This window comes from Candidatus Amarolinea aalborgensis (genome assembly GCF_900491745.1).
Classification (GTDB): domain Bacteria; phylum Chloroflexota; class Anaerolineae; order SSC4; family Amarolineaceae; genus Amarolinea; species Amarolinea aalborgensis.
On record NZ_UETR01000001.1, the window covers coordinates 461374 to 576406 of the forward strand.

General features: G+C 62.1%; 110 protein-coding genes and 2 pseudogenes (2 of these 112 running past the window's edge). 93 read left to right on the forward strand and 19 right to left on the reverse strand.

Annotated features, from left to right (window positions below; genetic code table 11):
* The 23 genes from rplN to ACPQ6D_RS02005 form a co-directional block, all read left to right on the forward strand.
* Positions 1-110, forward strand: partial view of a 50S ribosomal protein L14 gene (gene rplN, locus ACPQ6D_RS01895; protein WP_423222584.1) — the 3' portion only. Its footprint begins 259 nt before the window's first position; the window shows 110 of its 369 coding nt (coding positions 260-369); its start codon lies beyond the left edge, outside the window; the stop codon is at positions 108-110.
* Between the two features lie 59 nt (positions 111-169).
* On the forward strand, positions 170-514 hold the full coding sequence (gene rplX / locus ACPQ6D_RS01900) for a 50S ribosomal protein L24 (RefSeq protein ID WP_423222585.1): 345 nt from the start codon (positions 170-172) through the stop codon (positions 512-514).
* A gap of 25 nt (positions 515-539) precedes the next feature.
* Positions 540-1091: a 50S ribosomal protein L5 gene (gene rplE, locus ACPQ6D_RS01905; protein ID WP_423222586.1), complete on the forward strand. Its 552-nt coding sequence runs from the start codon at positions 540-542 to the stop codon at positions 1089-1091.
* 75 nt (positions 1092-1166) lie between these two features.
* Positions 1167-1349, forward strand: coding sequence for a type Z 30S ribosomal protein S14 (locus ACPQ6D_RS01910; protein WP_423222587.1), 183 nt, complete (start codon positions 1167-1169; stop codon positions 1347-1349).
* A 149-nt stretch (positions 1350-1498) separates the two neighbouring features.
* Entirely contained in the window at positions 1499-1894 is a 396-nt protein-coding gene (gene rpsH, locus ACPQ6D_RS01915) for a 30S ribosomal protein S8 (RefSeq protein WP_423222588.1), read from the forward strand.
* Between the two features lie 24 nt (positions 1895-1918).
* Positions 1919-2488, forward strand: coding sequence for a 50S ribosomal protein L6 (gene rplF / locus ACPQ6D_RS01920; protein WP_423222589.1), 570 nt, complete (start codon positions 1919-1921; stop codon positions 2486-2488).
* A gap of 14 nt (positions 2489-2502) precedes the next feature.
* Positions 2503-2868, forward strand: coding sequence for a 50S ribosomal protein L18 (gene rplR / locus ACPQ6D_RS01925; protein ID WP_423222590.1), 366 nt, complete (start codon positions 2503-2505; stop codon positions 2866-2868).
* 24 nt (positions 2869-2892) lie between these two features.
* Positions 2893-3456, forward strand: coding sequence for a 30S ribosomal protein S5 (rpsE, locus tag ACPQ6D_RS01930; protein ID WP_423222591.1), 564 nt, complete (start codon positions 2893-2895; stop codon positions 3454-3456).
* Positions 3440-3646 carry a 50S ribosomal protein L30 gene (gene rpmD / locus ACPQ6D_RS01935; RefSeq protein WP_423222592.1) on the forward strand — a complete coding sequence of 69 codons (207 nt, stop codon included), beginning with the start codon at positions 3440-3442 and terminating at the stop codon, positions 3644-3646. The genes rpsE and rpmD overlap by 17 nt, the downstream gene beginning before the upstream one ends.
* A 13-nt stretch (positions 3647-3659) precedes the next feature.
* Positions 3660-4130 carry a 50S ribosomal protein L15 gene (gene rplO, locus ACPQ6D_RS01940; RefSeq protein ID WP_423222593.1) on the forward strand — a complete coding sequence of 157 codons (471 nt, stop codon included), beginning with the start codon at positions 3660-3662 and terminating at the stop codon, positions 4128-4130.
* A gap of 77 nt (positions 4131-4207) precedes the next feature.
* Positions 4208-5515 carry a preprotein translocase subunit SecY gene (gene secY, locus ACPQ6D_RS01945; protein ID WP_423222763.1) on the forward strand — a complete coding sequence of 436 codons (1308 nt, stop codon included), beginning with the start codon at positions 4208-4210 and terminating at the stop codon, positions 5513-5515.
* 123 nt (positions 5516-5638) lie between these two features.
* On the forward strand, positions 5639-6319 hold the full coding sequence (locus ACPQ6D_RS01950) for an adenylate kinase (protein WP_423222594.1): 681 nt from the start codon (positions 5639-5641) through the stop codon (positions 6317-6319).
* A complete protein-coding gene (map, locus tag ACPQ6D_RS01955; protein WP_423222595.1) occupies positions 6289-7137 on the forward strand; it encodes a type I methionyl aminopeptidase in 849 nt (282 codons plus the stop codon). The genes ACPQ6D_RS01950 and map overlap by 31 nt, the downstream gene beginning before the upstream one ends.
* Before the next feature lie 81 nt (positions 7138-7218).
* Entirely contained in the window at positions 7219-7332 is a 114-nt protein-coding gene (gene rpmJ, locus ACPQ6D_RS01960) for a 50S ribosomal protein L36 (protein ID WP_343408280.1), read from the forward strand.
* 17 nt (positions 7333-7349) lie between these two features.
* On the forward strand, positions 7350-7733 hold the full coding sequence (gene rpsM, locus ACPQ6D_RS01965) for a 30S ribosomal protein S13 (RefSeq protein WP_423222596.1): 384 nt from the start codon (positions 7350-7352) through the stop codon (positions 7731-7733).
* Positions 7734-7876: 143 nt separating this feature from the next.
* Positions 7877-8284, forward strand: coding sequence for a 30S ribosomal protein S11 (rpsK, locus tag ACPQ6D_RS01970; RefSeq protein ID WP_423222597.1), 408 nt, complete (start codon positions 7877-7879; stop codon positions 8282-8284).
* Positions 8285-8407: 123 nt separating this feature from the next.
* On the forward strand, positions 8408-9043 hold the full coding sequence (rpsD, locus tag ACPQ6D_RS01975) for a 30S ribosomal protein S4 (RefSeq protein WP_423222598.1): 636 nt from the start codon (positions 8408-8410) through the stop codon (positions 9041-9043).
* Between the two features lie 107 nt (positions 9044-9150).
* The gene (locus ACPQ6D_RS01980; protein WP_423222599.1) at positions 9151-10167 is read left to right on the forward strand and encodes a DNA-directed RNA polymerase subunit alpha; all 1017 of its coding nucleotides are present in this window, start codon (positions 9151-9153) and stop codon (positions 10165-10167) included.
* A gap of 76 nt (positions 10168-10243) precedes the next feature.
* A complete protein-coding gene (rplQ, locus tag ACPQ6D_RS01985; RefSeq protein WP_423222764.1) occupies positions 10244-10618 on the forward strand; it encodes a 50S ribosomal protein L17 in 375 nt (124 codons plus the stop codon).
* Positions 10619-10630: 12 nt separating this feature from the next.
* A complete protein-coding gene (gene truA, locus ACPQ6D_RS01990; RefSeq protein WP_423222600.1) occupies positions 10631-11410 on the forward strand; it encodes a tRNA pseudouridine(38-40) synthase TruA in 780 nt (259 codons plus the stop codon).
* Positions 11411-11506: 96 nt separating this feature from the next.
* Positions 11507-11935, forward strand: coding sequence for a 50S ribosomal protein L13 (rplM, locus tag ACPQ6D_RS01995; RefSeq protein WP_423222765.1), 429 nt, complete (start codon positions 11507-11509; stop codon positions 11933-11935).
* 29 nt (positions 11936-11964) lie between these two features.
* The gene (gene rpsI / locus ACPQ6D_RS02000) at positions 11965-12360 is read left to right on the forward strand and encodes a 30S ribosomal protein S9 (RefSeq protein WP_423222601.1); all 396 of its coding nucleotides are present in this window, start codon (positions 11965-11967) and stop codon (positions 12358-12360) included.
* Positions 12361-12560: 200 nt separating this feature from the next.
* On the forward strand, positions 12561-13379 hold the full coding sequence (locus ACPQ6D_RS02005; RefSeq protein ID WP_423222602.1) for a GNAT family N-acetyltransferase: 819 nt from the start codon (positions 12561-12563) through the stop codon (positions 13377-13379).
* A gap of 26 nt (positions 13380-13405) precedes the next feature.
* Here ACPQ6D_RS02005 and ACPQ6D_RS02010 read toward each other — a convergent pair whose 3' ends face one another.
* Complete coding sequence (locus ACPQ6D_RS02010; protein ID WP_423222603.1) at positions 13406-14431, reverse strand: SDR family oxidoreductase; 1026 nt, start codon at positions 14429-14431, stop codon at positions 13406-13408.
* A 180-nt stretch (positions 14432-14611) separates the two neighbouring features.
* Between ACPQ6D_RS02010 and ACPQ6D_RS02015 the strand changes: the two genes are divergently transcribed.
* Together ACPQ6D_RS02015 and ACPQ6D_RS02020 are read left to right on the forward strand one after the other, a co-directional pair.
* Positions 14612-15295: an RNA polymerase sigma factor gene (locus tag ACPQ6D_RS02015; protein ID WP_423222604.1), complete on the forward strand. Its 684-nt coding sequence runs from the start codon at positions 14612-14614 to the stop codon at positions 15293-15295.
* 73 nt (positions 15296-15368) lie between these two features.
* Positions 15369-16055, forward strand: coding sequence for an anti-sigma factor family protein (locus ACPQ6D_RS02020; protein ID WP_423222605.1), 687 nt, complete (start codon positions 15369-15371; stop codon positions 16053-16055).
* A gap of 32 nt (positions 16056-16087) precedes the next feature.
* Here the strand turns inward: ACPQ6D_RS02020 and ACPQ6D_RS02025 are convergent, their stop codons facing one another.
* Positions 16088-18424, reverse strand: coding sequence for a CHAT domain-containing protein (locus ACPQ6D_RS02025; RefSeq protein ID WP_423222606.1), 2337 nt, complete (start codon positions 18422-18424; stop codon positions 16088-16090).
* Between the two features lie 59 nt (positions 18425-18483).
* On the opposite strand from ACPQ6D_RS02025, the gene ACPQ6D_RS02030 reads away from it, so the two are divergent.
* On the forward strand, positions 18484-19506 hold the full coding sequence (locus ACPQ6D_RS02030; protein WP_423222607.1) for a hypothetical protein: 1023 nt from the start codon (positions 18484-18486) through the stop codon (positions 19504-19506).
* A gap of 127 nt (positions 19507-19633) precedes the next feature.
* Here ACPQ6D_RS02030 and ACPQ6D_RS02035 read toward each other — a convergent pair whose 3' ends face one another.
* On the reverse strand, positions 19634-20821 hold the full coding sequence (locus ACPQ6D_RS02035) for a Kelch repeat-containing protein (protein WP_423222608.1): 1188 nt from the start codon (positions 20819-20821) through the stop codon (positions 19634-19636).
* Positions 20822-21403: 582 nt separating this feature from the next.
* On the opposite strand from ACPQ6D_RS02035, the gene ACPQ6D_RS02040 reads away from it, so the two are divergent.
* The 13 genes from ACPQ6D_RS02040 (at position 21404) to ACPQ6D_RS02100 (ending at position 39585) form a co-directional block, all read left to right on the forward strand.
* Positions 21404-24589 carry a carboxypeptidase regulatory-like domain-containing protein gene (locus ACPQ6D_RS02040; protein ID WP_423222609.1) on the forward strand — a complete coding sequence of 1062 codons (3186 nt, stop codon included), beginning with the start codon at positions 21404-21406 and terminating at the stop codon, positions 24587-24589.
* A 14-nt stretch (positions 24590-24603) separates the two neighbouring features.
* Positions 24604-25920 (forward strand): carboxypeptidase-like regulatory domain-containing protein, encoded by a 1317-nt coding sequence (locus ACPQ6D_RS02045; RefSeq protein ID WP_423222610.1) that lies wholly within the window; start codon positions 24604-24606, stop codon positions 25918-25920.
* A 484-nt stretch (positions 25921-26404) separates the two neighbouring features.
* A complete protein-coding gene (locus ACPQ6D_RS02050; RefSeq protein ID WP_423222611.1) occupies positions 26405-28462 on the forward strand; it encodes a hypothetical protein in 2058 nt (685 codons plus the stop codon).
* A complete protein-coding gene (locus tag ACPQ6D_RS02055; protein ID WP_423222612.1) occupies positions 28459-29295 on the forward strand; it encodes a class I SAM-dependent methyltransferase in 837 nt (278 codons plus the stop codon). Before ACPQ6D_RS02050 ends, ACPQ6D_RS02055 begins: the two co-directional genes overlap by 4 nt.
* A complete protein-coding gene (locus ACPQ6D_RS02060; protein WP_423222613.1) occupies positions 29292-31304 on the forward strand; it encodes a hypothetical protein in 2013 nt (670 codons plus the stop codon). Before ACPQ6D_RS02055 ends, ACPQ6D_RS02060 begins: the two co-directional genes overlap by 4 nt.
* Positions 31305-31345: 41 nt before the next feature.
* Entirely contained in the window at positions 31346-32062 is a 717-nt protein-coding gene (locus ACPQ6D_RS02065; RefSeq protein WP_423222614.1) for a polyprenol monophosphomannose synthase, read from the forward strand.
* A gap of 124 nt (positions 32063-32186) precedes the next feature.
* Positions 32187-33425, forward strand: coding sequence for a DegT/DnrJ/EryC1/StrS family aminotransferase (locus ACPQ6D_RS02070; protein WP_423222615.1), 1239 nt, complete (start codon positions 32187-32189; stop codon positions 33423-33425).
* A 459-nt stretch (positions 33426-33884) separates the two neighbouring features.
* Entirely contained in the window at positions 33885-34910 is a 1026-nt protein-coding gene (argC, locus tag ACPQ6D_RS02075) for an N-acetyl-gamma-glutamyl-phosphate reductase (protein ID WP_423222616.1), read from the forward strand.
* A gap of 104 nt (positions 34911-35014) precedes the next feature.
* Positions 35015-35800: an acetylglutamate kinase gene (gene argB / locus ACPQ6D_RS02080; protein ID WP_423222617.1), complete on the forward strand. Its 786-nt coding sequence runs from the start codon at positions 35015-35017 to the stop codon at positions 35798-35800.
* Between the two features lie 40 nt (positions 35801-35840).
* Positions 35841-37022: an aspartate aminotransferase family protein gene (locus ACPQ6D_RS02085; protein WP_423222618.1), complete on the forward strand. Its 1182-nt coding sequence runs from the start codon at positions 35841-35843 to the stop codon at positions 37020-37022.
* A gap of 195 nt (positions 37023-37217) precedes the next feature.
* Positions 37218-37793, forward strand: coding sequence for a GNAT family N-acetyltransferase (locus tag ACPQ6D_RS02090; protein WP_423222619.1), 576 nt, complete (start codon positions 37218-37220; stop codon positions 37791-37793).
* A gap of 53 nt (positions 37794-37846) precedes the next feature.
* The gene (gene carA, locus ACPQ6D_RS02095) at positions 37847-38965 is read left to right on the forward strand and encodes a glutamine-hydrolyzing carbamoyl-phosphate synthase small subunit (protein ID WP_423222766.1); all 1119 of its coding nucleotides are present in this window, start codon (positions 37847-37849) and stop codon (positions 38963-38965) included.
* Between the two features lie 11 nt (positions 38966-38976).
* Positions 38977-39585, forward strand: coding sequence for a LysE family translocator (locus ACPQ6D_RS02100; protein WP_423222620.1), 609 nt, complete (start codon positions 38977-38979; stop codon positions 39583-39585).
* Between the two features lie 47 nt (positions 39586-39632).
* On the opposite strand, the gene hisB is transcribed toward ACPQ6D_RS02100, so the two are convergent.
* Complete coding sequence (gene hisB / locus ACPQ6D_RS02105; protein WP_423222621.1) at positions 39633-40223, reverse strand: imidazoleglycerol-phosphate dehydratase HisB; 591 nt, start codon at positions 40221-40223, stop codon at positions 39633-39635.
* A gap of 67 nt (positions 40224-40290) precedes the next feature.
* On the opposite strand from hisB, the gene ACPQ6D_RS02110 reads away from it, so the two are divergent.
* Positions 40291-41319 (forward strand): HAD family hydrolase, encoded by a 1029-nt coding sequence (locus ACPQ6D_RS02110; RefSeq protein WP_423222622.1) that lies wholly within the window; start codon positions 40291-40293, stop codon positions 41317-41319.
* On the opposite strand, the gene hisC is transcribed toward ACPQ6D_RS02110, so the two are convergent.
* Positions 41316-42455, reverse strand: coding sequence for a histidinol-phosphate transaminase (hisC, locus tag ACPQ6D_RS02115; RefSeq protein WP_423222623.1), 1140 nt, complete (start codon positions 42453-42455; stop codon positions 41316-41318). The genes ACPQ6D_RS02110 and hisC overlap by 4 nt on opposite strands.
* Between hisC and ACPQ6D_RS02120 the strand changes: the two genes are divergently transcribed.
* Positions 42454-43110 (forward strand): hypothetical protein, encoded by a 657-nt coding sequence (locus tag ACPQ6D_RS02120; RefSeq protein WP_423222624.1) that lies wholly within the window; start codon positions 42454-42456, stop codon positions 43108-43110. The two genes, hisC and ACPQ6D_RS02120, sit on opposite strands and share 2 nt — an antisense overlap.
* Here the strand turns inward: ACPQ6D_RS02120 and ACPQ6D_RS02125 are convergent.
* The 4 genes from ACPQ6D_RS02125 to hisZ form a co-directional block, all read right to left on the reverse strand.
* On the reverse strand, positions 43105-43587 hold the full coding sequence (locus ACPQ6D_RS02125; RefSeq protein WP_423222625.1) for a GNAT family N-acetyltransferase: 483 nt from the start codon (positions 43585-43587) through the stop codon (positions 43105-43107). The two genes, ACPQ6D_RS02120 and ACPQ6D_RS02125, sit on opposite strands and share 6 nt — an antisense overlap.
* Before the next feature lie 2 nt (positions 43588-43589).
* Positions 43590-44936 (reverse strand): histidinol dehydrogenase, encoded by a 1347-nt coding sequence (gene hisD / locus ACPQ6D_RS02130; RefSeq protein ID WP_423222626.1) that lies wholly within the window; start codon positions 44934-44936, stop codon positions 43590-43592.
* A 24-nt stretch (positions 44937-44960) separates the two neighbouring features.
* Positions 44961-45632, reverse strand: a complete 672-nt coding sequence (hisG, locus tag ACPQ6D_RS02135) for an ATP phosphoribosyltransferase (RefSeq protein WP_423222627.1) — start codon at positions 45630-45632, stop codon at positions 44961-44963.
* A gap of 186 nt (positions 45633-45818) precedes the next feature.
* Positions 45819-47081 carry an ATP phosphoribosyltransferase regulatory subunit gene (gene hisZ, locus ACPQ6D_RS02140; RefSeq protein WP_423222628.1) on the reverse strand — a complete coding sequence of 421 codons (1263 nt, stop codon included), beginning with the start codon at positions 47079-47081 and terminating at the stop codon, positions 45819-45821.
* A gap of 289 nt (positions 47082-47370) precedes the next feature.
* Here hisZ and ACPQ6D_RS02145 point away from each other — a divergent pair, with 289 nt between their 5' ends.
* The 10 genes and pseudogenes from ACPQ6D_RS02145 (at position 47371) to ACPQ6D_RS02190 (ending at position 59564) form a co-directional block, all read left to right on the forward strand.
* Positions 47371-53199 (forward strand): RHS repeat domain-containing protein, encoded by a 5829-nt coding sequence (locus tag ACPQ6D_RS02145; RefSeq protein WP_423222629.1) that lies wholly within the window; start codon positions 47371-47373, stop codon positions 53197-53199.
* A 235-nt stretch (positions 53200-53434) separates the two neighbouring features.
* The gene (locus ACPQ6D_RS02150) at positions 53435-54148 is read left to right on the forward strand and encodes a hypothetical protein (RefSeq protein WP_423222630.1); all 714 of its coding nucleotides are present in this window, start codon (positions 53435-53437) and stop codon (positions 54146-54148) included.
* 270 nt (positions 54149-54418) lie between these two features.
* Positions 54419-54844, forward strand: coding sequence for an RHS repeat-associated core domain-containing protein (locus ACPQ6D_RS02155; RefSeq protein ID WP_423222631.1), 426 nt, complete (start codon positions 54419-54421; stop codon positions 54842-54844).
* Positions 54845-54856: 12 nt separating this feature from the next.
* Positions 54857-54961: pseudogene (locus ACPQ6D_RS02160) on the forward strand (RHS repeat-associated core domain-containing protein); the annotation flags it as partial.
* 9 nt (positions 54962-54970) lie between these two features.
* Positions 54971-55681 (forward strand): hypothetical protein, encoded by a 711-nt coding sequence (locus ACPQ6D_RS02165; RefSeq protein WP_423222768.1) that lies wholly within the window; start codon positions 54971-54973, stop codon positions 55679-55681.
* 6 nt (positions 55682-55687) lie between these two features.
* A complete protein-coding gene (locus ACPQ6D_RS02170) occupies positions 55688-56011 on the forward strand; it encodes a hypothetical protein (RefSeq protein WP_423222632.1) in 324 nt (107 codons plus the stop codon).
* 48 nt (positions 56012-56059) lie between these two features.
* Positions 56060-57136, forward strand: a complete 1077-nt coding sequence (locus ACPQ6D_RS02175) for an RHS repeat-associated core domain-containing protein (protein ID WP_423222633.1) — start codon at positions 56060-56062, stop codon at positions 57134-57136.
* Positions 57133-57624 carry a hypothetical protein gene (locus tag ACPQ6D_RS02180; protein WP_423222634.1) on the forward strand — a complete coding sequence of 164 codons (492 nt, stop codon included), beginning with the start codon at positions 57133-57135 and terminating at the stop codon, positions 57622-57624. The genes ACPQ6D_RS02175 and ACPQ6D_RS02180 overlap by 4 nt, the downstream gene beginning before the upstream one ends.
* A gap of 96 nt (positions 57625-57720) precedes the next feature.
* The gene (locus tag ACPQ6D_RS02185; RefSeq protein WP_423222635.1) at positions 57721-58764 is read left to right on the forward strand and encodes an RHS repeat-associated core domain-containing protein; all 1044 of its coding nucleotides are present in this window, start codon (positions 57721-57723) and stop codon (positions 58762-58764) included.
* Between the two features lie 275 nt (positions 58765-59039).
* A complete protein-coding gene (locus ACPQ6D_RS02190; protein ID WP_423222636.1) occupies positions 59040-59564 on the forward strand; it encodes a DUF4352 domain-containing protein in 525 nt (174 codons plus the stop codon).
* 740 nt (positions 59565-60304) lie between these two features.
* On the opposite strand, the gene istB is transcribed toward ACPQ6D_RS02190, so the two are convergent.
* Positions 60305-61060 (reverse strand): IS21-like element helper ATPase IstB, encoded by a 756-nt coding sequence (gene istB / locus ACPQ6D_RS02195; protein WP_423222637.1) that lies wholly within the window; start codon positions 61058-61060, stop codon positions 60305-60307.
* A complete protein-coding gene (gene istA / locus ACPQ6D_RS02200) occupies positions 61051-62604 on the reverse strand; it encodes an IS21 family transposase (protein WP_423222638.1) in 1554 nt (517 codons plus the stop codon). The genes istB and istA overlap by 10 nt, the downstream gene beginning before the upstream one ends.
* A gap of 179 nt (positions 62605-62783) precedes the next feature.
* Here istA and ACPQ6D_RS02205 point away from each other — a divergent pair, with 179 nt between their 5' ends.
* From ACPQ6D_RS02205 to ACPQ6D_RS02280, 16 genes are all read left to right on the forward strand, one after another.
* On the forward strand, positions 62784-63857 hold the full coding sequence (locus ACPQ6D_RS02205) for an RHS repeat-associated core domain-containing protein (protein WP_423222639.1): 1074 nt from the start codon (positions 62784-62786) through the stop codon (positions 63855-63857).
* 609 nt (positions 63858-64466) lie between these two features.
* On the forward strand, positions 64467-64829 hold the full coding sequence (locus ACPQ6D_RS02210; protein ID WP_423222640.1) for a hypothetical protein: 363 nt from the start codon (positions 64467-64469) through the stop codon (positions 64827-64829).
* The gene (locus tag ACPQ6D_RS02215; RefSeq protein WP_423222641.1) at positions 64826-65140 is read left to right on the forward strand and encodes a hypothetical protein; all 315 of its coding nucleotides are present in this window, start codon (positions 64826-64828) and stop codon (positions 65138-65140) included. The genes ACPQ6D_RS02210 and ACPQ6D_RS02215 overlap by 4 nt, the downstream gene beginning before the upstream one ends.
* A 380-nt stretch (positions 65141-65520) precedes the next feature.
* Positions 65521-66591 (forward strand): RHS repeat-associated core domain-containing protein, encoded by a 1071-nt coding sequence (locus ACPQ6D_RS02220; protein WP_423222642.1) that lies wholly within the window; start codon positions 65521-65523, stop codon positions 66589-66591.
* Positions 66592-66612: 21 nt separating this feature from the next.
* On the forward strand, positions 66613-66834 hold the full coding sequence (locus ACPQ6D_RS02225; protein ID WP_423222643.1) for a hypothetical protein: 222 nt from the start codon (positions 66613-66615) through the stop codon (positions 66832-66834).
* 129 nt (positions 66835-66963) lie between these two features.
* Entirely contained in the window at positions 66964-68703 is a 1740-nt protein-coding gene (locus tag ACPQ6D_RS02230) for an RHS repeat-associated core domain-containing protein (protein WP_423222644.1), read from the forward strand.
* Positions 68700-69002, forward strand: coding sequence for a hypothetical protein (locus ACPQ6D_RS02235; RefSeq protein WP_423222645.1), 303 nt, complete (start codon positions 68700-68702; stop codon positions 69000-69002). The genes ACPQ6D_RS02230 and ACPQ6D_RS02235 overlap by 4 nt, the downstream gene beginning before the upstream one ends.
* Positions 69003-69227: 225 nt before the next feature.
* On the forward strand, positions 69228-70280 hold the full coding sequence (locus tag ACPQ6D_RS02240; RefSeq protein WP_423222646.1) for an RHS repeat-associated core domain-containing protein: 1053 nt from the start codon (positions 69228-69230) through the stop codon (positions 70278-70280).
* A 30-nt stretch (positions 70281-70310) separates the two neighbouring features.
* Positions 70311-70613 (forward strand): hypothetical protein, encoded by a 303-nt coding sequence (locus ACPQ6D_RS02245; RefSeq protein ID WP_423222647.1) that lies wholly within the window; start codon positions 70311-70313, stop codon positions 70611-70613.
* A gap of 132 nt (positions 70614-70745) precedes the next feature.
* Positions 70746-71357, forward strand: coding sequence for a hypothetical protein (locus ACPQ6D_RS02250; protein ID WP_423222648.1), 612 nt, complete (start codon positions 70746-70748; stop codon positions 71355-71357).
* Positions 71358-71379: 22 nt separating this feature from the next.
* Positions 71380-71856: a hypothetical protein gene (locus tag ACPQ6D_RS02255; protein ID WP_423222649.1), complete on the forward strand. Its 477-nt coding sequence runs from the start codon at positions 71380-71382 to the stop codon at positions 71854-71856.
* Between the two features lie 200 nt (positions 71857-72056).
* Entirely contained in the window at positions 72057-73127 is a 1071-nt protein-coding gene (locus ACPQ6D_RS02260; RefSeq protein ID WP_423222650.1) for a D-alanyl-D-alanine carboxypeptidase family protein, read from the forward strand.
* Positions 73128-73156: 29 nt separating this feature from the next.
* Positions 73157-74554: a pseudouridine synthase gene (locus tag ACPQ6D_RS02265; protein ID WP_423222651.1), complete on the forward strand. Its 1398-nt coding sequence runs from the start codon at positions 73157-73159 to the stop codon at positions 74552-74554.
* The gene (gene cmk / locus ACPQ6D_RS02270; protein ID WP_423222652.1) at positions 74551-75261 is read left to right on the forward strand and encodes a (d)CMP kinase; all 711 of its coding nucleotides are present in this window, start codon (positions 74551-74553) and stop codon (positions 75259-75261) included. The genes ACPQ6D_RS02265 and cmk overlap by 4 nt, the downstream gene beginning before the upstream one ends.
* Positions 75262-75284: 23 nt before the next feature.
* Complete coding sequence (locus ACPQ6D_RS02275; protein WP_423222653.1) at positions 75285-75980, forward strand: lysophospholipid acyltransferase family protein; 696 nt, start codon at positions 75285-75287, stop codon at positions 75978-75980.
* Positions 75981-76133: 153 nt separating this feature from the next.
* A complete protein-coding gene (locus tag ACPQ6D_RS02280) occupies positions 76134-76850 on the forward strand; it encodes a lysophospholipid acyltransferase family protein (RefSeq protein ID WP_423222654.1) in 717 nt (238 codons plus the stop codon).
* A 95-nt stretch (positions 76851-76945) separates the two neighbouring features.
* Here ACPQ6D_RS02280 and ACPQ6D_RS02285 read toward each other — a convergent pair whose 3' ends face one another.
* On the reverse strand, positions 76946-77584 hold the full coding sequence (locus tag ACPQ6D_RS02285; protein WP_423222655.1) for a glycerol-3-phosphate acyltransferase: 639 nt from the start codon (positions 77582-77584) through the stop codon (positions 76946-76948).
* Positions 77585-78061: 477 nt separating this feature from the next.
* On the opposite strand from ACPQ6D_RS02285, the gene glmS reads away from it, so the two are divergent.
* From glmS to ACPQ6D_RS02385, 20 genes and pseudogenes are all read left to right on the forward strand, one after another.
* Entirely contained in the window at positions 78062-79909 is a 1848-nt protein-coding gene (glmS, locus tag ACPQ6D_RS02290) for a glutamine--fructose-6-phosphate transaminase (isomerizing) (RefSeq protein ID WP_423222656.1), read from the forward strand.
* Positions 79910-79962: 53 nt separating this feature from the next.
* On the forward strand, positions 79963-80523 hold the full coding sequence (locus ACPQ6D_RS02295) for a hypothetical protein (protein WP_423222657.1): 561 nt from the start codon (positions 79963-79965) through the stop codon (positions 80521-80523).
* Between the two features lie 91 nt (positions 80524-80614).
* Positions 80615-81916: a glycosyltransferase family 4 protein gene (locus ACPQ6D_RS02300; protein ID WP_423222658.1), complete on the forward strand. Its 1302-nt coding sequence runs from the start codon at positions 80615-80617 to the stop codon at positions 81914-81916.
* 15 nt (positions 81917-81931) lie between these two features.
* The gene (locus ACPQ6D_RS02305) at positions 81932-82342 is read left to right on the forward strand and encodes a VanZ family protein (RefSeq protein WP_423222659.1); all 411 of its coding nucleotides are present in this window, start codon (positions 81932-81934) and stop codon (positions 82340-82342) included.
* A gap of 181 nt (positions 82343-82523) precedes the next feature.
* A complete protein-coding gene (locus ACPQ6D_RS02310) occupies positions 82524-82937 on the forward strand; it encodes a hypothetical protein (RefSeq protein ID WP_423222660.1) in 414 nt (137 codons plus the stop codon).
* A 4-nt stretch (positions 82938-82941) separates the two neighbouring features.
* Positions 82942-83367 (forward strand): HNH endonuclease, encoded by a 426-nt coding sequence (locus ACPQ6D_RS02315; RefSeq protein ID WP_423222661.1) that lies wholly within the window; start codon positions 82942-82944, stop codon positions 83365-83367.
* A 23-nt stretch (positions 83368-83390) separates the two neighbouring features.
* Positions 83391-84032 carry a PAQR family membrane homeostasis protein TrhA gene (gene trhA / locus ACPQ6D_RS02320; protein WP_423222662.1) on the forward strand — a complete coding sequence of 214 codons (642 nt, stop codon included), beginning with the start codon at positions 83391-83393 and terminating at the stop codon, positions 84030-84032.
* Positions 84033-84195: 163 nt separating this feature from the next.
* Entirely contained in the window at positions 84196-85359 is a 1164-nt protein-coding gene (locus ACPQ6D_RS02325) for an ATP-binding protein (RefSeq protein WP_423222663.1), read from the forward strand.
* Between the two features lie 22 nt (positions 85360-85381).
* On the forward strand, positions 85382-85642 hold the full coding sequence (locus ACPQ6D_RS02330) for a hypothetical protein (RefSeq protein ID WP_423222664.1): 261 nt from the start codon (positions 85382-85384) through the stop codon (positions 85640-85642).
* On the forward strand, positions 85632-86267 hold the full coding sequence (darT, locus tag ACPQ6D_RS02335) for a type II toxin-antitoxin system toxin DNA ADP-ribosyl transferase DarT (protein ID WP_423222665.1): 636 nt from the start codon (positions 85632-85634) through the stop codon (positions 86265-86267). Before ACPQ6D_RS02330 ends, darT begins: the two co-directional genes overlap by 11 nt.
* A gap of 12 nt (positions 86268-86279) precedes the next feature.
* Entirely contained in the window at positions 86280-87347 is a 1068-nt protein-coding gene (darG, locus tag ACPQ6D_RS02340; protein ID WP_423222666.1) for a type II toxin-antitoxin system antitoxin DNA ADP-ribosyl glycohydrolase DarG, read from the forward strand.
* Positions 87348-87613: 266 nt separating this feature from the next.
* The gene (locus ACPQ6D_RS02345; protein WP_423222667.1) at positions 87614-88486 is read left to right on the forward strand and encodes a type IV toxin-antitoxin system AbiEi family antitoxin domain-containing protein; all 873 of its coding nucleotides are present in this window, start codon (positions 87614-87616) and stop codon (positions 88484-88486) included.
* Positions 88473-89357: pseudogene (locus ACPQ6D_RS02350) on the forward strand (nucleotidyl transferase AbiEii/AbiGii toxin family protein). The gene ACPQ6D_RS02345 and the pseudogene ACPQ6D_RS02350 overlap by 14 nt, the downstream one beginning before the upstream one ends.
* Positions 89358-89571: 214 nt before the next feature.
* Complete coding sequence (locus ACPQ6D_RS02355) at positions 89572-90681, forward strand: glycosyltransferase (RefSeq protein ID WP_423222668.1); 1110 nt, start codon at positions 89572-89574, stop codon at positions 90679-90681.
* 115 nt (positions 90682-90796) lie between these two features.
* On the forward strand, positions 90797-94114 hold the full coding sequence (locus ACPQ6D_RS02360; protein WP_423222669.1) for a tetratricopeptide repeat protein: 3318 nt from the start codon (positions 90797-90799) through the stop codon (positions 94112-94114).
* Positions 94111-95127 carry an MraY family glycosyltransferase gene (locus tag ACPQ6D_RS02365; RefSeq protein WP_423222670.1) on the forward strand — a complete coding sequence of 339 codons (1017 nt, stop codon included), beginning with the start codon at positions 94111-94113 and terminating at the stop codon, positions 95125-95127. The genes ACPQ6D_RS02360 and ACPQ6D_RS02365 overlap by 4 nt, the downstream gene beginning before the upstream one ends.
* A 94-nt stretch (positions 95128-95221) precedes the next feature.
* Positions 95222-96523, forward strand: a complete 1302-nt coding sequence (locus ACPQ6D_RS02370) for a peptidylprolyl isomerase (protein WP_423222671.1) — start codon at positions 95222-95224, stop codon at positions 96521-96523.
* 131 nt (positions 96524-96654) lie between these two features.
* Positions 96655-97245, forward strand: coding sequence for a YqaA family protein (locus tag ACPQ6D_RS02375; RefSeq protein ID WP_423222672.1), 591 nt, complete (start codon positions 96655-96657; stop codon positions 97243-97245).
* Between the two features lie 265 nt (positions 97246-97510).
* Positions 97511-100237 (forward strand): valine--tRNA ligase, encoded by a 2727-nt coding sequence (locus tag ACPQ6D_RS02380; protein WP_423222673.1) that lies wholly within the window; start codon positions 97511-97513, stop codon positions 100235-100237.
* A 137-nt stretch (positions 100238-100374) separates the two neighbouring features.
* The gene (locus ACPQ6D_RS02385; RefSeq protein ID WP_423222674.1) at positions 100375-101715 is read left to right on the forward strand and encodes a M20/M25/M40 family metallo-hydrolase; all 1341 of its coding nucleotides are present in this window, start codon (positions 100375-100377) and stop codon (positions 101713-101715) included.
* A 111-nt stretch (positions 101716-101826) separates the two neighbouring features.
* On the opposite strand, the gene ACPQ6D_RS02390 is transcribed toward ACPQ6D_RS02385, so the two are convergent.
* From ACPQ6D_RS02390 to ACPQ6D_RS02400, 3 genes are all read right to left on the reverse strand, one after another.
* Positions 101827-102093 (reverse strand): hypothetical protein, encoded by a 267-nt coding sequence (locus ACPQ6D_RS02390; protein ID WP_423222675.1) that lies wholly within the window; start codon positions 102091-102093, stop codon positions 101827-101829.
* Positions 102094-102285: 192 nt separating this feature from the next.
* Complete coding sequence (locus tag ACPQ6D_RS02395; RefSeq protein ID WP_423222676.1) at positions 102286-104055, reverse strand: formate--tetrahydrofolate ligase; 1770 nt, start codon at positions 104053-104055, stop codon at positions 102286-102288.
* A 201-nt stretch (positions 104056-104256) separates the two neighbouring features.
* The gene (locus tag ACPQ6D_RS02400; protein ID WP_423222677.1) at positions 104257-105030 is read right to left on the reverse strand and encodes a class I SAM-dependent methyltransferase; all 774 of its coding nucleotides are present in this window, start codon (positions 105028-105030) and stop codon (positions 104257-104259) included.
* A 680-nt stretch (positions 105031-105710) separates the two neighbouring features.
* Between ACPQ6D_RS02400 and ACPQ6D_RS02405 the strand changes: the two genes are divergently transcribed.
* The 6 genes from ACPQ6D_RS02405 (at position 105711) to ACPQ6D_RS02430 (ending at position 112012) form a co-directional block, all read left to right on the forward strand.
* On the forward strand, positions 105711-106958 hold the full coding sequence (locus tag ACPQ6D_RS02405; protein WP_423222678.1) for a CinA family nicotinamide mononucleotide deamidase-related protein: 1248 nt from the start codon (positions 105711-105713) through the stop codon (positions 106956-106958).
* 1 nt (position 106959) lies between these two features.
* Positions 106960-107856 (forward strand): NAD-dependent epimerase/dehydratase family protein, encoded by an 897-nt coding sequence (locus tag ACPQ6D_RS02410; protein ID WP_423222679.1) that lies wholly within the window; start codon positions 106960-106962, stop codon positions 107854-107856.
* Positions 107857-107870: 14 nt separating this feature from the next.
* A complete protein-coding gene (locus tag ACPQ6D_RS02415; RefSeq protein WP_423222680.1) occupies positions 107871-109019 on the forward strand; it encodes an LCP family protein in 1149 nt (382 codons plus the stop codon).
* A gap of 8 nt (positions 109020-109027) precedes the next feature.
* Entirely contained in the window at positions 109028-110158 is a 1131-nt protein-coding gene (locus tag ACPQ6D_RS02420) for an LCP family protein (protein ID WP_423222681.1), read from the forward strand.
* A gap of 135 nt (positions 110159-110293) precedes the next feature.
* A complete protein-coding gene (locus ACPQ6D_RS02425; RefSeq protein ID WP_423222682.1) occupies positions 110294-111550 on the forward strand; it encodes an LCP family protein in 1257 nt (418 codons plus the stop codon).
* Between the two features lie 12 nt (positions 111551-111562).
* Positions 111563-112012, forward strand: a complete 450-nt coding sequence (locus tag ACPQ6D_RS02430) for a hypothetical protein (protein WP_423222683.1) — start codon at positions 111563-111565, stop codon at positions 112010-112012.
* Between the two features lie 115 nt (positions 112013-112127).
* Here the strand turns inward: ACPQ6D_RS02430 and ACPQ6D_RS02435 are convergent, their stop codons facing one another.
* The 4 genes in view from ACPQ6D_RS02435 to ACPQ6D_RS02450 are tightly spaced (at most 8 nt apart) and all read right to left on the reverse strand, a layout consistent with a single transcriptional unit that may run on beyond the window.
* Complete coding sequence (locus ACPQ6D_RS02435; protein WP_423222684.1) at positions 112128-112997, reverse strand: DMT family transporter; 870 nt, start codon at positions 112995-112997, stop codon at positions 112128-112130.
* The gene (locus ACPQ6D_RS02440) at positions 112990-113661 is read right to left on the reverse strand and encodes a hypothetical protein (RefSeq protein WP_423222685.1); all 672 of its coding nucleotides are present in this window, start codon (positions 113659-113661) and stop codon (positions 112990-112992) included. The genes ACPQ6D_RS02435 and ACPQ6D_RS02440 overlap by 8 nt, the downstream gene beginning before the upstream one ends.
* A gap of 8 nt (positions 113662-113669) precedes the next feature.
* Positions 113670-114149 (reverse strand): acyl-CoA thioesterase, encoded by a 480-nt coding sequence (locus ACPQ6D_RS02445; protein WP_423222686.1) that lies wholly within the window; start codon positions 114147-114149, stop codon positions 113670-113672.
* Positions 114149-115033, reverse strand: the 3' portion of a protein-coding gene (locus tag ACPQ6D_RS02450) for a glycosyltransferase family 4 protein (protein ID WP_423222687.1). 261 nt of this gene lie beyond the right edge of the window; 885 of the gene's 1146 nt are visible here — the last part of the coding sequence; the start codon falls outside the window, past its right edge — the gene reads right to left on this strand; its stop codon occupies positions 114149-114151. Before ACPQ6D_RS02450 ends, ACPQ6D_RS02445 begins: the two co-directional genes overlap by 1 nt.

Sequence of the window (115033 nt, forward strand, 5' to 3'; positions counted from 1 at the left end):
TTGACGAAGCCAAGAACCCGAAGGGCACGCGCATTTTTGGCCCGGTGGCCCGTGAACTGCGTGAGCGGGGCTTTATGAAAATCGTGTCGCTGGCTCCCGAAACACTTTGAGACGCGGTGCACAGAGCCAACGGAAGTAGACGGTAGCGAGTAACGAGGAGAGCCGGGGTATGAAAATCAAAAAAGGCGACACGGTTGAAGTCATTCGGGGCGAACATCGCGGGACGCGCGGCAAGGTCAATGCGGTTCTTGTGGGCAAAGATAAATTCGGCCGCAAAGACCCCGACAATACCCGTGTGGTCGTGGCTGGCGTCAACCTGATCATAAAGCATCAGCGCCGCACAGGCGATGTGCGTACACAGGTCGGGCGGATTGAGCGCGAGGCGCCCATTCATGTTTCTAACGTGATGCTGGTTTCGCCCAAGACGAATGAACCGGTGCGCGTCGCTTTCAAGGTAGATGCTGATGGCCGTAAGGTGCGCCGCGAAGCGGGCACTGACGAAGCCATTGATTGATGATGGCGGAAAGACGGAGTAGACGATGAACGCACAACCAAGACTAAAGGTGCGCTATCAGAACGACATTGTGAAGGCCATGCGCGAAGAGTTTGGCTATCAGAACGTCAATGAAGTGCCTCGCATCGAGAAAATCGTGGTCAATATCGGCCTGGGCGAAGCGCTGCAAAACGCCAAGGCCCTGGAAGCGGCCGCCAGTGACATGGCAACGATTACCGGACAGAAGCCGGTGATTACGAAGGCGCGGCGTTCGATTGCCACCTTCAAGCTGCGCGAGGGTAATGCTATTGGCGCGAAGGTGACGCTGCGCGGCGCTCGCATGTACGAATTCCTGGACAGACTGTGCAATATTGCGTTGGCGCGCCAACGCGACTTTCGCGGCGTTTCGCCTGATGGTTTCGATGGTCGCGGCAATTACAGCCTGGGCCTGCGCGAACAGTTAATCTGGCCGGAAATTGACTACGACAAGATTGACCGTGTGCGCGGCATGGAAATCACATTGGTTACCACGGCCAAGACGGATGATGAAGGGCGCCGGCTGTTGCAGTTGTTCGGGATGCCATTCCGAGCGCGGTAACACGCGTGGAAAATTGCGCGAAGGGAAGCAAAACGGGGTCGTTGGTCGCGAGACTGGCGAGAACGAGGAGATACTGTGGCCAAAAAGTCAATCGTCATTAAAGAAACACGTCGTAAATATGCGGTGCGCGTGCGCAATCGCTGCAAGATGTGCGGACGCCCACGTGCTTATATGCGGCGGTTTGGCTTGTGCCGTATTTGTTTCCGCCAAGAGGCTTTGGTGGGGCGGCTGCCGGGCGTGGTGAAGTCGAGCTGGTAATTCTACCCCCGCCATTGCTGAACAATGGCTGGTTGGGGGCGATTCCAGGCGCCGACACGGCGCCTCTTCATGGGTTCAGAGAAGCGATATTAGTAGGACCACCAGGAGTGCGCAGGCACTAACCAGTGTGTCCGCGGGAGTGAAAGACGATGGTTAATGATCCGATTGCGGATATGTTGACACGCATTCGCAATGCGCTGTTGGCTCGGCATCGCCAAGTGCTGATCCCCAGCTCGAAGATGAAGGTCGCAATTGCTCGCCTTCTCAAGGAAGAGGGTTTTATTCAGCATTACGACGTGACGCGCGACCGTCCGCAGCCGATGCTTCGCATCATTCTGAAATATGATAAAAGCCGCAAACCGGTGCTTTCAGGCTTAAAACGCGTGAGCAAGCCGGGCTGCCGTGTATATACACCGTACCGCGAAATCCCCTGGGTGTTGAGCGGGATGGGTGTTGCCATCTTGACAACCCCGCGCGGCATGATGACTGATCGCCAGGCACGACGTGCGCATCTCGGCGGCGAAGTGCTGTGCTACGTCTGGTAGTCAGCGGAAACTTGCGAGGGAACTATGTCAAGACTTGGTAAACTACCCATCAAGTTGCCCGCGGGCGTGTCAGTAGACATTGCCGCCAGCAACGAAGTAACTGTCAAAGGGCCGCGTGGCACGCTGAATAGACAATTTCCGACGAGCATTGCCATTACGTTGGACGATGGCTCTGTGGTTGTCCAGCGTCATGCCGACAACCGCTTTCAGCGCGCGGCGCACGGGCTGGTGCGCGCCCTGATGAACAATATGGTGGTCGGCGTGTCGAGCGGCTTCAAGAAAGAGCTGGACATCATTGGGGTTGGCTACCGGGCCGAAATGCAGGGTAAGAACCTGATGTTGCATGTCGGTTACTCTCATCCTGTAGAGTTTCTGCCGCCAGCAGGAATTGCGTTTGCTGTGACGCCCACGCCCGACAAGAACGTGCGCGTGACCGTGGAAGGCGCTGATAAGGAAGTAGTTGGCGAAACCGCGGCGCGCATTCGACGCATTCGGCCGCCTGAACCCTACAAAGGCAAGGGCATCCGCTATGTGGGTGAGGTCGTCCGTATCAAGGCCGGCAAGGCTGGTAAAGTTGGCAAGGGCGGCAAGTAAGGGAGTAACGACTCATGGCAAAAAATGAAGGTGCGATCGCACGCACGCGACGGCACACACGTATTCGCCGGCGTGTCGTAGGGACGGCGCAGCGACCCCGTCTGAACGTGTTCCGTAGTCTGGAGCATATCTATGCCCAAATCATTGATGATGAGAAAGGGCACACGCTGGTATCTGCCTCAACGGTTGATCCAGACACGCGCACACGTCTGGCCGGACTGAGCAAGGTGGCGCAGGCGACGCTCGTGGGTGAGATGATCGCAGAGCGGGCGCTGGCCGCAGGGATTAAGCAAGTGGTGTTCGACCGGGGCGGCTACATTTATCATGGCCGTGTCAAGGCGCTTGCCGAAGGCTCGCGCGCCAAGGGTTTGGATTTCTAACGCTGGAGCCGAGCAGGAGGATACATGCCTGAGAAGAAGAGAGAACGCGAACAGCGACGCAATCGCGAAGAAGAACGCGACCAGTTTGACGAGCGCGTGGTGCACGTTGCGCGTACGGCCAAGGTCGTCAAAGGCGGGCGTCGGTTTACTTTCCGCGCGGTAGTTGTGGTGGGCGACAATAACGGCCGGGTTGGCATTGGCATCGGCAAGGCCCGTGAAGTGCCAGACGCCATTCGCAAGGGCACTGAGCGCGCGCACAAGGACATGCGCCCTGTTCCGCTGGCCGGTCGCACGATTCCGCATGAGGTGCGGGTGCGCTTTGGCGCCGCCGAGGTGTTGCTCAAGCCAGCGACGCCTGGCACGGGCGTCATTGCGGGCGGCGGCGTACGCGCCGTCGTCGAAGCCGCGGGAATCAAAGATATTCTAACCAAATCACTCGGCAGCAGCAATATGCTCAACGTGGTGAAGGCCACGCATGCGGCGCTCAATGCACTCAAGGATGTTGAGGCCGAAGCGCAGCGCCGCGGCAAACCGGTTGAGGGCCTGCTGCCGTTCTGGAGGCAAAAGACAGATGCCGAACAAGGATAATGCCACTCGACGCTTGCGCGTGACCTACGTGAAGAGCACTATTGGCTACGACAAGAGTCAAAAACGCACGGTGCTGGCGTTGGGTCTTCGTCGCTTGGGGCAGACTGTTGAACATGCTGATACGCCGGTAATTCGGGGCATGGTCGGTAAAGTTCCGCACCTGGTCCGCGTTGAAGAAATCGGCGCTTGAGTAGGGGGAACGTATGCAATTACATGATCTCAAGCCGACGGTTGGCGCGAAACAGCCACGCGTGCGCGTGGGACGCGGCAGCGGCGCTGGCCGTGGTAAGACAGCCGGTAAGGGTACCAAGGGCCAGAATGCACGCAGCGGACGCAGCGTAGCGCCGTACTTCGAAGGCGGTCAGCTGCCCTTGGTGCGCCGGCTGCCGCACCTGGCAGGTTTTACCAATCTATGGCGCATCGAGTTCAAACCGGTCAACCTGGACCGCTTGTTGGTGTTTGAGGCTGGCAGCATCGTGTCGCCAGAAACGCTGGCTGAGGCGGGGATCATCAAGGCGAATGATCAGCGCGTGGCTATTCTTGGCGGCGGCGAGATTGATCGCCCGCTGATCGTGAAGGCCCATCGCGTCTCCGCCAGCGCCCGTCAAAAGATCGAAGCGGCTGGTGGGACGGTGGAAGCGCTGTCCGTAGAGACCAAGCACGACCCGCGTTAAGTCGCTGCCTGTCAAAGCAGGTTTCTGTGATGCCTGTTTTGCGGGCACGAGCAAGAGGAGGCCAGTTTCATATGCAAATGCTGCAAGCCGTCCGCAACGCCTTTAAGTTGCCCGACTTACGCCGAAAGCTGTTGATCACTTTTCTGATTTTGGTGATTTACCGCTTGGCCGCGCACGTGCCAGTGACCGGTGTCAACGCGGAGGGGCTGCGCCAGCTTTTCCAGTCAAACCAGCTTCTGGGCCTGCTTGATATGTTCTCCGGCGGCGCCATGTCGAATTTCTCGGTCATGGCGATGGGCGTCTACCCATACATTACCGCCTCCATTATCATGCAGCTGTTGATTCCGATCGTGCCGCGACTGGAAGCGATTCAAAAGGAAGGTGAGGCCGGGCGCAACCGGCTCAACCAGTATCAGAACTGGTTGACCATTCCGCTGGCTGCTTTGCAGGCCTATGGTCAGGCAACGATCCTGACGCGGTCGCAAACGACTGGCGCCCCGGTGCTGTCTACGTTCGGTTTTGCCCAGTATCCGCTGGAAACGTTGACGACAATCATTGTTTTGACGGCGGGCACGATGTTTGCCATCTGGCTGGGTGAATTGATCACGGAGCAGGGCATTGGCAACGGCGTTTCGATCATTATCTTCGGCGGCATTGTGGCGCGTGTGCCGCAGTCCATCGGCAACTTGCTGGCGAACAACGCCTGGTCGTTGGTGGTTTTCCTGGTTGTCACCGTGATCACCGTGGCGGTGATTGTGGTGGTACAGGAAGGGCAGCGGCGCATTCCGGTGCAATACGGCAAGCGCGTGCGCGTGATGCGCGGTAATCGGTTGATGATGGTGGGCGGGCAGAGCACGCATGTTCCACTGCGCGTCAATTCAGCCGGCATGATCCCGTTGATCTTTGCGCAGAGCATCATGATCTTCCCCGGCACCATTGCCAGCTACTTCGTCTACTCGGCGAATGCAACGATTGCCTCGGTGGCGACCTGGATTTCGACAACATTCAGTCCGCAGAGTAATCTGTACTGGATTCTGTACTTCTTCCTGGTGCTTGGCTTTACGTACTTTTACACGAGCGTGGTCTTCCAGCAGCAGAATCTGCCAGACACCTTACAAAAGCAGGGCGGCTTTGTGCCAGGCATTCGTCCTGGCAAGCCCACCGAGACCTATCTCAACGGCGTGCTCAATCGGATCACGTTGGTGGGCGCGGTTTTCTTGGGCCTGGTCGCGATTCTGCCGTGGATCACGCGCGACTTGACCGAGACCACGACGATGTTGATCACCAGCACTGGTATGCTCATTGTTGTCGGCGTGGTGCTGGACACGATGAAGCAGTTGGAAGCGCAGCTGATGATGCGCCACTACGAGGGCTTCATCAAGTAGGCCTGGCGCTGCGGTCAACGCGGCGGCGGGCCGTGAAAGGCAACCCGTGCCCCACATGCCTGCCCGATGGGGCAGAATGTGAAGACAGTGTCCCAATCACACAATACAAGGAGTTGGATGACGATGGAGTCAAACAGTCCGATCTTTATCGTGATGTTGGGTGTGCCGGGTGCCGGCAAGGGCACTCAAGCGCAGCGGCTTGAAGAAAAATTGGGGCTGAAGCAAGTTTCAACCGGTGACATCTTTCGCGACAATCTGCGCAACCAGACGCCACTCGGCCAACTAGCCAAGAGCTATATGGACAAGGGCGAACTTGTGCCCGATGATGTGACTATTCGCATGGTCGAAGAACGTCTGAGCCGGCCGGACTGCGCCAAGGGCGCCATTATGGATGGCTTCCCGCGCACATTGGCTCAGGCCGATGCGTTTGATAAGATGCTGCGTGGCAAAGGGCAGAAGGTAGCTCTCGTGCCGCTCATCGGCGTGACGGATGACGAGGTGATGGATCGTTTGACTGGTCGCCGGGTTTGCCGGCGCTGTCAAGGGGTCTTTCATCTCATGTTCAACCCGCCGCCGCCGGCCGGTGAATGTCCGCAGGGCGATAAGAGCCTGTGCGACATTTACCAGCGTGACGATGATAAGCCTGAAACAGTGCGCAATCGCCTGTTTGTCTACTACAAGCAGACGGCGCCCTTGATCGGGTACTACTTCGCGCATGGGCTGTTGGCTGAGATCAATGGTGCGCAAGCGATTGACAAGGTAACGAGTGATCTGTGGGACGTGTTGGACAAAGCCATGGCATGAGGCAGTGGCTGCAGCGCCGATCGGAGCCGCCGCCGCAAGAAAAACCAGCGCCCGCGCGCGTCACGCTGAAAGGCCCGTATGAGTTGGGCCTGATGCGCACGGCCGGACAGATCGTGGCTGAGGTTCATGACACCGTCAGGCAGGCGATCAAGCCAGGCGTGACGACAGGCGAGCTGAATCGTCTGGCCGACGCGCTGATCCGCAAGCGCAATGGAGTACCATCCTTTCTGGGGTACAACGGCTTTCCGGCCTCCATCTGCGCCTCGATCAACGACGAGCTGGTGCACGGCATTCCCAGCGCCAAGCGCGTGCTCAAGGCAAGCGATATCATCAGTGTGGATGTCGGCGTCATTTACAAAGGCTTTCACGGTGATTCCGCCTGGACTTACCCGGTCGGCGAGATCACGGACGAGGCAAAGCGCCTGCTGGCAGTGACTGAACAGTCGCTGTACGTCGGCATTGAACAGGTGGCTCCTGGCAAGACGTTTGGTGATGTTTCAGGCGCCATTCAGCGTTATGTAGAAGGTCATGGGTTTAGTGTCGTGCGCGAGTACACCGGTCATGGCATCGGGCGGCAAATGCACGAGGATCCGCAAATCTTGCACTATCTGCACCCCGATGACAAGGTGCAATACTGGATTCTGCGCCCAGGCATGACATTTGCTATCGAACCCATGGTCAATGTCGGCACATGGAAGACGCAGGTTCTTGAGGACGGGTGGACGGTGGTGCCTGAGGATCGGCGCTTGTCCGCACACTTTGAGCATACGTTGGCTGTCACCGAGAATGGCGTCGAAATCCTGACCCGGCAACGGTAAAGGGATCAAGACTTCCGAAGTCTGCCAGGCTTTGGAAGTCTAGGGTTGGAAAAGTAGGTAAGGTAAGGGAGAGGTGTTCTCATGAAAGTTCGACCCTCTGTAAAGCGAATTTGTGCGAAGTGTAAGATCATCAAGCGCCACGGCGTGGTGCGGGTGATTTGCCAAGACCCCAAGCATAAGCAGCGACAGGGTTAAGAGTTTAGGAGGCAAGCATGGCTCGTATTGCTGGTGTTGACCTGCCGCGCGACAAGCGGGTTGAAGTGGCACTAACGTACATCTTTGGTATTGGCCCTTCAATCAGCAGAGAAATCCTGGGTGTCACCAGCGTGAACCCAGACACGCGGGTCAAGGATTTGTCAGAAGCTGAAGTGGCCCGCCTGCGCGAGGTCATTGACCGCAACTACCGCGTCGAGGGTGACTTACGACGCGAGATCAGTTTGAACATCAAGCGCCTGCAGGAAATCGGATCCTACCGGGGACTACGGCACCGCCGCAGTTTGCCGGTGCGTGGTCAGCGTACGCGTACGAATGCACGCACCAAGCGTGGCGCGCGCAAGACCGTGGCTGGCAAGCGCCGTTCGAAGGCCAAGAAGTAATAACAACGTGCTCCACGCGGCGGCCTGGCTGCATGCGAGGGAGCGCGTGGCGCGATCAGCCTGGTTGCGCTACGGGATGGATTTTCTACCGGTGTTGGCGGCCAGCCTGCGGGCTGGCGCTAAAGTCTTAAGAAGGAGTTATCATGCCACCACGAGTTGCACGACGTGAACCGCGCCGCGGCGCCGCTCGACGTGAAAAGAAGATGGTGCCGGTGGGCGCCGTGCACGTTCAGTCTACGTTTAACAATACCATCATTACCATCACCGATCCTCAAGGCAATACCGTGACCTGGAGCAGCGCCGGATTGGCCGGCTTCAAAGGCTCGCGCAAGAGCACGCCTTTTGCCGCGACGCTGGCTGCGCAGCAGTGCGGTAAGAGCGCGATGGATATGGGGATGCGAGAGGTGGATGTGTTTGTGAAAGGCCCTGGCCCAGGGCGTGAGGCAGCCGTGCGCGCGATTCAGGCTGCGGGTCTGCGCGTGCGCACGATTACCGATGTGACGCCTCTGCCCCACAATGGGTGTCGGCCGCCAAAGAAGCGTCGAGTCTAGCGAGCGAACAAAGCGTTCGGTTGACAAGGAGGACGGGCTACCGTATGCTTGTAAACTTGTCCCGGGCCCACGCCACCCTTTGACCGCAGGTCGAGGCGCGTGATTGATTTTGGAGGAGAAACGATGGCGAGATATACGGACCCAGTTTGCAGATTGTGTCGAGCTGAAGGTCAAAAACTGTTTCTAAAGGGCGAACGTTGTTTGACGCCCAAATGCGCCGTGGAGCGTCGCCCTTACGTGCCGGGTATGCACGGCCCCAAGGGCGGTTTCAAGCGCAAGGTGTCTGACTACAACCGCCAGCTGCGTGAAAAGCAAAAGGCGCGCCGAATTTATGGCGTCATGGAGCGGCAGTTCCGCCGCTATTTCTCAACTGCCAGCCGGGCCAAAGGCCTGACCGGCGCGACCCTGTTGACCCTTCTGGAGTCACGTCTCGATAACGTGGTTTATCGCCTGGGATTTGCTGATTCACGCGCCCAGGCCCGCCAGTTGGTGCGCCATGGTCACTTTGCGGTGAACAATCAAAAGACAGACATTCCGTCCTTCTTGGTAAAACCGGGCGATGTGGTCGCAGTACGCGACAGCAGCCGCAATAATGTCTATTTCAAGGGTCTCGGCGAGTACCTGCATGATCGCAGCACCCCGGCGTGGCTGAGCCGCGACACGGCTGGTATGTCGGGTCGTGTGATCGAACTGCCTGGCCGCCTTGACATTGATGCGCAACTGAACGAACAGTTGATCGTTGAGTTCTACAGCCGGTAGACGATTGCATCGTGAATGTGGGTCATTTCTGTTGCGCGCTCGGCGCCGCAACAATTCCGGCTTGACCGATGTTTTACGTCAATCGCACGATGCAAGGAGGTAGTAACTTGTCAAGTGTAATGCTGCCGAAAATCGAATGTGAAGCAAGCGCGCAGAACTACGGTCGCTTTGTCATTAGCCCACTCGAAAGTGGGCATGGTACGACCCTGGGCAACGCGCTGCGCCGCGTTCTGCTTTCTTCATTGACTGGCGCGGCCGTTACTTCGATTCGAATTACGGGCGTACATCATGAGTTTCAGGATATTCCTCACGTGCGCGAGGATATGACGGCGCTGCTTCTGAACGTGAAGCAGATTCGCCTGAAATGCGACTCAGACGAGCCGCAGCGCCTGCACGTAGAGGTTACCGGCGAAGGGATTATCACCGCGGGCGACCTGGTATGCCCGGTCGGTGTTGAAGTGATCAATCCGGAGTTGTACCTGCTGACGGCTGACTCCGAACAAGCTGAGCTAGATATCGAGATGGTGGTCCAGCGTGGGAAGGGCTATTCGCCGTCTGAGGATCGCACCAAGCTGCCGCTCGGCGAGATACCGGTGGATTCGATCTTCAGCCCGGTGCGCAAGTCGAACTATACTGTTGAGCGCACACGCGTGGGCCAGCAAACTGACTATGATAAACTGACGATTGAAATCTGGACAGACGGCACCATCACACCGAAGGCCGCGCTGAGCGAAAGCGCGCGCATTTTGGTGCAGCATTTTTCGTTGATTGTTGGCGTGGATGCGAGCCTGGCTGACCTTCCCAAGAAGGACGAGGATGGCATCCCTGATCGTCTCTATGAAACCGCCATCGAAGACCTGGAATTGACCGTGCGCGCATACAATTGCTTGAAGCGTGCGGGCATCACCAAGGTGGGCGAAGTGCTGGAGCGGTTGCAGCAGGGCGAAGAGGAAATTCTTGCCATTCGCAATTTTGGCCGCAAATCGCTCGATGAGTTGCTGGAACGTCTGGAGCAGAAGGGCTTCTTGTCCGCTATTCGTTTTGAGCGGCGAACGCCCGAAGGCGGCGTTGCTGACGCCGATGATGATGCCAGTCTGGATGAGCCGGCGCTCGCCATCGAGTAAGTGATGATGGGCCAGGATGGTCAACGCATGCGTGGACGATTCTGGCCCGTGCGGCGACGACACGAGTGAGGATGAAATGCGACACCAAGTTAGCGGTTATAAACTAGGACGAAACGATGCCCAGCGCCGTGCGCTTATGCGCAATCTGATCAGCCAGCTCTTTTTGCATGGCCGTATTCAGACGACAGAGGCGAAGGCGCGGGCGATCCGTTCCGATGCAGAAAAAATAATTACCATTGCCAAGAACGGCCTGCGCGCAGAGGGCAACAAGGTGCATGCCCGTCGCCTCGTGGCGGCGCGTATCAACGGCGTTGACGCGGCGAAGAAGCTGTTTGACGAGATTGCCCCGCGCTTTGAAACGCGTCCCGGCGGCTATACACGCCTATATAAGTTGGGCATGAGGCAGGGTGATGGCGCTGAGATGGCGATCATTGAATTGGTGCAGGAATAGCCCGCGCCGATCATGATGCAACCGTCTGATGACCAGCGGCCTGCTTTCAGGGCGACGGTAGAGTATGACGGGACTGATTATGCCGGTTGGCAAATCCAGATAGGACAGCCAACCGTGCAGGGCACCTTAGAAACTGCACTAGCACAGGTTTGTCGTGAGACGAGCCGGGTGATTGGCGCCGGCCGCACGGATGCCGGGGTTCATGCCAGCGGCCAGGTGATACGCTTTCAGTGCGTCTGGCGGCGCCCTCTGGCCGACCTGGAACGGGCGCTGAATGCGGTCTTGCCCGCGTCTGTGGCGGTGCGCGAAGTAGCGTTGGCTGAGCCTGGTTTTCACCCACGGTTCAGTGCACGCAGCCGCCTTTACCGCTACACGGTATGGGCGGCCGCGGTGCGCTCACCCCAACGCGCGCGCTTTGCCCACTATGTCAAGCAACGGCTTGACCTGGACGCAATGAATGAGGCCGCGGCAACCCTGGTTGGTTGGCATGATTTTGCCACCTTTGGCGTAGATCCGGAAGAACGGGCCGGGCGCGGCAATTCGCGACGCGAGGTGCTGCAAGCTGACTGGCGCACGACACCGGACGACGATGGCGTCTGGTATCGTTTCGATATCGAAGCCAATGCCTTTCTGCGCACCATGGTGCGCACGATCGTGGCGACGCTGTTGGCCGTGGGCCGCGGCCAGCGGCGATCCAGCGAGGTGTTGAATCTGTTACTTGCGGCTGACCGCCGTTTGGCTCCGCCGCCGGCCCCGGCTTGTGGCCTGTGCCTGGTGCATGTTCGTTATTGAAAATCAGAGTGCGTCTGGCGATCATACGGTGTTGACCGTGGCTGCGACGGCCTACGCGCCGTGCAAATGGCTGGATGGACTCGAGGAGACGTGGAAGTGAAAACCTATTCGCCAAAAGCATCAGAAGTTCAACGAGATTGGTACGTGGTAGACGCTGCTGGAAAGAACCTGGGGCGACTGGCAACTCAGATCGCCGTCATTCTGCATGGTAAGCACAAGCCAACGTATACACCCCACATGGACATGGGCGATTTTGTCATCGTCCTGAACGCGGACAAAATTCAGGTCACGGGCCGCAAGCTTGACCAGAAATTCTACTATCGCCACTCCATGTACCATGGTGGTTTCAAGCAGGTTTCCCTTCGTGACCAGATGTCGAATCACCCAGATCGTGTGATCGAGGCGGCGGTGCGAGGGATGCTGCCCAGCACGAAGCTGGGGCGGCATATGATCAAGAAGATGAAAGTTTACGCTGGCAGCGAACACCCGCACCAGGCTCAACAGCCCAAGGTGTTGGAACTGTAACCGCGCCGAACAGTCGAGGAGAAGAACGTATGGCAACAGTTCGCTATTACGAGGGCGTTGGGCGCCGCAAGACTTCCACCGCGCGGGTGCGTCTCTATCCGGGCACCGGCAGCATCGTCGTCAACGATCGCGCCCTGGAAGATTACTTCCCACGTGAGACCGATCGCATCAAGCTGCTGCGGCCGCTCAATGTGACCGAGGCGCAGGCGCAGTACAACGTCTCAGTCCATGTGGCTGGCGGCGGCACCACCGGACAAACCGGCGCGGTCATCATGGGCGTTGCTCGCGCTCTCGTGGAAGCCGATGAGACGCTCAAGACCGTTTTGCGCAAGAATGGCTTCCTGACGCGTGACGCCCGCGCCGTGGAACGTAAGAAGCCTGGTCTGACGAAGGCCCGCCGCGCGAAGCAGTACACCAAGCGTTAGTTTGACTGCCGAGAAACCCTTGAATTGTCTCTGGCAGCCAGCCAGCGCCTAACTCAGGCTTGACCGGCGTCAATCTGCAGATCCATCGCCCCGACTCAACGTAAAGCGTGCCAGAAACCTGGCGCGCTTTACGTGTTTATGCCGGGCTGTGACCTGCCTGCGCTGCGGCGCGTGCGTTCGAGCTCACCGAGGAGGATGACATGCACGACCTCTTGGCCCTGTACGACAGGGAGATGCGGATCAATATCGAATACCCCGGCGTACGCAGGGAAAGCTTCCCGCAGTTGGTGCGCTTCATTCGGCCTGCGCCCGGCATGAACTTCATCGCGTTCAGCCGCCTCGACGAAGCGGGCATGGATGAGATCATCCAACAACAGATCGCCGACCTGGCTCCTATGCCGCAGCCATTTTCGTGGCACGTTTACGAACATGATCAGCCGGCCAGCCTCCAGAACCGGCTGGCGGCGCACGGTTTTGCGCCGGATGATGAGCCAGATGCGGTGATGGCGCTGGCAGCCCAGGAAGCTCAGCCTGGCCCGCGCGCGCCCATCATGGCCGAGGTGCGCCGACTTGAGCACCGTGATCAACTCGACGATGTGATCTTGGTTGAACAGTACGTACTCGGCGGGAATTTCGGCTGGATCAAGGGCCGACTGGGCGACCATTTGGACATTCCCGGCTATCTCAGTGTGTATGTTGCCTACGTCGAAGGCCAACCTGCCTCTGTGGGTTGGGTGTACTTCAATCCCCATAGTCAGTTTGCCAGCCTCTTTGGCGCGGCGACACGAAGGGAGTATCGCAAGCGCGGCTTGTACTCCGCGCTGCTGGCCGCGCGCGTCCAGGAGGCGATTGGCCGGGGTTACGCATTTGTCACCACGGGGGCCAGTCCCATGAGTCAGCCGATTCTGACGCAGAACGGTTTTCGGTTGCTCACCCATGCTTATGCGCATGAATGGAAGGGAAAGGGCTTTCTCACGGGCATGGACACAACCATCGAACGGGAGCCGGATCGCGCCTGAACAAGGCGCCAGGCCCCACACCAGGTTTATGCGCTGGGAAAGGCGCGCAAATAGGCCTGGATGATCGTATCCCAGAGCTGGTTGGCTTCCTCGTCAATCGTCTGGCGTGACTCGTCCTCTTCAAACCAGGCAATCGCGCGGCGCACGCCCTCTTGCCAGGGAACCGTGGCGACAAAGTCAGGCACGAAGCGCTTGATTTTGCTGTTGTCGAAGACCACGCTGCGCGCCTTGTCTCCCAACAAGCTGCCGTGGGCGTGCGGCCAGTAGGCGGCGATCAGGTCGGATGGAATGTGCACAATGTCAGGCTCCAGGCCGATCGCGTGGCCGGCCTGGATGGCGAGTTGATCCCAGGTCAGCACTTCGTCCGACGTGATGTGGAAGGCGTGGCCGACGGCCTGTTCACGGCCGAGCAGGCCCACGAAACCTTTGGCAAAATCGCCATTCCAGGTCACAACCCACAGCGACGTACCGTCGCCAGGCACGATGATTTTTTGCCCGCGGCGCATGCGATCCATCACGGTCCACGGGTGCTGCCAACTGCCCAGGCAGAGCGGAATCTGCGTCGGGCCGTAGGTGAGCGAGGGCCGCACGATGGTAACCGGGAAGCCTTCGTCTCGATAGGCGGCCAGCAGGCGATCCTCGCAGGCGATCTTGTTGCGTGAGTAGTCCCAGAAGGGGTTAGCCAGCGGCGTATCTTCGGTAATCAGGTAGTGACCCGGCGGTTTTTGGTAGGCGCTGGCCGAGCTGATGAAGACGAACTGCCGCGTCTTGCCGCGGAACAGGTCAATATCCTGCTCGATGTCGCCGGCCGTGAACGCAACCCAATCCACCACGGCGTCGAAGAAATGTCCTGCCAGCAGCTGCGCGGCCGCGTCCGGCGCCTGGCGCACGTCGCCCTGGCAGTGGATCACCCCCGCGGGCAGCGCGTACTTGGACGAAGCGCCCCGGTTGATCACGAACAATTCAATGCCTCGTTCTACCGCCAACGCGGCGCAGGCCGAGCTAATCAGGCCCGTGCCGCCGATGAACAACACTTTCATCCGATGCCTCATTTTCTGCCTCCTTGATTCGATGGACGAACCCTGGCGAACCCATTGAGTGTATCATCACCGCAGGAGGGCGTCAAAGGCTGATGCCCTCATTGTTCTATCAACACGCTTGTGAGCGCGGGCCGTTTGTGGTAAAATCGGCGCGCCTGTGCACCAGCCAATTCAAGTGGGACGGTAGGGATATTGCAACGCAGTAATACAGACTGGATTCGAGGGCTATGCGGCGCCGAAGGCGCGGATGCGCAGCGCCTGGCCCACGAGGACCTCGCCAATTATCTGTACGTGGTTGCGTACAACTATCTGCGGCTGCGCCAGGACAGCCTGCCCAGCCTGACCGCCTTCGCCCCAGAAGAACTTGCGGCGTTGGCGCAGGATTTCGTGCAGGAAACGCTGGAGAAGCTGGCGCGCAACCAATTCGCCCTGCTGGATCAGTTTCGTCGCGAGGGCCGTTTCACCTCATGGGCGGCTCAGATCATCCGCAATCAGGCGGCGATGGAATTGCGCCGGCCCTATTGGACGCGACGCCTCGACCTGCCGCACGAGCAGGAGGAGGGGGATCGGCTGACGGCCGCGGCCCCCCGGACGCCAGCGGCTGCCGCGACCAAGGCCGATCCTGAACATGCTGCGCAGCGCGCCCAGGTGACGAGCATCGTGGAGGCGTGCCTGGAGCACCTGCCCGCCCGCTGCCGCCTGGCGATTGTCGGCTGTATTGCGGAAGAAAGCCGCGCCGAATCTGTGGCGCAGACGCTCAACACGACGGCCAACGCCATCTACTTGCTGATTGCTCGCGGCAAGCGCCAGTTGCGCGAGTGTCTGCAGCGCGCTGGGCTGACGCGTGAGGTGCTGCGGCTTTTCGATGCCGCCTGAGACGTATGTGAGACAGAAATCAGGCGCTTCGTGCATCTATTTGTATTGATTGCGCATGAAGAAAAAGGCCGTTATGTTGAGAACCAAGAGAGTTCTGGAAGCGCTGTTTGAGGAAGATCCACTGCCGGAGGCTTGCCAGGCCTGTGAGACCGATCTTGCCCTGTTTGTGGATGCCGAGTTGAACGGTCAACCGGCTGCCAGGCTGTTCCCGGCCGTGGCTGAGCACCTGGCGACCTGCGCCAGCTGCCAACAAGAGGCCGCGGAGCTGACGCGCCTGCTGGCCGCCGTGCAGGAGGAACGCGCGGTGCAGCCCCCGCGGCCGGCGTCCTTCGATTTCAGCTATCTCCCGCGACCCGCGGCGCCGCAGCCGTGGCATTTCGACAAGCTGGGCCGGTTGGTCATCCAGTTCTCGGCCGATCTGCTGCGCAGCCTCCAAGGCCCTCTGCTGCAGCCTGCGTTTCTGAAGGGCGATGCGGTCAGAGGGTTCGAATTGACGGCTGCCCAGGGACTGGACGATCTACAGGTGACTATCCATGCCGATCCGGAGGCCCAGCAGCCGGGGGTGGTTGACCTGACTGTCAGCGTTGACATCCCAAGCCGCGGCGGCTGGCCAAACCTGGCCGGCGTTGAGGTGATCTGGCGGCAAGGCGATACGACCACGGCGGTCCAGATCACCGATGCGTTTGGACAAGCGTCTTTGCGCGGAGTTCCCCAGGCAGCCCTGGCTGAGATTTCGATTACCATTGCGCCGACGCCGTAGACTGGTTGATGCCCGTCATGTCTGCGGGTGCGTCACACGGGCGGTCGCGCGGGGTCATCGCCGATGACGATGAACGGCGCCCAGTAGAACGGATCGGCGAACGGGAATTCGGCGCTGCCGGGCAGCGCGGCCGGCGCAGGGTCAGCCGCCAGACCCTTGGGGTGCGACGCCGCTTCGCCAATGGTCAGGGCGTCCTTTTCTTCGGTCGGCGACGCGGCGAGCAGTTGGATGGCCGTTGCGCGCGGAAGGGTGCGCAGGAAGATCTGCGCCTGCTGCAGCGCGTGCGCAAAACTGGCGCCGGTCGTCACCTCGCGATAGAACTTCTCCATCAGCAGACGCGTAGATCGCTCATCCACCCGCCACAGCGTCGCGATGACCGCCTGAGCGCCGGCCAGGGTGAAGGCTCGCACCAAACCCATCAGTTCATCCCCGCGGCGCACCCGGCTCAAGCCGCTCTCGCACGCGCTGAGGGTCACCAGGTCGCACCCGAGCTGCAGCCCCCGCAGCACGTCGTGCGCGGTGAGCATCTCCGCGGCGCCCAGGTGCAGCCGTGATTGCAAGGGCGCATCGGGGTCGAACTCGCCATGACAGGAGATGTGCAGAAAACGGGCGTCCCGGCCGCGGCGGAACAGCGCGTCGCGTTTGCTGGCCGACCCCGCCAGGGCTTCACCGCCGAGCAAGGCCGCAATGCTGCGCGCTTCATCTTCGGCAAAATGCAGACGCTGCGCGTCGTTGCCATTGAAGCCCAAGGCCAGGCAGGTCAACGACGCGTCGGACTGCGTGCGCGTGCGAGGCAGTTGAGGACGCCCAAAGAGCGCGGTGGCGCTCGGCCCGTAGATCAGCTCAGGGCCGTCCGCGCGCAACAACGTTTCGCCATCCGGGGCAATCAGCGCCTGGAAGGGAATCAGGTGCAGCGGCCCGTGGGGAACCAGGTACAATCGGCGTTTGCCGGCCAGCCGACGCGCGGCCGGTCCTACCAGGCGGTCGTAGAGGGCGCGCCGGATGGCCGGCCGCAGAAAGTGACGCTCGGTCACAGCCCTGCGCTGGCGCGGTAGCAGATCATTGGGGGCAAGCCCCACGTCGTGCACGGTGACTTCATCGGTCGTCACCACGAACAGCAGCGTCTTGGGCGACGGCAGCCGACGCACACCCGTTTCCGCCGCTGCGCCCTGCCTGCGGCCATCATCATCGGCCTCGACCAGGCCGCAGGTAAAATACTCAAGCATGGCCGCGTCGGCGGGCAGCGCAGCGCGCACAGCGTCCAACGTGAGCGTGGGCGCTTCCTGGAGGCGAGGCAAATCGGCTGTGCCGGCAGCCAGTTGATCGAGAAACGCGCGTGAACGCGAACTTTCGATCAGGTCGAAAGCCATGGCGACGCGTCCCAATTCGACAGCCAGGAGCGCCGCGAAGGCGTAGGCGTTGGCGACCGTGGCGAAAAAACCGGCGCGAGCTTCGGCGGTCGAGACGCCCAGGCGAATGGCTCGGGCGCGTTCAATGGCGGCGCAGTAGTGGGTCAGGGCTTGTTGAGCGTCGCCCACGGTCTGCGACAGACTGGCGAGGTAGAGGAGCGATTGGAACTCCAGGTAGATGTTCCCGTATTGGCGGTGAATGGCAAGCGCAGCCCGATGCGCTTCTGCGGCCCGGTCGAAATAATCAGGGCCAAGCCGTTCGTACACTTCACCCTGGTTGTTGAGCGAGATGCCGGTGCGGCTGGTGTAGCCAGCTTCCTGGCAGATGTTGAAATGGCGCTGAAACGCGACCAGGGCCTCGCGCCATTGACCGGCCTGGCTGTGCAGCGTTCCCAGGGCATTGTAAAGCGAGGCCTCCATGCTGTTGCGTTCACGTCCAGGCGGCAGCTCAGCCAGCGCGGCGACGGCCTGCTGGCAGTAATCGGTCCCCTCGCGCAGCGCGTCGGCGCCAAACGCGCCGTGCGCATAGCCGGTGCCGCAGGAGATAGCCATATTGATCCAGGCTGAGGCCACGTCGAGCGGTTTGTCCAGCCCAGTCAGGGCCTGCAGCGCGCGCTGGCAGCTGACGATCGAGTCCTGCCAACGATCGAGATGGTGATAGGTGACGCCAAGCGCCAGCCAGGCCCGCGCCTCCAGCAGGGGGGCGCGCGGGCGGTTGGCCGCCAGGGCAGCCTGAAACAGCCGCTCGCCCTCCCCCCAATCGTGCTCACGCTCGTTGGCGAGAATGCCGGCAAAGAGCAGCCGCCACGGTTCGTAGCTGGCATCCGTGACTGCGCAGGCGCTCAGCGTGGCCAGGATAGATTCACACGCGGCCAGGCGCCCTTGCTGCGATTCCGTGGTATCGTTGTAAGCCCGGTAGAATGCCTCTACCAGATCAGGTGAACAGGCTGGTTGGTTCATGACGAGATTGATTTTCGCCAGAAATGCTAGGACTGCAAATCTTGAGGAGGATGTGCAAGATGCCGATCAATGATCCGCCGTATGGAGGCCGCATCGAGGTCAGAAAGAACGGTTCGGTTTTGTGGCAGGTGGCCGCGCGCGAGTTTGGGAAAGATCGAGATACGGACGGCACCCTGGAGTATGCCATTCGCATGGTGGATGCCAGCCGCAACATGGTGACGTCGCGCGACGGCAAGTGCCTGGTGACCGTCTCTGAGTCTGCGCTGGCCGGAGCGCCAACGCAAGCCGGAGATGGGCAGGCCTGGAAGTTCCTGATTGTATCCGGCTATGATGCACCAGGCACGCCGTATGATGGGGTGATCGTGGGCAGTTCCTACTACATCACTGGCGCGCAGTACGATCCGACGGCGGCAGGGCCGCACGGGCATGTCAACCTGCCATGTTATCAACTTACGCTGCGCTATGACGACTATGATCTGCAGCGGGCTGGGCTGCCGCTCGATCTGGAGCCGCGGGAACTGCGCCTGGTCTATGAGAATTGGATTTCGCTGCGCGCCGTGCTGGAGGCGCTCGAACAACAGGCCGCGCGGCCGCAAGGTGAAGAGAGCTCGTCAGGCAACCGGCTGCATCGTCAACGGGAGCGTTTGGGAGCCAATGAGGCGCAGATGGCTGCCCTTTTGAAGGCCTGGGGATTGCCCGGCAGCGATCTCAATGTCTTGCTCAAATGGGCCGGCGCCGGCAAGCTGTTCGAGGAGCAGGGGATTCACTGGGACCTGGCGCATGTTCTGGAGCAGTTGATTCTGGTGTCGCTGAAAGTGAACGCCAGCAATGCGAAGGACCTGGACGTTTGGTTCTCGCGTTGGCTGCCGGTGGCAAAACGCGTCGAGCAGTCTGAGCGGTCGCTGGATTTTCGCATGGTGAGTGTGCCCATCGTCGAGGCGGAGGAGATACCGACGCCCAAAAATGGCTCGCGTATCGTGACGGCCAAAGGACTGATGCAGGCCGGCACCTTTGCGCTGATGTACTACAAGAAATCAGGGGAGCAAGACGAGTATGAACACGGTGAGGCGCCGGCTGGATGACGTCAGGCGCCGTACACCGCAAGTTGACCGCTCTCCTTCTCCCCCATCCGATGGGGGAGAAGGAGGCTGTCAGCGCTACCGGCTTGAGGACAACAGGGCGGGGCAAGAAGTGCAGGTGAAGCGCCCGCTAATGGCTGCGTGCGCTGCGGCGCACGAGAATCAGGCCAGTCACGGCGACGAGAAGCGCCCAGGGCCACAGATTGAGGGCTGTGCGTGGGGTAGCGGGGCCTTCCAGGGTGGTCAACTGCACGGCCGTCGGTTGGCATCCGCTCGCCCCAACCAGCAGGTATTGATTGGTGTCAATGCGAGTGAAGAGGCCGTTGACGGCGGCGATGCCGCCGCTGGCGTAGATGCGGCCGGCCGCGTAGGCGTTGACCATGCCGGCGGTTGCCGCCGCCATCGAGTCCACGTAGGCCCACGTGTTGGTGGTCGGGTTGTAACGTTCGGTGGTTGCCAGGCTGTTGAAGGTTGCGCCTAAACTGTCGGCGCCGCCATAGACGTAGATGTAGACGCCATCGGTGGCGATCCCCGGTGATACACGCCCCTCTTGCATGGGCGCCAGTGAAGCCCAGGTATTGGCGGCCGGGTCGTAGACCTCGAATGTGGTCAAGCCATTGTAATCGGGATCCACGGCTTGCGCGCCGCCCGCGACGTAGATCTTGCCGTTGAGGGTGACGGCGACGTTGTTTTCACGCGCGGTCGGCATGGGCGCGCGCAGCGCCCAGGTGTTGGCGGCGATGCTGTATTCGTAGTTTGTCGTGTTGGAATCGGCGTCGCCGTCGTCGCCGCCAATCACGTAGATCTTGCCATTAGCGGTCGCCTGCGCCGCGGTGCCGATGCCCAATTCGCCCACGGGGATAGGCGCTCCCTCCGACCAGCTATTGCTCAGCGAATCGTAGATGAGGGTGGAGGTAACGGCATACAGGGGGGTCGAAGAATCGGCGTAGCCGCCCACGACATAGATGCGCGAGCCGGATGCGCTGGGCTGAATCCCGTAAACGCCCACCGGCATGGGTGCGCGTGGGGTCCAAACATCCGTGACGGGGTTGTACAGATCTACATTGGGCACGGCCACGCCGCCAGGCAGGTTGCCGCCGATCGCGTAAAAGGTGCAGTTGTCCACCGATGCGCCTCCCATCAGCCAGCCGGCCGTCGGCGCCGGTGTGCCGATGCCCCAGGCCTGTGGAACCGCCTCCCGTGGGCCGAGTGGAGCCGCCGGGGGCAGGCCGGGATGCGCCGCCGCCGGCAGAATTCCCACCAGCAATAACAAGATCGTCAACCAACTGACGGTCATCCAACGTGTTCTTGTCGCCATTCCATATTCCTCCTTCAGGTGCGAACAGTTTTTGGTCTGAAAGACCGATTTCATTCTATGGGGGACGCTTGTAGGGCTTCTTCCTAACCACGGTGCGCCGATAACGCTCATGCAGGCTTTTTGCGCCGCCTGCGTGCTGACAGTTGACACAGATGCACGGTCGCGCCGGAATCTGTCACGCGGTTAGGCGCCACAAGCGAGCGATTGAAATCGCGCCTGATGGGCGTACCGCCGGGCGTCCACCGTCGTGGGCGCGATGCCGGTCGGCGAGGGCCGACGGCTCGACTGAGCTCGCCGAAGTCCTGGCGGCGGAACGCCCTTTCGGCCCGAATTCATGCGGCGGCTGCAGTCGGCGCACGATGCCTGAGCAGACCACCGGCCTCAGGCAAATCTCCAGCGGCCGTTCATGGCCGGCAGTCAGGGAGAGCTCGCCCTTTTTGTCAAACTTGACAGGTTCGGTATCTTGTTTTAACCTTCCTCATAACTTACCTCAAGCAACGTTCTCGGCCGGCCTGCACACTTGGTTCAGGCCTCTGCTCTGCACCTCATGCGCTGAACGCATGACGCCCCAGGAGGTTCACCATGATGCACATCAAGGACTTTCCTCGTCCTCCTGATGACAATGGCCGCGGGCTGCACTGGTCCGCCCGCGTCTACCACCCGACGAATCAACCTGCGCAAGGCCCAGGCGATGCCAACGCAGACGAAAAGTACGCCATGTCCGCACGCGTGTACCGATCCCCAGACAACGCCCTCACACGCGGTTTGGGCGAACCGGAAGCTGTCAACTGGACGGCGACGCTCTACACGCCGACCGCCGGCGAACTGGACCATTGGATCAATGAACTGCAGGCCATGCACATCAAGTGGGTCAAGCTGATGGACGATGGCGGCGGTTCCTCGCTGCTGATCTGCCAACGCATGCTGCAAGCGGGCATCATGCCCATCGTGCGCCTGTTCAAGGAGCGCCCCAACCCGCGTGGCATCGGCGGCCGTGAGTTTGAGACGATCAGCCGCCTGGTAGCGGTGGGCGTGCGTTATTTCGAGACGAACAATGAGCCAGATTTGTCCGCGGAATGGGAAAACAACGTCATGCCGGCCAACTGGCTTGACATCGTGGTGGATAACTTCATCCGCGATGCCGATCAAATCTTGGGCCGCGGCGGTCTGCCGGCTGTCCCTGCCATGGGACCCGGCAGCCAGGACAACCCTATTTCCAAAATCGTCGCTCGTGGGCGGCGTGACCTGTTCGAGCGCGGCGCCTGGGTCGCCATTCACAACTACACCCTCAACCACCCGCTCGATTACCCCTACGATGCCGTCAGCCAGTTAGGCGCGCCGCTCAGCCAGGCCGAGTACGATCGCTATGGCGCCTGGTCATGGGATTTTCGCCCGCGCGAGTCGGCCAACCCGGAAGATCAGACGATCAACCGCCTGCGCCGCGAGAGCAAGCGGCCTGGCGCCACCATTTTTCAGGACCCCAACTGCTTCCGCGGGTACGAAGCGGCGGGAAAAATGATCTTCGATGCCCTGGGTTACTATGTGCCGGTCATCAGCACGGAGGGCGGCCCCGTGGTTGGCTGGGGCGATGACAAACGGTACAACAAAATCATCCCCAGCCAGCAGATGGAAATGCAGCAAGAGATCGTGCGCCAGATGCAGAACAACGAGGTGCCTGATTGGTACTTCGCCATGTGCACCTGGCTGATTGCCTCGCGCCCGTTAGGCGATTTCACGCCCGCCTGGGAAACGATGAGCTGGTACACCAACTGGTGGGACCAGCAGTTTGGCTTGAACGGCCGCTTGCCCATCGTGGACGCGCTCAAGGCGCTGCCCTCGGCGGCACGGGTGTGGCCGGCCAACGTCCCGCAAACCGCGCGTCTGCAGGGCCGCCTGCTGCTGAACAACGGCCAGGCGGCGGGCGCCGTGCGTCTCCGCCTGCAGGCCGCCGGCCACGCGCCGCTCTTGGCCACTGCATCATCCGGCGGCGTGTTCAGCCTGGATGGCCTGGCCGCTGCGACGTACACCCTCAGCGTGGTGGATGGCCCCGGCATTGCCAGCGCCATTACGCTGGCGACCGGCGAACAGAAGGCGCTCTCCGTGACGCTGCCTGCCAACGGCGCGGTTTCGGCCATTCTGGGCCAGGTGCTACGTAACGACAAGCCACAGCCTGGCGAGGCGGTCAGCCTGTTGGAGGTGAGCGAGGGCGCGGCGCACGTCATCGCCAGCCAGACCGTGTTGGGGCAAGGGCGCTTTAGCTTTGGCCGGCTCCCCCCCGGCCTGTACCAGGTTCGGGCAGGAACGACCACCTCGGCCGCGGTGACGCTTGACGGCTGGAGCACGGCCGCAGTCAACCTGCCGTTGCCCGCGCCGCCCGAGTTCCGCTACCGGGTGACAAGCGCCCAGGCGTCGTCTGGCAGCCCGCGCCGCATCATGGGCCGCGTGTTGGATGCGCAAGGCAATGGCCTGAACGGCATCAAGATGCAGATGTCCTGGCCGAATCCGGAGCCGGACACGCAATTTCCCGAAACCCTCACTGGGCGCGACCCGTTCAAGCCCGCTGGTTTCTACGAATTCTTGGCGTCGGCCGGTCAGTTCCAGGTCAAAGTGATCCAGCCCGACTGGGCCAGCGACGTGAGCGCGCCGCTGGCCACGAATGCGCTGCCCGGCCAGGCGGGGGATTCATTCTTCTGGGACGTGACCTTCCAACTGCAGCGGGTGATTCGCAATCAAAGCATCGTGCGCGGCCGCATTACCAACCCACCATCGAACGGGGTGATCGTGCTCAGCGGCAACGCCTTGCCCGCTGGCCCGCAGCGCCAAAGCCTGCCTGCCAGCGGCAATTTCGAGTTCCGAGATTTGCCAGCCGGCGCCGACTACGAGTTGGCGGTTGAGAACATCGCACGCCTGGGCGCGGCGTTTGCGCTGGATGGCGCCAACACCGTCGAGCGCAGCATGTCTCTCACGGGCGTGTTGACCGGTCAGGCGCTTGGACTGGCCACCGGCGCGTCGGTCGAGTTGGCGCGCGTGAGTCCGCTGGCGTGGCGTCGCACGACAGCCGCGGGCGCGGACGGCCGCTACCGCTTCGACGGCCTGCCGCCCGGCCGCTACCAGGTGAGCGCGGGTGACAAGCGCAGCGCCGACATTGTGCTGGCCGAAGGCCAGACGCTGGAGGCGCCTTTGCTGGTTCTGCACCCGCCGGCGCTGCCGCTGCCGCCAGCGCAAAGCGCCATCCACGGGTCAGTGCAGCACGCAAGCGGCGCGCCGGCCGCGGCGGTCCACGTCGAGCTGCACCGCGATGAACGCACGGATCAACAGACCACCAGCGACAGCGCCGGCGGCTTTGAGTTCCGCGATCTCAAAGCCGGCGTCTACAGCGTGCAGCTGCCTGACTACGAAATCTCGGCCACGGTAACGCTGGATGGCCTCAATGCGGCCACGCTGGCGCTGACCGCGCCCGATCCAGAACCGGACTCGGTTCCACTCAATCTGCGCCAATTCGTTCTCCTGGGTCGGGGCAGCGTGGCCCAGACGCCCCTCGTGCAGAATCAACTGCGGCTGCTGGCGCCTTACCTGGCTGCGCATGCCGATGTCGCGGTCGGTTTCGACGCGGCGCTGGCCGCGGCGGCCGAGCGGGTTGTCATTGTTGGCGACGCGACGCTCGTCAGCCAGGCCGTCGAACAAGACCTGCGCGCGGCCGGCTGCGTGGTGCAGCGGGTCGAAGGCGATCTATACGCCCTGGCCGACTGGCTGCAGGCCAATCTGTAGCAGAGAGGTGATCCATGAGTACGCTGTTGTCTTCGATTTCTGAGTTCTTCGCCGCTCTGTTCGGACGCGCCGCCCCACCGTATCCCGGCGTCACCGCCACACGCGGCCTGGATGCGCCTGTCAACGATGCCGCCGCTTACGGCGTAGGCATCGAAGAAGCCAAGCCGCCGATCGGCCAGCTTTATTGGAAAGTGCAGCGCGTGCACCACTTGACCGCGGACGAGAATAATTTTCGCCAGCATATCTTCGTTGACATGCAGGATGAAGCGGGCAATCGGCTGCAAGGCGGCGCCGTGCGCGTCAACTGGCCTGGCGGCGAGCAGATCATTACCCTGAACAAGCCGCCAGGCGAACCGGCCGGCAACTTCCCGATGTGGAAGTACCAGGTTTGTGACGTTGCAGCGATCGGAATGCCTGGCGAAACCCTGGTCAGCGACAAAGTCACGGGGCTGCACACCAGTCACAAGGACGAAGGGCCGGGCAATCGCCTGTTTCATCACAGCTTCGCCCTGGTCTTCCAGCGCACCCTGGCCGGCGCCGCGGCCCCGGCCCGCGAGAGCATCATCAGCGGCCGTGTGACCAACGGGGCCGGTCGCATCGTGCTCCTGCTACAAGAGGGCGCCGCTGCGGCCCAAACGGTGGTTGCGGCTGATGAGAGCTACAGCGTGACCGCGCTTGCCGCTGGCACATACCAGGTGGCAGTGCAAGGCGCGGACGTACGGTCAGATCCGGTGACGGTGGATGGCCGCGGCGCGGCCACTGTCAACCTGACGCTGCCCGCAGCGCCTAAAGAGGAGAGCACTGTCAGCGGCCGCGTGCTGCGCGGCGCAGGGGCGACGATTGAGCTGTATGCAAGCGGCGCGCTAGTCCATTGGACATTGGTCGCTGCGGACGAGCGCTACCAGTTTACGGCGCTACCCGCAGGCCTCTACCGGGTCGGCATTGCTGGCAAGGACGTCGTGTCCGAGGACTTTCACCTGGATGGGGTCAGCGCCCGCCAGCTCGACCTTGAGATTCCCGAATCAGCCGAACCGACGGGCAAGCCGCTGACGCGCTATGTGCTCTTCGCGCCGCTCAACACGGTGCAGGGACAAATTGATTGGCTGCTGGCCGCGCCTTACTTGCAGACCTTTGGCCTGACCGCGGGCGCAAACCTGGATCATGCCAAGCTCGCCGCGCACGTCACGATCATCGGCGGTGGGCCGGATGCGCCGGGCGCGGCAGTCGAACAGGCGCTGGCTGCCGCGGGCTGCCGCGTGGAGCGCATCGCCGGCGACGCCAACGCGGTCGCGGCCGAGTTGGCGCAGCGCATCGAGGCTGGGCAACCGTAAGTCGAAAGTCCGAGGGGCGGCCACATAGGGCCGCCCCTGCGGCAGGGTGCATTTCAATTTCGGGGCGTAGCCCCAAAGGGGCTTGCACCTCGTAGCCGGATGGCCTTTGGCCTCCGGCGGGGTTGCACTGGATGGCGTGCGCGCAACCAACGCCGCCCGACCGTGAACGGATCGGGCTACAAGGTGGAAGGCCCTGTCGGGCCTGACGGCGCGCGAGGGGTTTGTATTTCGTGGCGGGCGCATTTCAGTTCCGTTGCGTAGCCGGCTTCGGTTGGGCTTGGAGGTGGTTGCAGCGGCCTTCGACAAGCTCAGGCCCCGTGCGGTGAGCCGGTCGAACCGTGCGGTGAGCCTGTCGAACCGTGCGGTGAGCCGCTCACGACGAAGCCTCAATCGCTCGACGTCGCACCCGCCCCCAGTTTGAAATGCACCCCTACTGCTGCCTTACTTGGGCATTGCTGCCAGGCTGTGGTAAAATCCCCTGGCTATGCGACGGTGGACGTTTCAACGTGCAGGTAACTTTGGGATCGAAGCCCTTTTGCTGGCCGGCATCATCACGATGGCGGCCTTTTTGCGATTTTGGCAGTTGCACAGCACACCGCCTGGTTATCACTTCGACGAAGCCTTTGAGGGGCTGGAAGCCTGGCGCCTGCTGCAAGACCCCACTTACCGTCCGTTGTTCTTCACTGGCAACTTCGGCGTTGAGCCGCTCTTCATCTACCTGACCGCGATTGCGTTCAAGCTCTTTGGCGCCGGGCCGGTGGTGCAGCGGGGGGTGGCCGCGCTGATCGGGCTGTTGACCGTGCCTGCGGTCTGGCTCTTGGCGCATGAACTGCGCCGCTGGCAGCCGCGCCTGCCCGCCAGTTTCCCTTTGTGGAGCGCAGCCGTACAAGCCGGACTTTTCTGGGCGATCAGCGCCAGCCGCATCGGCTACGAACCGGGGCTGGTGCCGCTGCTCTTGTGCCCGCTGCTGTGGGCCTTGTTGGCTGCCCTACGCACCGGCCGGCCGGCTGCCTGGGTGGCAGCCGGCGCGCTCACCGGTCTCGGCCCCTACACCTATCCAGCCGGTCGTCTTTACCCCGTGGTCGTCGCCGCTGTTCTGCTCATTGCCTGGCTCTGGCCTCGCCTCTTGCCGCGGGCCAGCGCCGATGGCGTTGCCGCAGCGGCCTTGCGCCCGCGCTGTCTGCTACTGCTGGCCTTGAGCGCGCTGCTGGTCTTTGCGCCGCTGGCCTGGCAGTGGGTCAGCAACCCAGACCTGGTCCTGCTGCGCTCACGCCAGATTGCCGTGGTGGCCGAGGGCGCGGGGAGCACTTCGCCCCTGCAAACCATCGTGCAGCACACCCTGGCGACGGCTGGCATGTTCAGCCTGGCCGGCGACGTGGACCCGCGCAACAACCTGCCGGGCCGGCCCGTTTTTGATTGGTTCCTGGCGCCCTTCTTTTACCTGGGCCTGGCATTGACCCTCTGGCGCTGGCGCGAACGCACGGCGGCCTGGCTGTTGGCCGTGCTCGCCATCATGCTGGCGCCCACCATTTTGAGCGAGTACGCGCCTCATTTTCGCCGCGCCCTGGGCGCCCTACCCATCGTCGCGCTGCTCACGGGCTTGGGGCTTGGTGCAGCCTGGGATTGGGCCGCGAGGCGACCGCTGCCTGCCCCAGAGCAGCCCGTGTGGCGCCGCCCGGCCTGCTGGCTGCGCATGGCGATCAGCGCCTGCCTGCTTGTTTCCATCGGCCTCGCGGGCCGCGACTATTTTGACCGTTGGGCCAGGTCGCCTGATCTCTTCTACGCCTTCGACGAAGGCCTGTGGCAGTTGGCGCAGGGGGTGACCGAGCTGCCGGCCGCCAGCCAGGTGTATCTCACGCCGCGGCCCGCGACGCACACCACCCTGGCGTTCGCGTGGCGCAGCGACCAGCCGCCGTCCACCTTTGATGGCCGCCACATTTTTGTCATCCCGCCAGACGCGCAGCGCCGTCGTTTCTACGCGGTCATCGAAGCCGAGGATTACCGCAGCCGCCTGCTGCTGCCGGAGCTTTTCCCCGCCGTCGTCATGCACTCCGTTGTCAACGACCGCGCCGGCCAGCGATATGCCGCAATCTATGAGGCGCCGATCGGCGTCCAACCCATCATCCAACCGCAGATAGCCAGCGACGCCGTGTGGAACGCGCAGGCGCGCCTCCTGGGATTCAACCTCAATTCAGTTTATCGCCGCGGGGACATCATCTACCTGCGCCTCTTCTGGCGCGCCCTGGCGCCCATCGCGGAGGATTGGACATTCTTCGTTCACGTGCTCGACGCGGCCGGGCAGAATCGCCTGGGCGCGGATGCCGCGCCGGGCGCCGGCAGCTATCCCACCACACGCTGGCAAATGGGTGAATGGATCATAGACGAGATTCAGATCGCGCTTCCGGTCACGCTGGCGAGCGGCGATTACCAACTGGAGGCTGGTTTTTACCTGTCGTCAGGCGCGCGCATCCCGGTGACGGCGGCCGCGGACTTCGGCGATCATCTGCTGCTGGCGCGGCTGCGCATCGAGGAGGCGCCATGATGGGCGTGCGCTCCCAGCGACGGCCAGAGAACCCAATTTCACTTGCCGTGGCAGACCCAGCCGACCGGCCGCCGTGGGGCGCGGCTTTGCCCACCCTCTACGCGCTGGAAGAGGCGCACTGGTGGACGCGCGGCATGTTCGCCTGCACAGCCGCGATCCTGGCGGCTGACGGCTGGTCAGGCCGCGGCGCGGTGCTGGACGTGGGCTGCGGCAGCGGCGGCGCTCTGTCCCAGCTGGCGGCGCGTCCGCGCATCGGCCTTGACATCTCCCCGCTGGCGTTGATGCACGCGCGCCAGCATCCTGACCTGACCCTCGTGCGCGCCTCGGCCATGGCGCTGCCACTGGCGCCCGCACGGTTCGACCTGGTTCTCGCACTCGATTCACTCGATCAGCGCCAAATGGATAGCCGGCAGGCCTTGATTGCATGCGCCGGCCAGCTGCGCCCTGGCGGCCGTCTGCTGGTGCGGGTCTCAGCGCACCCCTGGCTGCACAGCGCGCACGATGAACTGACCGGCACGGCCGCGCGCATGAGCGCCAGGCAGCTGCAAGCACTTCTGCGGGCCGCGGGGCTGACCGTGCGCCGCCTGACGTATGCCAATGCGGTGCTCTTTCCGCTGGCCGCCAGTCGCCGCCTCCTGGCCGACACGCTCAGACGGCCGTTGGCCCACGATTTGCAGCTGCCGTCGGCGCCGCTCAACCGCCTGCTGCGCAGGGTGCTGGAGCGCGAGGCGAGCTGGCTGCGGCGCGGGCATAATCTGCCCTGGGGCCTTTCTCTGTACGCCCTGGCAGTCAGCAGTCAGGAGAAGTCAGGCGAGAACGAGGTGCGGCCATGACAGGCCCAAGTCGGATGGCGCGGCTGCGCGGGGTTGGGCTGCCAGTCCAATCCAACTCGCAGCGTTGGTTCCGCGTGCAGCCGTGGCATGGGCTGGCGCTGCTGCTGCTCCTGGCATTGGGCGTGCGCGCCTGGCAGTTGACCTTTCACAGCCTGTGGCTGGACGAGGCCTTCAGCCTGTTCTGGGCCAACAAGCCGGCCGCGACCATCGTGCGCGTTGGGTTGACTCTGACCGAAGACAAGCATCCACCCCTCTACTACCTGCTCCTGCATGGATGGCTGCGTCTCTTCGGCGCGTCGGATGCCGCCGTGCGCGGCCTGGGGGTCGGCCTGGGCGCACTGGCTGTCTGGCCGACTTTTGGCCTGGGCCTGGCGTTGAATCGGCGCGCCGGCCGTGCTCGCCGCGGCGCGTGGTTGGCGGCCGTGCTGGTCGCCCTCAATCCGTTCTTGATTTGGTACAGCCAGGAAGTGCGCATTTTCATGCCGGCAACCACCTTCGGGCTTTGGGGCCTCTATGCCTGGCTGCGAGCCTTGTCGCCGACCCCTGCGCCTGGCCGCAAGCTGGCGACGCTTTTCTGGTATGCCCTGGCCGTCAGCGGCCTCTTGGCGGCCTGCTACAGTTACCTGTTTGCCGCGTTTCTGCTGCCGGTCGCCGGCCTGTGGCTGCTTGTGGAGAAAACGCCCGGCCGTCCAGTCCGGGATTGGCGCGCTTTTCTTCGCGACCTATGGCCCAGCGCCCTGGCTCTGCTGCTGATGGCTGCGCTTTTTGCGCCGTTGGCGCTGGCTGCGTGGCGGGTCAGCGGCGCAGAGGCTGCGCCAGGCGCGCCCTTTGCCAACCTGTTCGCCACACTGGCGCGCTTGCTGGCAGCGTACACCGTGCGCCAGGCGTCCTGGCCGCAGCCGCTGCTGGCGGCCGCGGTCATTGGCGCTGGGGGGCTGCTGCTGATTGGCCTCGCAGCCGCGCTGCGTCAGGATCGCCGCCGCGGCCTGCTGCTGCTGCTCTGGCTCGCGGTTCCGCTGCTGCTCGGCAATCTGCTCCAGGCTAAGGATGCCACTGTGTTTGCGGAGACGCGCTATTTCATCTTTCTGATTCCGGCCTTATGCCTGGCGTGGGCCGCCGGGTTGGATGCCATCTGGCGCGCGCGGCCCTGGTTGGGGCGCGCGCTCACCGTCGGCTTTGTGGCCGTATTCCTGGCGGCGCTGCCCGCGCTGTGGTCGCATGACCCCGCGCTTCGACGCGAGGATTGGCGCACCGCGGCGCAGGTGGTCGGTCGCTACGCCACCGCGCAAGATGTGGTTGTCAATCATGTCAACTATACAGAGCTGGCGTTTGCGCGCTATTACCAGGGCGCGGCGCCGCGCCAGGCGCCCTTTGGCGCGGCTCTCGCGGATGAAAGCGCGGTCGAGGCTGGCCTCGACCCGCTGACCGGGGCCGACACCCTGTGGCTCGTCTTGTCGCACCAGGAGGGGATTGATCCGGCCAATCTGGTGCGCGCCTGGCTCGGTGGGCGCTTTCCGCTGGTTACTGAACTCTATCCGGCCGGCATTGCCATCCGCGCCTACGCCACGCAGTATCGGTTGACCGCGCTGCCGAGCGCGGCCAAGCCTGTGGATGGGCCAAGCCAGGCCAACGGCGCTGTTCGCCTGGCCGGCTGCCGCCTGGAGCCAGGCCCCGTGGCCGCGACGGACGATGCCATGCATCCGCCCAGCGGCTGGGCGCATGTCACACTCTATTGGCAGGCCCTGGCTGCGCCCGCCGCCGATCACCTGGCGCGTGTACGCCTGGTGGATGCTGACGGTCAGGTGTGGGGCGAGAGCCTGGAGCGCGCGGACAGCGCGCTGCACTTCTACCCCATGACGCGTTGGCGGCCGGGCGAGATCGTGCGCGATGATTATGATGTCAACCTCAACCCGCGCACACCGCCGGGCGCGTATCGGGCGGCGGTGGCCCTGCTGGATGAGGCCGGCCCAGACGTGATGTGCGGCGTTGTGTCCGTGACCAACCGGTAACAATCAATGATAAACCAGACTCGAACCGCTGATGAGGTAGCATGACCACGGTTTCAGTTGTTTTGCCCACCTATAATGAAAAAGATAACATCATTCCTTTGCTGGAGGCCGTGCTGCACAGCGCGCAGCATCCGACGAACGTGTGGGTCGTTGATGATCATTCGCCGGACGGCACGTGGCAGCTCGTGGCCGCGCGCGCGGCGTCTGATGCGCGCGTGCATCTGATTCACCGCACGGAGGAGCACGGGTTGACCAGTGCGATTGCCCGCGGGATTCACGACAGCGATGGCGACATCGTGGTCTGGATGGACTGCGATTTTTCGATGCCGCCGGAGCGCATCCCCGCGCTGGTCAACGCCATTGTGGTTGACAGCGCGGATGTGGCGGTTGGTTCGCGCTATGTGCCGGGCGGCGCGGATGTGGGTCATTCGCTGATGGCGCAGGCCTTTAGCCGGGTCATCAACCTGGCGGCCAGTGTCTTGCTGGGCTTTGGCGTGCGCGACTACACCAGCGGCTTCGTTGCCGCGCGGCGCATCGTCTTCGATCGTATTGATTTGCGCGGCGACTACGGCGAATACTGCATTGATCTCCTGGTGCGCGCCCGGCGACAGGGCTGGCGCGTGGTTGAAGTGCCCTATTTGTGCGTCGAGCGACAAAGCGGTCAGTCGAAAACCGGCGCGACGCTGGTGGACTACGTTCGCCGCGGGCGCAACTATGTCGCTACGATTGTGCGCCTGGCCCTGCGTCGCCGGGACTAACCTGAAAACCGCCGCGGATGACCACGGATCGTCACAGATTGCCTGCGTTCATCCACGGTTGTCTGCCGAGCGCCTGGGCGATTAACTTGAAAACCGATGGTATTTGAGGAGTAAAAACGCAGATATGTTGAAACCACGTGAACTTTCTTTGGATGAGATGGGCGACCTGGCCGACATTATTCCTGGGCCAGATCCCGAGCTAAAAGCAACGATTCGCGCCATCTCCCAATTCGAGGCGGATGTGACGCGGCCGATTATCCCGGTGTGTGAGCCAACCCTGACCGGCAACGAACTGAAGTACATCACCCAGGCCGTGGAGACGAACTGGATTTCATCCGCCGGCAGCTTCATCCGCGAGTTTGAGCGCAAATTCGCCGATCTCAGCGGCGCGCGCTACGGCGTGGCGTGCGCCAACGGCACAGTCGCGCTGCACCTGGCGCTGGCGACGCTGGGCTTGGAGCCTGGGGATGAGGTCATCATTCCAACCTTCACCATGATTGCCACCGCCAACGCCGTGACCTACTGCGGCGGCCGGCCGGTGCTGGCCGATGCCGAGCCGTGCACGTGGAACATGGACTTGAACCAGGTGGAGGATCGCATCACACCGCGCACGCGCGCAATCGTGCCGGTGCACACCTACGGCCACCCCGTGGATATGGACGCCTTGCGTCAAATCGCGGACCGTCACGGCCTGTTGGTGTTCGAAGATGCGGCCGAAGCGCATGGCGCGCGCTACAAGGGGCGGCCGGTGGGCAGCCTGGGCGACGCCGCCTGCTTCAGTTTCTACGGCAACAAGATCATTACCACCGGCGAAGGCGGCATGGTCACCACGAACAACGAGCAGATTGCGCGCCTGGCCTGGAACCTGCGCGACCACGCGTTCAGCCACGAGCGCCACTTCTGGCACAAGTTCATCGGGTTCAACTACCGCATGACCAACATGCAGGCTGCCATTGGTCTGGCGCAGACGGAACAGCTCGAAAAATTCGTGCAGATGCGCCGCGCCAACGCGGCCTACTATTCTGCGCTTCTCGCCACCGTGCCCGGCATCACCACCCCGCCCGAAGCCGACTGGGCGATGAACGTCTACTGGATGTACGGCATCTTGGTGGACGAGAAGGCCTATGGCATGAACCGCGATCAACTGCGCCGCGCGTTGGCCGAGCGGGGCATTGAAACGCGCACCTTCTTCATCCCCATGCACTGCCAGCCGGTTTACTTCGATCAGTATCGCGGGCAGCGCTTCCCGGTGGCCGAAGACCTGTGCCGCCGCGGCTTCTACCTGCCGAGTGCATCCAGCCTGACGCGGGCCGAAATTGAACGGGTGGTCAGGACGATTCGCGAGGTGAGGGCGAGGGCCTAGCGTCTGCGGCCCTGGCTCAGGTCGCATGCACGCCAGCGCTGCGCAGGCTGACGCTGACTGTCAGGGCCGCATGGCAACATGACAGCATCAACGACTGCGAGCGGGAACGGCCGGCGCTTATCGGCCTCAGGAAAAAGGCGCCGTTCGCCCCCGCTTGCAGGCTAGATTTCGCAATTGACAAGCTGATGCACCTATGCTACACTTTGACCCATCTGCGGCCCAGCGCGCAGACAGGTTCAGTCAAGGATTGATGCACGCATGATAGTTCAGATTCCCTCCCCTAGGAGCCCACGGAGGTCGTAGCCGGACGTTAAGTCTGGGTAAGCGCGTTTTGGGCCACTCCCAGGGTGGGGATCAACGGTGTGTCACGGTCAAACGATAGCTCTCCAGGCGGAGAGCTTTTTTGTTGCCCAAAAACAGGGGCGCGGTTAGCAACGCAGGGTTAAGGACAAAGTCAGGATGATTCGAGTTGGCATCGCCGGCGCGACCGGCTATACGGGATTTGAGTTGGTGCGAATTTTACGCCGCCATCCAGAGGTGCAGTTAGCCTGGTTGACGTCAGAATCGAACGCGGGCGGCCGCTTGAGCAGCGTCTTCCCCTGCCCGTGGGACGATGAACTGCTGCCGCTGGAACAGGCGCTGCGCCAGCGTCTCGACGAGGTGGATGTGGTGTTCCTGTGCCTGCCCCACGCCGCTTCGATGGAGGCCGTGGCGCAGGTCATCGCGGCGGGCGTCAAGGCGATTGACTTGAGTGCGGATTTCCGTCTGCGTGATGCGGCGGTGTATCAGCGCTGGTATGCCCATCCCCACACCCAGGCGCAGCTCCTGGCGGAGGCGGTCTACGGCTTGCCCGAGATGTACCGGGACGCAGTGGCCGCGGCGCGGCTGATTGCCAACCCCGGCTGCTATCCCACGAGCGTGATTCTCGCCCTGGCGCCCCTGGCGCGCGCCGGCCTGCTGCGCGGACGCGTGATCGCGGACAGCAAGTCGGGCGTCAGCGGCGCGGGGCGCGGGCTGAGGTTGAGCAGCCATTTTGTCGAAGCCAACGAAAACTTCTCGCCCTACAGCATCGGCCGCCAGCATCGCCATCTCCCTGAAATGGAAGAGCAGTTGACCGCGCAGGCGCGCTCGGCCCCGGCCGCGTTCCAGGTGATCTTTTCGCCGCACCTGCTGCCGGTCAACCGGGGCATTCTGAGCACCCTGTATGTGGAATTGCCGAAGAAGCTCAGCGGCGACGCGCTGCTCAGCCTCTACCGCGACGCGTACGGGCACGAGCCGTTCATCCACCTCCTGGGCTTGAACCAGGTGGCGACGCTGCGGCACACCGTCGGCAGCAACCGCTGCGCCATTGGCCTCAGTCCGCAGGCCGACAACCTGCTGATCGTGACCAGCAGCATTGACAATCTGCTCAAAGGCGCCAGCGGGCAGGCAGTGCAAAACATGAACGTCATGTGGGGCCTGCCGGAGACGACGGCGCTGTTGTAGTGCAAAGTGCATAGTACAAGGTGCGAAGTGCGCCGACATGCTTTGCACTTTGTATTTTGCACTGGCTACTCCACGTTCGAGCTTTTTGGGGAGAGGGGCAGTTGATGAGTCAACAAAAACCGGTCGTGGTGATCAAGATTGGCGGCAACGAGATTGACGACGCAGGGTTCCTGGGCCGGTTCGTAGCCGCGGTGCACCGCGTGCAAGCGGAAAGTCTGCCCGTGATCGTGCACGGCGGGGGTAAGGAAATTGCCGATCTGCATCAGCGCCTGCAAGTGCCGTTCGAGATGGTGCAAGGGGTGCGTGTGACCAGCGCGGAGAGCCTGCGCCTGGTAGAAATGGTGCTGAGCGGCCTGGTCAACACACGCGTGGTGCGCTGGCTGGTCAACCACGACATCGAGGCCATCGGCTTGACCGGGGTGGATGCCGGCCTGGTGCAGGTGACGCGCTGGCGGCCCAACGATGTGGACCTGGGCTATGTGGGCAAAGTCACGGCCGTGCGCGCGGCGCCCCTGCAGCGCCTGCTGGCCGCAGGCTTCGTGCCGGTCATTTCACCGGTGTCGCTGGGCGAGGACGGCCAGACCTATAACGTCAACGCCGATCATGTCGCCGCCGCGCTGGCGCACGGTCTGCAGGCCAGCCGCCTGGTCTTCGTCACCAACGTGCCTGGCGTGCTGGTGGCCGGGCGCGTGGTGCGCGCGTTGACAGTGGCGCAGGTCGAGGAGATGATTGACGAAGGCCTCATTTTTGGAGGCATGATTCCCAAGGTGCGCAGCGCCATCGAAGCTGTCGCGGCCGGCGTTTACCAGGCCGTCATCACCGACCTGGATGGCCTGGCGCAGGCCGGCGGCACCATCATCCTCAATGGAACGATGAATTCGGAACGCTGAAGGCTGAATAAGAACTACAAAACTGACGAAAAGGCTTTCCATGGACGACATCATTCAGATGGAACACGACTATCTCTTGCAAGTCTATTCCCGGCCCGACATTGTTTTCACAGACGGCCGCGGCTCCACGCTCTACGACAGCCGCGGCCGCGCGTACCTGGACTGTGCGGCGGGCATTGCAGTCAACGCGTTGGGCTATGCGGACCCCGAGCTGACCGAAGTCGCGCAGCAGGCTGCGGCTGGGCTGTGGCATGTCAGCAATCTTTATCACACCGCGCCGGCCGTGCGCCTGGCCAGGCTGTTGGTCGAGACGAGCGGTTTTGCGCAGCGCGTCCATTTCAGCCTGTGCGGGGCCAGCGCCAACGAAGGCGCGCTCAAGTTCGCCCGCAAATATGCGCGCACGCGGCACGGCGAGGGCAAGTTCCACATCGTGTCCTTCAGCAATGCCTTCCACGGCCGTCTCTTTGGCTCGCTGGCGGCAACGCCTCGTCCGAAGTACCAGCAGGCCTTTGAGCCGCTGATGCCCGGCGTGCGCGTGGCTGAGTTCAACAGCCTGCCCAGCGCCGCGGCCGCCATCCAGGACGATGTGTGCGCGGTGATCGTAGAGCCGCTGCAGGGCGAGGGCGGCATCCATGCGGCGACGCCCGCGTTTCTGCAGGGACTGCGTGACCTGTGCGATGCGCACGACGCGCTGTTGATCTTCGACGAAGTGCAGTGCGGCTTGGGACGCACTGGTGCGCTGTGGGCCTGGCAAGACTGCGGCGTGGCGCCCGACCTGCTCACCAGCGCCAAACCGCTGGCCGGCGGCCTGCCCATGGGCGCGATCCTGATGACGCCGCGCGTGGCCGACGTGATGGCCGTCGGCGATCATGCCAGCACCTTCGCCGGCGGGCCGTTCGTGGCGGCCGTGGCTGAGGCGGTCGTGCGCCGCATCAGCCAGCCGGCCTTCCTGGCCGAGGTGCGCCGCAAGGGGGAAGTCCTCAAGGAACGGCTGCAGGAGATCAACTCGCCGCACGTGCTGGAGGTGCGTGGCCGCGGCCTGCTCCTGGGGCTGCAGCTCGATATCCCGGCCGGCGATGTGGTCAAGGCCGGTTTTGAGCACGGCCTGGTGCTGATCAACGCCGGCCCGGACGTGCTGCGCCTGGCGCCGCCGCTGGTCATCACCGACGCCGAGTTGGACGCCGTGGTTGAACGCCTGGACGCGATTCTCAAAACATGGTAGAGCGAGCGATTGAAATCGCACCTGAAGGGCGCGCCGCCGGGCGTCCACCTGCGTTATACTGAGTTTGACATAACCTGCATGAACGCGATGTTGGTCGGCAACGGCCCACGGCTCGTCGAAGTCCTGGCGGCGGAACGCCTTTTTGCCCCGAATTCATTCGGCGGCATTGGATCAAGGTTGAAGGAGGGTGACAGAATGGCAGAGATCAGCATACGGCCGGCGCAGGCCGCCGACGCCGCGGGCATGTCGGCGTTGATCGGGCAGTTTGCCGAGCAGAATTTGATGCTGCCGCGCAGCGCGGCGCAGATTCTGCGCGCCCTCCCTGAATTCCTCGTCGCCGTCGAGACCACGGATGCGCCGGATGGCGTGGGGGAACGCATCGTGGGCTGCGGCTCGCTGGCCGCGCTGGCTGCCGACCTGGCCGAGGTGCGATCGCTGGCCGTGGATGCCAGTCAGCATGGCAACGGCCTGGGCGGCCTGTTGGTGGGCAAACTGCTCGATCTGGCGCTGGCGCGCGGCTTCAAACAGGTGTGCGCGCTGACGCTGCGCCCGCGCTTTTTCGAGCGCCTGGGGTTCGAAGTGGTGGACCGCTGGAGCATCTCGCCCAAGGTATGGCAGGAGTGCATCTACTGCCCGAAATTCCATCGCTGCGATGAAGTCGCTATGCTGCTGACGCTGCCTGAGCCTGCGCCGGCGACAGCGGCCCCGGCCGCCCGCAATGGCCTGCTCAAGCGCCTGATCCTGGCGCCGGTCAAGCTGATGCTGGCCTAGCCCAGGCCGGGGATCAGCCAGCGAGAGGACAACGAGAAGAAAGGACGATCATGATGGAAGCCATCCTGGCCCTGGAAGATGGGACCATTTTGCACGGCGAGGGGTTCGGCGCCAGCGCCACCGCCGTGGCCGAGGTAGTTTTCAACACGAGCATGACTGGCTATCAGGAAGTGCTCACGGATCCATCGTACCACGGACAGATGGTGGTGATGACGACGCCGCATATCGGCAACGTGGGCGTCAACGCTGAGGATGTGGAATCGAGCCAGCCGTGGGTGCAGGGGTTCATCGTGCGCGAGATTAGCCCGCTGGTGTCGAACTGGCGCGCGACCGAATCGCTGCCGGCCTACCTGGCGCGCCACGGCATCCCAGGCATCAGCGAAATTGACACACGCAGCCTGACCCGTCACCTGCGTGCGGCCGGCGTGCTGAAGGGCGCGCTATCCACGGACGGGACGCCCGCGGCGCGCCTGGTAGAACTGGCGCAGAACTGGGCCGGCCTGGATGGCCGTGATTTGGTCCAGGAAGTTACTTGCGCCGATCTGCACACCTGGGAAGAAGGCACGGCGCCCGCCTGGGAACCTGCCTCGCTGCACGGTGTGGCAGCCGGCGCGCCGCTCGTCGTGGCGTACGACTTCGGCAGCAAATGGAACATCCTGCGCCGCCTCACCAGCTACGGCTGCCGGGTGGTGGTGGTCCCGGCCCACACGCCGGCGGACGAGGTGTTGGCGCTGTCGCCGGCCGGCGTCTTTCTTTCCAACGGGCCGGGCGACCCCGCGGCCGTCACCTACGCAGCGGCTGCGGTCAGGCGTTTCTTGACGACCGAGATTCCGCTGTTCGGCATTTGCCTGGGGCATCAGATTCTGGGCCTGGCGTTGGGCGGCCGCACTTACAAGCTCAAGTTTGGGCATCACGGCGGCAACCAGCCGGTCAAGGACCTGGTCAGCGGACGCGTGCAGATCACCAGCCAGAATCACAACTACGCCGTGGACCCGGACAGCCTGCCCGCGCAGGCCGAAGTCACGCACTGGAACCTCAACGACGGCACCGTGGAAGGCCTGCGCCTGAAGGATCGGCCAGTTTTTTCGGTGCAGTATCACCCCGAAGCCAGCCCTGGCCCGCACGACGCGGACGAACTGTTTGCCCGCTTCGTGGTCGCGCTGGCCCGTTAGCGGCGCCAGGTATGTGGCTCTACCTGATTCAAGGCATTGGGCTTGGATTGGCGGCGGCGGCGCAGCCAGGGCCGTTCCAAGCCTATCTCTTGTCGCAGACCATGCAGAACGGCTGGCGGCGCACCCTGCCCGCGGCGTTGGCCCCGCTGATCAGCGACGGCCCCATCATTGTGCTGGTGCTCCTGGTGCTCAGCCGCGTACCAGCCTGGCTGCAGCGCGGTCTCTACCTGACGGGTGGGCTTTTCATCCTCTACCTGGCCTGGGGCGCGTGGCGAGCCTGGCGTTCGTTCGATGCTTCACGCTGGCAGCGGATTGGCCCTAGCCAGCGGCAGAGCGTCTGGCGCGCCGCGCTGATGAACGCGCTGAACCCCGGCCCATACCTGTACTGGAGCCTGGTGACCGGCCCCATCTTGCTCAGCGGCTGGCAGACCGCGCCCGCGTTTGGGATCGCCTTCCTGATGGGATTTTACGCAACCCTGGTCGGCGCGCTCGTGGGCATCATTCTTCTTTTCGGCCTGGCGCGGCCGCTCGGCCCGCACGTCAACCGCGCGATCCTCGGCATCTCCGTCCTCGCCCTCACCGCCTTTGGCCTTCTGCAACTTTACCGCGCCTTCACCTGATCTCCGGTCTCCGCTCTCCAATCTCCGATCTCCAATCTCCGGTCCCCTCACGCGCTCAACGTCCCCTTCGTCGAAGGCACCCCGTGGCGCCGGGCGTCAAGCTGCGTCGCGGCGTCGAGCGCGCGGCCGAAGGCCTTGAACAGCGCCTCAACCTGGTGATGATCGTTGCGGCCATAGAGCACGCGCGCGTGCAGATTCAAACGGCCATGCGTCGCCACCGATTCGAAGAAATGATAGATCAGGTCGGTGCCGAGCTGGCCCACGCGCGGCGTGTGCCAGGTTGCGTCTACCACGCAGTAAGGCCGTCCGCCCAGGTCAATCGCCACAAAACCGAGCGCCTCATCCATCGGCACGAAGCTGGACGCGGTGCGCACCAGGCCCTGCCGATCGCCCAGCGCCTGGTCGAGCGCCTTGCCCAGGCAGATGCCCACATCCTCGACCGTGTGATGCTCATCCACCTGCAGATCGCCGTGCGCCGTGACCGTAAGATCGAACAGCCCGTGCGCCGCGAAGAGCGCCAGCATGTGATCGAGAAACCCAACGCCCGTTTGTCCCCCAAAACGCCCCTGACCGTCCACTTCCAATTTCAAAGCAACGTCGGTCTCGTTCGTCTTACGCCTGATCTCACCTGTCCGCATGATGACCCCCAAGAAATGATGAATTCTGAACTTTGCACTTTCTACTTCTTCCGACTACACTACGCCCATGCCATTACCACCGCTTTTGATCTTCGACATGGACGGCGTCCTGGTGGACGTCCGTTCTTCTTATCGCCAGGTCGTGATCCAAACCGTGCAATTTTACCTGGGCGACTGCCTGGGATTGGCCTTGCCGCCGGGCCTGGTGACGCCGGCCCTGGTCGAAACCTGCAAGCTGATGGGCGGCTTCAACAACGATTGGGATCTGACCGCGGGCCTCATCGGCTATTTCCTGACCCACCTGCCGTCGGCGCCTGAACCGGCCGCGCCTGTGGCTGACCTGGACGCCATCCTGGCCTGTCTGGCGCAGACCCCGATGCCAGCCGACGCCGCATCGCGTCTGCAAGCCGCGGCTGATCGCCTTGATTCCCTGACCGGCGCGGTGCGCCAGGCTGGCGGCGGGCTGCCTGGCCTGCGCCAGGTCATGGGCGTCCGCAACCAACACCTGGTGTTCTATGCGGGCGATTTGGCGACAACCAACCTGGTCCTGCGCCTGTTCCAGGAGATCTACTTCGGCCCCACGCTGTTCATGCGCTTTTTTGCAGTCGCGCCCCGTTTTCGGCGCACGGCCGGTCTGGTGGACACCGAAACGCGGCTCGTCAACCCGGCGACGCTGGCGGCCCTGGCGCAGGCTTTCCGCCTGGGCATTGCCACCGGCCGGCCGCGGGCCGAGGCCGCGTACGCGCTCGACCGGCTGGGGCTGGCGGCCTTCTTCGAGGTCTGCGTGACGCATGACGACGTTGCGGCGGCCGAAGCGATGGCGGCGCAGGCTGGCGCAGCCGTGCGTCTGGGCAAACCGTCCCCCTGGCCGCTGCTGGCGGCCAGCGCGCAGCTTGATCCAGCTGGTTCGCTGGCGGCCGCGTACCTGGGCGATACGCCAGACGACATGCTGGCTGCCCTGCGTGCGCGCGCCGCACGACCCTTCCTGGCGATCGGCGTCAGCGCGGTGGGCGGCGATGCCCAGCGCGCGCATCTGCTGGCCGCCGGTGCAGACCTGGTGCTGCCCACGGTGGATGCCCTGCTGGCCCTGATTTAGCCGGCTGTCAACGATGCCAGCGCGGCCAGCAGCGCATCGGTGTCCGCTGGCCGGCCGGCGCTGACCCGGATGCAGTTCTCCAGCCCGGGCTTGGCGTAGTGACGCACCAGCACGCCAGCCTGCGCCAGGGCCAGCTTGAGCGTTTTGGCGTCGCGATCGTGCACCTGGCACAGGACGAAATTGGCCTGGCTGGGGTAGGGCCGCAGGAAGGAGAAGCGCGCCAGCTCCACCTGCAGGCGCTGGCGCTCAGCAATCAGCGCGGCGATGATCGGCGCCAGCTCGGCGCGATGCGCCAGCGCGGCCAGCCCGGCGACGGCAGCGGCGACATTGACGTTGTATGGCTGTTTGAACTTCCACAGGTGGCGCAGGATCCAGGCCGGAAAAATGCCGTAGCCCAGGCGCAGCCCCGCGATGCCGGCCCATTTGCTGAAGGTGCGCAAGACCACCAGGTTGTCATAATCCGCAACCCACGACGCCACGGACCGCTCCAGGCCAGCAAATTCAACATAAGCCTCATCCATGACCACGATCAGCGGCAGGCGCAGCAGGCGGCGCAGATCGGCCGGATCGAGCAGGCTGCCATCCGGGTTGTTGGGGCTGGTCAAGAACAGCAGCTTGGCGTCCTGCGCCCGCGCGGCCTGCTCGACGCCGGTTACGTCCAGGCTGAAATCGGGCCGGCGGCGCACCTCCACGACGCGGCCGCCGCTGAGCTGCGCATCGAAGCTGTACATGCCGAAGGTGGGCGGACAGTTGATGATGGCGTCGCCGGGGCGCAGGAAAATGCGGCACAGGTAATCCAGCAGCTCATCCGCCCCATGCCCCGCCAATATCATCTCAGCCGGCATCGCGACGTAGGCCGACAGCGCCGCGCGCAGGTGACGCTGCTCCGGGTCGGGGTAGATTTGGTAAAACGGAAACGCGGCCAGCGCCTCGCGCACGGCCGCGACCGGGCCGTAAGGATTTTCGTTGGCGTCTAGCTTGACGATCTCTTCGGGGCGGCGCCCCAGTTGCTCGCTCAAGACCTCGAATGGTACAATGGGTGTGTACTCTTCCAGCCCGGCCACATCGGGCCGCAGCAGGTGCTCGTAGCCGTGCGCCAGGGGGAGAGTGAGACTGGTCGTGTCAGGTTGATTCATGATTCGCTTTGCCTGGTTGGCCTTGTTTCTTGATGCAACGGATGTCGAAACGGTGTTGAGCCGCCTGGCTGCGCAGCCGCTGCACATCGCCGTCTTCAGTCGCGCCCAGGAGCCTTTGCGCGCGGCCAGCCATCGGGGCTGTCAGGCCAACCTGGTGCAGGAGCCGTTTCATTGGATGCGGCGCAGCGAAGCCCTGGCGCGTGCGCTGTTTTACGGCGGCGGCGGCGCAGTGACCGCCAACTGGCTGCTGGCGCTGTTGGCGCCGCCGGCGCTGACCGCCTGGCTGCGCACGTTGAGCCAGCCGCTGGTCTATCTGCTGGTCAGCGGGCTGCCGGCCCTGGTGTTGGGCCTGGCGATCGGCTTCGTCATCGGCCGCCGCCGCGGCCTCAGCGCAGCCGAGGCGCAGCGCTTGCAGGCGCGGCTGCTCGAAGGCTACACCCTGGTCAGCGTGCGCGGCTGGCGCTGGCAGCAGATGGCGGCCCGAGACGCGCTGCTGTCCGCAGGCGCCGGCTACGTGGCCCCGCTGCACGGCAGCCTGGTCATCCACCGCGGCCGCGCCGCGCCGACCCATGATGAGTTCATAGTCGAGCGCACCACGGTCATGCCGCCGGGCGAGGATCAGCCGGCCGCGGCGCCAGAGCGCAAACCGTCATAGCTGGTCGCCCGGCTCGTTGGTGAGGCGCCATTCCATCGTGGTGCGCGACGCGTGAGGCTGAAATCCGCAGCGCTCGTAGAGGGCGCGCGCGTGGGTGTTGTGGCGCTCCACCTCCAGCTGCACCGCCACGCAGCGATGGTGGAGCGCACGGTCGCCGATGAAGTCGAGCGTGATGCTGCCCCAGCCGCGCCCGCGGTGCGATGGGCGCAGATACAGCTCGTCAATCAGAACAAAGCGACCGCCCAGTTCCACGGTAAAACCCCAGGTCAGGATCGTGTAGCCAACGACAGTCTCGCCATCCTGGATCAGCCAGATTTCTCCCCAGCGCCCTGGCTCCTGCAGCAGCGCCTCGATGGCGCGCTCACGATCGGCCAGGGGGAAGGCGGTCAAGCCGTCTTCGATGAAGAGCGCCTCGTTCAAGTTCAACACGGTCTCGGCGTCCGCTGGCCGAGCCGACACGAAGTACGGATGGTCCATGACTAATCTCCCCTCATGCGCTGCCCGGCCGCGGCCGCATGCGCGCTCAGTCCTTCCGCCTCGGCCAACACCGCCGCGGCGGCGCTGAGCCGTTGACCGGCTGGCAGCGACAGCCCGATCAGGCTGATGCGCTTGACGAAGTCGGCCACGCTTAACGGCGAAGCGAAGCGCGCGGAGCCTTCGGTCGGCATGATGTGACTGGGGCCGGCCACGTAATCGCCCAGCACCTCGAAAGAGCCTTCGCCCAGGAAAATGCCGCCCGCGTGGCGCACCTGGCCGATCAGCGCCCAGGGATCAGCCACGAGCAGGCAAAGATGCTCTGGCGCGTACGCGTTGGCCAGCGTTACGGCCTGCGCCAGGCTTTCGGTGATGACGATGCCGCCGCGGCCGCTGAGCGACTGCGCGATGATGTCCGCGCGGCTGAGTTCCTCGATCTGGCGGCCGATCTCAAGTTGCACTGCTGTGGCCAGCTCCGGCGACGGCGTCAACAGGATGGCCGAGGCCAGCACATCATGCTCGGCCTGCGCCAACAGATCAGCCGCGACCAGGGCAGGGCGCGCGTTGGCATCGGCAATGACCATCGTCTCTGTGGGGCCGGGGATGCCGTCAATGCCCACGACGCCGTAGACCTGGCGCTTGGCCAGGGTGACGAACAGCCCGCCGGGGCCGACGATCTTGTCCACGGCGTGCAGCGTGGCGCCGCCGTAAGCCAGCAGACCGATGGCCTGCGCGCCGCCCACCGCCCACAGTTCATCCACGCCGGCCAGCGCGGCCGCAGCCAGGATCACATCGGGCACGCGGCCGCTGGCGCGGTCGGGCGGAGTGACGGCCACGATGCGCTGCACGCCGGCCACGCGCGCGGGCACGGCCGCCATCAACAGCGACGAGGGCAGCGGCGCGGTGCCACCCGGCACATACACGCCGACCGAGTCCAGCGGGCGGATCAACTGCCCCAGGACGCCGTCTGCGCCCGCATCCATCCAGGAATCCATCGGCTGTTTACGATGAAAGGCTTCGATACGCTCGCGGGCCAGCCGCAGCGCCTCGACCAGTGCAGCCGGCAGACGCGCCAGCGCGGCCTGCTGCTCCGCACGGCTTACGGTCAACGTCGCCAGGGTGACGCCATCAATGCGCTGCGTCCATTCCCGCGCGGCCGCCTCGCCGCGGCGGCGCACATCATTCAAGACGCGCGTCACGGCTGCTGTGGGCGTCAGATCCTCGCCAAAGCGCCGCCGAATGCCGTCGCGCACGACATCGGGTACGTCCTGGTCGTCCCACGCTGCGCGGCGTAACACTGTTTGCTGTGCGTGCGCCAGGTCGGTAAAAACCGGAATGAGTGGTCCTGCCATGGTTTTGTTCCCTGCCAGATAATCTCAGTTCATCAGCGCGCGGCGCAGGCGTTCCAGCAGCTCGCTGATGCGGTCGGCCTTCAGGCGATAGCTGGCCCGGTTGGCGATCAGGCACGCCTGCGACTCCATGATGGTGCGCAGCTCAACCAGGCCGTGCGCGCGCAAGGTGTTGCCGGTTTCCACCAGGTCAACAATCAGGTCGGCCAGGCCGACAACCGGCGCCAGTTCAATGGAGCCACTGAGGGCAATGATCTCCGCGGAGATGCCGCGTCCCTGGAAGTAGGCGCGCGCCAGGTTGGGGTATTTGGTGGCGACGCGCGGGTTCGGCTCCAGGCGCAGCGGCCGCGGGGGCCGATCCGCCCAACCGGCAACGACCAGGCGGCAGTGGCCGAACGGCAGGCGCAGCGGCTCGTACACGTCACGACCGCTCTCGCGCAGCACGTCTTCGCCCACCACCCCCAGATCGGCCACGCCATACTCGACATAAATCGGGACATCGCCAGGCTTGGCGAGCAGATAGCGGACGCGGCCGGCCGCGCCGGGAATGATCAGACGCCGGCTGGCGTCGCCGTCGCTCGGATCGTCGGCGTCACGACCGTAGCCGATCTGCGCCAGGAGGGCGAGGGCCTGATGCTGCATGCGTCCTTTGGGCAGGGCAATGGTCAACTGTTGCGCGTCGAACGTGGAATTTTGCATCGTCAAGCCCTAACCCGGACAAGCCGGAGCCAAATGCTTCAACGCAAAGGCGCCACGGTGCAAAGACGCTAAGAAAACGCGTTGCGGCTTTGAGCCTTTGCGACTTCGCGTTAGAATTTCTTGCTCGCTTTACCAGAATTTCACTGATAAGATACTAACCGCTGGTACGTTGCCCGTCGCCGGTCATCATGGCGTCTCCCGCAGCGTAGCCAAAAAGTCGGCAAGCGTCCAGGTCTGCTGCCCCGCGGCGGTGAAGAGACTGACGCCCTCGTCATCCAGCCAAAGCAGCCGGGGAATGGCGCGCTGCTGCGCCACGGCGCAGAGGGCGTCTGCGCTGCGGCCGAGCAAATCCACGTCAATGATCTGCCCTGCGGCGCGCTGCGCGGCCATCCACGCGTGCAGCGCCGCAGCATCGGCTCCCGGCGCGGCGCCCACCAGCCAATCCGTCGTCAGCGTTGGCGCGGGCGCTTGCTGCAGGCGGCCGGCCTGTCGCAGGCGCTCAACCACGAGCGCACAGCCCACGGCCGGTAAGGGTGGGCCAAAATGACCGATCAAATTGTCATAACGACCACCGCTGCACAGCGCGGCGCCCAGGCCTGGCGCAAAACCTTCGAAGGTGATGCCCGTGTAGTAAGCCATGCCCCGCACCTCGCCCAGGTCAACCGTAACATGGGGCGTCATGCCGGCCGCGGCCACGCGCGCATAAACCGCCTCTAGATGCGCAACCGCGGCCGCCATCTCGGTCGTCAGGCAGATTTCCAGCGCTTGGGGAAAAACTTCGGCGCCGCCGGCCAGGCGCGGCAGGGCCTGCAAGGCGCGGCGCGCCGGCAAGGTCAGCGGCAGGGTGGGTAAGAGGGCGGCCAGATCGCCCTGACGTTTGCGGTCAATGGCGTCGCTCAGCGTCTGTGTGGCTTCCGGCGTCAGGTTGAGGGCGGCGAGCAGGCTGTGGTAGAAACCGATGTGGCCGATAGTCAACTGAAAGGCGCGCAGGCCCGCGGCGCGGAGCGCGGCGATCGCCAGGCTCAGCACCTCGACATCGGCGGCCACGGTGCCGGCGCCGATCAACTCGAAGCCAGCCTGGCTGAATTCGCGTCGGCGGCCGGCCTGCGGTTCTTCATAGCGAAAGACGTTGCCGATGTAGAACAGGCGCAGCGGCAGTGGTTCATCATACAGCTTCGTGCCTACCGCGCGCGCCGTGGGAATCGTCAGGTCGGGGCGGAGGGCCAGGGTTTGGCCGTCACGATCTACAAAACGGATCATGTTGCCGGCCAATTGGCTGCCGGCCGGCCCGGCGACGACTTCGGCGTATTCGAGCGTCGGCGGAATAATCTCGCTGTAGGCCCAGCCCGCGAACGTCTGGCGCAGGTTCATTTCCAGGGCGCGCTGCTGCGCCGCATCCTCAAGAAAAAGGTCACCGACCCCATAGGGTATCTGGCCCGTTATCAACACAGCCTCGCTTGACAGTAAAAAAGACTGGTTGAGCTTAGCATAGCCCTGGTCAAAAGTCAAAGCGGGTGACAGATGCGACGATGCAAAATGTCGAAAATTTCCTCTTGACAAACCGATCCGGCGGTGTTATAAATGAGCCAGCGATCATCCCGTCTCCCGGCTTTGCGACCCGGCGGGCAGTTTGCACAGCCCGCGCAAGTCCTCCCTGGCCTAAAACATCCTTCTGGCAGTCAGGCAATCTCCCTGACCCCGCGTCGTTCCGTTTGCTGCGTGAAAGGAGTCTGTCATCATGACCCGCCCCGTGTTTGCCATTTTCCATCTGTTGGTTGTGCTCAGCCTGGCGCTGCCGCCGCTGCGCGTGCAGCCTGCCCCTTTTGTTCCTTCGCCAGCTAGGCCGGCTGGTGAGTCTCCTGTCATGGAGTCATTCAAACCGACGCCGCCCACGGCCACGCCGACAGCCACGGCCGAGGCGCCCTGCCTGGGGTTGGACTGCACGCCGACGCCCACCGCCACGGCGACCGATGCGCCGCCCACAGCGACGGCAACCGGGGTCGCACCGCCTTGCCTGGGGTCGGACTGCACGCCGACGGAGGCGCCGCCGAGCGTCACACCCACGTGGACGCCGACGCCCACCGCCACGCCGCCCCCTGTCGGTGTGGATGAGGTATGGGCCATGCCAGACCAGGAGAGCCGCTTGCAGAGCGGTGATGGGCGGGTGGTGCTCGCTATTCCGGCAGGTGCGGTCAGCGCGCCGACCCTGGTACGCTATGTATCACATGCTGCGGTCCCCGATCAGCCGTCGAATCTCAGTTTCCAGTTTGAACTGATTGCCACAGAACTATCTGGTGTTGAGATCACACAATTTCTCACGCCGCTGACGCTGAACTATCGCGACCCGACGGCAGGCGATGAAGGGACGCCCTGGCCGCCGGGGGCTGCGCTGTTCTACCAGGACACGGCCGACGGGCGCTGGGTCGTCTTGCCAACAAGCGTGGATCAGGAGCAGAGAGAACTGACTACCATGCTGACGCACTTCACGCTGTTTGCGGCAGGCAACAGCATTATCCCGGAACCCGCGCCGGGAATCAAGGGGATGCAGTCGCAGTTGTACAACGGCGCCTGGACCGTCAGCTACCCGATCGAGGCGCCGCCGGGGCCGGGTGGGCTTGCGCCTGGGCTGAGCCTGGACTACAGCAGCCGCAGCCTGGCCGGCGGCGGACATCATCAGTTGGCCGGCTGGGGCTGGGATCTGGGCGGACTGAGCTACGTCCTGCGCGACCTGAGCACAGGCAAGTACAGCCTGACCCTCGACGGCGTCACCCACGAATTGGAGGAACACGGCGGCTATTTCTATAGCGTGCAGGACCCCTTCCTCAAGATCCGCCGGCCAACCGCTTCCAACCCGGACTATCCCGTCATGGAGTATTTCGACCCCAGTACGCCAGCCAACCCCTTCAAGACGATTGACTTGCCCCAAACGCCCGGGCAGTACAACCGGGACAACCAGGTGTGGGAGGTGACGACCGAGGGGGGCGTCACGTATCACTTCGAGCCGATGCTGTACGTGCGCGACTGCAGCGGCGGGGATTGGACGCCCTCGACGGAACAGCGCGTGGTGCACCGTTTCACGAAGTGGATGTTGACCGAAGTGCGCGATACGACGCCGGCCACAGCCAATCGTGTGACTTTCAGCTATGACTACGAAGGCACGCTGCTGGCAGTCAATGTGCCAGTGTGTCCCAATGATTACACCAGCGATGCGCGCATCCAGGTGCGCGCGGCGCGGGTGAAGGAGATCAGCTATGGGCCAGGCGGCATCTTCAAGGTGCAGCTTGCCTACCTGAACCGAGAGGATCGGGCTGAGCACTTCGACGAGACCGGGTACCAGGTCTTCTGGACACGGAAATACCTGCAACAGGTCGAAGTGCGCGCCAACAATACGCTGCTGCACAAGGTGGGGCTGGGCATGACCGCGTTCACGAACCCGGCCGCGCCGTCGCAGAGCCGGCTCTATCTGAGCACGATCACGCGCTATGGCGCAGACAACAGCACCTTGCCGCCAACGACCTACACCTATGGCAGCGGCACGACGGATGGATTCATGGCGGCGGTAGATAACGGCTACCATGGGCGCGTGGAGATTGCCTATATCAGCTCGAACGGCGGAATGGTAGTGCAGCAGGAGCGGCGGCGCGGAGGCGGGAGCGATCCTGACATCGTGACGCAATACTGGTACACGACGACCTGGGACAGCGAGGCGGGGGGCTTTGCCGAAGCGGAAATGACGCTGGTAGGGAGCGGCGCCTTGATCGGCAGCGGCCAGCCGGACACGCGTATACGGCAGTGGTTCCACACCACGACCAACCTGCGGCGTTGGAAGGGTAAGTTGTACAAGGCAGAAACCCGGGCAGGCTCGGGCGTCACGAACAACTTGCTGGCGCGTACACTGCAGACCTGGAACGAGACCAACGTGGGCACACCGGGTGGGATGACCTTCGTTTATCTGCAAGACAAGACCGAATACGTCGTGGACCCCAACGGCACGGACCCGCCGACACGTTACACCAAGACCGTGTATGTCTATGATCCTGCGTATGGCAACCTGCGACTGAGCAGGCTGTACAGCGAAGCGGCGCCCACGACACCGTATCGCACCAACGAGCGGGTCTATTTCCCACGCAACGACGCCACGGCTTACATCGTCAACCAGGTAGCGGAGGAGAAGCTGTGGGAGGGAAGCGAGGCCGGGATATGTCGGGGTCAGAGCCGTTACGTCTACGACAACAACAGCGGCTATGCGGCGTATAACCAGGCGCCGACCAATGGACAATTGAAGGAGGTGTGGGAGGCGGGGCAAGGGGGAACGGCATGTAATACCAACTGGGTGCGATCGGCAGCCTACGACTACGATGCGTGGGGCAACCGCACGAAAGAAACCGCCGCCAACGGTCGCACCGTGACAACCGTCTTCGATAGCACGTTTCATGCCTATGCGATGAGCGTGAGCATACAGCCGGACAGCCAGTTGGGCGGCGCGACGCTGACGACGACTTACACACGTTACGGCATCAATGCGGCAGCGGGGGGCAACGGGTTGGTGGGGCAGGTGCAAAGCGAAACCGATGCCAACCTGGCGGTCACGCGCTACACCTACGATACATTTGGCCGGCTGACAGAGGTGCGCAAGCCCGGTGCGGGGTTCAGCAATCCGGCCACGGAGCAGATTGTCTACACGACCGACCAGGGATTGTACGTGCAGCGACATTTGCTGCGCGATGACGGCAATGGCGACGCCAGCGCGAGTGCGACCTACCTGGAAGAGCGCACGTTTTACGACGGGCTGGGGCGTGCGCGGCAGACGCAGAAGGAGTACGATGGCAGCCAGTGGAGTCTGGTGAGTCAGCGTTACGATGAGCTGGGCAATCAAGCAGCCGTGTCGGCCCCGTACACGGGGACGGTCAGCGGCGTGGCGTATCAGGCGGTGAATTGGAATGGCCTGGCAGCCACCTTGTCAGCCTACGACCGCCTGGGGCGTATCCGGCAGGTGACGCAGCCTGATGGCGCGACGGTGCGCACCTACTACCAGAACCGGCAGACGGCCGTGATTGATGCGGTGAACCATCAGACAATTTCGGAATACGATGCTTGGGGCCGGCTGGTCAGCGTCAAGCAGTACGATCTGACGCTGGCGGCGGGGGCTACACCGAACTGGGGAGCGACGGTCTACGGGCAGGCCAGCTACAGCTACGATGTGGCGGACCGGCTGGCGCAGATGACCGGTGCGGATGGGGCGATAACCGCCATCGGGTATGACCTGCTGGGGCGCAAGACGAGCATGAGCGACCCCGACATGGGGGTGTGGAATTACGCCTACGATGCGGCCGGCAACCTGAAGCGGCAGGCTGATGGCCGCGGGCAGCAGATTTGCTTCTACTACGATGGGCACAACCGCCTGGCGGGCAAGCACTATCGCAGCGATGCGAACTGCCCCGGGGCAAAGCCGACAACCTACGGAGCAAACGCGTTGAGCGTGGAATACCTGTACGACGGCGGTGCGAACGGCAAAGGGCGACGCACGCAGGCCGATGTGTACACGGCAGGCGGTGCGCTCGACAATCGCATCGCCTGGACGTACGACATCCGCGGCCGGGTGACGGCGGAAACCCACACGATTGACGGGGCGGCGTATGCCCTGGGCTTCACGTATGATTCCGCCGATCGGCCCTTGAGCCTGAGCTACCCCGCGCAGAGCGCGGAAACGGTGAACCTGGCCTATACGGCGCAGGGGTTGCCGGGGCGCCTGTACAGTAGTGTGGATTATGTGCAAAGCGGCAATGCAGTGTATGATGTGGCCGGGCGGTTGACACAGCTGAAGTTAGGCAAGCAAAGCAGCAACAGCGATCCGGTGGTGCAGGTGGGGTTCAGCTACTACCCCTGGACGACCATCACCGGGCAAGGGCGCTTGCAGCAGCTGACGGCTGGGATACCGGGGAACCTCAGCAGTTTGCAGGACCTGACGTATGCCTACGATGCGGTCGGCAACGTGGATTGGATTAAGGACTGGAAGGCTGGCGGCCCACAGCTACAGGACTTCACGTATGACCGGCTGAACCGGTTGGTCAACGCCGTGGCGAGCGGTGGTGCCAATGGCGCCTACCCAACTGAGACCTATGGCTTCGATCCCAACGGCAACCTGACCACCAAAACCGGGTTGGGCACGTACAGCTACGGTGTGCAGGCGAGCAGTTGCCCAGAGGGTGCGCTGAGCAAGCCGCATGCGGCGGTGACCGCGGGCAGCAGCAGTTACTGTTATGACCAGAATGGCAACATGCGGCGGCGCACGGTCGGCGGCAGCGCGTACACCCTGACCTACGATGCCGAGAATCGGCTCGTCAGCATCAGCGGCGCGGCAACGGCCAGCTTCGCCTATGACGCCGACGGCAATCGCATCAAGAGCGTGCTGAACGGCGAGACGATCACCTACGTCGGCAGCTTGTACGAGAAGAAGGTGGTCGGCAGCACGACGACGCACACGAAATACTACACCTTCGGCGACCGGCGCATTGCGCTGCGTGCGGCGGGGACGTTCTCCTGGCTGCTGAGCGATCACCTGGGCAGCACCGCAGTCACCGCGGACGGCGTCAGCGGCGTGCGCACCGCGGAACTGTGGTACAAACCCTGGGGCGAGTCACGCGGCACGCCCTTCGGTGCGACACCAACGACGTACCGGTTCACGGGTCAACGCGAGGATGCGAGCATCGGTCTGTACTTCTACAACGCGAGATACTACGACCCGGCGCTGGGGCGGTTCATCAGCGCGGATACGATCGTGCCGCAGCCGGGGAATCCGCAGAGTCTGAATAGGTACTCCTATTCGGCCAATAATCCTTTACGTTTTGTGGATCCCTCGGGCCACTACGAATGTGAGGGAGCCAACAACTGTAATGGGCCTGATCCCGTGCTGCCATCGGCGCCGCCGGCTTACAGCGGGCCTTGTATCAGCGTCGTGTGTTTGCCAACTCCCACTCCTGCGCCCGGAATGACGATACCTGGAACTCCGGTCCCGCAATGGGTTGCTCCGACGGCAACCCCATATGCGGGAGCATGGGTGGGGCCAGGGGGCCCCTGGACGCCAACCTCGACACCACATCCGTATGTACCGCCTATGGAAAGGGTCAACAAGCCCGCCACGCTCTGGGGCATTGGTCAAGCCCTATACTCGGACATTCCGGCGTTAGTAGAAAAGTATTCGGGAACTGTCATCCGTGCTGGCGGTAGATCGCTCAACTATGCGCCGCCCGGACTCATGACGACATTAGGATACGCCGCCTCTGTTGGGCCGAATGTTGTACAACATCTGAAGCAGGGCGAGAATCTGACAAGTTCTGAGTTGCTGACGGACGTAGTTGTTGATTCCGGTGGGTGGGCTTTAACATTGGGAACCGGGCCTGCTTTGAGTTTCACAGGAGCATCGATTGGCTCTGCTGCTCTACCCGCGGGACCTGTCATTGGGGGCGTGGTCGGGTATCTCGTAGGTACGGTAGGTATGAGCCTATACTGGGACATTCAGATCGCACCCGCTATCAGACCAACTGTGCGGAGTTGGTTCGGAAACTGATTCAACAGCTGTCCACTAGCGTGTCTGTGGGCGTTTCGTACAATAAACCCGTGTAGCAGCTTGTCGGAGAATGATTGACACTCCGCAGCACAGGGCCTGTGCCCGTCGCTTGTGCCAAATTCGACCCGTCAGGACATTCATCGAGAGCCAGAATGTGGCTTCTTGTCCCACCGACAGGGACTTTCCGACAGGCTGCTAGCGGATCCAGATGCACCAATAGCCAGGAGGCATATGTATGTTCTGGAAATCCTCGATGAACCTCTCGCATACACACTACTCATTCTTTTTTTGGTCACTTTTCGGACTCTTACCCACCTGCCTTGGGTTTGGTCTATTCACAATCTTAGCGATTATCCCCCCTATCTGGCTGTGGTTGGCCATCCTCTTAATTTGCCTGGTTGGTGTTGCTCTACACATAACATCAAAACGAGTGGTATACATGAGGATGTACCAGGTGTTTATCGTCGGACTTATGGCACTTACCTATGGGGGCCTGCTTTGGGCAGCACTCACGCTTCACCAGTCGTTTCAAGTTAGGGTGATGGTCGGATTGCTGATTGTGGTCATGTTAGCCGGGCTGGCGATCGGGGGCTATCTAAACCTCAGGCAACGAGTCGATCTACAGCATATGCCCTTTGGCCCAGTTGGAACGATGAACGAAAAAACCGGCGTTGTTGATCCCTATCGTTTAGCATCCCCTGTACAGAAACAGCAAGACGAATTAAACCGGCTATCGTCTGTGCTGCGGCGATGGAATCCTTTGGTTGCTGGTTTGTCGATGCTGTTGGTGAGTGGACTTCCTTCATCGGGGATTGCCCTCTTGATCGCCCTGATGGCTTTGGCTACGGCAGTCGGGGGCGCTGTGGTAACCGGCGGTTGGTTTGCCCCGGTGGTTGCCTGCCTGCGCTGGGAGAGAGAGCACGGTAAGCACATTGTCGTGAAACATTAGATTGGCCTGGCTAACGATGGATGTTGCTGTGTAGGATTGCCTCTATGCCCAATGATCCAGCCCGCGATCGCGTATACCTTCTGATCTACTCAGGCCATGAAATGCTAGGCCACGGTTCACGCGAGTACTATCATCATCGGTCCTCGATTCAATAGAGAGGCGTATCGTGCGGCTATTGAACAAGCCGGTGGTCAGTGTCAGTCTCGACCTTTGTTTTTTGGCCTAGTCAACGTCAATGCAGGCAACATTAGGAAAGGATTGGGCAAACTCGTGCTGACCTACGACGCCGAGAACCGGCTGACCGGCATCAGCGGCGGGGGCGTCACGGCCAGCTACACGTACGATGGCGATGGCAACCGGGTCAAAGCGGTGATTGGCAGCAGCACAACGGTGTACGTGGGGGCCATCTACGAGCAGACGACCAACGGCACAAGCACGACGATCACGAAGTACTACCAGGCCGGCGGTCAGCGGATTGCGCTGCGAGTCAATGGGGTGGTGCGCTGGCTGGCGACCGATCACCTGGGCAGCACGGCCGTGACGGCCAATGAGACCGGCGCACGCATTGCGGAGCTGCACTACAAGCCGTGGGGAGAGAGCCGCTACAGCTTCGGCGCGACGCCGACGCAGCGGCGCTTCACCGGGCAGGTGCTGGATAGTGTGGCGGGTGGGTTGTATTTTCACAACGCTCGCTAATACGACCCATCGTTGGGGCGGTTCGCCAGTGCGGACACGATCGTGCCGCAGCCGGGCAATCCGCAGAGCTTGAATCGGTACAGCTATGCGGACAATAACGCTCTCAGGTTCACAGACCCTACGGGGATGTTCAGCGAAGACGAGATCGAGGCATACTTGCGCGCTCAGTATGGCGACCAATGGCAATCATACTGGGACGCCTGGCACTCTGACCAGGTGTTCTGGCAGATGCTGGAGTTGGCCGATTACGACGATGTGCTTTTCGCACCGACCACCTCTCTCACATCTGGGACATTTGTTCATGTCGGCAACACCTTTGGCTTTTCCGGCCAACACGCTCTCTACGAGTACCAGGGCTATGGGCCGTATCGTCTGACGAATGCCAATGGCACGGTTGACAAGCAAACCGTGCAATCTCATATTACTGCTCATCCGGTTGATACTGACCCGACACGGTACCAGACCTGGGAGCAGCCATTGTATCGCTATGATGCCAAGGGAGTACACTTCTCCGGGTACTACCGAAAAGTAGCGTATCATTGGAAGGGAGGCGCACCTGACTTCAAGGTGCTTTCTGGTTCAGGCATGCCTTGGGCTATCATTTCACTACTTCCTATGATGGCAAAAAAGGCGGGTCTTGGTGCGATTTGTCCTTGGTGTACACCAATTTCGGCTATTGGGTTTGTCAACAATGCCATTTCGGTAGGATACGTTTTACAAGTGGACTACCTTGATAAGCGGACATTCATCGGTTCGTCGGACCCGTATCTGAATCAGAACAACCTATGTTATCCTTTGATTTCGCCTGACGATGAGTCCACCGATCTGCGGAGGTAATCAAAAATGAAGCAAGAGACATATCCCGCGGCTGAGGTAACAGAATCAGCGCCAAGGCCGCCAAAAGTCGAGCACTACACACAGCTACTTTATCTTAGCTTGGTAGTAGATGTGTCTTTTCATCTGGCGCGTTTCATTGGTATCTGCGGGGGGCTGGCCATCCTATGGGGAATCATCTTCTATGGTGGCATCCATTTCAATGACCCGTGGATTTTTTACTCGATTTTGATCTTGATAGGGCCGTTGGCTATTCTGAGAAAACGTGTAAACGGCCGCCTGGAGGTCGAGAGGCGCCACCTTGAGATAGATAACCAAGAGGAAGAACGCTAACCGGAATGTGCCAGTGAAGGCTGAGACAGTTCAAAGGTCAGATTCAGTATGCAACAGGCTGGCCGTCAGCGGGTGGCGTTGTGGGTCAACGGCGCGGTGCGCTGGCGGCTGAGCGATCAGCGGGGGGTGCGCATTGCCGAGCTGCGCTACAAGCCGTGGGGGGAGAGCCGCTACACCTTCGGCGCGACGCCGACGCTGCGCCGCTTCACCGGGCAGGTGCTGGACAGTGTGGCTGGTGGGCTGTATTTTTACAACGCCAGATACTACGACCCGGTCATCGGGCGATTCGCTGGTGCGGATACGATCGTGCCGCAGCCGGTGAATCCGCAGAGTCTGAATCGGTACAGCTATGTCGGGAATCAACCGACCGCTTATGTTGACCCAACAGGACACGCACATTGTGTGGACGCGGATTGTGCAGTCACATGGCATCCCACCAAACATCGCTACATGATCAGCCTTGGCGCATCTGGTGTTCGTAATGTCGCGCACAGTATCGTCGCTGACCTGGGAGGACTTGACGATCTCGAAGCAATGTCCATGATTTCTGACGTGGCGGCTGGCGTCTACCGAACTTGGGACCGTTTCATGCCTGAAGTGGGAAAGATATTCACGGGATCACCCGCTTACGGAACCTTTGGCCTGATAGCGCCAGGTTTCTCAACCATGCTCGGATTGGGCGGCGGTGGCTGTGCCGGCGTTGGGCGGGAACCGCATGATTGTCCAAATAATACTGCCTACTTTCACGATACCGGCTTCCATCTGGACTTTCGCGATGGTCACAACCAACCGTATCATGTATGGGGGTACATCGCTCAGACAACGACACCCGGAGATGCCATTGCCTTCGAACTGAACTTCACTATGTCTCAGTGGGGCAATCTCATACATGAGGAAGTGCAAAGTAAGCTCAACTGGGATCACGGATGGGGAACTAGCTGGCAAGACTGGGTTCTTTCAGAAGCCGGGGTAGCTATCGGATACAAGATCACCTATGGCCTGATTACATCTCCGGCGGAGTTGGGTGATACGCTCAGACGAGACCTCGGTTCACACGGTTCTGGCAGCCACGGTAAGCTCCAATGGTTGGAATCGAACTACGGAAAGCTACGAGGTTCACCATGAACAAGCGAACGGCTTCTGGTGGAACTGTGGCAAGAATGGCGAGCAAGCATCTATTCATTGTTGGCCTTGCTCTGTTGCTGTTTGCCTCATGCGGATGCACCCTACCAATTTCTATCGCCAGGCTGCGGAAACCAGATTTGTCGAAATACACCACGCCCCTTGATTCCGACACCATCCAGGACATCTGCACGGCCTTCGAACTGAGGGATAACCGTCTATGTACGCAAGATGGGCCAGTGTATGCTCCTGATTTCTTCCCTATCATTCTTTCGACGTTCGAACGCGGAGTGTCCACGCGTGACGATGTCAAGGCCAAGTTAGGGCGCTATGAATATGGATGTGAGTTACCCACTTATGTGCCAAGTTTGGAACTGACCTATTATGTCTGCAGCTACGATCTTAACGGTGATCGAGTGTTCCCTGTGGTGATCTTCTATCTGGATAATGATATTGTCTGGCGTATGACCGGCACGATAGGCGATGATTAGAGATCGTTGCACTTACAGCCGTCAGCGGCAGTAGCACGACGATTACGAAGTACTACCAGGCTAGCGGTCAGCGGATTGCGCTGCGGGTCAACAGCGGTGGCGCGCTGGCTGGCGACCGATCACCTGGGCAGCACGGCGGTGACCGCCAACGAGGTCGGTGCACGCATCGCCGAGCTGCGCTACAAGCCCTGGGGCGAGAGCCGCTACAGCTTTGGCGCGACGCCGACGCAGCGGAGGTTCACCGGGCAGGTGCTGGACAGTGTGGGCGGCGGGTTGTATTTTTACAATGCGAGATACTACGACCCGGCGCTGGGGCGGTTCGCCAGTGCGGACACGATCGTGCCGCAGCCGGGCAATCCGCAGAGCTTGAATCGGTATAGCTATGCCCTGAATAACGCAGTCCGATATGCTGATCCAAGCGGACATTATTCAGACGACGAAATCCAACAGTACCTGAAAGATATGTACCACCAGAACTGGGAGTCCTACTGGAAAGCCTGGCTGACAGATCCATACTGGATCTGGGTACTGCATATGGCTCAGGACGGCTATTTATTGCACACCGATCAAGGTGGCAATGTCACTTTCAATCATAGAGTTGGCTCGTTCACGCTCGATCACGGAGAATTGCACGAATATCAAGGAAAGGGAGTATACGCCCTATTCGATAATCACATGAACTTGGTCAAGGATGGTGAGTGGCTACATTATGGATCGCAAGCGGGCACCTTGGGACTCATATTGCAGAATCCAGAAACAGTCTACTATCAACCACTCTACGACTACTCCAACGGTAGCCCGATTTTTCGGGCATGGCAGAAGATCCAAGCACAATGGTCAAGTCAGTTTGTCTGGACCTTCGGGAGTGGCGAACCGTGGCTACTCATGGCGGCCGGGCAGATACTAAGTCAATGGGGGCCGACTGCCGCGGCCGGTTCATTTGTCACCGGCGTTGGCAGCGGATGGGGGATTGTCACGCTGATTGATGCTGTAACGGTCAATATCGCTGACGACGTGTCGTATTCAATGATAACCGATTGGCCGCCTCGTGCCGCGGTGTGTAGTCCGCCCCAAGCAATCCCAGCATATTACCAATGGCCGAACCCGAACGGGGTGGCTTATCCCGCGCCGCGGAGGTGAGGCCAATGGAAGCACTTTCTCTACTCGGGTATCTCGCAGTTGCTACGGTAGGCTGTTTCACCATTCATCGCCATTGGCGAACAAAGGACGCGCGACCTCTTCTGGTTGGACGGATTTTGATCACCACAGGTGCGATCTGCGCCGTTGTTTACTTTAGCTTGAGCTGGCCAGTCGTTAATGTGATCGGTCATATTGCGTTGCTGGGCGGATTACTTTGGGAGATTACTCGGGGTTTCATATCATTTGCCTTGCGACTATCTTCCAAGGACGAATAGATGGCTCACAAGAATGTCATTGGTATACTGGGAGTGTTGTATCTCATCGGTTTAAGTCTCACTGCTTGTGTGTCGGCACAACCACAGATCTCGTACGAAACGACGACCCCTGTTACTGCGCTGGCGCGCACGCCGCAGGGCAAGATCGGTGAGATTGTGCGGGTTGGCGATGTCGCAATCACAGTGATTCAGATCGAACGTGTGACTCAGATGGGTGCTGCCAGTCTGTCACAGTCGGGTGCCGTTTTCGTAGAAGTTGAGCTCATGCTTGAAAGCCAGGCTCGCTCAGGCGTCTACGTCAATCCACTTTTTGCGCGGTTACAGGATGATGTTGGCAACGTTTACAACATCGTTTTCGCCGGAAGGGAACCGTTTCTGGAAACGCGAGTCAATCTGCCGTGGGGCGAGAGAGCACAGGGGTGGGTTACATTCGAGGTGCCGGAATCAGCCAAGGGATTGATCCTGATTTACCAGGCTGTTGGCTGGGATCCCAACGCCAGCGCGCGGATTGATCTGGGCTTGTAAGGACAGATGACAAAAGTTGGGTGGTCACCCCTGTCTATGATGCCCAGAACTGGATGACAAGCGAGGCGCGCAACGCCCTGAACGGGCGTGGTGACGCCGGTTCCGTAAGGTGATTGATGCGTCACCTTGTGACAGTCATGTGTTGGCCACCGGAGGGCGAGCAACCCGTCAGACTTCCGAGGTCTCACAACGGCGCGGTGCGCTGGCGGCTGAGCGATCACTCTTCGGCAAGCGTTCGGCTGAGACCTCGGCGAGCTCGGTCGAGCCGCTCACGCCGAAGGCTCAGGGCAGGCCTGGGCAGCACGGCGGTGACGGCCAATGAGACCGGTGTCAACTCGCGGGGTATGAGAGCCACGCGTTCGCGGGCATATGGAGCCAGGGAGAGCGTCGAGAATACCTGGTTTCTCCAGTTGTTAGAGATCGACTTGGGCAGTCCCGAAACTGCAATCCGGGTGCCGGTGTCGGCTCAATTTGAGCGTTGTTTCATGGTGATCTAAAAGTCGTTGTTAACGAGTGCGCCCGGTGTCGGGCGCAGACGATCAAGTGAGCTGCTCGACTTGACATGGTGCTTGTCTTGCCTAAAATGGGAGTTACCCACCCAGAGAAGGCGAGAGGGTCAGGTCGCCGACCAGACCACCTCGTCTTTTCGTTATCTTTGGCCTGATAGGTGTCCAGTTGGATGGGCCACTCTGAACCAGTGTCACCGGCGGCGCCCTGGGCCTGGCTGAATAAAGCATGTATCACTCCTTGTGCGCCGCCAGGAAGTGGCGGTCACGTGCGCGATAGCTGGCGCCCGTGATGATCATGATCTGGGCGTTGTCCACGAGGCGATCGAGGGCGGCCGAGGCGATCAAAGGGTCTTGAAAGATCTCAGGCCATTCACTCGGTGCGCGATTGCTGGTTATCAGGATCGAGCCCCGTTCGTACCGTTCGAGGATGACGTCAAACATGTCCTCCGGCGCTGGGGGACGCATGGGCTTGAGGCCGAAATCGTCGATAATCAAGAGCGCAGGCCGCAGATAGGTCTGCAGACGCCGGTCGTAGGTTCCATCAGCGCGGCCGGCGTTGAGATGAGCGAGCATCTTGTGGGCGCTGACGAACAGAACGTCGTGGCCGCGGCGACACGCTTCGTGCCCCAACGCTTGAGCCAGATGACTTTTACCTACCCCGGTCGGCCCACAGATCAGGGTGTTGCGGTGTCGCTGGATGTAGGCACAGGTGGCGAGGTCAAGCACCTGCTGACGGTTGATCGTCGGGTTGAAGCCAAAGTCAAAGGCCTCCAGCGTCCTGTCGCTATGGAATGCGGCGCGGCGCAGTCGCAACTGGAGCTGCTTCTGGGTCCGCCGCTCCACTTCGTCCTGAATGAGCCGGTTCAGGAATTCGACGTAGGAGAGCTTGTCCTGGATGGCCTGCTGGTTGCGCAGTTCCAGCGTGTCAAGGATGCCTGACAACCGTAACCGCTTGAGATGGGTATTGAGTTGGTGCGTTAGTTCCATGACATGTCTCCCAGGCCGGGCAAGAGCTCGTGGGCCGAGCGACCGAAGCGCCGCGGCGTCAGTTCAACAACCAATGGGGGGAGTGCAGCCAAGTCCAGGCGCTTTTCCAGGATCTGGCGGATGGTGCGAGTCGTGCAATCCTCGAAGTGCAGCGCCCGCATACAGGCTCGTTCCAGCCGGGGTGCGCCGAACTCCTCGGCCAGGCGCAAGATGCGCCACACCATGCGCAAGCGGTCAAGCGGACGCTCGGCCAGCAGCCGTGCGACCACATCGGCGGTGTGGATGCCGATCTCGTCGGCGCGTTTTTGGCAGGCTTCACGGGTGTTGAGCAGACCGGCGGCCTTGTGAGTCGGCAGATGGTCCGGGTTCGTGAGCCGTTCGCCTGGCGCCTTGGCCGGTTGATGCGTGGCCACGAGGGTGTATTCGCTGAAGATCTGCACGGACTGCAGACCGCCACGCACCCAGACCTGTTGGCCGACCAAGCGAAACGGCGCCGAATAGTAGGCTTTTTCGAATACGACGTAGCAGTCGCGGTGCACCAGGACTTGCTTCCAAACCGCCAGATCGTAGCGGGTGGCAGGTAGAGGTTGCAACGCCATCTTCTCGATCCCCTCGAAACGGTCCGTCGGTTTGGCTTTCGTCGTGCCATGAATCCGTTGACTGGCTATCTTCTCGACCCAGGCCAGCGCCTTGACATTGGCCTCGGTCAGATCGGTGAAGGTTTGACCGGCGAGGAAGTTGCGCTTCACGTAGTGAACGCCGCTCTCCACTTTGCCCTTATGCTGGGGCGTCCGGGGCCGATTGGGTGCAATCAGGAACTCATAGTGTTCGGCAAGGTCTCGGTAGCTGCGCTGCACGACGGGATCTTCCAAAGAAGCTCGCACAATCCCGGCCTTGAGATTGTCCAACACGACTCGGCGGGGCGTGCCGTCAAAGTAGGTAAACGCATTGATGTGCAGCTTCAGCCAGGTCTCGACGGTCTGGTCGAAGACCAGTTCGGCGTACTGGTGTCGGCTCCAAGAAAGCGTCATGACGAACACCCAGGCCTTGCGCATCTCCCCGCTTTGCGGGTCGCGGATCAACCCAGCATAGCCAAAGTCGACCTGGGCCTCTTCGCCTGGCTTCGTTTCGATGCGGATCGTCACGTCGGGCGTCGCCGGTTCCATACGGCGCACGAAGCGCCAGACGCTCGAATAGGTGCCACGATACTGGTGCTGTTCCTGCAGCCGTTGGAAGATCACTTGGATTTCCAAACCCCGTGTTCGCCATTCCCGAATGACTTCCTGAAAGGGAACAATGGTCGAAGCCACTGTAGAGGTTCCGGTGTCTGGCATGGTTGATTGTAAAAGAGCGTGTATCTCGTCTGTCGGGGGAAGATCTCCCGCCAACAATCCCGCCTTATCGGCCCATTCGCGATATTTCTTGACCGTATGCCGGCCAACTGATAGCGCCTTGGCCGTGGCACGATCGCTTTCGCCAGCGCGCAGCCGACGCAAGATTTCGCGTACATCTAACACGTTCGTTCTCCTTCCACTCATCGTCATTCCTTTCTGTTCCGCAATAGCTGCTTGCAAACAGAAGGAATTATCACCGTCTCAGAAGGAGAAACCAAGTTCTCGATTCGCCTTAGTGGCGCCGCATCACGCGAACGACCGGCGTCATTGGCCGCGAATCGGTGGCTCCATATGCTCGCGAACGCATAGCTCCGTATCCTTGCGAACACATGGCTCCCTATGCTCGCGAATCACTGGCGCTCTATGCCCGCGAACAGGTGGCAACTTTACCACGCGAAATGACAACCGGCGCACGCATCGCGGAGCTGCGCGACAAGCCCCTTCGGCAAGCTCAGGGCAGGTCGTGGGGAGAGAGCCGCTACACCTTCGGCGCGACGCCGACGCTGCGCCGCTTCACCGGGCAGGTGCTGGACAGTGTGGCGGGCGGGTTGTATTTTTACAGCGCTCGCTATTACGACCCATCGTTGGGACGGTTCGTTAGTGCGGATACGATCGTGCCGCAGCCGGGCAATCCGCAGAGCTTGAATCGGTACAGCTATGCGGACAATAACGCTCTCAGGTTCACAGACCCTACGGGGATGTTCAGCGAAGACGAGATCGAGGCATACTTGCGCGCTCAGTATGGCGACCAATGGCAATCATACTGGGACGCCTGGCACTCTGACCAAGTATTTTGGTCAATGTTGGTGCTTGCTGATTATGATGACGTGCTGTATGCACCGACTACCTCGCTAACATCTGGAACATTTGTTCATGCCGGCAACACCTTTGGCTTTTCAGGCCAGCATGAGTTGTACGAATATCAAGGCTATGGGCCGTATCGCCTCACGAACAGTCAGGGAACGACCGATAAACTGAATGCACAAACGTCTATCAAGGCTCATCCTATTGACCCCTCCTCACCCAGATACCAGACCTGGGAGCAGCTGCTGTATCGCTATGATAAAAACGGGCCCCATTATTCTGGATATAACCGCAGGGTGACCTATCAGTTCTCAGGCGTGAATCCGAGACTTGATGCTGGCAGCGGCCTGCCCTGGCTAGGTACGTTTGCGGCGCCCCAGCTAGTCAATTTGATCGGCACGAGACTTGGCGCCGGAGCAATTTGTGGGCCGCCTTGTATGTTGGGCATCACGCTGGGGTCAGCTCTTGGTTTCGCTAACAATGCACTCATTTTGCAGTACGACGTACAGGTCAACCTGGCGGATAAGCGGATGTTCCTTCACGCCGATAATGCATGCTATCTGTCTCCTCCAGATGAGTCCTCCGACTTATGGAAGTAGGTGCCATATGAACAAGAACAACCAACATAAGAACGATACTGCTATGTCTGAAACGCGCCACATCGAAGGCCAACGCGAGACTCTGTTACTCTGGTGTGGCATTGTCACGGAAGTGATCTTCTCCGCGGCTTGTTTGTTCGGGCTTGTAGGTACAGGCACAATCTTGTTCGCCCTCATACTAGCAAGAATTCGGGCTGTACCGATCGAGATAAACGGAGGGTGGATTGTGGTTGTGGCCCTAGTATCTCTTGGCCCGTTGTACGCCCTTCGCAGACACATAAATCGGCGCCTTAAGGAAGCCAAACATCACCTTAAGGAGATAAATGTATCGGATTTGCAACGGAACGACCGATGATAGCTCGACTCGCCCCACTGTGCCAATGACTTTGAGACAATTCAAGATTGAACTCCTGGTTTTGGCCCTATAGAAGGCCCTCCAGCCGGTGCTGGCCGGATCTGTCAATTCGATGAGGGGCAAGTGTCATTTCGCGTGGTTAAGTTGCTACCCATTCGCGGGCATAGAGCGCCAGTGATTCGCGAGCATAGGGAGCCATGTGTTTGCAAGGATACGTAGCCACGCGTTCGCGAGTATATGGAGCCACCATCGCGTTGGATGGACAAGGAAACGTTGCAGTACTTGCTGGAGGCGGTACGGGTGGTTATAGTGTGGTCGGCTTCAATAGTCTGGGCCCGAATCTCATGATCACAACAGCGCCTACTGTGGACAAGTTGAAGGGCTTCTCTGTTCAACTCGGTGACCAACTCGGAGAAGTTGCGTCTATTGGTGCAGAGGGCGTTTTGTTCTCTGATGGCGAAAAAGCCTATTTCGGCTTAAACATCGCTGGCGGAGCAGCGCTGGAGGGGCCATGGCCGGGTGAACTTCATGCAACCTTTGAGCATGACTGGCTGATTTTTGGCCCTGCAAACCTCCTTGAAGCACTCAAAAGGCTATGGGAGAAACAACAGCCATGATGATCAGTACAGTCCAAGCAGTCTTCCTCGTCGTGCTCTTGGCGGTTGGTGTTGTGTGTTTGTTCTTGCCAATGACTGTCGTGCAAACCGTCATGCGATGGCCCAAGTTCATCTTTCCGAAGCTATTCCGAGATGAAGAGATCCGCCCCTTGGCCCGAGAAGCCATGCGACTTATTGATGAAGATCCAAGGGAATATGCAAGACGATTCTGGTATCAACTGCTAATGATAAGAGTTTCAGGAATCATTGCCTTCTTGATGTTCTTGACGGCTCTACTCATTGCGCTTGGTTCGCCGCGTAGCGGAATGTGATGGTCACTTCAAGACAACTCCTGAGCGATGTGCCATACTGAATTGCGATGCCGATGATGAGTTCGTTCTTTGATTTTGCTGAGAACTGGTCTGGGAGCCAACAGTCGGAGACGGCATACGGCGGGTGGAGCGCTCGACAATCGCATCGCCTGGGCGTACGACGCTCGCTGCCGGTTGACGGCGGAGAGCCGGGTGATCAACGGAACCGGCGGCGTCACGGCCAGCTACACCCATGATGGCAGAGCCTGCCCTGAGCCTTCGGCGTGAGCTCAGTCGAACGCTTGCCGAAGGGGCAACCGGGTCAAGGAGGCCGTCAGCCCGGTTTTCGGCCACGAATTGCACGAATTGACACGAAACGGCCCTGGAATTCGTGTAAATTAGTGAAATTCGTGGCAGAGGAAGCGGTCAACGGCGTGGTGCGCTGGCTGGCGACCGATCACCTGGGCAGCACGGCGGTGACGGCCAATGAGACCGGCGCACGCATCGCGGAGCTGAGCTACAAGCCGTGGGGGGAGAGCCGCTACAGCTTTGGCGCGACGCCGACGCTGCGCCGCTTCACCGGGCAGGTGCTGGACAGTGTGGGCGGCGGGTTGTATTTCTACAACGCCAGATACTACGACCCGGCGCTGGGGCGGTTCATCCAGGCGGATACGATCGTGCCGCAGCCAGGGAATCCGCAGAGCCTGAATCGGTACAGCTATGTACGAAACAACCCGCTGCGGTATACGGATCCCACAGGTAATTTCACCGATGATGCTATCAAGGCGTATCTGCAGAGCCAGTATGACGATGCCTGGGAACAGTACTGGAAAGCCTGGCTCGCGGATGAAACCTGGATGAATCTGCTCCACGCAGCCCAGGGAGGCGATACGCTCCTTGAAGTGGGATGGGAAAGCGGTTCGCTAGGACTGCGCGTTGAGGATCATTCACGGGCCTATCTGCGTCAGTTCCGCCTCCAGGGAAAAGGCCATGATATTCTCTCAGGTATTTCGCTGGAACAAACGGCGGGTACGCCTGGGCCAGGGAACGTCGGCTCACTCCAGGATCTCTATGCCGCGCAGCCGGGTGGACTCGCTGTGTTGAGTTCGCAAGGCGACGATGGCAACATGACGGCGATCGCGACTTGGGGTGACGCTCAGATCGTCACCTCACAAGTTACCAGAAACAATGTGCGATTTCAGAAAGCGTTCCAGTGGGGATTCAATGCGCTAGTGACAGAGGTCTTCCCGCCCTGGGTGCTGGCAGACGTCGCTCAAGCCTGGTTTGACCCGGACATCAGTTCCTTGCCAGGATTCACAGAAGGGGATCGCACGCTGATGGTACAGCTTGCGGTTGATGTGCAAGGTCACAGACTTACTGCTGGCTACTCCTCAATGTTCCGGGGTAGCACGAACCTGTACGGGGCGTGGTCTTTCGGGGCCACTTGGTCGCCGACACTGCCACCTAAGTAGTAAAGGTGTTGAGGGGGAGAGATGAAAGGTGCTATTCATCTTGGAGAGGGGCTTATTATGGTGCTGATTGCCGTAGGGCTCCGCGAACTGGTTTGGGAACCATTGCTTGCTCCGACCCTGAATCAGTACCACTGGTTGAACCCTATCATGGGCAAGTTTCTGGCTCTGATCCCGATTGTCCTTATGTGGTGGCTGATTCGGCGCAAGGTGTATGCCTGGCTTCGGGGCAAGGGATGGTATTGATCTCGCTGTCTGAGGCTTGAGGTGCTTCGTGGTTGTGTCTGCCGTGCATGTTTCGATCGTCATAGCCGGGTTGATCAGAATTCGTTGGGTCAGGTGGCGTTGCGTTGATCAGGCAACTCGATCTGCATCGTGCGGCAGGCTTACAGCTACACCGCGGCCGAGAACTTCCGCCTGGTGAGCATGAAGGCAGGCACGAGTCCGACCTATGACAACCGGCAGAACATCAGCTACACCTACGATGATGCAGGCAACGTGCTGACGATCACCGATGCCGCGGCCTACGGTGGGAGCCAGGCGCAGAAGTTCACGTATGATGGGCTGGATCGCTTGTACACGGCCTGCACGTTAAGCGGAGCCAACTGCGTCACGGCTGACGGCAGCTACGGCAGCTACAGCCAGCGCAGCTACGCCTACGACAATGCCGGCAATCTGATCAGCTGGTCAGGGGTCGAGTTCGCCTACCGGAACGCGGCCCACAAACACGCCCTGACGCACATCAGTAGCGTGCAGAAGTATTGGTACGATGCCAACGGCAACGCGACCCGGCGCATCAGCGGCAGTCAAGATATCACGCTGACCTACGACGCCGAGAACCGGCTGACGGCGATGTCCGGGGGCGTAACCTCCAGCTACGTGTACAACGCCGACGGGATGCGAGTCAAGGAGACGGCTGGCGGGGCAACGACGGTTTACGTCGGGAACTACTTCGAGTGGACGGGCAGCACGGCCACGATGAAGTCGTACTATGATGCGGGTGCGGTGCGAGTTGCCATGCGCACGGGGGTCAGCACGGGCACGGTGAACTACCTGCTGGGCGATCACCTGAGTTCACAGGCGCTGACGTTGACTAGCGCCGGCGCGCGGCTCAACACCAACACCGAGCTGCGCTATTACCCCTGGGGCGGAGGGCGTTACGTCGCTGGCGCGACGCCGACCAGCTACAACTTCACCGGTCAGCGCAAGGACAGCGGCAGCGGTTTGCTGTTCTACAACGCCCGATGGTATGATCCGGTCATCGGGCGGTTCATCAGTGCGGATACGATCGTGCCGCAGCCGGGGAATCCGCAGAGCTTGAATCGGTACAGCTATGCGCTGAATAATGCTGTCAGGTTCACCGATCCGACGGGACATTTCACAGCCGATGAGATCTGCACCTACTTCGCCAACTGCGGAGCAGACAAGGATCAATGGAAAACCATAGCCCAAGCGGCGCTCGGCTCATTGTTCGATCTGCTTTGGGAGACGCCGATCACCTGGGGGGATATGCTTTTCATGGGAAACGAACAAGGAGCAACCAGCGCAGCTATTTTCGTCTTGATGACCGACAACGATGATGGCTCCAGCGCCTACTACGCCGGCCTTTGGGTCTTGAGTGGACAAGGCGCGGACATGCCGCGGAGTTGGCAGTCCGCGCAACAAGCGGCCACCCTGGCGGCTTACAGCGTGAGCGGCAATTCTTGGGAGGGCATGGCGCGCCGCCAGGCCGAGACCTGGGTGGGCGATGATTGGATGCAAACCCTGCCCGCGATCAACGGCATCTGGAGTTTGCACAAGAGGCCAGAGTCGGCCAACTACCACTTCTCCACTTACATGGATTACAATGGCTGGTGGTGGGCAGCAGCGGGCATCACGGTGGCTGCATGGGCACCAGGTGGCTTAGCAAGGATTGTGGGTATTGGTATGGCAAGGCTCATTGGGGGCGGTGCGCTGGTTGTGGACGCTGCCGGACTAGCAGGAGACGTCTTTGGATGGGAGGTTCTCGCTGGACCTGTGGATGCCGCATATCCGGCAGTGTATGATGATCCTCAACAAATCGGGAGGGCACCTTATCAACTGCACGTTACTGGCCCACGGGGAGTGCAACCATGACCGAACAAGGGATTGCAGTGATATTCGCCCTTGTTATGGCTGTTCTTTGGCTTTTGGGCGCATGGAGAATCGTCGCCAAAAGAGAGGAATCAGTCCTAGGCTGGAAAGCGAGTGTTGCCGTGCTCGTCGTACTCGGTTTCCAATGGAGCTACTTTGCGATCTATCTTATGCAACACCCAAATGATAAGGCATTGTTGGGTACTCTTGCTGTTCCGCTGTTCTTTGGGGTGCCTGCACTTCTTGCGGTTGGAGTATCAATCGTTTGGCGGGTACTTGACCTACCGAGTCCAAAGAAGTAATTGGGCGCAATGAGGTGTCTTGCGTCTCGAAGAGGTATTTTTGCACTCGTCATTGTGATAATACTGGCTGGCACCTAAATGGTGCAGTGATGAAAGTCGGCAGGTAATCAGCGGTATTGGTACAATACCAATGGGGTGGTGCGCTGGCTGGCGACCGATCACCCTTCGGCAAGCGTTCGGCTGAGCTCACGCCGAAGGCTCAGGGCAGGCCTGGGCAGCACGGCGGTGACGGCCAATGAGACCGGCGCACGCATCGCGGAGCTGCGCTACAAGCTCCTTCGGCAAGCTCAGGGCAAGTCGTGGGGGGAGAGCCGCTATAGCTTCGGCGCGACGCCGACGGCTCGACTGCGACTTCGGCGAGCTCAGTCGAGCCGCTCGCCGAAGTCGCAGCGGCGCTTCACCGGGCAGACCCTGGACAACATCGCGGGTGGGTTGTATTTCTACAATGCCAGATACTACGACCCGGCGTTGGGACGGTTCGCCAGTGCGGATACGATCGTGCCGCAGCCGGGGAATCCGCAGAGCTTGAATCGGTACAGCTATGCGCTGAATAATTCTGTCAGGCTCACAGATCCGACGGGGATGTTCAGTGAAGAAGAGATCGAAGCATACCTGCGCACCCAGTATGGCGATCATTGGCAATCATACTGGGACGCCTGGCACTCTGACCAGGTGTTCTGGCAGATGCTGGAGTTGGCCGATTACGACGATGTGCTTTTCGCACCGACCACCTCTCTCACATCTGGGACATTTGTTCATGTCGGCAACACCTTTGGCTTTTCCGGCCAACACGCTCTCTACGAGTACCAGGGCTATGGGCCGTATCGTCTGACGAATGCCAATGGCACGGTTGACAAGCAAACCGTGCAATCTCATATTACTGCTCATCCGGTTGATACTGACCCGACACGGTACCAGACCTGGGAGCAGCCATTGTATCGTTATACGAAGGATGGGCCGAAATACTCCGGGTATAACCGCCGTGTCAGTTATCAGAAGGGAAAGACCGGGGTGAGTGACTGGTTGGCAGGCGACAGTCTTCCCTATATTGTGGGAGGCGGAATCACCGAGTATCTGTTGGCCCAAGTAGGCCTCTTCGTTGCTTGCCCGGTGTGTGCGGCCGTAATTCCGGTCGCTGCGTTCGCCGCCGCAGCTAACAGCAGCGTTTCCACGCAGTATGCCCTGATAGTGAACATGACAGACCAACGAACCTTTTTGCAGGCCGTTAATATGTGTTTTCCAACCCCTTCGGATGAATCAGGTGACCTGTGGAAGTGAGGCAATATGAGTCAGGAGTCAATTAGCGAGATGCCAACTGGACAAGGTAGCTCCCGTCGCATAGACCTGGCGCAGTATGACTCTTTGAAAATGCGTCTCGCGCGCATCGATTTGGTGTTGTGGCTTGCTTTGTTTGTAGGACCACTGTGGGCTGGCGCATTTCTAGCGGCGTTGCTCGCAACCTTAGTCGTTGGGGGACCTTATAGCATCACGGTCAATCCAATAGCCGCAGGTCTATCGGCGCTTGCTTCGATCTTGGTGCTGCCGCTGTATAGACTGCGGCGTCAGTGTCAATATCGCATTGAAGAAACAAAGGCGCGGTTAGAGCATTGAGAGTAGGGCAGTCAAAGCCCACAGGATGGCTTGGACAATCGGTAGGAAGCGGCCATGACGTCACTGATGACGCCATCTCTGTGACTTTCAAATCTTGGACCAGCTTCGAGGGTGCGGCCCTGACCTATCAGGATGGTCACTCTGACCTACGACGCCGAGAACCGGCTGACCGGCATCAACGGCGGGGGCGTCATGGCCAGCTATACGCACGATGGCGACAGCGGCCGGGTGAAGGCGGTGATTGGCAGCAGCACAACGGTGTACGTCGGCAGCTATTATGAGCAGACGACCAGCGGGGGCAACACCACCATCACGAAGTACTACCAGGCCGGCGGTAAGCGGATTGCGCTGCGAGTCAATGGGGTGGTGCGCTGGCTGGCGACCGATCACCTGGGCAGCACAGCGGTGACGGCCAATGAGACGGGCGCGCGCATCGCGGAACTGCGCGACAAGCCCTGGGGCGAGAATCGCTATAGCTTCGGCGCGACGCCGACGCTGCGCCGCTTCACCGGGCAGGTGCTGGACGATGCGGCCGGTGGGTTGTATTTCTACCACGCACACGCTATGACGCCTCTTCTTCGGATTTACAATGCATCCCCGAAATTTCACGTACTTGACAAACTGACGCTTCCGCAGTATGATCTTTGCCAGGAGCCAGACATGCAGACAGCGGACGGTCTCATTTATCAACGCGTCACCCCCTTTCCTCCGCTCTCCTACGCGATCTATCCTCGCGCCAGGTAGGCAAGTGCTCAACATGAATCTTATGCAACGTTCTCAATTGGTTTGTTTCGGCTGCCTTCTCTTCTTGTTGACAAGCTGTGTGCGCGTGACAGAAAACGCGCCGGATAAGGGCCTGGCCGCGCCGGGCGATGATCGCACCGAAATCGCCGCCGTGCGTGACTTACGAGTGGCCGCCATCGAGTTCGACTCAAAACAGGCCGTGTTAAGCGGAGGTCACCTGGCCCTGTTGGTGGTGATCGAAAATCGCGGCAGTGAGCCAGAGCAGGATGTTCCGGTGCGGGTTGTTCTGTCTGATGACGCTGACCAGGTGGTGCTTAGCACGGTTGAATATGCAACGACCATCGCCAAACACGATACGGCCATTATTCGCTTCGAAGGCGATCTTCCTGGCACGCTGAAATCGCGCTATCAACTGCGTGTCGCGGTAGACAGCGTGCCCGGTGAAACGAATGTGTTGAACAACATTCGTGTGTATGATGTGACTGTTAGTGAACCGTAAGCTGCCTTTGTGAATTGACTCTGTCTTCTTGACGCCAGAGGGCACCAGCCGGTGGCCGATGTACAGTCGCCGCCGAGGTGCCTTTTTTGCGCCCAGTCGTCGCCCAGGTAAGGTCAGTCATGCCGCGATTCACCCGCCATCTCAATAGAAGCAGGGGCAGGCTGTTCAAGAGGCTGGATCTTGCGCCCTGCCTGATCGGATTGCTGGCCTTACTATCGCTGGCCGCCAGTCCGCCTGTGCAGCGAGATGGCGCGGCTTCGACGCTGCGTCTCTATCCACACCAGGTCAGCGCGCAACGCCAGGCCGCACAATGGCCGGTTGTGCAGGCGCCGTCCGTGCTGGTGGCTGACCTGGACACCAACCAGGTTCTGCTGGACAAGCAGGCTGATGCGCCGCGGCCCATGGCAAGCACGACAAAAATCATGACGGCCTTGCTGGCGCTTGAAAACGGCCAGCCTGACGATATCATCACCGTGCCGGCGGCCGCGCTGACCGTAGGCGGCAGCTCGATGTATCTGAGCGCGGGCGAAAACCTGACGCTCGAAGACCTGCTTTACGGTCTGCTGCTGCCTTCGGCAAACGATGCCGCCGTGACCATCGCCATTCACGTGGCGGGTAGTGAAGAGGCCTTTGTGGCGCTGATGAACCGCCGCGCCGCCGAACTGGGGCTGACGCAGACTCATTTTGCCAATTCGCATGGCCTGGATGCCCCAGGCCATTCCGCCAGCGCTCGCGATCTGTACACGCTGACGCGCGCGGCGCTGCAGTACCCGTTGTTTGCGCGCATTGTGGCTACAGTTTCATACGAGGCTGCCGGCCATGCGCTGACGAACACGAACGACCTGCTGACGTTGGATGCCTACGGCGACGGCGTAAAAACCGGAACGACCGACGAGGCCGGCGAATGTCTGGTGGCGTCGGTCAACCAGGATGGTCATCGCACGATTCTGGTCATCCTGGGCAGCACACAGCGGTATGCTGATGCGCAGGCGCTGCTGGCGCATTATCGCACTTACTACGGCTGGGTCACGCTGACCACGCCGGACAACGCGCTCAATCGGGCGCGCGATCGCAGCGGCGAGCTGCGCTTTCTGACCACCGGCCCGGCGCCGATGGCATTTGTGCCTACCTGGCAGCGCGCCTGGGTGCAGCCGCTGCGTGAACGCCTGGCTGATGACAACGACCTGCCCGGCGCGCCCGCCGGTGTGGTTCATTTTTGGCAGGGAAATCAAGACCTGGGCACACAATCGTTGATGTGGGGCGCGTATTGATCGGCGACAGGGCAAGGGGATAGGAACAAATGGAAGAGCGTTTGCAAAAAGTCATGGCGCATGCGGGCGTTGCCTCGCGGCGCGCATGCGAAGAGATGATCGTGGACGGCCGCGTCAAAGTCAATGGCAAGGTGGTTACTGAATTGGGGACGCGCGTGAACCCCGACAAAGATGTGGTACTGCTCGATGGCCGTCCGCTGACTGGCTCCGAAGCGCCGCGCTACATCCTGCTGTATAAACCGGCTGGCTATCTTTCGGACACCGAAAGCACAGACGGTCGCCCTTGCCTCACCGACCTGGTCAAGGTGGCGCAGCGCCTCTATCCCGTGGGGCGGCTGGATTATGACAGCGAGGGCTTGATGCTGTTGACCAATGATGGCAACCTGGCGCACAAGCTCACGCACCCGCGCTACGAGCACCCGAAGGAATACCTGGTTCTTGTGGAAGGCCGGCCCCTGCCCAGCGCGCTGCGCAAGCTGCGCCAGGGCATCGAGCTGAGTGAGGGCAAAACGGCGCCGGCCGAAGTGGAGATGATTGACGGCCCACCGCCTTACCTGGCGCGGCCAAACGACGCCCGTTCTCAGCCCACCACCTGGCTGCGCATGGTGCTGCGCGAAGGCCGCAAGCGCGAGATTCGTCATATGACCGCGATCGTCGGCCATCCCACCCTGCGCCTGATTCGCGTAGGCCTGGGGCCGCTGCGCCTGGTTCACCTAAACCCCGGCGAGTGGCGCGACGCCACCCTGGTTGAGCTGCGGCACCTGCGGCGTGTGCTGCAGGACAAACCGGTGGGTCGCGGCGCGCCCACCCCAGCGACGCCTGCGCGTGGTCAGCACGGCGGCCGCGGCCGCGCCCTGGTGATTCGGACGCCCCGTCCACCGCGGCCGCCGCGCCGCGCCGAGGCCGATCGCCCCCCGCGCAGCGAGGAAGGGGACCAACCCGCAGCCCCCGCGCCGGGCGCGCGCCCGCCGCGCCGCGAGGAAGGCGATCGGCCTGCGGGTCGCACGTCCGCCAGCCGGCCGTCCCGCCGCGCCGACGCCGCTCGGCCGCCGCGCCGCGAGGGAGGGGATCAACCTGCCAGTCGCACATCTGCCGGCCGGCCGCCCCGGCGCACTGAGGCTGATCGCGCGCCGCGCCGCGAGGACAACAATCGCACTGCCGGTCGCGCCGAGGCCGATCGGCCGCCGCGCCGCGAGGAAGGCGACCGGCCTGCGGGTCGCACGTCTGCGGGGCGCCCGCCGCGCCGCGACGACACCAACCGCACGCCAGGTCGCATGGACGGCGGTCGCTCACCGCGGCGCACTGACGCCGGCCCAACGGCTGGCCGCAAACCCTGGCGACGCAGCGCCCGGCCCGGCGCCAGCCCTCGACCCCATGCAGCGGGCGCGCGCGCCATGACCGCGCGCCGCCAAAAACCACGCGCATGAACGAGGTCGCCCCGCTGCCATCTACGATTGCTATTGACGGCCCAGCCGCTTCGGGCAAGAGCACCATCGGCCATGCGTTGGCGCAGCGCCTGGGCTATCTCTACTTTGACACGGGCGTGGTCTATCGAGCGGTGACCTGGCTGGCGCTGAGCCGCGGGATTCCCCTCGGCGACGAGGACGCGATTGCCAGCCTGGCGCGGAGTGTGCCAATTGATCTGCTGGCCCCTGCAGACGCCACCGATGGCCGGCTGGCAACCGTTTTGATCGGGGGCGAAGATGTGACATGGGCTGTCCGCCAACCGCAGGTGGACGCGAATGTCTCCGCAGTCTCCGCGTATGCCTCGGTGCGCGAGGCGTTGAAGGCGCAGCAGCGGCGCATCGGTCACGCCGGCCGCGTGGTCATGGTGGGGCGCGACATCGGCACCGTCATCATGCCAGATGCTGATCTCAAGATCTACCTGGATGCGTCGCCCACGGAACGGGCGCGCCGCCGCTGCGAGGAAGATCGCGGCCGCGGCCTCTCGGTGAACTACGAGGAGATCCTGACGGCCATGCGCAAACGTGACGCCTATGACAGCGGTCGCAGCACTGCGCCCTTGCGGCCGGCGCCCGATGCGCAGATTGTGGACTCCACCCGGCTATCGGTGTCAGAAGTTCTGGAAGTGATTTTGGCCCTGGTCGCGCAGTGGCAGCCGACCATGCCGTGAGCCTTGCCGAGGGCAAAAGTTCAATGACAACCACCGCCTTGCCGCGTCTAACCTGGAGCCGTCGTCTGCGCCGGCGTTTCTTGATCCTGCTGGCGCGACTGGCGGCCTTCTGCTTGCTGCGCTTCACGGTGCGCGGCCGGGAAAACTTGCCCGCCGGCGGGCCGTTGATCGTCGTCGTCAATCATTTCAGTTGGATCGAGCCGGCGCTCACACCGGTTGTACTTCCCTACAACGTCGAGTTTTTGGCCGCGCACAATATGTTCGATCATCCCTGGGTCGGCTGGATTGTGCGCAGCTATGCCGGCATTCCTGTGCATCGCGGCGAGGTAGATCGTAAGGCCCTGCGCATGTCAGAGGCCGTGCTGGCGAACGGCGGCGTGCTGGCGATTTTTCCCGAAGGTGGGGTGCAGAGCCGGGGTTTGCGTTCCGCGTTGATTCGGCCGCGGCCCGGCGTCGCGTTTCTCGCCAGCCAGCAGCCGGCGCGTATTTTGCCGCTGGCCTTCTCGGGCAGCGGCCAGGAGATTTTCCAATACTGGAAGCGCCTACGCCGTGCGCCGGTCACGCTGACCATCGGTCAGCCCTTTGGTCCGTTGACGATTCAAGGCCAGGGCGCGGCGCGGCGGCAAGCGTTGGATGAGGCCAGTAGGCAAATCATGGAACACCTGGCCGCGCTCCTGCCGCCGCATGAACGCGGCCCGTTTCGCGGCGATGGCATGTGATTCATTCGCCCTGCCGCGGCAGTGTCAGATTCATTCATCCATTGGTCATGGTGTGTGATCCAATCATCCATTGGTCATGGTGTGTGATCCAATCATCCATTGGTCATGGTGTGTGATCCAATCATTCATTGGTGTTGACAAGGCGAGGCGAGCATGAATGAAGATTACCGTTATCTGGCCGTGGCTGATGGCAGCCGGCCGCGAGTGGGCCGACGCCTGGTGCAGCCCATTCTCTACACGGTCATACGCGCGCTGGCCCGCCCAACCATCGAGGGCTTGGAGCATTTGCCGATGCGCGGCCCGGTCATTCTCATCTACAACCACATCCATGCGATTGACCCGTTTGTCACCGTGGGCCTGCTGCCGCGCTATGGCGTGCCCATGTCCAAGATTGAGAATTTCAAGATTCCGATCTTTGGTCCCCTGATTCGTTGGTTTGGGGTGATTCCGGTCAAACGCGGCGAGGCTGATGTCTGGGCCATCAAGGCCGCCAATGCGGTGTTGGAAGCCGGCCATGTGCTGCTGATTGCGCCCGAAGGGACGCGCAGCAGGGATGGCGCGCTGCAAATCGGCAAGGAGGGGCTGGCGTTCATTGCGCGCAAGACCGATCCGCTGATTGTGCCGGTGGGGTTCACCGGATCTACGGCGTTGGGCGCATCCTTCAAGCGCCTGCGACCGGTGGCGGTTCACTTACGCTATGGCGCGCCATTCCGCTTTCGCTGGCCCGAAGGCAAGCTCACACGCGAACATCTGCGTCTGCTGACTGATGCGGCCATGGGGCGCCTGGCCGCGCTGCTGCCGCCAGACATGCGCGGGGTCTATCGGGATCCGCAGCCGGAATGGGAAGAATGGCTGCGGCCCGCGGCATAAATCATCGGCCAGCCGATTGCAAATCTAGCGGTGAATTTTGGATGGGATGTAGAGTGCGCACGCGCCGTGCGCACTCCTCGTGTACAAGCCCCAGGCTACGCGTGATTTCCGCTGGCGCGGCGCCCCAGACGCGGCGCACGCGGTTCGGTGCCGTTGAGCAAGCGTTTGATGTTGGGCCGCAGCGCGAGAACGACGAGCAGGGCCGCGGCGATGCCGTACCAAACGTAGACCCATGACGTCAGGCCCGCGGCGGCGCGCAGCGCGAAGGTGATCGGAATGACAACGGCAATGACCAATGAGGTGACAGAGGCATAGCCAACCACGAAAACCCCAAGCGGCACCATCGGCACCAGCCAGAGGGCTGACAACGGCCAAAACATGATGCAAGCGCCAATGTTAGGCGCCGTTCCAGCGCCGCCCTTGAAGCCCATGAAGAGCGACCAATTATGCCCTGCGACCGCGCCGAGTCCGGCAATGGCCTCGATCTCAGGTACACCGCCGCTGAGCAGCCGCATGATGGCGACGGCCGCCAGCCCTTTGAGCATATCGCCGATGGCCGTCATCACGCCGGCGCCCAGGCCGCCGGCGCGCATGGCATTCGTGCCGCCCGTGCGCCCGCTGCCCACGGTGCGCACATCAACACCCCGCGTGGCTCGGACGACCAGATATCCCACCGGGATCGAGCCAAACAGATAACCAACCACAGCTGCCGCCACTACCGTCAACGCTGACATTGAATTCCATCCTTCTGTTTATTCTACTACAGCATAACACCGGCGGCCTGGGTGAGTTGCGGGGAAGGCAGAATAGTGTATAATGAGATCATCTTGAGCGAAGGAGGACGCGCCTGGCGAATCAACCCGAGTTGGAACAAACGAAGGAAAGAGAGCGCATGGACTGTACGATGCCCGCCATCGCGCAGTTGACGAGGAAGAGGTTCTCCTTCGCGAGGGGGAGCTAACCAGGTTGGAATGACCTGGGAAAATCGAAAGATCAGCGGATGCCTCCTGGGCCTGACCACGGCCCTGCGGCCAGGTTTTTAATCACCACAAAACCGGCCAGGATTCTTTCCTCCTGTTATCCGTCGCGCACCCACACAAACCCCGGCGGCAACGCCGGCCACAAAAGGGAAGCGCAGTGGCAATCATGCTCGCCAGGGCCATCACGGCCACGGCGAGTCGTTGCACTTTGCACTTAGGAGGACTCTCACCATGTGTGGAATTGTTGGCTATGTGGGACCGCGTGCCGCCACGCCGATTGTGATCGAAGGGTTGAAGCGGCTGGAATACCGCGGCTATGATTCGGCCGGCCTGGCGGTGATCGTTGATGGTCATGTCGAAATTCGCCGCGAGGTGGGCAAGCTCAGCGGCCTCATCGAGATGCTGGACGCGCAGCCGGCCGACGGCCATGTCGCTTTGGGACATACGCGCTGGGCCACCCATGGCAAGCCCAGCCGACGCAATGCCCATCCGCATCCCAGCCGTGACGGCGAGGTCGTCGTCGTGCAGAATGGGATTGTCGAGAACTTCCGCGAACTGCGGGCGGAGCTGGAAAGCGAGGGCATCGAGTTCCGCTCTGACACCGACACCGAGGTCATCGTTCACCTGATCAGCCTCTACTACCAGGACGGCCGAGATTTGGCCGAGGCCACGCGCCTGGCGCTGGCGCACCTGCGCGGCCCCAGCGCGGTCGTTGTCCTCAGCAGCCGTGAGCCGGACCGGCTGGTCACGGCGCGGCTGGGCAACGCCGGCGGCGTCACCATCGGCTATGGCGATGGCGAGATGTTCATTGCCTCTGATATGCCGGCTATCCTGGAGCACACGCGGCGCATCACGTTTCTGGAATCGCGCCAGATGGCCGTGGTCACGCAGTTTGGCGCAAACTTCTACGGCCTGGACGGCGCGCCCGTGAGCGCGCAGGTGCACACGGTGGCCTGGGATCCTGTGTCCGCGGCGAAGGGCGAATACCGTCACTTCATGCAGAAAGAGATCTACGAGCAGGCCCAGACGCTGACCGATACCATCCGCGGCCGCGTGGATTTTAGCACCGGCGATGTCGAACTGGAGCAGGTGACGCTGACCGCCGAACGGGCGCGGGCGCTGACGCAGATCATCACCGTTGCGTGCGGCACGTCGTACTTTGCCGGCCTGGTGGGGCAGTTCATGTTCGAGGAGTTGGCCCATCTGCCGGTGCGCGTCGATTACGGCTCCGAGTTTCGCTACCGCAACCCCATCGTGGATGACAAAACTTTGTTCCTTGCCATCACGCAGTCAGGCGAGACGGTGGATACGTTGGCGGCAATGGAAGAAGCGCGCGCCAAAGGCGCGCACCTGGCTTCCATTGTCAATGTCGTAGGCAGTCAGGCCGCGCGCCTGGCCGACAGCATGGTCACGATGCAGGCAGGGCCTGAGATCGGCGTTGCTTCGACCAAAGCCTTCACGGCGTCCCTGGTTGACCAATACCTGTTGGCCATTCACCTGGGCGCGCGGCGCGGCGCGCTGGGCGGGCAGCGTCGCCGCCAGCTGTTGGATGACCTGGCGCGGCTGCCCGCGCTGGCCGGTCGCGTGCTCGACATGGCGCAGCAGCAGCGCTACGAACAGCTGGCGCAGCGATTTCATGACTACAACAATTTTCTCTTCCTGGGCCGCGGCATCAACTACCCGATTGCGTTGGAAGGCGCGCTCAAGCTCAAGGAGATCAGCTACATCCATGCGGAGGGCTACCCGGCCGGCGAGATGAAGCACGGGCCGATTGCGCTGATTGACGAACGCATGCCGGTGGTAACGATCGCCGTGCAGGATCCGGTGTACGACAAGATGATCAGCCAGATCGAGCAGGTGAAGGCGCGCAACGGCATTGTCATTGCTGTGGCGACGGAAGGCGACGAGTTCATCAAGACCAAGGCCGACTATGTCCTTTATGTGCCGCCGGCCCCGCCGCTGCTGACGCCGATTCTCAGCGTCCTGCCCCTACAATTACTGGCCTATCACATGGCCGTCTGGCGCGGCTGTGATGTGGATCAGCCGCGCAACCTGGCGAAGAGCGTGACGGTGGAGTAAACAATCAGAAGTCGGGTTTCTCGCAGAAACCCGACTTCGCGAAAGGAGCAACGATGAGCAGTTTCAGCGGTTTTTGGCGTGCGCTCAAGGCGCTGTGGCAATGGGGCGATCAATTGGCGCCCTTCCTGGAAACCATGCCGCGCAACCTGGCCGCGGCGGGCGATGCCATGGTCATCGGCGGCGAGGGCGCGGTGCGCGCCGGCCAGGCCTTCAACGGCGCGACCGCCACCAGCATGCAGCAGATGCTGGAAGCGGTGGCGGCGGCCGTAGCCAGCTGCAATCAGGAGTTGGACGCGGTGGCCGGGCAGCTGGAATCCGCGGGCAATCTCCTCAACCAGGTTGCCATTCCGGTCATCGAGCCGACGACGACCAAGATCCTGGGCGTTGACGTGGTGACGGGCCTCAAACCGACGACCATGCGCCCCTTTGGCGTGGTGGATCACGAATTGGAGGCCGCGGCCGGCAGCCTGCGCGACGCGGGCCACGCGCTGAACGCCAGCGCCGGTTATCTGCGCGCGGTACGCGCCACCCTGCAAGACGCGGGTCAGGAACTCGATCACCTGGGCAAGGCGCTGCAGGAGAGCGGGCAGGCGCTGCAGCAGGTTAACGATTGAAGATTCCAGACAGCAGATTGAAGATAGCAGCTTGAAGATTGCCGGGAGCCGCATTCAGCCTTCAGCATTCAGAACTCAGCATTTCCTCTTCGTGGGTACGTTTGGGCTGCGGCCGAAGGGCACGTTGAGCCGGCGGGCGCTGCCGTTGGCGCAGGCGCTGGCGCGGCGAGGACATGCGGTCACGCTGTTGGCGCCGCCGTGGGACTGGCCGGCCGATGCCGGACGCTGCGAGCAAATGGGCGGCGTTGAGGTGGTGCAGGTGCGCGTAAACGGCGGTCCGCTGGCGATTCTGGCCCGTTTGCTGATGGCAATCTGGCGGCGCCGACCGACGGTGGTGGTGGCGTGTAAGCCGAAGGGCTACAGCGGCCTTGTGCTCTGGTGCCTGTGGTGGCAGCGGCGGCTGGGCGCCTGGCGCGGGCAGTTGTGGCTCGATGTGGATGACTGGGAAGCCGGTTGGAACGAACGCCTGGCCTATCCGCGGCCGCTGGCGATGCTCTTCGCCTGGCAGGAGCCGTGGTGCCTGGCGCACGCCGATCGCGTCACGGCCGCCAGTCGCTGGCTGCAAGTCTATGCCGCGGCCGTCCGCCAGACGAATCCAGCAGACGGCCAGGTCGTTTACCTGCCCAACGGCATTGATCGCATCTCGGTCAGCCCTCTTGCCGCTGTCGTCAAGCCCGGGCCGCCAACCGTGCTGTTGTACACGCGTTTCGTAGAAGTAACGCCGGCCCGCATCGTGCGCATCTGGGCGCAGGTGATTCGCCAGGTCCCATCGGCGCGGCTGATCGTCATCGGCGATGCGGCGCCGGGCGCGGGTCGGGCGATTGAAATCGCGGCAACGGTTGCAAAGCCCACCTGCATGGGCTATGCCTCAAGATCGGAATACACCGGTTCGCCCGCTGCCGATCTGCGCGCACGGACGGCTGCCGCGGGGCTGGCGTCGTCCATCATCGTGTTGGGGTGGACGCCGGCCGCCGCGCTGCCTGGCGTTCTGGCCGCCGCGGACGTGGCCTGGGCGCCGTTGGCCGACACCGGCATCAACCGCGCGCGCTGCCCGGTCAAGCTGGTGGAACTGCTGGCGGCCGGCTTGCCGGTGGTGGCTGATGACGTGGGCGAGGCGTCCACCTACATCACGTCGGGCGTGAACGGGCTGCTGGTTGCGCCTGGCGCGGACGCGCGAACGGTGCAGGCGCTGTGCCAGCTGTTGACCGATCGCGCGTACGCCCGCAATCGGGGGCAGGCCGCGGCAGCTCACGTAGCACGCGACTTTCTCTGGGATAGGTTGGTTGAACGGTTTTTGACATCGGAGACTGAAGACCGGAGATTGGAGACCGGAGCCCGGAGATCATCCGTCTTCCACGTACCCGATCTCCGATCTCTGATCTCTGATCTCTAGTCCCTGGATAATTTCATGACTCACCATCGTCTTTCTCTGCTGGCGGCATGGCTGGCCGTGGCCGCCTGGGCCGCGCTGATTTTCACGCTTTCCGCGCAGTCCACGCTGCCCGACTTGACCCACGGCCTGCCCGATCTGCAGGACATTGCGGGGCACCTGACGGCCTACGCCGGATTAGCCAGTTGGCTGGCGTTGGCGCTGCGCCGCACGCCCGGCGTGCGCCGGCCCTGGCTTTGGGCCTTCGTGCTGGCGGTGCTCTACGGCCTGTCGGACGAATTCCATCAGTCCTTCGTGCCCAACCGCCATCCCGACCTGTTCGATGTCGCGACCGACATGGTCGGCGCGGCGCTGGCGCTGTGGTTCTGGCGTCGCCGCTTGCGCGCAGGGGCAGCGCAGCCCAACGTCATGACTCACCCTGCGGAATGATTGGTTATGGGGCATGGCAGGTGGCGGTGACATAGTTGGCGAGGCAAAACGCGTCGGCTTGACCAGTGGGGCATTATCAGTAGAATCAAGGCTGAAAGAACTGATGGCATGAACCGGTTCGCGATGTGCGCGAAGATGATGTCAGTTGCCATATGATAAGGAAATGACAAGGGACGCAACGATGACCGTAAAAGATATTGTACTGCCGCTGCCCGAGGATTTGTATGTTCGTTTGGAGCAAACGGCCCGCGCGACCAAACAGTCACTGACCGACATGCTGGTGCGCGCCGTGCGCGCCGGCAGCCCTCCCGATTGGTCGCAGGCGCCGGCCGCATTTCAGGCCGACCTGGCTGCCCTTGACCGGCTCGACGACGACGCGCTCTGGCGCATCGTCCGCAGCCAGCGCAGCGAAGCCGATGCAGCGCGCCTTCAAGAGTTGCTAGAGAAGAATGCCGACGATGCGCTGACCGCTGGTGAGCACTTGGAATTGGATGCCCAGGTCGCCGAAGCCGATCGCTTCATGTTGTGTAAGGCCCACGCCGCCGGGCTGCTCCAGTGGCGCGGGCATGCCGTGCCGCCATTCGAGAGGCCATAACAACGTGGCGGTCTATCTTTCGACGGCGCTGCGTCAACGTCTGGTGGAGATAGACGACCACCGCTGCGCCTATTGCCATACCTCGCAAGGCAACAGCGGCAACCCAATGGTGGTGGATCATTTGCTTCCGCGCAGCAAAGGCGGCGCTACGACCTTTGAAAACCTCTGCTTTGCCTGCTATCGCTGTAATCTATTCAAAAGCTCTCAGGTCGAGGCTATCGATCCGTTGAGCGGTGAAACGGTGCCTCTCTTTCATCCGCGACGCAACCGCTGGGGCGATCACTTTGCCTGGAATGAGGCCGGTCTGCGTATTCTTGGTTTGACACCAATCGGCCGCGCCACGGTCACTGCCCTCAATATGAATAATGTCGTCATCATAGATGCCCGGCGCAACTGGGTTCGGCTCGGCTGGCGTCCAATCGCTGATTGACATCGGATTGGCAAGGAGGAACGATGCTTCAAAAGCTGCGCGAACCGGTCAACGGTCTGACGCACCTCGGCGCTGCGGCGGCGGCGACCGTTGGCCTCGGCGTCCTGGTCTATCTGGCGCGGGGTAATGCGGCGAAAGCCGTCGCTCTCAGCTTGTACGGCGTCACGCTGATCTTGATGTTCTCTGCCAGCGCCGCCTACCACATGGCCCAGGTTGGCCCCAGGGTGCTCCTCGTCTTGCGCAAACTCGACCATTCCGCCATCTATCTGCTCATCGCAGGGACCTACACCCCGATCTGCCTGACCTACTTCACCGGCTTCTGGCGCGGCGGCATGCTGGCGATCATCTGGTCATTGGCCCTTGTCGGCATTGTCGTCAAGATTTTTGTCATTGGCGCGCCTCGTTGGGTGACGGCAGGCATCTACCTGCTGATGGGGTGGCTTGCCATCGCCGCCATCCGCCAGATTTTGACTGCGCTCCCCACCGGCGCCCTGGTCTGGCTCGTGCTGGGCGGGATCTTCTTTACGGCTGGCGCGGTGATCTATGTGCTCAAGAAGCCCGACCCCTGGCCCGGCCGCTTCGGGTTCCACGAGATCTGGCATATCTTCGTCATCTTGGGCGCGTTCAGTCATTTTGTGCTGATGGCGGCCTACGTTGCGCCGTGAAGCGGGTTGATCGGCTTAGGGTCGGTTTGCCGCGCTGCGCGGCCAGCCCAGCCTGGCGGACGAGTTGATCACCGAACGCCATCGCGAAGCCCTGTGACCAGTGTCGGCAATAGACCATGAAATTCTAATTGCCAGTATCTGATTTTCATGGTAAAATCCAGCCATGATACCACGGCCTGTACTTACCCATCACATCGAGGCGGCATTGGCTCGCAGTCGCGTGGTAGCCCTCCTCGGTCCACGCCAGTGCGGCAAGACAACCCTGGCGCGCCAGTTTGTCCCTGCCGCATCGGCCAACTACTTCGACCTCGAAGACCCCGCCAGCCTGGCTCGGCTCGACCAGCCCATGACCGCGCTGCAAGACCTGCAGGGACTGATAATCATTGACGAAATCCAGCGCCGCCCTGATCTGTTTCCTATCTTGCGCGTGCTGTGTGATCGCACACCTCTGCCCGCGCAATTTCTGATCCTGGGTAGCGCCACGCCTGACCTGCTTCGCCAGTCGTCGGAGTCGTTGGCCGGCCGTTTGGAAACAGTCACCATGGGCGGCTTCAGTCTGGCTGAAGTGGGCATCGAGGAGCAAGCGCGGCATTGGCTGCGCGGCGGCTTCCCGCTGTCCTTCCTGGCTGGCTCCGATGAGGACAGCGCCGTGTGGCGTAAGAATTTCGTCCAGACTTTTCTGGAGCGCGATCTGCCACAGGCGGGCATCACTGTCCCCGCGCAGACCCTGCTGCGCTTCTGGACCATGCTCGCCCATTATCACGGCCACGTCTGGAATGGCGCTGAGTTGGCCCGATCTCTCGGCGTCTCCGAGCCAACAGTGCGCCGCTATCTGGACACGCTGACAGGCGTGTTTATGGTTCGTCAGCTTCAGCCCTGGCATGCCAACCTGGCCAAACGGCAAATCAAGTCACCCAAGATCTACTTTCGCGATGCCGGTATCCTGCACCAGTTACTGGGCATCCGCACACAGCACGATTTACTGTTTCATCCCAAGATGGGCGCGTCCTGGGAGGGCTATGCTTTGGAGGAAGCCTTGCAGGCCACTGCGCCCGACGAAGCCTATTTTTGGGGCACGCACAACGGCGCCGAGATTGATCTGTTGCTTTTCAAAGATGGCCGCCGCACCGGCGTCGAGTGCAAGGGGGTGGACGCGCCCCGTCTCACCCCGTCCATGCGCATCGCGCTGGAGGATCTGGCCCTCGACCACCTGGTCGTCATCTACCCCGGCGCTCGTGCCTATCCCCTGAGTGAACGCGTGACGGTGCTGCCGTTGGCGCATTTGGCCGCAGGCGGGGCAGCCATGCTCACGCCGGCGATCGGGTGATGCAGGTCAAGGAAGCTGAACCATGAACCTAAACGACCTGAAGGCGCAAATCGCCCTGGGTGAGGACAGTCGCCGGCAATTCAAGCGCGACGTGACGAACGCCGACGGTTTGGCGGCAGAGATAGCGGCCCTCGCCAGTTGCATAGATCGGGCTTCCCGTATAGCGGGCGGCACGACATCACCCGCTACTGCCTCAAAACAGGGCTTCGGCCTGCTCAGTGGGCGGATGGCGGTGGCGGAGTTGGCAGCGAGTACTCCTGCGGGTGATCACAATGGTTCCTGATCCTGTTTTGCTCTACCATATCACACACCTGGACAATCTGCGCGGCATCCTGCGCGGCGGTTGTCTGAGCTGCTACAGACAAATGAACGATGGCGGTTTGCACCCGGTCAACATTGCCTACCCAGGCATCCAGGATCGCCGCGCGATGACCTTCGTTCCGTGTGGATCTGGTGGCGTGCTCCATGACTACGTGCCTTTCTACTTTGCGCCGCGTTCACCCATGCTGTACGCCCTGCACAGAAACCAGGTTGAAGGCTATAGCGGCGGACAGACACCCATTCTCCATCTGGTGACTTCGGTCGCTCGACTAGTAGAAACCGGGCATCGTTTCGTCTTCACCGACGGCCATGCCACTATGCGCTTTAGCCGTTTCTTCACCGATGTCGCCGATCTCGACCAGATTGATTGGCTGCTGATGCAGGAGCCGTATTGGAACGATACACCGGAAGATCCAGACCGGAAGCGTCGCCGCCAGGCTGAGTTTCTGGTGTATAATAGGGTCAGTTGGCCGGCACTAATCGGAATCGGCGTCATCGCCCCGCACATCGAGGCGCGTGTGAACGCGATTCTTGCCGAACATGGTATCACCCTGCCGGTGCGCGTACGTCATCAATGGTACTACTGAGGAGCAATTACCATGATTACCTACACAACAGGCAATCTTCTGGAAGCCAAAACGGAGGCTTTGGTCAACACCGTCAACTGCGTGGGCATCATGGGTAAAGGGATTGCGCTGCAATTCAAACAAGCCTACCCAGATAACTTCAGCCAATACGCACGCGCGTGTGAAGCTGGCGAGGTGCAACCAGGCCGCATGTTCGTTACCCGCACCGGCAGTATGCTCCCACCCTACTACATTATCAATTTCCCGACCAAGCGTCATTGGCGCGGCCGATCTCTCATCGAGGATATCGAAGCCGGGCTGGCGGCATTGGCGCAAGAGATCGAGCGACTTGGCATCCGCTCCATTTCCGTGCCTCCCCTGGGTTGCGGCAACGGGGGCCTAGACTGGCTCGATGTGCGCCCGCGTATCGAACAGGCGCTAGGCGCATTGGAGAGTGTTCAGGTGGTGGTGTATGAGCCGCGGGGAGCGCCTGAGCCGGCCGCCATGGTGATCGCTGACAAACATGCCGCGCTAACCCGCGCCCGCGCCATGCTGCTGTTGCTCTTCGACACATACAGCGCCCAGGATTACTCGTTGTCGCGGTTGGAAACCCAGAAGCTGGCCTATTTGTTGCAGGAAGCTGGTGAGCCGCTGCGGCTGAACTACGTGAAGCACCAATACGGGCCGTATGCCCACAACTTGAATCACGTCTTGCAGCTGATGGAAGGCAGTTTCATTCGTGGCTTCGGCGATGGAACACAGAAGTCATCGATCCGAACCATGTCCGGCTCGACGCAGGCGGCTCGCGAGTTTGTGGCCGACGACCCGGAGGCTCAAGCGCGTCTGCAGCAGATCGCCAGCCTAATCGCGGGCTTCGAGACGCCCTATGGCCTTGAGCTTCTATCTTCGGTACACTGGCTCGCCGTTCACGAGGAACCGCAGGCTGCCAATCCTGAGGCCGTCGCCGCTGAGCTTCAACAGTGGAGCCCTCGCAAGGGCAATCTCTTTCGCCCTGAACACGTGCGTGTGGCCTGGCAGCGTTTGCAAGAGAAGGGGATGCTCACCGCGGGCGGTAATCAGCCCCAACTTGCACCGGCCTGATGCAAAACCTAGTCAGCGGGTACGGGCAGCCGGACGTTTCAACAATTGGAGCCTTAATCATGAACCTGAACACGTTGAAGGCGCAAGTGGCCTGGGTGAAGATAGCCGCCGCCAGTTCAAGCGCGACGTGACCAACGCCGCCAGCCTGGCGGCCTTCGCCAACTCTGAGGGCGGCGTGATCTATTCGAATCGATCGGGTGGTCTTCACTGCGTTTCGCACTGCGTTAATTTACGATTTCTCTATTAACGCAGTATAATCCATTGTCATGAGCAATCGACCTGATCCAACACCGCCGGCGCAGTACGGCCGGGCCCAGGGTGTGGCGCTGCTGGAGCGGTTGGTAGCCGAGACCGGCCCCATCTTCACCACCGAAGATGCCATCGGAGCGGGCGCTGCGCTGGGGCTGGCGCGGCCAGCGGTCAACGGGCTGCTGGCGCAACTGGCGCAAGGGCCGTGGCTGGCGCGCCTCAAGCGCGGCGTCTACGTCGTGCAGTCGCCGTTGCTCAGCACGGAGGTTCATCCCTTCGCCCTGGCCGCCGCCCTGGTGCAGCCCTGCGCCATCAGCCATTGGTCAGCGCTGGCCTTTCACGGCATGACCACGCAGATCCCCACCATGATCCAGGCGTCTACCCCGCGGGCGGTGATCACACCGGAGATGCGCAGCGGCCGCGCCTATCGCCCGCGCGGGCGCGCGGTTTGGCGGGCGCTAGACCTGGAGTTCGAGTTCATTACCGTCCAGCCTGCCCACTTCTTCGGCCTGCAGCACGAGTGGCTGTCCCAATGGCAGCGGGTCGCCCTGACCGACCGCGAACGCACCCTGCTGGACGTGATGGCCCATCCCCACATGTTTGGCGGCATGGGGGCCACCATCGAACTCCTGGAGGCCAACTGGCCGGCAGTGGATGGCGACAAGCTGGTCAGCTACGCGCTGCGCTACAGTGTTGGGGCGATCATCAAACGCCTGGGGTATTGGCTGGAATGCTTCGGCGCTCCCGCTGACCTGTTGCAACCGCTGGCTGAATATCCCGTAGCCGGCTATGTTCCGCTCGATCCGGCCGGTCCGCCTGGGGGGGAAACGAACAGCCGGTGGCGCATACGTGCCAATCTTCCAGGGGGCAACAACCATGAACACCGTTGACCAGTTGCTGCGCCAGCTTGCGCGCCGTTCGGGCAGCGTGCCCTATTGGGTGCTGGAGAAGGACTACGCGCTGAGCTACCTGTTGGCTGGCATCGCCGCAACGCCTGACCTGCACGACAGCTTGATCCTCAAGGGCGGCACTGCCCTGCGCAAGGGCTACTTTGCCGACTACCGCTTCTCCGAAGATTTGGATTTCTCGCTGCGGCCTGACCAATCCTTGCCGGATGTGGACAACGCCGTGCAACATGCCGTGCGCCAGATGGATCTGCTGTTGTTGCAGCGCGGACCCTTCGAGGTGTCTGGGGAACGCCTCACCCTGCGTGAGCCGCATCCAGGCAGTCAGGATGCATTTACGGTGCGGGTTCGCTTCCCGACCCAACGCCAGGCCTTATGCCGGCTCAAGATCGAAATCACCTGAAACGAGTTGGTTCGCTTGCCGCCGGCCGCCCGGCCGCTCCTGCATAGCTATCCAGAGGAGTTGGCGGTCGCACTTTGGTGTTACCCGTTGGAAGAGATCGTTGCCGAGAAACTGCGTGCTCTGCTGCAAAGCCAGGTGCGTCTGCAGAGCCGGGGATGGGGCGCGTCGCGGGTCTGCCGTGATTACTACGATCTCTGGCAGATCCTGCGCAGGAGCGAACTGGAGCCAGGCAGCCTACCGGCACTGGTGCTAGAGAAGTGCCGACACCGCAACGTGTCATTCAGCAGCCCAGACGCATTCTTTGCGCCCGAACTTCTTGAGCTGGCGCATGCCGAATGGGACCGCCTGCTGCGTCCCTTCGTTCCACAGTGTCCCGCCGCGCAACAGGTTCTCGAAGACTTGCCGGCTTTGGTATTCGGCCTATGGTCTGAAGTGAATGAGGACGCGCTATGATCCTGTCCAACGACAAAGTCAACCGCGCCATGCGCCTGGATGAGAAAAGCCAGCCATGCCCGGTGTGAATTTCTACGGCGTCTGTTTTCAAGAAGTCAATCTACGTTGTATACGAGAAGATTTTTAAGGTCAGCGACAACCATCTGCTTGATCAAGTATTCAAACAGGGAGCGAACTCGAGTAGCTGAAACGCCGGCTAATGAACTGACTACCCATGAACATCCTTCACCTCTATAAAGACTACTACCCCGTCCTGGGCGGGATGGAGAACCACATCAAGTGGCTGGCGGAGGCGCAGGCCGCGGCCGGGCACCAGGTCAGCGTGCTCGTCACCAGCCTTGATCGCCGCACCAGCGTGCGCTGGGAAAACGGGGTGCGCGTGATCCGCGCGGCGCGGCTGGCGTCCGTCGCCTCCACGCCGCTCAGCCTGGCCTTTCCCTGGCTCCTGCGCCGTGAACAGCCCGATGTGGCGCATCTGCATTTCCCCTATCCCCTGGGCGAGGTGAGCCACTACCTGCTCGGCCGCGGCCGCCGCACGGTCATCACCTATCACAGCGATGTCGTGCGCCAGGCCGGCATCCTGCGCCTGTACGATCCGCTTCTGCGCCGCATCCTGCGCCGCGCCGACTGCTTGATTGCCACCAGCCCGCAGTACGTGCAGAGTTCGCCGTATTTGAAGCCGCTGGAGGACCGCGTCCGCGTGATCCCGCTGGGCCTCGACCTGGCGCGCTTTCAACAGCCTGACCCGCAGCAGGTGGCTGCGCTCAAGGCGCGCTTTCCTGGCCCGCTGCTGCTCTTCGTCGGCCGCCTACGCTACTACAAGGGCGTGCAATTCCTGCTCGATGCCCTGCCCCGCGTGCCCGCGGCGCGGCTGCTGATTGTCGGCGCCGGCCCCATGGCCGCGCCGTGGCAGGCTCAGACCCTCGGCCTGCATCTGGCTGACCGCGTCCACTTCCTGGGCGACATCAGCGACGCGGACCTGCCCGCGTATTACGCTGCAGCCGATCTCTTTGTGCTGCCGGCCTGCGCGCGCAGCGAAGCCTTCGGCGTCGTCCAGCTCGAAGCGCTCGCCAGCGGCACGCCCATCCTCAGCACCGAAGTCGGCACAGGCACCTCCTACGTCAATCAGGATGGCCTGACGGGCCGCGTCGTTGCGGCCAGCGACAGCCAGGCCCTGGCCGATGCCCTGCAGGAACTGCTCTCCGACCCAGCCCGGCTGCAGGCAATGGCCGCGGCCGCTCGCCAGCGCGCCGCGGCCGAGTTCAGCCTGCCCATCATGGTCGCCCGCATCGAGACCCTCTATCAGGAAATGCTGGCTACTTGATCTTTTGGACTATGTCGGGTAAGATACGCCCCTGGTCAGGGCTGTCAGGGCGCCAGGTTAGTTTGTCTTGCGTTTGCCGCGCACCCAACTCAATGCCACACCATAGGAAGTCTTAATGCCGTCGAAAATCAGCCGCTTGTGCGAAGCGATTATCGAGGCCGGCTGGCTCGCCGCCCTCATCATGGTTCCCGTTTTTTTCAATGTCTACTCCAGTCGCGTCTTCGAGCCTGACAAGATAAGCGTGCTGCGCTCTATCGTTCTCGTCATGATTGGCGCCTGGCTGGTCAAGCTGATTGACGGCGGCGGCGCGGCCGCCCCGCTGCCCGCATCCGCCACCCAGACCCCGCGCGGCAGTCTGTGGCGTCAAATCCGGGAAACGCCGCTCATCATCCCCGCTTTACTGCTCGTTAGCGCCTACCTGATCAGCACTGCGCTCTCGGTCGCGCCGCGCATCAGCTTCTGGGGCAGCTATCAGCGTATGCAGGGGACCTACTCGACCTTCTCATACATCACGATCTTCTTTCTGACCTTGACCCACCTGCGCTCGCGCGTGCAGCTCAACCGTCTGCTGCACGCGATGGTCATCTCCTCGCTGCCCGTGGCGCTCTACGGTATTTTTCAGCACTACGATCTTGATCCCTTGCCCTGGGGTGGCGATGTCAAGCAGCGCGTGGCGGGCAACATGGGCAATGCGATTTTCATCTCCGCGTACCTCATCATCCCCTTTTTCATCACCCTGGAACGCTTCCTGCGCTCGGCCGGACGCTTGCTGGCTGAACGAGGCGGGGAAATTGCCGATGCGGTTCTGGTCGGCGCCTATGTGTTCGTGCTGGTCGTGCAGAGCGTCGCCATCATCTTCTCCCAGAGTCGCGGCCCCTGGCTGGGTTGGTTTGCGGGGCTTTACATCTTCGTGCTCTTGGGCCTGATCGCGCTGCGCGGCCGCAGCGGCGAAGGGCGCCGCGCGGCCGGGTTTTTCCGCTGGGCCTGGCTGGGCTGGATCGGCCTGGCCGTCGCGGGCGTGGCGTTCCTGATCACCTTCAACTTGCCTAACTCGCCGCTCGCTGGCCTGCGCAGCGTCCCCTACGTGGGCCGCTTGGGCCAGATCTTCGAAACCGACGAAGGCACCGGCAAGGTGCGCGTACTGATCTGGGAAGGCGCCAGCCAGATGATTCTTCCACACGCGCCTGTGACCTATCCCGACGGCACGCCCGATCCGCTCAATGCCGTGCGGCCGCTTTTTGGTTATGGCCCCGAAGCGATGTGGGTGGCCTACAACCCCTTCTATCCACCTGATCTGGCGCACTACGAGGCGCGCAACGCCTCGCCCGACCGTTCGCACAACGAAACCTTCGACGCGCTCATCATCACCGGCGCATGGGGCTTCCTGGCCTATGTCATTCTCTTTGGCTCTGTTTTCTTCTGGACCCTGCGTTGGTTGGGCTGGGTGCGCAATCGCCAGGACGCGATCCTTTTTCTCACCTTGACCCTTCTCGGCGGTCTGGGCGGCGTGCTCGTGCCTTGGCTGGCCCTGGGCGATCTGCGCTACCTGGGCGTTGCCATTCCGGCCGGCCTCATCCTCGGCTTCATCGTCTACCTGACCATCAGTGCGTTCCGCAGCACGTTTACCCTGCAGATGGGCGGCAGCCGCGCCCTCCTGCTGCTCTCTATCCTGTCGGCCATTGCGGCCCATTTTGTCGAAATCCACTTTGGCATCGCCATTGCCGCCACACGCACCTATTTCTGGACTTTGACCGCCGTCCTTCTTGTCACCGGCTTGGGGTGGCTCGATCTCTCCGACGAGGAGCCGGTTGAAGCTGCGCCTGCGCCCGCCGCCGCGGCGCCAACGGCGGCCGCCGTCCGGCCAACGACGGCGGGACGCAAGCGGCGCAGCAGTGGGCCGCCGCCGCGCGATCAGGTCGCAGCCCGCCCATCCACGACACGCGCCGCCGGCGGCCCCACCTGGGTTGACCAGCTGCTGCCCTACGCCTTCATGGGCGCCATCGTCTTGGTGACGCTGATTTGGGATTACATGGCTAACCAGGGACGCGACACCAACGCCTTCAGCGTCCTGGTGAACGCCCTGTTCATCAAGAATCGTAACGGCCAGCCCACTGTTAGCCTGGGCATCGCCTCGCTGCACCTGTTTGCTTGGGGCGTGGCGGCGATCATCGCGCTGGGCGATGTGGCCGCGAACCAGCGCAAAGCGCCCTCCGGCGCCTGGTGGCTGCGCAGCCTGGGCCTCTACAGCGCCGTGGTCTGGGGCATTTGGCTGATTTTTAGCCTCATTCACGGCGCGCGCGTGGCCATGGGCGCGGTGTTACAGGGCAGCCGGGTCAGTGTCGAGCAGTTGAGCGACTACGTGTCCGGCTACATCGTAGACTACTACATCATCGGCTTCCTGCTTATTCTGGCCTTGGGCTGGACGGTCTGGAGAATCAACAGCCGCCGGCTCGTGTCGTGGACCATGCGCGGCCTGGCGACCAGCTTCAGCGCGGCGTTGGTCAGCGTGATCGTGATTGCTTTCGTCAGCTCGGTCAACATCGGCCTGGTGCGCGCCGACACCTACTACAAGCAAGGGCAGGCGTACGACAACGTGGGCCAATGGCAAGGCGCCATCTTCCTCTACCAGAAGGCGCTCGACATCGCGCCGGACGAAGACTACTACTACCTGTTCCTGGGACGCTCTGCGTTGGAGCAGGCCAAAGTGACGACCGATGCCACCGAACGCCAGCGCTGGTTGGGCGATGCGCTCACTGTGTTGACGCGCGCACAGGAGCTGAACCCCCTGAATACCGATCATACCGCCAACCTGGCGCGCTTCTATCGCTCGCGTGGGGAGCTGGAAACCAACACCGCCGCGCGTGAGAAGGATTGGCAGACCGCGCTCACGTACTACCAGGCGGCGACGCGGCTCAGTCCGAATGCCGCTCATCTGTTCAACGAAAAGGGCCTGGTCTATTTCCTGCTCGCCAATCTGGCGCGTGATCAGCAGCAGGAAACGGTCGCCAACGGCTACTTCGATGACGCGCTGACCGCGCTCAATCGCTCACTGGCGCTCGATCAAATCTACCCGCAGACTTATCTTTTCCTGGGTGATGTCTGGCGCTCGCGCGGCGACAACGAGAAGGCAATTGCCGCGTACCAACAGACCTTGAAACTAAGTCCTGGTCAGGCGCAGGCGTGGAGCGCGTTGGGCTACATCTACGCCCAACAGGGTAAGGTGGCCGAAGCCATCAGCGCCAATCAAAAGGTGACGCAGCTCACCCCCCGCGACGCCTCCAGTTGGCGCAACCTGGCGATTCTCTACCAGCAAACCAATCAGCTCCAGCCGGCCTTGGATGCTGCGCAAGAGGCGTTGAAATATGCGCCCGATGCCGACAAGCCGACGCTGGAGGCGCTGGTGCAGCAGTTGCAGGCGCAGTTGTCCAAATGACACGCGAAATCTTGATTGTAGCCACCGCGCTGGCGTTGGCTCTCGGCGGCACCCCGCTTGCCCGCCGCCTGGCGCACCAGTTTGGCGTTTTGGATCAACCGAACGCGCGTAAAGTACATGCCAAGCCAACCCCTCTGTTGGGCGGGATTGCCATCTACTCCGCGTTCATGCTGGCGCTGCTCTTCCTGGGCGACCGCTTCTACGTCAATCAAGTCGTCGGCATCTTCGTTGGCGCGTCGTTCGTCTCGTTCTTAGGTTTGGTGGACGACAGCCGCGGTCTTCATCCGCTCATCAAGCTCGGCGGACAGATCGTGGCGGCGTTGATCCTGGTGCTTTCCGGCGTGTATGCCGACATCTTCCCGGGCAACGGCCTGGATATTCTCTTGACGGTTCTGTGGGTGGTTGGCATCACCAACGCCATGAACCTGCTCGATAACATGGATGGCCTGTCTGGCGGCCTGGCGGCCATCGCTGCGGCCTTTTTCTTGGTTTTAGCTGGCTTGAGCCGGCAGTACCTGGTGGGCGCGCTGGCCGCCGCGCTGTTGGGCGCGTGTATTGGCTTTTTGCGTTATAACTTCAACCCCGCCAGCATTTTCATGGGCGACAGCGGCAGCCTCTTCCTCGGCTTTGTCCTGGCTGCCACCGCGATCAAGCTGCGTTTTCCGAGTAATGTCGTTTTTGTCACCTGGATGGTGCCGGTGCTGGTGTTGGGACTGCCCATCTTTGACACCACGCTCGTCTTCATCTCACGCCTGCGGCGGGGCCTCAACCCGTTGACCACGCCCGGCAAGGATCACATCTCTCACCGCCTCGTGCGCTTGATGCACGGTTCACGGCGGGAGGCGGTGTTGACCTGTTACCTGTTGGCTGGCATCTTTGGCTTGATTGCCGTCTTCATCACGCAGGCGGCCATCGTCGAAGCTTATGTCGTGGCTCTCACCGTGCTCGGTATCTGTCTGTGGGCGCTCTGGCGCCTGGAACAGGTGCCGGTCACCGACTCACCGGCGCCTTGAGGCGTTCGCTCCTATCAAACCGGACGCAGTGTCTTGAGCGCACGGCGCCCGGGTGAATCCCTGTAGACAAGCATTTCCAAGGAGAAGTTAGTTCATGCAGATTTATCGTCGTGTGCGGGCTGCGCTGTCGCCAGCCCTGGTTGGCGTCTTCCTGGCCCTTTTGTTAGCCGCGTGCAGCGGGGCTCCAGCGCCTGATATTACCAAAGTCACCCCGACCGGCCCGGCTGTTGCCACCCAGCCGGCGCCAGTGACTCCGACGCAGCCATCAGACGGCGCCGTCGCCGGCACGCCCACGGTGCCTGTGCCTTCCAAGCAGTGGAAGGAGGCTCCGGCTATGACCATTGACCCCAACAAACTTTACTTTGCCACCTTCAAAACGGCCAAGGGCGATTTCAAGGTTGAATTGTTTGCCAAGTCCGCGCCAAAGACGGTCAATAATTTCATTTTCCTGTCCAAAGAGGGCTTCTACGATAACACCACCTTCCATCGCGTGATCGAGAACTTCATGGCGCAGGGCGGCGATCCCACCGGCACCGGCACCGGCGGCCCTGGCTATCAGTTCGAAGACGAAATTGACGTCTCGAAGCAGTTCGATGACGCCGGTTACCTGGCCATGGCCAACGCCGGCGCCAACACCAACGGCAGTCAGTTCTTTGTAACCACGGTGCCTACGCCCTGGCTGAACGGCGCGCACACGATCTTCGGTAAAGTGGTCGAAGGCCTGGATGTGGTGAAATCGCTCACCCTGCGCGACCCGTCGCAGAATCCAACCACCCCGGGCGACGCGCTGACCACGGTCGAGATCAGCGAAGGCACGACCAGCCTGCTCCCGCCGCCGACAGCCACGCCTCTCCCGACGCCGCCGGTCATGCAAGAAGGGCGCCCGTTGGCGAAGTTGGACGTGGCCAAGCGCGAGAAGCTGTACAATGCGCCGCCCGCGATGTTGCTTGACAAAAACAAAAAGTACAGCGCGACGGTCAAGACCACCAAGGGCGACATCGAGGTGGAGCTGTTTGCCGACAGCGCGCCGCAGAGCGTCAATAGTTTCGTTCTCCTGGCGAAACTCGGCTACTACGATGGCTTCCCCATCAACTTCACGCAGCCGGGCGCGTTCGTCCTCACCGGTTCCCCCGCGGGCCAGCCTTCGAGCGACGTTGGCTACTCTCTCCCTGCGGAGCCGTCCACCACGGTTACGCACACGCTGGGGGTCATGGGCCTCTACTACCTGCGTGAGAAGCAAGGCTCCAGCGGCAGCCAGTTCTACTTTGCCCTGGCTGACCTGCCTCAGTTTGACGGTCAGTACAGCGTGATGGGCCGAATTACCAAGGGCACGGATGTCGCGGTCGCCTTGACGATGGAAGACAAGATCACTACCATCGAGATTACTGAGAAGTAAAGCCTTATCCATCTGCGAAACCCGGCTTGCGCCAGAAGTCGGGTTTCGCATGCAGGCGGGTTTCTGCATAAGGAACCCGCCTGCTGATCTCTACCCAGAAACCCGACTTCTGAGACCTCCACGGAGTCATCATGTCAGCCGGCAACCAACCTCCGCTCGGCGATCCAGGCGCGGCGCCCTCTCGTTGGCGACGCTGGATACCGCGCGTGCTGGCTTTGTTCTTTGCGCTCGCCATCTCCATCACCATCTTCGCCCTGCGCGACCGGATCGAGCAGATTGGCGCCTATGGCTACCCCGGCGTCTTTCTCATCAGCGTACTTGGCAGCGCTACGATCATCCTGCCTGCGCCCAGCCTGGCCGTTGTCTTTGCCCTGGGCAGCTCTCTCAATCCCCTGCTGGTCGGCCTTGCCGCCGGGCTGGGCGAGGCGCTGGGCGAGTTGACCGGCTACCTGGCCGGCTACAGCGGCAGCGCCGTCATTGAGGATCGTGAACGTTATGCCCAGCTAGAACGCCTGGAACGCCGCTACGGCGTCTGGGTTATCTTCGTCCTCTCCGTCATCCCCAACCCGATTTTTGACCTGGCAGGCATCGCCGCGGGCATGTTGAAGTTTCCAATTCAGCGCTTCTTCATCGCTTGCTGGGCGGGCAAGACCATCAAGACCATCCTGGTGGCCCTGGCTGGCGCCGGCGCGTGGAGCGCCATCACCCAATGGCTGCGCTGAATGATGGTTTGTCAAGATGCTTGACCATGTCACGCGACGGTGCTAAAATGGCTGCGCGGTGGCTGTGGAAGAATCTTGCTGTTTGTTTGTCGTTAAGATGTCGCCCCAGCCAGCCCCCAAGCGTGCACAATCTGATGTGATCTGTGAGCAAGGAACTCTCACACAAAGCCACAAAGACACGAAGGAATCGGTTTGCGTCTCAGTGTCTTTGTGGCTTTGTGTGAGTCATTTGATTCCGGCTTGTCCGGGGTTAGGAAGATAGCGTATGATGAGCGAAGCGCCCGATTTCTCACTACCCAAAACCTACGACTTCAAGGCGACAGAAGAACGCCTCTATGCCTGGTGGGAAAGCAACGGATGGTTCAAGCCTGAAAACGCACCCCAGCCCGACGGCGAACCGTATGTGATCTCGATTCCGCCGCCCAACGTCACTGGGGAACTGCACCAGGGGCACGCCCTCTTCGTAACCCTGGAAGACCTCATGATCCGGTATGCCCGTATGCGTGGAAAAGCCGCGCTGTGGGTGCCGGGCACCGATCATGCCGGCATTGCCACCCAGCTGCAGGTTGAGCGCAAGCTGCGCCGCGAGGGTACGAGCCGCCAGGAGCTCGGCCGTGAGCGCTTCGTGCAGGCGTGTTGGGACTGGACGGACACGTACCACGACCGCATCACCGGTCAGCTGCGCCGACTGGGCACCAGCTGCGATTGGGAACGTGAGCGCTTCACCATGGACGACGGCCTTAATGCGGCCGTGCGCGAGGCCTTTGTGCGCCTCTATCGCATGGGGCTGATCTACCAGGCCGAATACCTGGTCAACTGGTCGCCTGGCCTGCAGACCGCCGTGTCGGATGTGGAAGTGGAGTACAGCGAAGAGCAGGGCACACTCTATTACTTCAAGTACCCTATTGCTGGCGCGCACCTGGACGACGGCCCAGGCATCGGCTACATCCCTGTCGCCACCACGCGGCCAGAGACCATCCTGGGCGATAGCGCCGTCGCGGTGCACCCGGAGGACGAACGTTTTCGCGACCTGATCGGCGCCACCTGCCTGGTGCCCATGCTCAAACGCCCCATTCCGGTGATTCACGATACCTACGTGGATCGTGAGTTCGGCACCGGCGCGCTCAAAATCACGCCCGGACATGACGTGAACGACTTTGCCATCGGCCAACGTCATGGCTTGCAGATCATCAACGTCATGAACAAAGACGCGACCCTCAACGACAATGCCGGCCCCTACGCCGGCCTGGATCGCTTTGAGTGCCGCAAGCGCCTGTGGGCCGATATGGAAGCTGCGGGCCTCACGATCAAGGCCGAACCCTACACCATGCAGGTCCCTCGCTCACAGCGCGGCGGCGAGGTGATTGAGCCATTGGTGAGCAAGCAGTGGTTTGTCAATACGAAGGCCATGGCCGAGTTGGGCCTGGCCGCGGTGCGCAGCGGCCGCATCCAGATTGTGCCGGAGCGTTTCAACAAGGTCTTCTATCACTGGTTGGAGAACCTGCGCCCCTGGTGCATCAGCCGCCAGCTCTGGTGGGGGCATCGCATTCCGGTTTGGAATGGGCCGGACGGACATCCGTTCTGCGCGCATGATGAGCAGGCCGCGGCCGCGCAGGCTCGCCTGCACTACGGCCGCGACGTGAATCTGACGCAGGATGAGGATGTGCTCGACACCTGGTTCAGCTCCGGCCTCTGGCCCTTCAGCACCCTGGGCTGGCCCGCGGACACCGCGGACCTGCGCCGTTTCTATCCGACCGCGGTGCTGGAAACGGGCTATGACATCCTGTTCTTCTGGGTGGCGCGCATGATCATGATGGGCCTGATGTTTACCAATGACGTGCCGTTCCAGACGGTCTATCTGCACGGCCTGGTGCGCGACGAGCATGGCCGCAAGATGTCCAAGACCTTCGGCAACGTGATTGACCCCATCGAGGTGATGGATGAGATGGGCACCGATGCGTTGCGCTTCACGCTGCTGACCGGCTCTTCGCCCGGCAACGACATGAACCTGAGCATCGAGCGGGTGCGCGGCAACCGCAACTTTGCCAATAAGATCTGGAACGCCGCGCGTTTCGTGCTCAGCAACCTGGAACGCCTGCCGGCCAGCGCGCTGGCGGCCGCGCCGCAGACCACCCTGGCGCAGCGCTGGATTCGCAGCCGCCTGCAGACAGTGGCGGTCGAGGCCACGCGCTTGTTCGAGACCTTCCAGTATGGCGAGGCCGGGCGCCAGGCGTACGATTTCCTGTGGGGCGACTACTGCGACTGGTACATCGAGATTGCCAAGAATGAATTGAACGATCCGGACACCGCGCTCAGCGCTGCGCGCACGCTGCTGGAGGTGCTGGAGCAAGCCCTGCGCCTGCTGCACCCCTTCATCCCTTTTGTCACCGAGGAGATTTGGCAGCATCTGCGCGCTTTCTGCCTGCAGCAGCCGGGCTTTGGGCTGACCGAGTGGCCCGCGGCGCTGATCGTGCAGCGCTGGCCGCAGGCCGATCCCGACCAGATGGACGCCGCGGCCGCCGAACACTTCGCGCGGCTGCAGGACGTGGTGCGCGCGATCCGTAACGCACGGGCCGAAGCCAAAGTGGAGCCAGGCCGGCGCATCACCGCGCTGCTGGCGGCCGGCGAGTTCAGCGACCTGCTCAGCGCGCAGCGCGATGTGTTGGTCAACCTGGCGCGGCTGCAGGCCGATACCCTGATCATCGCACCCACGCTGTCCGCGCCAGCGCAGGCTGTCACCCTGGTCGCCGGCGGTGTGACCTGCTACTTGCCCCTGTCGGGCCTGGTTGACCTGGACGCTGAGCGGGCGCGTTTGCAGGCCGAATTGGACCAGGCGACGGCCACAATCGAGCGTGTGGAGCGCACCCTGGCCAACGCCGGCTTTGTCAGCCGCGCCCCGACCGACGTGGTGGCGCGTGAGCGCGCCCGCCTGGCCGAATTGCAGCAGCAACAGGCCAGTCTGGCCGCTCGCCTTGCTGCGTGGACTGCGTAGGTCCGGCCTCCTGGCCGGACGAGGTTGTCAGGCCGGGACGATGAGCGGCGCGCACGATCACCTGGATGGAGAACGTCGTCACGGCGGAGCCGTGACCTACGCTGCGTGGATATCATCGGTTGGGAGAAAGCGATTCGATGCCCGATTGGGATCAAGTAGAAGCACAGGCCAGTGAGCTGCTGGCGGCGTATTTGCGCATCAACACCACAAACCCACCCGGCCAGGAAGCGGCGGCGGCCGCCTTTCTGGCCGGTGTCTTTGCGCAGCACGGCATCACCGCGCAGGTGGCCGGCGCTGCGCCTGGCCGCGCCAATCTGCTCGCCGTCTTGCCCGCCGCTGATGTCCGCCAGCCGCCGCTGCTCCTCACCCATCACATGGACGTGGTCACCGCCGACCCGGCAGAATGGTCGCTTGATCCCTTTGGTGGCCTTGAAAAGGACGGACATCTCTACGGTCGCGGCGCGCTGGATACCAAGGGCCTGGGCATCATGCACTTGCTTGGCATGCTGTTGCTGCAGGCCAGCGGCCGGCCTCGCCATCGCCATGTGCTCTACCTGGCCGTGGCCGATGAGGAGGTCAACAGCACACACGGCATGGTCTGGGCGCTCGATCACTGGCGTGACGAATTGGCGGGCGCGACGGCCTGGGGTGAAGGCGGCATGGGGGTGCGCGGCGTGCTCGGCCCGGCGCCTTTCTTCGGCATCGCCACCGCCGAGAAGCTCAGCCTGACCCTGCGCCTGACCGCGCGCGGTCAGTCTGGCCACGGCTCCAGCCCACATCGGCAGAACGCCAACGAGATTCTGGCCCAAGCCATCGTGCGCCTGGCCGCCTGGCAGCAGCCGCTCGAGATTACCCCCGTGGCGGCGGAGATGATGCAGCAGGCGGGGCGGGTGTTCGGCGGCTGGCGGGGCTGGCTGCTGCGCCGTCCGCAGCAGCGTCTGGCGGCGCCGCTTTATCGTTCGCTGCTCGCTGGACAGCCGATGCTGGCGGCGATGCTGCACGATACCGTCAGTGTGACAGTCGTGCGCGGCGGTGAGAAGGATAATGTCATTCCCGGCCTTGCCGATGCCACGCTGGATGTCCGTCTGCTGCCGGGACGTGAGCCAGATGCGTTTATTGAGCGTCTCAAAGAGGTCATCCAAGACCCACGTGTAGAGGTTGCCGTGCTGTATGCGCCCACACCCGCGCCCGTGTCGCCCACCACCAATCCGCTGTACACCACGCTCAGCCGGGTCATTCAGCGCCACGCGCCAGGCGCGCTCGTCGGCCCCATGCAGTTGACCGGCTGTACGGACGGGCGTTGGCTGCGGCGCCAGGGGCTGCCTACCTACGGCCTGGCGCCCATCATCGTAGATGAACAGGAGTTGGCCGGTATTCACGGCCCGGATGAGCGCCTCAGCCGCGCCAATCTGCAGCTGGGAACCCACATCGTCTTTGAGACGCTGACGGCGCTGTGCGGCAACGATGCGGCGGCGTAACTGAAACGAGGCGCGGCGCCTGTATGTGCCATTCAGTCTTCGGGCAAAACCTGTCACAGCCCTGGTTCAGCCCAACGTAGGTCTTCGGCGTTCGCTTACCAACACGCACGATTACTCCTCTATCGTTGCGGGCGACAGTTCCATCATTTCATCTTGGCCGCTTGCCAGTTCCCACTTCTTCTTGTAAACAGCCACCGCATCTTCCAGGAATTCGAGACGTTCGGCCATGGCATTCCACAACGCAGGCGAGAGAACGACCAGTGCGGGCTTACTGCCGCGCTCGACGAGCACGACCGGCCCTTGTTGGGCTTTCGTGATAATTTCCATTTGGCGCACGCGCATGTCGCTAATCGGGGCAATCTCAGGCAATGGGTTCATCTTTTTACTCCAGAGTTATCCATGCGCGCCGCGTACAACCGTGAATGAAAACAGGCCATTCGCGGCGATCCGTGTTCATCCGCGGCCTACTTTCGGGTCGGTCCTCACACAAAGCCACCAAGATGTCAAGCGCTTCTTTGTGTCTTGGTGACTTTGTGTGAGCCACTCGTATCCGGGGAGACGCTGTTGATGTTAGAACAGGCCGGTCACGCGGCCCTGCTCGTCCAAATCCACGTTCATGAACGCGGGCTTGGAGGGCAGCCCGGGCATGGTGCGCATCTCGCCGCACAGGGGGTAAATAAATCCGGCGCCGACGGAGGCGCGCACCTCGCGGACGGGTAAGGTAAAGCCCTTGGGCACGCCCTTCCAGGTCGGCTCATGCGACAGCGAGAGGTGCGTCTTGGCCATGCAGATCGGCAGGTTGCCGAAACCGGCCTCTTCATACGCCTTCAACTGCTGCTCGGCCTTAGGATCATAGACCACGTCCTTCGCGCCGTAGACCTTGGTGGCGATCGTTTCGATCTTCTGCTTGAGCGTCATCTCGAGCGGATAGAGGAACTGGAAGTCCTCCGGTTTTGCCTGCGCGCAGGCATCCATCACGGCGTGCGCCAATTCCTGCGCGCCTTCACCGCCCTCGGCCCAGTGGTCGCTCATGACGGCCGCGGCCGCGCCGGCCTCTTCCGCCGCGCGCTTGACGATTTCGATCTCCGCGGCGGTGTCATAGGTAAAACGATTGACCGCTACGACAACCGGCACACCGTACAGCCGCGCTATCTCGATGCAGCGCTGCATGTTGGCCACGCCCTTCTCCAGCAGCGGGATATTCTCATCGGTGTACGCCTTATCCAGCGCACGGCCTGCCACCACCTTAGGCCCGCCGCCGTGCATCTTCAGCGCCCTGATCGTGGACACCAGCACGACGCAGTCCGGACGCAGGCCGGAGTAGCGGCACTTGATGTCCATGAACTTCTCCATGCCGATGTCCGCGCCGAAGCCTGACTCCGTCACCACATAATCGCCCAGCTTGAGTGCGATCTGGTCGGCCAGGATGGACGAGTTGCCGTGCGCGATGTTGGCAAACGGCCCGGCATGGACGAAGGCTGGCTGCCCTTCGAGGGTTTGCATCAGGTTGGGCATGATCGCGTCTTTCATGATGACGGCCAGCGCGCCGGCCGCGCCCAGGTCTTCGGCCGTGACCGGCTTGCCCTGCTTGCTGTAGCCGATGACCATGCGCCCGAGGCGCGCTCGCATATCCTTCAGCCCCGTCGTCAAGGCCAGGATGGCCATGATCTCTGACGCCACGGCAATGTCAAAGCCGGAGGCGCGCGGGCGGCCGTCGGTCTTGTCGCCCAGACCCAGGATGATGCTGCGTAGCGCACGGTCGTTGACGTCGAGGACGCGCTGCCAGGTGATTGCGTAGGGGTCAATCGCCAGCCGCCGCAGCCCCATGCCGGTCAGCTTGGCATCGTCGTAAGTATCCTCATGTAGGATGCGCGCATCAATCGCTGCGGCCAGCAGGTTGTTGGCTGCGGTGACGGCGTGGATGTCGCCGGTCAGATGCAGATTGAAATCCTCCATCGGCACGATCTGTGAATAGCCGCCGCCCGCGGCCCCGCCCTTGATGCCAAACGTTGGCCCCATCGAAGGTTGGCGAATGCAGGTGATGGCGCGCTGACCTAACAAGCCCAACGCCTGCGTCAGGCCTACCGTGGTGGTAGTCTTGCCTTCGCCCAGCGGCGTCGGCGTGATGGCCGTCACGTCAACGTACTTGCCGTTGGGGCGGTTCTTGAAGCGTGGATCATCGAGGACATCGAGATGGACTTTGGCTTTGTACTTGCCATAGAGATCAATATCATCAATGGTCAGGCCTAGCGATGCGGCGATGTCGAGAATGGGCAGCATCGTGGCCGACTGCGCGATGGTGAGATCGCTCGGCACCGGTTTTACTTTTCGAACTGGCATCTTATCCCTCCGTGGACGCTCGCGTCATTGCGATGTGTTGTGCGAAACAACGATCCGATTTGCTGACGACTTCTGTGCAGGCTATGATACGTCCTATCTGGCGTCATCTGCCATGACCTACATCAGGCATTGCGGTCATCGAAAGCGTCGCGTTGCCATGCGCCACATGAACCATATCGCCAGGCTCAAGGAGCGCAGATGTCAAGGGCGCTCGCCAGGCGCTTCAGCCACCAGCACCAGGTCGCCCGAGCGCTCCAGGTCGAACGGCGAACCATCGAGCGCGCCGAAATGACGCAGGTTGACGAAACCGGCCAGGCTGGCAGCCTCGTCCAGCTCGACTGCCAGCAGCGGCCGCTGCAGCGTACTGTTGACGCGCACCGTCCACGCATCGTCTCGACGTTCGAACAGGGCCGTGTGGAAGGTGATGAACTCGGCGCCGTAGTCGGCAAAGCGCCAGACCAGATTGTCGGCGCTGCCGTTGGCAGCAAAGAAGCGCGGCTGCGTTTTGAGACGTTGATCGTAGTTCAAGTTGTGTACGATCAAGACGCCGCCGGGGCGTAGGCGTTGGCGCATCTGCTGCACCGCCTGCTGCAGCGCGGCGAGGGAGAGAAGATGCGGAAGGGAGTTGCCCAGGCAAAGCACGGCATCGAACATCTCTGGCGTCTCCTGCTCCAGCCGCTCGAAGTCGCTGACCACGAACGGCACGCTGACGCCGGCCTGCGCGGCCTGCTCACGCGCCCGCGCAATCATTGCTGGGCTGATATCCGCGCCGCTCGCGCGCCAACCCGCCTGCGCCAGCGCTATGGCGTGCCAACCGGTCCCGCATGCCACATCGAGCACGCTGTGCGCAGCATGGCCGTTGAGCGTCTGCTGTAGGAAGGGCAGCTCGAAGGCCAGGCGACTTTGCCAATCAGTCATCACGTCGAATAGATCCGCCAGGCGATCGTAGAACTCGCTGCTGGTTAGTGTATTCATCGTTCTTTCGCCTTTTCATCCAGAAGTAAGCCGAACACTGGCGTCAGTCACGTCTTCGCCCTGACGACAGCTACGGCCAGAACTTTACCCGCACCGGCTCATTTCGTCAACCACACGCCAGGTGGGGGCTGTCAGGCCCGATAGGGCCTTCCACCTCGTAGCCCGATCCGTTCACGGCCGGGCGGCGTTGGTTGGGCGCATGTCATCCGGCTACCAACTCCGCCGGAGGCCGGAAGCCATCCGGCTACGCGATGCAAGCCCCGGCGGGGCTGTCAGGCCCGATAGGGCCTTCCACCTCGTAGCCCGATCCGTTCACGGTCGGGCGGCGTTGGTTGGGCGCATGTCATCCGGCTACCAACTCCGCCGGAGGCCGGAGGCCATCCGGCTACGCGATGCAAGCCCCGGCGGGGCTGTCAGGCCCGATAGGGCCTTTCATCTCGTAGCCCGATCCGTTCACGGTCGGGCGGCGTTGGTTGCGCGCATGTCATCCGGCTACCAACTCCGCCGAAGGCCGGAGGCCATCCGGCTACGCGATGCAAGCCTTGGCGGGGCTGTCAGGCCCGATAGGGCCTTCCACCGCGTAGTCCAATCCGTTCACGGTCGGGCGGCGTTGGTTGCGCGCATGCCGCTTGCCGTTGCTCATTTCGTAAACCCCGTGCGCTGTGGTAAAATTGTCTCCCATGAAGGCTGAAATCGTCACCATTGGCACCGAACTGCTGCTTGGGCAGATTGTGGACACCAACGCCGCTTACTTGGCGCAGCAGTTGGCGGCCATTGGCGTTGACCTCTATTACAAGACCACCGTCGGCGACAATGTGGAACGCATTGCCGGCGTCCTTCAACAGGCCAACCAGCGCAGCGATGTGGTGATTACCAGCGGCGGCCTGGGGCCGACGGTGGATGATGTGACGCGTGAGGCCATTGCGCAGGCCACCGGTCGTGCGCTGGAGTTCGTGCCTTCCGCTTGGGAAGAAATCAAGACCATGTTCGCGCGCTGGGGACGCCAGCCCGATGAGAACAACCGGCGCCAGGCGCTGCTCCCGGCAGGCAGCCTCAAGGTGACGAATCCGGTGGGCACCGCGCCTTGTTTCATCCTGGAAACCGGGGCCAGCACGATCATCAGTCTGCCGGGCGTGCCGCGTGAGCTGAAGCACCTGATGGAAAACACTGTCCTTCCCTATTTGCGCGAACGCCTGGGCGCGCAGCCGTCTGTCATCAAATCCCGCGTCCTACGCACGTGCAGCATCGGCGAAAGCAACGTAGACACCCTCATCGGCGACTTGGAACTCCTGTCGAATCCAACCGTCGGCTTGCTGGCGCACCCAGGACAAACCGACATTCGCATTACGGCCAAGGCGGCTACCGAGGCTGAGGCTGACGCCATGATCGCGCCCGTCGAGGCTGAGATTCGCCAGCGCTTGGGCGTCTTCATCTACGGCGTGGACACGGAGTCGCTCGAAGAAGTGGTGGCCCGTCTGTTGCGGCAGCAAGGGAAAACCCTGGCGATCATCGAATCGAACACGGCCGGCGCGCTGACCCAATGGCTGCGCGCAACGGGTGATGCCGCTGTGCTGGCGGCTGCGCTGGTCACGCCAGATCTCGTCTCTCTCCGCGGCGCTTTGCCTGACATACCAGCCGACAGCGCGTGGCCCTCGGCGGAGCTGGCATCAGCCGCGGCGCAGGCGTTTCAGCGCCGCGTCGGCGCTGACTATACCCTGGCGATCATTGGCACGATGGAGGCGCATGAAACGCTGTACAGTGGAGAACGCGGCGAGTCCTACCTCGCCCTGGTGCATGTCGGCGGCCAACTGACCCGACATTTTCTCCTGGGCGGCGCCGGCGAAGTCACACAGCGTTGGATAGGCAATCGCACGCTCGACTTGTTGCGGCGGCTGATCTCAGGTCTCGTCACGGAGACCGCTGCCTGACATGAACATCGTCGCCGTCACAGGCGCCTCGACGCCGCTGGGTATGACGCTGCTGCGTTGGCTTGACGCGGACGCAACTGTGACGCGTATCGTCGCCATGGATGGTCAGCCGCCGGCGCTGGAATCGCCCAAACTGAAGTTCTTCGAAGCGGACAGCCACGGTCCCGTGCGCAGTGGATTGGAGAAGTTCAAGGTGACGCGCGCGGTTCATCTTGATTTACGCTTCGCCGGTCGCGATGAAGCCGGCCTACGCCGGGCCAACGTGGGCGGCAGCGCCAGCTTTTTGACAGCCTGCCTGGCTGCGCAAACGGTGGAGAGCGTCGTCCTGCTTTCCAGCACCATCGTGTACGGCGCGCAGCCCCACGGCGCGTCGCCGGTGAGCGAGGCTGCACCCTTCGGGCCGACCACACTGCCGTTGGCGCAGCAGCTGCAGGAAATTGAGCGCCAATGCCAAACGTACCGTGAGCGTTATCCGCAGATGAAAGTCAACGTGGCGCGCCTGGCGCCGGTTCCAGGCGCGCAGCCAGAACATTTCATATTCCAGGGCTTGCTCAAGCCCCCGGCCGCCCTGGGCCAGCTGAACCCGGCTTTGCAGTTCGTTCATAGTGATGACGCAGCCCATGCGCTGCACACCCTCATCCTGAGCCAGGGCAATGGCGTCTATAACGTGGCTGCAGATGATGCCGTCACGCTGCGGGCGGCCTGGCAGACCCTGCGCGTCAATCCGCCAGGTCTCGCGTCCGCCCTGCTCGGATTTGCACAGCGTATGCCGGCGGGACAGCTAGATGCCTGGCGGCAGGGCCGACTGGTTGACAATCGCCTGCTCAAGCAGGAGTTTGGCTTCACCTATCGGTATTCGTCGGCGCAGGCGTTGACGGCGCTGGCGCCCACGGCCTAGTCTATCGAGGTTTCATGTCGCCATCATCTGTCTCATCCCGCGCACCCAAGCGCAGCACGGGATCCTCAGGCGCACCGGCCAAGCGTGCTGCAGCGCCGTCCGCACAAGGGCATGAGCGCACGCGCAGCGCCCCCATTCCGCCGGTCTACATCCAACGCTACGGCCTGTTCGTTGCGCTGCTGATGGTTGTCATCGGTTTTCTGCTCGTCGTCGGCAGCGCGCGCGTCCTGAATAACGCCGCGTCGGCTGCCAGGGCAAACGCTGACGATGCCGGCGCACGGCAATTTCTGCATGCCACCGCCTATCTGACGAACACCCAGAACATCCTGATCTTGGGGTCGGACAAGCGCACGGATGAGGCCATGTGGCGCACGGATGTCATCATGCTGGCGGCCATTGACCGCGCCAGCGGCCGCGCCGCGGTCATCAGCCTGCCGCGAGACCTCTATGTGGACATTCCCAACTACGGGCCAGGGCGCATCAACACGGCCGATTTCATTGGCAGCACCGAGGGGCGGTCGCCCCAGGCCGGCGTGCAAACCTTGCGCGACATCATCGAGCGCGATCTGGGCATCGAGACGGACAACTACGTGCGGATTGATTTCGATGGTTTCAAGCAGATCATTGATGCCCTGGGCGGGGTGGATGTCGAGGTGGACTGCCCCCTGCAAGATCCCTACTTGCTGGAAGCGATCGGCGTCGAACGCATCGAGCCGGGGCAGCATCACATGGACGGAGACTTTGCCCTGGCCTATGTGCGCTCGCGGCGCCAGGGAGGAGATTTCGATCGCGCCCGCCGCCAGCAGCGTCTCCTGATGGCCGTGCGCAATCGCGCCCTTTCCACCAATCTCATCACCCGCTTGCCGCAGCTCCTGCCCGCCACCCTTCGTACGGTGGAAACGGATATGAACCCGCTGGAAATGGCCTCTCTGGCGCGTTGGATGGTCAACATGGACCTGTCGAAACTGAAAGGCTTCGTGATTGACGCCAACATGACGTCGTTCGAGACGCTGCCCTCAGGCGAGCAGGTGCTCAAGCCCGATTGGGCATCCATTCACCAGGGGATTGCCAACCTGTTCAGCCCGCAAACGAAACCTCTGTTCGAGAGCAGCGATCGTTCGTGGTACTGTCCGGGGATTGAAGAGATGACGCCAACACAGTGATGCCACGTATGAACAAAGCACGATTTTTTCACAACCAGGATGTAAGTCAGCGTCGTCGCCTGCGCCGGCCACCGGCCAACCGGCTGTGGGCGTTCTTCTTGGCGGCGTTGATCATGCTGTCAGGCTGTGTTCAGCCTGCACCCGCGCCGCTTGATCCCACCAGCACGCCGTCGGTGCAGGATTCATTTGACACGCCGAATGCGCCGGCGCCTGAGACCACGCAGACGCCAATCGCCGCGCCCGGCCAGACGACCACGCCTATCTTTTTGCCAACCTTCACGCCGACCCCAGGCGCCACGCCGCGCCCCTTGCAGCAGACAACGAATGTTCTCATCCTGGGGTCTGATCGGCGGGGCGGCAAGGGCACAGGACGCACCGATGTCATGATCCTGGTGGCGGTGGATTATGCCAATAGACGGGTCGGCGTCATCAGCATCCCACGCGACCTCTTCGTGCAGATTCCGGGCGTGGGCCGCGAGCGCATCAACACCGCGGACGTGTACGGCGAACGGCAGCAGCCAGGCAAGGGCATCAACCTGGTCAAGCGGACGATTGTGGAGAACCTGGGCCTGTCGGTTGACAACTATGTGCGCGTGGACTTTGGCGGTTTTGAACAGATCGTTGACACGCTGGGCGGCATCACGGTGACGATGGACTGCCCGCTGCACGAACGCTGGGCGGACCCAGGTGCGCCCGGCGGCGTGGTTGTTCTCGATTATGAACCGGGCGATCATGCGCTCGATGGGCAGCATGCCTTGTGGTACGTACGTACGCGGCGCCGCGGCAACGATTTGGACCGCGCCCGTCGTCAACAGCGCGTGCTGTTGGCGCTCAAGGGGCGGGCTGAGGAGGTCAATCTGCTGCCCAAGGTGCCAGACCTCTTCAGCGCGTTACGCGACAATGTGGACACGGACCTGAACTTGCTGGATGTCCTGGCCCTGGCTCGCTTGGGGATAGAACTGAAGCGCGAAGACATTCACAGTCGCGTCTTTGACTTTCAGATGGCTCAGCCGTATACTACGGCGGGCGGCGCGGCCGTGCTATTGCCCAACAAGGCCGCTATTCGCAAGGCGTTTGACCAGATTTGGGATGCGCCGGATGTCATCACATCAACCGATCGCCAACAAAACTGCCCGTAAACAGGACACGGGCATTGATCGCAGTCGTCGCTGAAGACGAAGGGCCGCACCGCTGCGTAACCGGCGCCCTTCGTCATTCGTTTTCTTGAGGGAAATTGCCTTCCCTGTAGCCTGACCGGGAACGAAGATAACATCATGCGTTTTTTGCAGAAGGGGCACGCGGCCAGTACACGCCTCGTGCCATTATTATTGCTTGTGACTCTGCTGGCCGCCTGCGCGCCAGGCGCCGGCCCGATGCCAACTGCGGCGCCGACGGTTGCGCCAGAATCAACCGCGACGGCCGCGCCGCCTACGGCAACCGATTTGCCTACGGCGACCTTCACCCTGGCCCCGACGGACACGCCGACCACCGCGCCCACCGCGACCAGCACCTCCAAGCCGACGGCGACTGCGACCGCTCAAGTCTCATCCACCCTGGAGATCACGGCCACGACGGTCCTGACCGATGGTCTGCGTCCGCACGTGTTCGATTCGACCTTCAATATCCTGCTGCTAGGCTCTGATCAGCGCCCGGGCGATGGCACCTGGCGTACCGACACGATTATGATCGCTGCCGTGGACTGGGAACATGATCGGATTGGCGTGATCAATATCCCGCGCGACCTGTGGGTGGACATCCCTGGCTACGGTGAATCGCGCATCAACATGGCCGATTTTGTCGGCGAAAAGGAGATCAAATACCCTGATGGTGGACCGGCATTGCTCGGACGCGTGATTTCTGAAACGTTAGGCATCCGCACCGATCGTTTTGCGCGCATGAACCTGCAAGCCTTTGAGCAGGCCATTGACACCATCGGCGGCATTTCAGTCACGCTCGATTGTCCACTGCACGAAGCAACGCCAGACCCGAACAATGCTGAGCAGTTGGTCGAGGTGGACTTCGCGCCGGGCGTTTATCACTTCACCGGACACGAGGCGCGAATGTACGCCTCCTACCGGTACTACACAGGCGACTGGGATCGCGCGCGGCGTCAGCAGCAGGTGTTGTTGGCGATTCGGCAGCAGGCGCTCACCCTCAATATCGTGCCCAAGATTCCCTCCTTGTGGCTGACTTTCAGCAGCGCCATTCAGACCAACCTCAGTTTCAAGGAAATCCTCGACCTGGCGACGTTTGGCCTGCGCCTGGACATGAAGAATGTGCACGGTCGCGTGCTTGATTACCGGCTGATGACGCCGTATCGAACGAAAGGCGGCGCCCAGGTATTGAAGCCCAAGAAGGCCGAAATCGCCGCCGCGATCAACTCGATCTTTGACACGCCGCCGATGCAGGAGACGTCCGCGCAGCCGATCGCCGGTTGCCGGGTCAAGGCCACACCCACGCCATCGGCGACGGCGCTGCCGTCGGCCACGATCACGGCGACGCTGACGTTAACGCCCACGCTGTCCAACTGAAATGAGCAAGGCATGACCTATTACGAAATTGCAGTGCGGCCCGTCTATCTCAGCGCTTCGGACGAAGTGGCGGTGCGCCTGGGCAGCGGCCGCCGGCCGCGAGCTGCGACCAGCACGCTGCGCGGCGACGTGCAGGCGTGCCTGGACCCCGGGGGACGTCTCGTGCGCCTGCTGTTGGCTGACAGCAAAATTCTGCACTTGGGTCAGCGGCTGGCCGGGCTGCCCGTGGTTGAACATCCTCTCCAGCCGACGCCCAGCGGACTGATCGGGTACGACTTGGCCGCGCGGGTGGCAACGCTCTTCCTTTTTCCGACGCCCGACAGCCTCATTGTGCAGCGCCTGGTGCGCAGCGCTAACCTTGACTTCGATGCGAACGAACGCCTGTTGGCTGTGCGCATTCCTGCTGGCGCGACCGCGCGGCGTGAACCCGATCTCTATTCGGCCCTCGCGTTTTTACGTTAACCTGAAATCAGGCCGCGGATGAATACGGAGCGCCGCGGATTACCTGTTTTCATTCCTGGTTGTGCGCCCGGCGCATAGGTAACACACCAGACCACAAGCAAACAGGCAAGCACGACTATCGTTTCGGCGGCAGGTCAACCAGCAGCAGACTCGCCAACACCAACCCACCACCAACCCATTGAATAGGCGCCAGGGTTTCGCCCAAGAAAACGCGCGCCACAGCCACGGTGATGAGCGGCTCCACCACGCCGAGCAGCGAAAGTTGGGTGCTGCCCACGCGCTTGATGGCGGTGAACATGGCGAGGCGCGCCACCACCGTGCCCAACAAGCCAATGCCGAGCACCGGCCACCAGCCGGCCCAGGTGACCGGCACAGGGCTGCCGCCAACCGCCAGTCGTTCGCCGGCGGCCAGCAGGGCCATGGTGCTGATGACATACAGCGCCACGGTGCGCGCCGGCACATCGCGCACGACAAACTGCCCGATGACCAGGTGGAGCGCGTAGGTCAGGATCGTGATCAAGACTAACAGAACCCCGATCATGTCGACGCGTTTGCCGGTAATGTCCACGAGCAGCGCCACGCCCATGACTGCGATTCCCAGGCGCGCCAGGCGGCGTGTGGTCAGCGCTTCTCCGCGCAGACGCAACAAGAGAATGACGACCGCCGGGTAGAGGTAGAAGATCAAGGTGCCGATCGAGGCATTGATCCGCGTCAGGCCCCAGTAGTAGCTGATCTGCGCCACAAAATTCGCTGCGCCCATGACGATGCAGCCCAGCAGGGCCTGGCGCGAGATCGAGATCAATGGCTGCCAGCGTGTGATGAAGAGCGCCCACAGTACGACCGCGGCGACGCCCAACCGCATTGCGGTCAGGGTGTTCGGATCCATCCCCGCGCGGTAGGCGAATTTGGCGAACGTCGAATTCAACCCGAGAGCCATGTTGGCAAGCAGGGCCACGAACAGGCCCCATTGCGGCCGATTACGCATCGGTTGTGCTCTGCCTCTGCGCCGCTAACACTGCGCCAGTCGCCAGGACGATCCCACCCAACAGCAGCGACCAGCCGCCCCAACCCAAATCCAGGGGCCGGTGGTACACCGACTCGATGGCCGGCTGCATGCGCAGCCACTGCCAGAGGGGCAATACGGTTGCCGCCAGCGCCAGCGAGGCCAGAAAGTAAGCCAGCGCCTGGCGGGTGCGGCGTATCCAGGCCGCGGAGCCAGATTGAAACCAGGGCGCGGCCAGGCTGAACAGCGCCAGCGCCAGCGCCACGGCCAGCATCCGCAGCTGCGGCTGAAACTCCGCCTGACCGAAGGTGGCCGGCGACCAGGCCGGGGGCAGCAGAGCCAGCGCGCAAGGGGTCGCCAGGGCGGCGAGGAGCAGCCGTAGGGGGCGTCGCAGCCACGGGGCGCTGATAAGGGGCACGAGGCTCAGCCCAATGCTCAAGGTGAAGAGCGGCAGATAGAATAGCTGGCGGATGACTGGTAACGCGCCGCTGCGCACCGCAGGCAGGAACTTGACGTATTCGGCCAGGTCAATGCCAAGCAGCGTGAGGCCGGGGCTGCGCGCATCCACCCACGGGCCCCACGTCGCGCCGGCCAGCCCAATCAACCCGATCGCCAGCAGCAGGCCGGGGGCGCGCAGTTGTTTCATCAGCCGCATCACGATTCTTGGTCGCGGCGTGCACGCGCCAGCCGCTCTTGTTGACGCGCACGTCCTTGCTCGAACCGGCGTTTCTCCAACTCACTCTCCAGCAGCAGTGGCGCCACGGCGGTTGGCTGGCGCTGATCGTCCAGCGCCACGTACACGACAAAGGCGGTGTTGGTCAAGGTGCGCTGACCGGTCAAGATTTTCTCGGTGTACACCGTGACCATCGTCTCGATACTGGTGCGTCCGACGTAGGTGATGCTCGATTCGAGGACAATCAAATCGCCCACGAGCACTGGCGCGTGAAAAGTCATGGAATCAATGGCAACGGTGACGCAGGGACGGCGACAGTGACGCATGGCCGCCAACGCGCCGGCTTCATCTACCAGCTTCATAATCCAGCCGCCGTGTACATTGCCTTGCAAGTTCGCATGTTCGGGCTGCATGAAGGTGCTGAGTTCGGTTTTTGATTCATTGGGTGAGCGTGGATCCATCAAGGCCTTTCCTTGCTTGCTTTCGCATAGGCAGCAATACATTGTGTGGCTGAGGCGCGCCAGGTAAAGCGCGCGGCTTGGGCCTGACCCTTGACCCGCGCGGTCTCGCGCCAGAGGCCATCGGTCAGGCCGCGTTCGATGGCGGCAGCCAGGGCGTCCGTGTCGTCCGCGCTGACCATCAAGGCTGCATCGCCGGCCGCTTCCGGCAAGGACGAATTGTCCGCGCACACCACGGGCGTGCCGCAGGCCATGGCTTCAACTACGGGGATGCCGAAGCCTTCGTAGCGGCTGGGAAAAACATAGAGATCGGCCAGGCTGTAGAGGGTGGGTAGATCGCTTTCTTCCACGTAGCCGAGAAAGCGAACCGAAGCGGCCACGTCTTCTTGTTCGGCGCGCGCGAAGATGCTTTCGGTCAACCAGCCTTTGCCGCCGCCAATGATGAGCGTGTGGGGTAAGCCGCTCTGACGACGCAGCCGCGCAAACGCGCTGATGAGACGGGGATAGTTCTTGCGCGGCTCCAACGTGCCCAGGCTGAGAATGAAAGGCCCCTTGATTTGATAGCGCTGCGCGACGGCCTGGCGCTGCTCCGCATCCGTTATCGGCCGGTAAAGCGGGCCAATGCCGGGGTATACCACATCAATACGCGCCGGATCCACGTCCAGGAGGGCTGTGAGGTCGCGCTGCGTGCTGATGGAGTCCGCCAGGATGCGGCTGGCCCGGCGTACGGCATGCGGCACGGCGCGGGTGAGATAGGCGACCAGGCGCGCATCCGCGCACTCCGGCACGCGCAGGAACGACAAATCGTGCACGGTGATGACGCCGCGCGCGTGGCGCAAGGGCGGGAGGACAAAATCGGGCGCATGGAAAAGATCGAATGCGCCTGC

Bases quoted from the DNA above. Each gene is read 5' to 3' on its own strand.
- rplX (WP_423222585.1), top strand. From the start codon at position 170: ATGAAAATCAAAAAAGGCGACACGGTTGAAGTCATTCGGGGCGAACAT.
- rplE (WP_423222586.1), top strand. From the start codon at position 540: ATGAACGCACAACCAAGACTAAAGGTGCGCTATCAGAACGACATTGTG.
- rpsH (WP_423222588.1), top strand. From the start codon at position 1,499: ATGGTTAATGATCCGATTGCGGATATGTTGACACGCATTCGCAATGCG.
- rplF (WP_423222589.1), top strand. From the start codon at position 1,919: ATGTCAAGACTTGGTAAACTACCCATCAAGTTGCCCGCGGGCGTGTCA.
- rplR (WP_423222590.1), top strand. From the start codon at position 2,503: ATGGCAAAAAATGAAGGTGCGATCGCACGCACGCGACGGCACACACGT.
- rpsE (WP_423222591.1), top strand. From the start codon at position 2,893: ATGCCTGAGAAGAAGAGAGAACGCGAACAGCGACGCAATCGCGAAGAA.
- rpmD (WP_423222592.1), top strand. From the start codon at position 3,440: ATGCCGAACAAGGATAATGCCACTCGACGCTTGCGCGTGACCTACGTG.
- rplO (WP_423222593.1), top strand. From the start codon at position 3,660: ATGCAATTACATGATCTCAAGCCGACGGTTGGCGCGAAACAGCCACGC.
- secY (WP_423222763.1), top strand. From the start codon at position 4,208: ATGCTGCAAGCCGTCCGCAACGCCTTTAAGTTGCCCGACTTACGCCGA.
- ACPQ6D_RS01950 (WP_423222594.1), top strand. From the start codon at position 5,639: ATGGAGTCAAACAGTCCGATCTTTATCGTGATGTTGGGTGTGCCGGGT.
- rpmJ (WP_343408280.1), top strand. From the start codon at position 7,219: ATGAAAGTTCGACCCTCTGTAAAGCGAATTTGTGCGAAGTGTAAGATC.
- rpsM (WP_423222596.1), top strand. From the start codon at position 7,350: ATGGCTCGTATTGCTGGTGTTGACCTGCCGCGCGACAAGCGGGTTGAA.
- rpsK (WP_423222597.1), top strand. From the start codon at position 7,877: ATGCCACCACGAGTTGCACGACGTGAACCGCGCCGCGGCGCCGCTCGA.
- rpsD (WP_423222598.1), top strand. From the start codon at position 8,408: ATGGCGAGATATACGGACCCAGTTTGCAGATTGTGTCGAGCTGAAGGT.
- rplQ (WP_423222764.1), top strand. From the start codon at position 10,244: ATGCGACACCAAGTTAGCGGTTATAAACTAGGACGAAACGATGCCCAG.
- truA (WP_423222600.1), top strand. From the start codon at position 10,631: ATGATGCAACCGTCTGATGACCAGCGGCCTGCTTTCAGGGCGACGGTA.
- rpsI (WP_423222601.1), top strand. From the start codon at position 11,965: ATGGCAACAGTTCGCTATTACGAGGGCGTTGGGCGCCGCAAGACTTCC.
- ACPQ6D_RS02005 (WP_423222602.1), top strand. From the start codon at position 12,561: ATGCACGACCTCTTGGCCCTGTACGACAGGGAGATGCGGATCAATATC.
- ACPQ6D_RS02010 (WP_423222603.1), bottom strand. From the start codon at position 14,431: ATGAGGCATCGGATGAAAGTGTTGTTCATCGGCGGCACGGGCCTGATT.
- ACPQ6D_RS02020 (WP_423222605.1), top strand. From the start codon at position 15,369: ATGTTGAGAACCAAGAGAGTTCTGGAAGCGCTGTTTGAGGAAGATCCA.
- ACPQ6D_RS02025 (WP_423222606.1), bottom strand. From the start codon at position 18,424: ATGAACCAACCAGCCTGTTCACCTGATCTGGTAGAGGCATTCTACCGG.
- ACPQ6D_RS02030 (WP_423222607.1), top strand. From the start codon at position 18,484: ATGCCGATCAATGATCCGCCGTATGGAGGCCGCATCGAGGTCAGAAAG.
- ACPQ6D_RS02035 (WP_423222608.1), bottom strand. From the start codon at position 20,821: ATGGCGACAAGAACACGTTGGATGACCGTCAGTTGGTTGACGATCTTG.
- ACPQ6D_RS02040 (WP_423222609.1), top strand. From the start codon at position 21,404: ATGATGCACATCAAGGACTTTCCTCGTCCTCCTGATGACAATGGCCGC.
- ACPQ6D_RS02045 (WP_423222610.1), top strand. From the start codon at position 24,604: ATGAGTACGCTGTTGTCTTCGATTTCTGAGTTCTTCGCCGCTCTGTTC.
- ACPQ6D_RS02050 (WP_423222611.1), top strand. From the start codon at position 26,405: ATGCGACGGTGGACGTTTCAACGTGCAGGTAACTTTGGGATCGAAGCC.
- ACPQ6D_RS02055 (WP_423222612.1), top strand. From the start codon at position 28,459: ATGATGGGCGTGCGCTCCCAGCGACGGCCAGAGAACCCAATTTCACTT.
- ACPQ6D_RS02060 (WP_423222613.1), top strand. From the start codon at position 29,292: ATGACAGGCCCAAGTCGGATGGCGCGGCTGCGCGGGGTTGGGCTGCCA.
- ACPQ6D_RS02065 (WP_423222614.1), top strand. From the start codon at position 31,346: ATGACCACGGTTTCAGTTGTTTTGCCCACCTATAATGAAAAAGATAAC.
- ACPQ6D_RS02070 (WP_423222615.1), top strand. From the start codon at position 32,187: ATGTTGAAACCACGTGAACTTTCTTTGGATGAGATGGGCGACCTGGCC.
- argC (WP_423222616.1), top strand. From the start codon at position 33,885: ATGATTCGAGTTGGCATCGCCGGCGCGACCGGCTATACGGGATTTGAG.
- argB (WP_423222617.1), top strand. From the start codon at position 35,015: ATGAGTCAACAAAAACCGGTCGTGGTGATCAAGATTGGCGGCAACGAG.
- ACPQ6D_RS02085 (WP_423222618.1), top strand. From the start codon at position 35,841: ATGGACGACATCATTCAGATGGAACACGACTATCTCTTGCAAGTCTAT.
- ACPQ6D_RS02090 (WP_423222619.1), top strand. From the start codon at position 37,218: ATGGCAGAGATCAGCATACGGCCGGCGCAGGCCGCCGACGCCGCGGGC.
- carA (WP_423222766.1), top strand. From the start codon at position 37,847: ATGGAAGCCATCCTGGCCCTGGAAGATGGGACCATTTTGCACGGCGAG.
- ACPQ6D_RS02100 (WP_423222620.1), top strand. From the start codon at position 38,977: ATGTGGCTCTACCTGATTCAAGGCATTGGGCTTGGATTGGCGGCGGCG.
- hisB (WP_423222621.1), bottom strand. From the start codon at position 40,223: ATGCGGACAGGTGAGATCAGGCGTAAGACGAACGAGACCGACGTTGCT.
- ACPQ6D_RS02110 (WP_423222622.1), top strand. From the start codon at position 40,291: ATGCCATTACCACCGCTTTTGATCTTCGACATGGACGGCGTCCTGGTG.
- ACPQ6D_RS02120 (WP_423222624.1), top strand. From the start codon at position 42,454: ATGATTCGCTTTGCCTGGTTGGCCTTGTTTCTTGATGCAACGGATGTC.
- hisC (WP_423222623.1), bottom strand. From the start codon at position 42,455: ATGAATCAACCTGACACGACCAGTCTCACTCTCCCCCTGGCGCACGGC.
- ACPQ6D_RS02125 (WP_423222625.1), bottom strand. From the start codon at position 43,587: ATGGACCATCCGTACTTCGTGTCGGCTCGGCCAGCGGACGCCGAGACC.
- hisD (WP_423222626.1), bottom strand. From the start codon at position 44,936: ATGGCAGGACCACTCATTCCGGTTTTTACCGACCTGGCGCACGCACAG.
- hisG (WP_423222627.1), bottom strand. From the start codon at position 45,632: ATGCAAAATTCCACGTTCGACGCGCAACAGTTGACCATTGCCCTGCCC.
- ACPQ6D_RS02145 (WP_423222629.1), top strand. From the start codon at position 47,371: ATGACCCGCCCCGTGTTTGCCATTTTCCATCTGTTGGTTGTGCTCAGC.
- ACPQ6D_RS02150 (WP_423222630.1), top strand. From the start codon at position 53,435: ATGTTCTGGAAATCCTCGATGAACCTCTCGCATACACACTACTCATTC.
- ACPQ6D_RS02165 (WP_423222768.1), top strand. From the start codon at position 54,971: ATGTTCAGCGAAGACGAGATCGAGGCATACTTGCGCGCTCAGTATGGC.
- ACPQ6D_RS02170 (WP_423222632.1), top strand. From the start codon at position 55,688: ATGAAGCAAGAGACATATCCCGCGGCTGAGGTAACAGAATCAGCGCCA.
- ACPQ6D_RS02175 (WP_423222633.1), top strand. From the start codon at position 56,060: ATGCAACAGGCTGGCCGTCAGCGGGTGGCGTTGTGGGTCAACGGCGCG.
- ACPQ6D_RS02180 (WP_423222634.1), top strand. From the start codon at position 57,133: ATGAACAAGCGAACGGCTTCTGGTGGAACTGTGGCAAGAATGGCGAGC.
- ACPQ6D_RS02190 (WP_423222636.1), top strand. From the start codon at position 59,040: ATGGCTCACAAGAATGTCATTGGTATACTGGGAGTGTTGTATCTCATC.
- istB (WP_423222637.1), bottom strand. From the start codon at position 61,060: ATGGAACTAACGCACCAACTCAATACCCATCTCAAGCGGTTACGGTTG.
- istA (WP_423222638.1), bottom strand. From the start codon at position 62,604: ATGACGATGAGTGGAAGGAGAACGAACGTGTTAGATGTACGCGAAATC.
- ACPQ6D_RS02205 (WP_423222639.1), top strand. From the start codon at position 62,784: ATGGCTCCCTATGCTCGCGAATCACTGGCGCTCTATGCCCGCGAACAG.
- ACPQ6D_RS02215 (WP_423222641.1), top strand. From the start codon at position 64,826: ATGATGATCAGTACAGTCCAAGCAGTCTTCCTCGTCGTGCTCTTGGCG.
- ACPQ6D_RS02225 (WP_423222643.1), top strand. From the start codon at position 66,613: ATGAAAGGTGCTATTCATCTTGGAGAGGGGCTTATTATGGTGCTGATT.
- ACPQ6D_RS02235 (WP_423222645.1), top strand. From the start codon at position 68,700: ATGACCGAACAAGGGATTGCAGTGATATTCGCCCTTGTTATGGCTGTT.
- ACPQ6D_RS02245 (WP_423222647.1), top strand. From the start codon at position 70,311: ATGCCAACTGGACAAGGTAGCTCCCGTCGCATAGACCTGGCGCAGTAT.
- ACPQ6D_RS02250 (WP_423222648.1), top strand. From the start codon at position 70,746: ATGGTCACTCTGACCTACGACGCCGAGAACCGGCTGACCGGCATCAAC.
- ACPQ6D_RS02255 (WP_423222649.1), top strand. From the start codon at position 71,380: ATGCAACGTTCTCAATTGGTTTGTTTCGGCTGCCTTCTCTTCTTGTTG.
- ACPQ6D_RS02265 (WP_423222651.1), top strand. From the start codon at position 73,157: ATGGAAGAGCGTTTGCAAAAAGTCATGGCGCATGCGGGCGTTGCCTCG.
- cmk (WP_423222652.1), top strand. From the start codon at position 74,551: ATGAACGAGGTCGCCCCGCTGCCATCTACGATTGCTATTGACGGCCCA.
- ACPQ6D_RS02275 (WP_423222653.1), top strand. From the start codon at position 75,285: ATGACAACCACCGCCTTGCCGCGTCTAACCTGGAGCCGTCGTCTGCGC.
- ACPQ6D_RS02280 (WP_423222654.1), top strand. From the start codon at position 76,134: ATGAATGAAGATTACCGTTATCTGGCCGTGGCTGATGGCAGCCGGCCG.
- ACPQ6D_RS02285 (WP_423222655.1), bottom strand. From the start codon at position 77,584: ATGTCAGCGTTGACGGTAGTGGCGGCAGCTGTGGTTGGTTATCTGTTT.
- glmS (WP_423222656.1), top strand. From the start codon at position 78,062: ATGTGTGGAATTGTTGGCTATGTGGGACCGCGTGCCGCCACGCCGATT.
- ACPQ6D_RS02295 (WP_423222657.1), top strand. From the start codon at position 79,963: ATGAGCAGTTTCAGCGGTTTTTGGCGTGCGCTCAAGGCGCTGTGGCAA.
- ACPQ6D_RS02305 (WP_423222659.1), top strand. From the start codon at position 81,932: ATGACTCACCATCGTCTTTCTCTGCTGGCGGCATGGCTGGCCGTGGCC.
- ACPQ6D_RS02310 (WP_423222660.1), top strand. From the start codon at position 82,524: ATGACCGTAAAAGATATTGTACTGCCGCTGCCCGAGGATTTGTATGTT.
- trhA (WP_423222662.1), top strand. From the start codon at position 83,391: ATGCTTCAAAAGCTGCGCGAACCGGTCAACGGTCTGACGCACCTCGGC.
- ACPQ6D_RS02325 (WP_423222663.1), top strand. From the start codon at position 84,196: ATGATACCACGGCCTGTACTTACCCATCACATCGAGGCGGCATTGGCT.
- ACPQ6D_RS02330 (WP_423222664.1), top strand. From the start codon at position 85,382: ATGAACCTAAACGACCTGAAGGCGCAAATCGCCCTGGGTGAGGACAGT.
- darT (WP_423222665.1), top strand. From the start codon at position 85,632: ATGGTTCCTGATCCTGTTTTGCTCTACCATATCACACACCTGGACAAT.
- darG (WP_423222666.1), top strand. From the start codon at position 86,280: ATGATTACCTACACAACAGGCAATCTTCTGGAAGCCAAAACGGAGGCT.
- ACPQ6D_RS02345 (WP_423222667.1), top strand. From the start codon at position 87,614: ATGAGCAATCGACCTGATCCAACACCGCCGGCGCAGTACGGCCGGGCC.
- ACPQ6D_RS02355 (WP_423222668.1), top strand. From the start codon at position 89,572: ATGAACATCCTTCACCTCTATAAAGACTACTACCCCGTCCTGGGCGGG.
- ACPQ6D_RS02360 (WP_423222669.1), top strand. From the start codon at position 90,797: ATGCCGTCGAAAATCAGCCGCTTGTGCGAAGCGATTATCGAGGCCGGC.
- ACPQ6D_RS02365 (WP_423222670.1), top strand. From the start codon at position 94,111: ATGACACGCGAAATCTTGATTGTAGCCACCGCGCTGGCGTTGGCTCTC.
- ACPQ6D_RS02370 (WP_423222671.1), top strand. From the start codon at position 95,222: ATGCAGATTTATCGTCGTGTGCGGGCTGCGCTGTCGCCAGCCCTGGTT.
- ACPQ6D_RS02375 (WP_423222672.1), top strand. From the start codon at position 96,655: ATGTCAGCCGGCAACCAACCTCCGCTCGGCGATCCAGGCGCGGCGCCC.
- ACPQ6D_RS02380 (WP_423222673.1), top strand. From the start codon at position 97,511: ATGATGAGCGAAGCGCCCGATTTCTCACTACCCAAAACCTACGACTTC.
- ACPQ6D_RS02385 (WP_423222674.1), top strand. From the start codon at position 100,375: ATGCCCGATTGGGATCAAGTAGAAGCACAGGCCAGTGAGCTGCTGGCG.
- ACPQ6D_RS02390 (WP_423222675.1), bottom strand. From the start codon at position 102,093: ATGAACCCATTGCCTGAGATTGCCCCGATTAGCGACATGCGCGTGCGC.
- ACPQ6D_RS02395 (WP_423222676.1), bottom strand. From the start codon at position 104,055: ATGCCAGTTCGAAAAGTAAAACCGGTGCCGAGCGATCTCACCATCGCG.
- ACPQ6D_RS02400 (WP_423222677.1), bottom strand. From the start codon at position 105,030: ATGAATACACTAACCAGCAGCGAGTTCTACGATCGCCTGGCGGATCTA.
- ACPQ6D_RS02405 (WP_423222678.1), top strand. From the start codon at position 105,711: ATGAAGGCTGAAATCGTCACCATTGGCACCGAACTGCTGCTTGGGCAG.
- ACPQ6D_RS02410 (WP_423222679.1), top strand. From the start codon at position 106,960: ATGAACATCGTCGCCGTCACAGGCGCCTCGACGCCGCTGGGTATGACG.
- ACPQ6D_RS02415 (WP_423222680.1), top strand. From the start codon at position 107,871: ATGTCGCCATCATCTGTCTCATCCCGCGCACCCAAGCGCAGCACGGGA.
- ACPQ6D_RS02420 (WP_423222681.1), top strand. From the start codon at position 109,028: ATGAACAAAGCACGATTTTTTCACAACCAGGATGTAAGTCAGCGTCGT.
- ACPQ6D_RS02425 (WP_423222682.1), top strand. From the start codon at position 110,294: ATGCGTTTTTTGCAGAAGGGGCACGCGGCCAGTACACGCCTCGTGCCA.
- ACPQ6D_RS02430 (WP_423222683.1), top strand. From the start codon at position 111,563: ATGACCTATTACGAAATTGCAGTGCGGCCCGTCTATCTCAGCGCTTCG.
- ACPQ6D_RS02435 (WP_423222684.1), bottom strand. From the start codon at position 112,997: ATGCGTAATCGGCCGCAATGGGGCCTGTTCGTGGCCCTGCTTGCCAAC.
- ACPQ6D_RS02440 (WP_423222685.1), bottom strand. From the start codon at position 113,661: ATGAAACAACTGCGCGCCCCCGGCCTGCTGCTGGCGATCGGGTTGATT.
- ACPQ6D_RS02445 (WP_423222686.1), bottom strand. From the start codon at position 114,149: ATGGATCCACGCTCACCCAATGAATCAAAAACCGAACTCAGCACCTTC.